The organism is Spirosoma panaciterrae DSM 21099 (assembly GCF_000374025.1).
Classification (GTDB): domain Bacteria; phylum Bacteroidota; class Bacteroidia; order Cytophagales; family Spirosomataceae; genus Spirosoma; species Spirosoma panaciterrae.
Window position 1 is genome coordinate 1 of record NZ_KB893176.1, and the last position, 115343, is coordinate 115343.

The 115343-nt window shown below is 50.4% G+C and carries 80 protein-coding genes and 1 pseudogene (1 of these 81 running past the window's edge); 28 read left to right on the plus strand and 53 right to left on the minus strand.

Going from position 1 to position 115343, the window contains the following annotated elements:
- Positions 1-278, plus strand: a pseudogene (locus B153_RS0107570) (IS5 family transposase); the annotation flags it as partial.
- A 481-nt stretch (positions 279-759) separates the two neighbouring features.
- On the opposite strand, the gene B153_RS0107575 reads toward B153_RS0107570, so the two are convergent.
- Both B153_RS0107575 and B153_RS37595 read right to left on the minus strand, forming a co-directional pair.
- A complete protein-coding gene (locus tag B153_RS0107575) occupies positions 760-2985 on the minus strand; it encodes a TonB-dependent receptor family protein (RefSeq protein WP_020596092.1) in 2226 nt (741 codons plus the stop codon).
- 366 nt (positions 2986-3351) lie between these two features.
- Positions 3352-3924, minus strand: coding sequence for a hypothetical protein (locus B153_RS37595; protein ID WP_245564847.1), 573 nt, complete (start codon positions 3922-3924; stop codon positions 3352-3354).
- A gap of 270 nt (positions 3925-4194) precedes the next feature.
- Between B153_RS37595 and B153_RS0107585 the strand changes: the two genes are divergently transcribed.
- From B153_RS0107585 to B153_RS0107600, 4 genes are all read left to right on the plus strand, one after another.
- Entirely contained in the window at positions 4195-6765 is a 2571-nt protein-coding gene (locus tag B153_RS0107585; RefSeq protein ID WP_020596094.1) for a TonB-dependent receptor, read from the plus strand.
- 63 nt (positions 6766-6828) lie between these two features.
- Entirely contained in the window at positions 6829-7542 is a 714-nt protein-coding gene (locus B153_RS0107590) for a LolA family protein (RefSeq protein ID WP_020596095.1), read from the plus strand.
- Positions 7543-8664: 1122 nt separating this feature from the next.
- A complete protein-coding gene (locus tag B153_RS0107595; RefSeq protein WP_020596096.1) occupies positions 8665-9693 on the plus strand; it encodes a LacI family DNA-binding transcriptional regulator in 1029 nt (342 codons plus the stop codon).
- Positions 9694-9754: 61 nt separating this feature from the next.
- Positions 9755-10810, plus strand: a complete 1056-nt coding sequence (locus B153_RS0107600; protein WP_020596097.1) for a glycoside hydrolase family 43 protein — start codon at positions 9755-9757, stop codon at positions 10808-10810.
- A 124-nt stretch (positions 10811-10934) separates the two neighbouring features.
- On the opposite strand, the gene B153_RS0107605 is transcribed toward B153_RS0107600, so the two are convergent.
- The 17 genes from B153_RS0107605 to B153_RS0107690 all read right to left on the minus strand — a co-directional run bounded on the left by B153_RS0107605 (position 10935) and on the right by B153_RS0107690 (position 40242).
- Positions 10935-14435: a VCBS repeat-containing protein gene (locus B153_RS0107605; protein WP_020596098.1), complete on the minus strand. Its 3501-nt coding sequence runs from the start codon at positions 14433-14435 to the stop codon at positions 10935-10937.
- Positions 14436-14662: 227 nt separating this feature from the next.
- Positions 14663-16201: a RagB/SusD family nutrient uptake outer membrane protein gene (locus tag B153_RS0107610; RefSeq protein WP_020596099.1), complete on the minus strand. Its 1539-nt coding sequence runs from the start codon at positions 16199-16201 to the stop codon at positions 14663-14665.
- A 33-nt stretch (positions 16202-16234) separates the two neighbouring features.
- Entirely contained in the window at positions 16235-19369 is a 3135-nt protein-coding gene (locus B153_RS0107615) for a SusC/RagA family TonB-linked outer membrane protein (RefSeq protein WP_026261981.1), read from the minus strand.
- Between the two features lie 584 nt (positions 19370-19953).
- Positions 19954-21843, minus strand: a complete 1890-nt coding sequence (locus B153_RS0107625; RefSeq protein WP_020596102.1) for an aldolase/citrate lyase/malate synthase family protein — start codon at positions 21841-21843, stop codon at positions 19954-19956.
- Between the two features lie 102 nt (positions 21844-21945).
- Positions 21946-22554 (minus strand): LutC/YkgG family protein, encoded by a 609-nt coding sequence (locus B153_RS0107630; RefSeq protein ID WP_020596103.1) that lies wholly within the window; start codon positions 22552-22554, stop codon positions 21946-21948.
- Between the two features lie 15 nt (positions 22555-22569).
- Positions 22570-23955 (minus strand): lactate utilization protein B, encoded by a 1386-nt coding sequence (locus B153_RS0107635; protein WP_020596104.1) that lies wholly within the window; start codon positions 23953-23955, stop codon positions 22570-22572.
- Positions 23955-24692 (minus strand): (Fe-S)-binding protein, encoded by a 738-nt coding sequence (locus tag B153_RS0107640; protein ID WP_020596105.1) that lies wholly within the window; start codon positions 24690-24692, stop codon positions 23955-23957. Before B153_RS0107640 ends, B153_RS0107635 begins: the two co-directional genes overlap by 1 nt.
- A 98-nt stretch (positions 24693-24790) precedes the next feature.
- Positions 24791-26056 carry an MFS transporter gene (locus tag B153_RS0107645; protein WP_026261982.1) on the minus strand — a complete coding sequence of 422 codons (1266 nt, stop codon included), beginning with the start codon at positions 26054-26056 and terminating at the stop codon, positions 24791-24793.
- Positions 26057-26145: 89 nt separating this feature from the next.
- Entirely contained in the window at positions 26146-27612 is a 1467-nt protein-coding gene (locus B153_RS0107650; RefSeq protein WP_169518473.1) for an NAD-dependent succinate-semialdehyde dehydrogenase, read from the minus strand.
- An 8-nt stretch (positions 27613-27620) separates the two neighbouring features.
- Positions 27621-28748 (minus strand): zinc-dependent alcohol dehydrogenase family protein, encoded by a 1128-nt coding sequence (locus B153_RS0107655; RefSeq protein WP_026261984.1) that lies wholly within the window; start codon positions 28746-28748, stop codon positions 27621-27623.
- 180 nt (positions 28749-28928) lie between these two features.
- Positions 28929-29885 (minus strand): D-2-hydroxyacid dehydrogenase, encoded by a 957-nt coding sequence (locus B153_RS0107660; protein WP_020596109.1) that lies wholly within the window; start codon positions 29883-29885, stop codon positions 28929-28931.
- A 68-nt stretch (positions 29886-29953) separates the two neighbouring features.
- On the minus strand, positions 29954-30583 hold the full coding sequence (locus tag B153_RS0107665; RefSeq protein WP_157634603.1) for a NanQ anomerase/TabA/YiaL family protein: 630 nt from the start codon (positions 30581-30583) through the stop codon (positions 29954-29956).
- 108 nt (positions 30584-30691) lie between these two features.
- Positions 30692-31900 carry a YncE family protein gene (locus B153_RS0107670; protein ID WP_020596111.1) on the minus strand — a complete coding sequence of 403 codons (1209 nt, stop codon included), beginning with the start codon at positions 31898-31900 and terminating at the stop codon, positions 30692-30694.
- Between the two features lie 119 nt (positions 31901-32019).
- Positions 32020-33462, minus strand: a complete 1443-nt coding sequence (locus B153_RS0107675) for a RagB/SusD family nutrient uptake outer membrane protein (RefSeq protein ID WP_020596112.1) — start codon at positions 33460-33462, stop codon at positions 32020-32022.
- Between the two features lie 14 nt (positions 33463-33476).
- Positions 33477-37001, minus strand: coding sequence for a SusC/RagA family TonB-linked outer membrane protein (locus B153_RS0107680; RefSeq protein ID WP_020596113.1), 3525 nt, complete (start codon positions 36999-37001; stop codon positions 33477-33479).
- A gap of 264 nt (positions 37002-37265) precedes the next feature.
- A complete protein-coding gene (locus B153_RS0107685) occupies positions 37266-39437 on the minus strand; it encodes a hypothetical protein (RefSeq protein ID WP_020596114.1) in 2172 nt (723 codons plus the stop codon).
- A gap of 7 nt (positions 39438-39444) precedes the next feature.
- The gene (locus B153_RS0107690) at positions 39445-40242 is read right to left on the minus strand and encodes a polysaccharide deacetylase family protein (protein ID WP_020596115.1); all 798 of its coding nucleotides are present in this window, start codon (positions 40240-40242) and stop codon (positions 39445-39447) included.
- 269 nt (positions 40243-40511) lie between these two features.
- Between B153_RS0107690 and B153_RS0107695 the strand changes: the two genes are divergently transcribed.
- A complete protein-coding gene (locus tag B153_RS0107695; protein WP_020596116.1) occupies positions 40512-42137 on the plus strand; it encodes a beta strand repeat-containing protein in 1626 nt (541 codons plus the stop codon).
- 43 nt (positions 42138-42180) lie between these two features.
- Here B153_RS0107695 and B153_RS0107700 read toward each other — a convergent pair whose 3' ends face one another.
- A complete protein-coding gene (locus tag B153_RS0107700; protein WP_020596117.1) occupies positions 42181-42822 on the minus strand; it encodes a hypothetical protein in 642 nt (213 codons plus the stop codon).
- Positions 42823-43118: 296 nt separating this feature from the next.
- Between B153_RS0107700 and B153_RS0107705 the strand changes: the two genes are divergently transcribed.
- Both B153_RS0107705 and B153_RS0107710 read left to right on the plus strand, forming a co-directional pair.
- Positions 43119-44081, plus strand: coding sequence for a hypothetical protein (locus tag B153_RS0107705; RefSeq protein WP_020596118.1), 963 nt, complete (start codon positions 43119-43121; stop codon positions 44079-44081).
- A gap of 51 nt (positions 44082-44132) precedes the next feature.
- Positions 44133-44642 (plus strand): hypothetical protein, encoded by a 510-nt coding sequence (locus B153_RS0107710; protein ID WP_020596119.1) that lies wholly within the window; start codon positions 44133-44135, stop codon positions 44640-44642.
- An 80-nt stretch (positions 44643-44722) separates the two neighbouring features.
- Here B153_RS0107710 and B153_RS0107715 read toward each other — a convergent pair whose 3' ends face one another.
- The 21 genes from B153_RS0107715 to B153_RS0107815 form a co-directional block, all read right to left on the minus strand.
- Positions 44723-46828, minus strand: a complete 2106-nt coding sequence (locus tag B153_RS0107715) for an outer membrane protein assembly factor BamB family protein (protein WP_020596120.1) — start codon at positions 46826-46828, stop codon at positions 44723-44725.
- Between the two features lie 158 nt (positions 46829-46986).
- Complete coding sequence (locus B153_RS34795) at positions 46987-47334, minus strand: sigma-70 family RNA polymerase sigma factor (protein WP_020596121.1); 348 nt, start codon at positions 47332-47334, stop codon at positions 46987-46989.
- An 11-nt stretch (positions 47335-47345) separates the two neighbouring features.
- Complete coding sequence (locus B153_RS0107725; RefSeq protein WP_020596122.1) at positions 47346-48443, minus strand: TolB-like translocation protein; 1098 nt, start codon at positions 48441-48443, stop codon at positions 47346-47348.
- Between the two features lie 32 nt (positions 48444-48475).
- The gene (locus B153_RS0107730; protein ID WP_020596123.1) at positions 48476-51109 is read right to left on the minus strand and encodes a hypothetical protein; all 2634 of its coding nucleotides are present in this window, start codon (positions 51107-51109) and stop codon (positions 48476-48478) included.
- A 262-nt stretch (positions 51110-51371) separates the two neighbouring features.
- Complete coding sequence (locus B153_RS0107735) at positions 51372-53522, minus strand: hypothetical protein (RefSeq protein ID WP_020596124.1); 2151 nt, start codon at positions 53520-53522, stop codon at positions 51372-51374.
- 17 nt (positions 53523-53539) lie between these two features.
- Positions 53540-56269, minus strand: coding sequence for a hypothetical protein (locus B153_RS0107740; protein WP_020596125.1), 2730 nt, complete (start codon positions 56267-56269; stop codon positions 53540-53542).
- A gap of 125 nt (positions 56270-56394) precedes the next feature.
- Positions 56395-57864: a RagB/SusD family nutrient uptake outer membrane protein gene (locus tag B153_RS0107745; RefSeq protein WP_020596126.1), complete on the minus strand. Its 1470-nt coding sequence runs from the start codon at positions 57862-57864 to the stop codon at positions 56395-56397.
- Between the two features lie 28 nt (positions 57865-57892).
- Positions 57893-61369 carry a SusC/RagA family TonB-linked outer membrane protein gene (locus tag B153_RS0107750; protein ID WP_020596127.1) on the minus strand — a complete coding sequence of 1159 codons (3477 nt, stop codon included), beginning with the start codon at positions 61367-61369 and terminating at the stop codon, positions 57893-57895.
- A gap of 23 nt (positions 61370-61392) precedes the next feature.
- Entirely contained in the window at positions 61393-62400 is a 1008-nt protein-coding gene (locus B153_RS0107755) for a FecR domain-containing protein (RefSeq protein ID WP_020596128.1), read from the minus strand.
- A gap of 18 nt (positions 62401-62418) precedes the next feature.
- The gene (locus B153_RS0107760; protein WP_020596129.1) at positions 62419-63069 is read right to left on the minus strand and encodes an RNA polymerase sigma-70 factor; all 651 of its coding nucleotides are present in this window, start codon (positions 63067-63069) and stop codon (positions 62419-62421) included.
- 255 nt (positions 63070-63324) lie between these two features.
- Complete coding sequence (locus B153_RS34800) at positions 63325-64728, minus strand: alpha-amylase family protein (protein ID WP_020596130.1); 1404 nt, start codon at positions 64726-64728, stop codon at positions 63325-63327.
- A gap of 33 nt (positions 64729-64761) precedes the next feature.
- Entirely contained in the window at positions 64762-66309 is a 1548-nt protein-coding gene (locus tag B153_RS0107770; RefSeq protein WP_020596131.1) for a glycoside hydrolase family protein, read from the minus strand.
- Positions 66310-66359: 50 nt separating this feature from the next.
- Complete coding sequence (locus B153_RS0107775; RefSeq protein ID WP_020596132.1) at positions 66360-67802, minus strand: RagB/SusD family nutrient uptake outer membrane protein; 1443 nt, start codon at positions 67800-67802, stop codon at positions 66360-66362.
- Between the two features lie 23 nt (positions 67803-67825).
- Positions 67826-71221 carry a SusC/RagA family TonB-linked outer membrane protein gene (locus tag B153_RS0107780; RefSeq protein WP_020596133.1) on the minus strand — a complete coding sequence of 1132 codons (3396 nt, stop codon included), beginning with the start codon at positions 71219-71221 and terminating at the stop codon, positions 67826-67828.
- Between the two features lie 244 nt (positions 71222-71465).
- A complete protein-coding gene (locus tag B153_RS36525; RefSeq protein ID WP_020596134.1) occupies positions 71466-72497 on the minus strand; it encodes a FecR family protein in 1032 nt (343 codons plus the stop codon).
- Between the two features lie 106 nt (positions 72498-72603).
- Positions 72604-73203 carry an RNA polymerase sigma factor gene (locus B153_RS0107790; protein ID WP_245564848.1) on the minus strand — a complete coding sequence of 200 codons (600 nt, stop codon included), beginning with the start codon at positions 73201-73203 and terminating at the stop codon, positions 72604-72606.
- A 285-nt stretch (positions 73204-73488) separates the two neighbouring features.
- Positions 73489-74838, minus strand: coding sequence for a TolC family protein (locus B153_RS0107795; RefSeq protein ID WP_020596136.1), 1350 nt, complete (start codon positions 74836-74838; stop codon positions 73489-73491).
- Complete coding sequence (locus tag B153_RS0107800) at positions 74828-77932, minus strand: efflux RND transporter permease subunit (RefSeq protein WP_020596137.1); 3105 nt, start codon at positions 77930-77932, stop codon at positions 74828-74830. Before B153_RS0107800 ends, B153_RS0107795 begins: the two co-directional genes overlap by 11 nt.
- Before the next feature lie 8 nt (positions 77933-77940).
- Positions 77941-78975, minus strand: a complete 1035-nt coding sequence (locus tag B153_RS0107805; RefSeq protein ID WP_020596138.1) for an efflux RND transporter periplasmic adaptor subunit — start codon at positions 78973-78975, stop codon at positions 77941-77943.
- A gap of 146 nt (positions 78976-79121) precedes the next feature.
- Complete coding sequence (locus B153_RS37600; RefSeq protein WP_157634607.1) at positions 79122-79295, minus strand: hypothetical protein; 174 nt, start codon at positions 79293-79295, stop codon at positions 79122-79124.
- A 12-nt stretch (positions 79296-79307) separates the two neighbouring features.
- Positions 79308-79871 (minus strand): Crp/Fnr family transcriptional regulator, encoded by a 564-nt coding sequence (locus tag B153_RS0107815; protein WP_020596140.1) that lies wholly within the window; start codon positions 79869-79871, stop codon positions 79308-79310.
- Positions 79872-80024: 153 nt separating this feature from the next.
- Here B153_RS0107815 and B153_RS0107820 point away from each other — a divergent pair, with 153 nt between their 5' ends.
- On the plus strand, positions 80025-81020 hold the full coding sequence (locus B153_RS0107820; RefSeq protein WP_020596141.1) for an alpha/beta hydrolase: 996 nt from the start codon (positions 80025-80027) through the stop codon (positions 81018-81020).
- Between the two features lie 222 nt (positions 81021-81242).
- On the opposite strand, the gene B153_RS38795 is transcribed toward B153_RS0107820, so the two are convergent.
- The gene (locus B153_RS38795; protein ID WP_342664795.1) at positions 81243-81605 is read right to left on the minus strand and encodes a sensor histidine kinase; all 363 of its coding nucleotides are present in this window, start codon (positions 81603-81605) and stop codon (positions 81243-81245) included.
- Positions 81606-82108: 503 nt separating this feature from the next.
- Between B153_RS38795 and B153_RS0107835 the strand changes: the two genes are divergently transcribed.
- The 12 genes from B153_RS0107835 (at position 82109) to B153_RS0107890 (ending at position 95636) form a co-directional block, all read left to right on the plus strand.
- A complete protein-coding gene (locus B153_RS0107835; RefSeq protein ID WP_020596142.1) occupies positions 82109-82846 on the plus strand; it encodes a LytR/AlgR family response regulator transcription factor in 738 nt (245 codons plus the stop codon).
- Positions 82847-83033: 187 nt separating this feature from the next.
- Positions 83034-83639 carry a nuclear transport factor 2 family protein gene (locus B153_RS0107840; RefSeq protein WP_245564849.1) on the plus strand — a complete coding sequence of 202 codons (606 nt, stop codon included), beginning with the start codon at positions 83034-83036 and terminating at the stop codon, positions 83637-83639.
- A 60-nt stretch (positions 83640-83699) separates the two neighbouring features.
- Complete coding sequence (locus B153_RS0107845) at positions 83700-84752, plus strand: proline iminopeptidase-family hydrolase (RefSeq protein WP_020596144.1); 1053 nt, start codon at positions 83700-83702, stop codon at positions 84750-84752.
- A 69-nt stretch (positions 84753-84821) separates the two neighbouring features.
- Positions 84822-85178: a hypothetical protein gene (locus tag B153_RS37605; protein WP_051097236.1), complete on the plus strand. Its 357-nt coding sequence runs from the start codon at positions 84822-84824 to the stop codon at positions 85176-85178.
- Positions 85153-86304 carry an amidohydrolase family protein gene (locus tag B153_RS34815; protein WP_051097238.1) on the plus strand — a complete coding sequence of 384 codons (1152 nt, stop codon included), beginning with the start codon at positions 85153-85155 and terminating at the stop codon, positions 86302-86304. Before B153_RS37605 ends, B153_RS34815 begins: the two co-directional genes overlap by 26 nt.
- Before the next feature lie 87 nt (positions 86305-86391).
- Positions 86392-86886, plus strand: coding sequence for a RidA family protein (locus B153_RS0107855; protein ID WP_020596145.1), 495 nt, complete (start codon positions 86392-86394; stop codon positions 86884-86886).
- A gap of 108 nt (positions 86887-86994) precedes the next feature.
- On the plus strand, positions 86995-88239 hold the full coding sequence (locus B153_RS0107860; protein WP_020596146.1) for an acetyltransferase domain-containing protein: 1245 nt from the start codon (positions 86995-86997) through the stop codon (positions 88237-88239).
- A gap of 166 nt (positions 88240-88405) precedes the next feature.
- Positions 88406-89311, plus strand: coding sequence for an amidohydrolase family protein (locus B153_RS36545; RefSeq protein WP_020596147.1), 906 nt, complete (start codon positions 88406-88408; stop codon positions 89309-89311).
- Positions 89312-89564: 253 nt separating this feature from the next.
- Positions 89565-90860, plus strand: coding sequence for an agmatine deiminase family protein (locus tag B153_RS0107870; protein WP_020596148.1), 1296 nt, complete (start codon positions 89565-89567; stop codon positions 90858-90860).
- Positions 90861-90941: 81 nt separating this feature from the next.
- The gene (locus tag B153_RS0107875; RefSeq protein WP_245564850.1) at positions 90942-91622 is read left to right on the plus strand and encodes a GNAT family N-acetyltransferase; all 681 of its coding nucleotides are present in this window, start codon (positions 90942-90944) and stop codon (positions 91620-91622) included.
- An 83-nt stretch (positions 91623-91705) separates the two neighbouring features.
- On the plus strand, positions 91706-92110 hold the full coding sequence (locus tag B153_RS0107880) for a hypothetical protein (RefSeq protein ID WP_020596150.1): 405 nt from the start codon (positions 91706-91708) through the stop codon (positions 92108-92110).
- Positions 92111-92369: 259 nt separating this feature from the next.
- Entirely contained in the window at positions 92370-95636 is a 3267-nt protein-coding gene (locus B153_RS0107890) for a histidine kinase dimerization/phosphoacceptor domain -containing protein (RefSeq protein ID WP_020596153.1), read from the plus strand.
- Between the two features lie 596 nt (positions 95637-96232).
- Here the strand turns inward: B153_RS0107890 and B153_RS0107895 are convergent.
- The 7 genes from B153_RS0107895 to B153_RS0107925 all read right to left on the minus strand — a co-directional run bounded on the left by B153_RS0107895 (position 96233) and on the right by B153_RS0107925 (position 103761).
- A complete protein-coding gene (locus B153_RS0107895) occupies positions 96233-97357 on the minus strand; it encodes a catalase family protein (protein WP_020596154.1) in 1125 nt (374 codons plus the stop codon).
- 24 nt (positions 97358-97381) lie between these two features.
- On the minus strand, positions 97382-98737 hold the full coding sequence (locus tag B153_RS0107900; protein WP_020596155.1) for a Dyp-type peroxidase: 1356 nt from the start codon (positions 98735-98737) through the stop codon (positions 97382-97384).
- A 20-nt stretch (positions 98738-98757) separates the two neighbouring features.
- Positions 98758-99315, minus strand: a complete 558-nt coding sequence (locus B153_RS0107905) for a hypothetical protein (protein ID WP_020596156.1) — start codon at positions 99313-99315, stop codon at positions 98758-98760.
- A gap of 82 nt (positions 99316-99397) precedes the next feature.
- A complete protein-coding gene (locus B153_RS38505) occupies positions 99398-101197 on the minus strand; it encodes a 3-hydroxyacyl-CoA dehydrogenase (RefSeq protein ID WP_020596157.1) in 1800 nt (599 codons plus the stop codon).
- A gap of 60 nt (positions 101198-101257) precedes the next feature.
- Positions 101258-101671, minus strand: coding sequence for a DUF2147 domain-containing protein (locus tag B153_RS0107915; RefSeq protein ID WP_020596158.1), 414 nt, complete (start codon positions 101669-101671; stop codon positions 101258-101260).
- Between the two features lie 66 nt (positions 101672-101737).
- A complete protein-coding gene (locus tag B153_RS0107920; protein ID WP_020596159.1) occupies positions 101738-103330 on the minus strand; it encodes an oleate hydratase in 1593 nt (530 codons plus the stop codon).
- A gap of 119 nt (positions 103331-103449) precedes the next feature.
- Positions 103450-103761: a biotin/lipoyl-binding protein gene (locus tag B153_RS0107925; protein ID WP_020596160.1), complete on the minus strand. Its 312-nt coding sequence runs from the start codon at positions 103759-103761 to the stop codon at positions 103450-103452.
- 181 nt (positions 103762-103942) lie between these two features.
- Here B153_RS0107925 and B153_RS0107930 point away from each other — a divergent pair, with 181 nt between their 5' ends.
- On the plus strand, positions 103943-104593 hold the full coding sequence (locus B153_RS0107930) for a TetR/AcrR family transcriptional regulator (protein WP_020596161.1): 651 nt from the start codon (positions 103943-103945) through the stop codon (positions 104591-104593).
- A 592-nt stretch (positions 104594-105185) separates the two neighbouring features.
- Here B153_RS0107930 and B153_RS0107935 read toward each other — a convergent pair.
- Together B153_RS0107935 and B153_RS0107940 are read right to left on the minus strand one after the other, a co-directional pair.
- A complete protein-coding gene (locus B153_RS0107935; protein WP_020596162.1) occupies positions 105186-105653 on the minus strand; it encodes an RES family NAD+ phosphorylase in 468 nt (155 codons plus the stop codon).
- Positions 105654-105656: 3 nt separating this feature from the next.
- Complete coding sequence (locus B153_RS0107940; RefSeq protein ID WP_026261990.1) at positions 105657-106085, minus strand: antitoxin Xre/MbcA/ParS toxin-binding domain-containing protein; 429 nt, start codon at positions 106083-106085, stop codon at positions 105657-105659.
- A 108-nt stretch (positions 106086-106193) separates the two neighbouring features.
- Here B153_RS0107940 and B153_RS38510 point away from each other — a divergent pair, with 108 nt between their 5' ends.
- From B153_RS38510 to B153_RS0107950, 3 genes are all read left to right on the plus strand, one after another.
- Entirely contained in the window at positions 106194-106682 is a 489-nt protein-coding gene (locus B153_RS38510; RefSeq protein WP_245564851.1) for a helix-turn-helix domain-containing protein, read from the plus strand.
- Complete coding sequence (locus B153_RS38515; protein ID WP_245564852.1) at positions 106642-107217, plus strand: IS630 family transposase; 576 nt, start codon at positions 106642-106644, stop codon at positions 107215-107217. Before B153_RS38510 ends, B153_RS38515 begins: the two co-directional genes overlap by 41 nt.
- A gap of 104 nt (positions 107218-107321) precedes the next feature.
- Complete coding sequence (locus B153_RS0107950; protein WP_342664793.1) at positions 107322-107978, plus strand: recombinase family protein; 657 nt, start codon at positions 107322-107324, stop codon at positions 107976-107978.
- Between the two features lie 227 nt (positions 107979-108205).
- Here the strand turns inward: B153_RS0107950 and B153_RS0107955 are convergent, their stop codons facing one another.
- Positions 108206-108658 carry a DUF1569 domain-containing protein gene (locus B153_RS0107955; protein ID WP_026261992.1) on the minus strand — a complete coding sequence of 151 codons (453 nt, stop codon included), beginning with the start codon at positions 108656-108658 and terminating at the stop codon, positions 108206-108208.
- A 165-nt stretch (positions 108659-108823) separates the two neighbouring features.
- On the opposite strand from B153_RS0107955, the gene B153_RS0107960 reads away from it, so the two are divergent.
- From B153_RS0107960 to B153_RS36550, 3 genes are all read left to right on the plus strand, one after another.
- The gene (locus tag B153_RS0107960) at positions 108824-109690 is read left to right on the plus strand and encodes a LytR/AlgR family response regulator transcription factor (protein ID WP_020596166.1); all 867 of its coding nucleotides are present in this window, start codon (positions 108824-108826) and stop codon (positions 109688-109690) included.
- A gap of 140 nt (positions 109691-109830) precedes the next feature.
- Positions 109831-112347 carry a nitrilase-related carbon-nitrogen hydrolase gene (locus B153_RS34830; RefSeq protein ID WP_020596167.1) on the plus strand — a complete coding sequence of 839 codons (2517 nt, stop codon included), beginning with the start codon at positions 109831-109833 and terminating at the stop codon, positions 112345-112347.
- A gap of 11 nt (positions 112348-112358) precedes the next feature.
- Entirely contained in the window at positions 112359-113111 is a 753-nt protein-coding gene (locus B153_RS36550) for a CPBP family intramembrane glutamic endopeptidase (protein WP_157634609.1), read from the plus strand.
- A 228-nt stretch (positions 113112-113339) separates the two neighbouring features.
- Here the strand turns inward: B153_RS36550 and B153_RS0107975 are convergent, their stop codons facing one another.
- On the minus strand, positions 113340-115343 hold the 3' portion of the coding sequence (locus tag B153_RS0107975) for a hypothetical protein (RefSeq protein WP_020596169.1). It continues 150 nt past the right edge of the window; only the last 2004 of its 2154 coding nucleotides appear in the window; the start codon falls outside the window, past its right edge — the gene reads right to left on this strand; the stop codon is at positions 113340-113342.

The window sequence follows — 115343 nt, forward strand, 5'->3', positions numbered from 1 at the left end:
TGGAGAAGATGTTCGGCGATCAAGCCTACAACGGCGTGTTTGCTCAAGAGCTTGACCGTTGGAGTATCGATTTTGAGAAAGCGTCGCGGCCTGAATCAGCCCAAGGTTTTGTACCGGTGGCCAAACGATGGGTAGTGGAACGAAGCATTGCCTGGACGAACTATTTTCGGAGAATCGTCAAAGACTATGAGCATACAGCATCTTCTTCGGTCAGTTGGCTGTATCTGGCCAATAGCCAGATCATGTTACAACGAATCGAGACTTATTGCCAAAGATGATTTCCCAACATACTCTAAACCTTTGTTTTAAGTCAAAAAGCCCGTAGAAGCCTTCAAAAAGCTTTGTTTAAGCCTCCTAGGGTATTAATTGCCATGATGAGTCACTAGATAGTCATTGAAATCTTAACTAGCTGCGTAGTAATGGAAGCAGTCTTGAACTGATAACCCTTTCATTCAAAGTCGTTCTAATGCTCGCTTGTCCGATTTGTCATCATCTAAAAAGGCGTTTACCGTTTAAAACTCTGACAGAATCGGCAAAGCCTCCGACAAGAAAGAAAGGGAGTTTAAAATGATGGGCGGATTTTTCAATCGTTGAACGTTGAAGTACTGACAACAGGACAGGAAATCGAATACTCCTTCAAAGCGATTAAGTGCCGTTTGGCTAAATCCCGGCATTTACGCAAATCACTTCGGGGATGTACAACCCGCATGCATACCCTATGACGATACGGCACACATGCGGGGGAAGACGACTCGGTACTTACAGGTTCAAATCAACCGTCAGGACAGCACTTCGCCCATCGGAGGGCCATACGCCCGGCCCAGGATAGAAGGTCGGACGTTTGGTGAAGTACTGCGTATTAAGCAGATTGTTGATACTACCGCGTACGGTTATCAGCCGCTTGATACGCCAGGTGCCATTCAGATCCCACAGGCTATAGGCAGGCACCGGACCGATCGCTCCGTTGGCCGAAGCAGTGGGCGTATTCAGTGCATCGGAAAAGGTTTGGGCTACGTAGCTGTACTGGAGGGTCAGACTGGCCGGGCCGTAACGGGCGGTCAGGCCATTGCGGGTAGTCCAACGCGGGGCCGATTCGACCTGGTTTCCTGTTACGGTCCGGTTTTCGGTACCTGCTGCTACCCGACCGTTAATGTACCGGGCGTAGTTATAGGCCGTTGAACTAAATCCACTGACTAAGAATTTTGTCGTATGCAAAATCTGCGTTTCAATCAACGCTTCGACGCCCGTACTCCGGCTATCCCCGATGTTAGTTCGGTATATGTAGTTGGTGCCATCGGTATTCGTTAACAACAACGTGCCCAACCGATTCCGGTAGAGTAAATCAAAAACGGTCAGGTTCACATGCATACCCTGCCAGCGTCCCGACAAACCGATTTCAGCATTATAGCCATAAGCGTCTTTCAGGTGTTTATCGATCTGCTCGTAGGTAGAAGCCGGAATGATATCCTTGAACACAACGGGTCGATAGGCCTGCGACCAGCCTCCGTAAATTTTCACAGCGTCGGTAAGCCGATATTCGGCGTTGATACCCAGCAAGGCAAAGTGGTGGCTAATATCGGTGGGCAAATTAGACGCGTCGTAGTAACTGATCGTGCCCCGCATCTCCGTTTTACCATGCTCGATCCGAATACCCGGTGCAATCATGAGTCGATTGGTCAGATAGAACTGATTTTCAGCAAAGGCAGCAATGTTCTTTGTCCGGTAATGCAGATCCCGTTTAAAAGGGCTGGTTAAGGTCAGGTCAAAATCACTCCCTGTGGTGCCTACTCCCAGTTGTCGACGGTGTAGATCGGTACTCATCAACTGCACACCAGCTGCCAAAGCCCCATTCATGCTTCCCAGTTTATATTGATGCAGCAAACGGGCTTCGGTCGTGTAGCTGTTGAAGTTATCAACATCGACCTGCCGGGGCCGATACTGCCCCGTTACCCGGCTGATTGTGTCGGGAACCGTAGCAAACGCATCCAGTTGAACACTATTGCGATTCCCCAACACGGCCGAATTGGTCCAAAGAAGCCGGGTTCGATCCGAAATTCGCCAGTCCAGTTTTAGGGAAGGAATGTAAATATCCGGGTTAAAATAATTTCGGCTACGGGTCGACTGCCGTGGGTCCTGCGCAAACATGGCATCGGTCAGCGGACCAGGGATAGTATAAATGTAGGCCGATCGTCCTAACTCTGCCGTCAGACTCAGCCGTTGCGTTGCCTGAAACTGAATCCGGCCCAACTGAGCCTGCGCATCGGTGCCGCTGTTTTGACGGTAGCCATCAGAATGACGACGGTAGTAATAGGCGTAGTAAGTCCACTTACCCACGCGTCCGCCAATGGCGTTAAAGGTGCTCCGCAAGCCATACGATCCAACGGAATTGATGGTTTCGAAGCCGAATCGGCGCGTTGTATCGGCCTGCCTGGTTATATAATTGAGCATCCCGCCAAACTGAGCCCCGTATTGCAGCGAGGCCGTTCCGCGCACGAGTTCAATCCGTTCGATGCCTTCCATGGGCGGAGAGTAGTGGCTGGCCGGATAGCCATACATATCCGAATTCGTAATGACGCCATTCTGCCGGATGTTATTTTCCCAGGAACGATGAGGGTCCAGCCCACGCGTCGAAATATTGATCTGATTACCCGTTCCATCCATGTCGTAGACAAAGACTCCCGGAATCCGGGCGAAGATTTGCCGGGGGTTTTTCTCAGCGACGTTAGCATCGATTTCGCTCACCCGAATGGCCTCGCTACGCTTACCACCCATCAGATAGGTTCCGTGTACGTTGGGTAAAGTTTGTACCACGATGGAACGGTTACCCGTTACGGTGACAGGGTTTAACAGACGAGCCGAGTCAACTGTCGATTTTTGTTGCTGCGCCAGCAGTGAGGCTGACACCAGCAGCAGGCCAACGGTCAGTAATTTTGTCGTACTGGAAAGATCAGAGAACGGACGAAGCCTGATTGAGAATTGTTTCATGAATTAATATTTATCTAACTAGCTAATTATCAGAGAGAAGGCAATTTATAGACTCAACAAAAGCAGTGCCAGTTCTGATACAGAGCGGTTATAGGGATGACTTTAGTAAGATTGTTGATGGCCGACTTATCCGGTCACCTGGCCAATTCCCCAAGGTATGGACCACGCAGATACCGGGAACTTCCAGGAAGCGACCATCGTGGTACTGATTTCTCAGGCTGTTTTACACAAGACGATTTCGGGCGCAAAAACACCTAGTTCATGAACAAAGATGACTCTGGGCGTCTGCCAGCTGTTAGCTGACGGGCACGCCTGGCCAATACCCATTACGTATGCGTTTGGATCGTACAACCTGAAAATCGGAAGTCAGGCTTGTGGAGGGGGCGAAACGGGAACCTGGTCGACCTGGTACCGGGCCGACAGAACATTGGGGAAGCGTACTACACACGCCAGAGAATGTAGTGCCGGAAGCTCCAGTCGACAGGCAAAAGGAGGAAGATAGGTGGTTAGTCGTTCGCTGATGAGCTTAAGAAGTCTACCCAAAGGCGATTGGGTGGCCTGTTGGTCGTCACTTAGCTGTTGCCATTGTTCAGCCAGTTCAAAAAAGCGTTCTCTGGCGTTCTGGTTCGTTTTGAGCAGCGTATACAGGGTATCATTCGCATAGCGCTGCTCCACGATGTTGTAAAATGTGGCCCCATCCTGAATCAGCCCCTCCTGTCCATCAGCGTTTTCCCAGGCTGCTGTATAGGGCAGGGATATAGGCAGCTTTACCAGTTTAAACTCATCGGCAGCTGATGGCTGAGAGGCATGCTGATAGGTTTGTTCAAACGTAAGCACAGCCAATGGCAGCCCTAACCAATGGTAGAGCAGCAGGATCAAAAAACCGATGGCTGGTAACGATTTCACAACTAGTGGATAATGGGCCGGTAATTTCGTCATTTTCACTGGATAATAAGCAAATCGGTGATAAAACTCATACGGACTCTTCAGCCGTAAAGCACCGCCAACGAGCCCAAACAACGTTTATTGACCAACTGCCTTCATCATCGGGTACGCATTCCCAAATCAATATCAGGGCCTTAAATGGAGTATTACCAACTTCATTCATCAGCTAGAAACACTAGTCTATCCGGTCTTATAGCCACTTCATCCACTTTTGTTTTTAAGGCTTCGTCGCATGAATGACCTTTGTTAGGTCAGAATAAAGCTATGAAAACGAACATCTTCTTAACCTCTCTTCTTTTTTGGGTCGGCAGTTTGCTAACACCCGCCCAGGCCCAGTTCCCGATGATGGGGGGCTCAACCCAATCCAAGGCATTGCCTGGTACGGCTGGCGACCAAAGCCCAAAAGGAAGTGCAAAAATTATCGGCTCGGTTGTCGATTCAGCCCAATCGGCCAAACCCGTTGAATTTGCCAGTATTGCTCTCTACAATAAATCGACCGGCAAAGCCATCGATGGCACTGTTGCCGACGAAAAAGGGAAATTTTCCCTGACCAAACTCGTTGCCGGTGACTATCAGGTTCTGGTCAGTTTTGTCGGGTTCCGCAATAAAACCATTTCCAACCTGACCCTGACCAACGGGCAAACCCTGGATTTGGGAGTTATCAAACTGTCGTCCAGTGTCAAAACGCTGGAGGAGGTAACGGTAGTCGGTCAGGCAGCTGTGATCGAAGAGAAAGTAGACCGACTGGTCTATAACGCCGATAAAGACATTACGGCCAAAGGCGGTGATGCCACCGATATTTTGCGCAAAGTGCCGATGCTGACGGTAGACCTCGATGGTAACGTATCGCTCCGTGGCAGCCAGAATATCAAAGTACTCATCAACAACAAACCCTCTACCATTGTCGCCAGCAGTGTTTCGGACGCGCTGAAGCAGATTCCTGCCGATCAGATCAAAACCGTTGAAGTCATCACCAGCCCATCGGCCAAATACGATGCCGAAGGTTCGGGCGGTATCATCAACATCATTACCAAGAAGAACAGCCTCCAAGGGCTGAATCTCAACATCGATTCCGGTGTTGGTAACCGGGGATCTATGCTGTCGTTGAATGGCAACTACCGGAAAGGAAAAGCAGGCTTTACGCTGGGCGGCTTCGGTCGGGCCATGTACAACACCATCACGAAAACCAATCTTGACCAGACCAGCCAGTCGGGCGGTGTAACGACTCTGACCCGCCAAAGCGGGGATGGACATAGTTCGGGGCTGTTTGGCCAGTACAACCTGGGTTTCGACTACGACCTGGCTAAAAACCAAAGCCTTACGGCTGGTGTACGGTATGGGGTTCGAAACTTCACCAACCAGCAGGATCTGGTCACCCAACTGTTCAACAACGGCTCGCTCAACTCATCGACCAACCGGAATGTCGATGCCAAAAATTTGTCGGGTACGGTCGACGCTAACATCGATTACCTGCATACCTTCAAACCCCAGCAGGAATGGAGCATTTCGACCCTCTACAGCCGCAACGACCTGACCAACAACTTCGATGCGAATCTGTTCGGTAGCACTGGTGACCTATCGGGCCGTCAGCGCAACCTGAATAAAAACGTGAACCAGGAGTTTACCCTGCAAACCGACTACCAGACCCCGATCAAGAAAAATCAACTGCTGGAGTTTGGCGGAAAAGCAATCTTCCGGGAAGTCAACAGCGACTACAAGTACCTCTTTGCAGGTCCTTCAGGCCAATTTACCACGGAGTCGAACAATACACTGGGCGAACTGACCTACCATCAGAATATTGCTGCGGGGTACACTTCTTACACCTATACCACCAAAAACCGCTATACGCTAAAAGGCGGAGTACGGTATGAACACACCTTTATCGATGCCAGCACCCGCGAAGGCGGTAGCCTGGGTGTGGGCGACTACGGTGTACTGGTGCCCAGCGTAAATGCGTCCAAAACCATTAAAGGGACAACGTTTAAACTCGGCTTTAACCGTCGGATTCAGCGCCCTGGTCTGCAACAGTTGAACCCCAACTTCAACGCTGCCAACCCGCAGGTCATTACGCTGGGTAACCCCAAACTAAAACCCGAACTCACCAACAACGCCGAACTGGGTGTGAGCAAAACCATTGGCAAGACGTTCATCAATGCTACATTCTTTGGCCGCATTACCAACAACGCCATCACGCAGGTTAGCTCACCCTCCGACTCGATCAAAGGGGCTATCGTCACAACCTATCAGAACATTGGGCGCCAGCATGCCTACGGTACCAACCTGTTTGCCAACGTAGCTGCGACCTCCAAAATTAACATCGGTTTATTCCTGAACGCTTTCTACACAAGCCTTACGGGGCAGGCTACCGGGGTAGATGGCGCTTCGGCTGAAATCACCAACAGCGGCATGAACATCGGAGGAGGTACGTTCATGAATGCGACCTTCAAGAATGGCTGGGGTGCCCAGGCATTCGGATTTTTGCAAGGCTCACAGGTACAATTGCAGGGACGTCAGGGTGGGTTCGGCTTCTATACAATTGGGGTAAAAAAGGAGTTCAACAACAAAAAAGCGAGTCTGGGTCTGGCGGCCGAAAATTTCCTGAACAATCGGTTCAATATCCATACAACGCTGAACTCGCCCCTGTTCAGTCAGGTCAACGATATATATATGTATAACCGGGGTGTTCGGCTTACCTTTACCCTTAAGATTGGCAAAATGACGATGGACGCTCCTCGTAAGAAAGCCAAGTCGGTCAACAACGACGACGTGAAGAGTGATGGAAATGGCCAGACCCAATCAAGTGGCACACCAGGTGGCGGTCAATCTCGGCCCTAATTGCTGAAATTCCCACGTAAATAGTAATATTTGTCAACTAAAACGGTAACCTAATTCCGCAACATGAAAACCAACAAATTTCTGGCTCTGGGCTTCGCCCTTTGTCTTTCTGGTCTTGCCCAGGCTCAGACCGTCGACGAACTTGTCGATAAACACGTGGCCGCACTGGGTGGCATGGACAAATTAAACAACGTCAAAACACTGTATATCGAACGGTCGATGGCTATTAACGGCATGGAAATTCCCAGCAAGTCGACTATTGTCGTTGGCAAATCCATGCGTACCGAAACGTCGGTAATGGGCAATTCGATGATTCAGGTTGTCGACGGCTCAACAGGCTGGATGGTGCGCCCGGCCATGATGGGCGGCACTGGCGATCCGGAAGATATGCCTGCCGATCAGTTGAAAAGTTCAAAGGGGCAGCTTGATCCTTTCGGTGCATTAGTCAATTACAAAGCCAAAGAAAATAAGATCGAACTGGTTGGTAAAGAGAAGGTAGACGGTAAAGATGCCTATCACCTGAAAGTGACGACCAAAGAAGGACAAACGGTCGATGAGTTTCTGGATGCCACTACCTACCTGGTCAACAAAGTTAAAATGGCGATGAATGGCCAAACCGCTGAAATTAGTTTTTCGGACTATAAAGACAAAGACGGAATCAAATTCGCCAACACCATGGAAATGGCTTCTCCACAGGGTGCCTTAACGTTCTCGACCGAGAAAATTACCGTCAACGGGCCAGTAGATGAAAGCATTTTCAAAAAGCCTGCGAAGTAGAATTTATTCGCGCTGGCTGGTAGTTTCGATAGCTTGCCTACCCTTATTACCAGACGTTACACATAAAAAAAACCGCTAGTGACTAGCGGTTTTTTTTATGAAAAAATGGTTCAATGCAAGACTGCTCCTATGGGTTAGATTATCAATGTACCCTTTTGACTCAAAAAAGGGTGGTCAGGTAACAAAAACGCTGGCACTAAAAGTACCAGCGTTTAAATCTAACCCATAAGAGCTTGCCGCCGAGTTCACACTCGACTACAATCAATAACAAATTAGGCAAAAATCTAAACAACTAGTAACAAAGTAGACAAATTTACCGAGCAAAATCTTCTTTTTTCTACAGGCAGGGCGCCCCCCTATTTAATGCGACTTTAATCTTCAGGACAACGAATCGGAAGGGTATCAACCGTTTTACGCCAATTTTGGGCCACTGGCAGGATTTATAGATTGGCTATTCACACCAGTACTCTAGTCATTACGCACTTGTCATTCATCGGGTAAAAACAGGAAACGTTTATCGGGATTACCACCTCACACGTAGTTATCCATTTGTTTGGTAGAGGCAGTTAAAGTACGTTATATAGACAAGTTAAGAAGAGAATGCAGTTAACCTCCCGCCCAGGTTTAGCGGGAGGTTACTTTTTTATCCAGAAGCAATCTGACAACTATCCGTCTGCGTATGTTACGCATTATATTAGTTAAATAGAGGAATCTCCGAAACGCCCGGCCATATTGAGTCGGGCGTTTTTTGCGAGTTTTCATACAGGGTGGGTTGGGTACTAAAAACAAAGCCCCTGTCAGTAGACAGGGGGCTGTTGGCATTTAACCTATGATAAATCTAAAAAAAGTAACTATCGTCTAACCCCTCACATGCTGGTTTGTCCGATCTGTGTATAAATTTCTTTTATTTTTTTGAAAAAGCAATCGGTTGCATAAAAAGAATTAAGGAAATCATCGGTTGTCTAATTTTTCGTATTATTGCACATATTCCTGATAATTCGTCACTTTTCCTGACAGACTTTATTGCATTTCGCGTGTATATAATCGCTTAGAAGCGCCTGTTCGTTTGCAAAAGGACTATTTCAACCGATTGCAAATGTTCTCAATAAACCCACCCCAACAATGCAAAAAGAGGTAACGATTTATGACATTGCCAAACTTCTTGAGCTATCACCTGCTACAGTAAGCAGGGCCTTGAATGACCATCCTGCCATTAGCTCTTCGACAAAGAGCCTCATTACCAGTAAGGCTAAAGAGATGGGGTATCGGTCCAATCTGTTTGCCAGCAACTTGCGCCGTCAACGGACCAATACCATCGGTGTAATCGTGCCCCGTCTCGACAGTGCCTTTATGTCGACCGTACTGGCGGGCATGGAAAAAATAGCCAACAAGAGTAATTATAATCTGATTATCAGCCAATCGCTGGAGTCGGTCAAGAAAGAGGTCGCTAATGCCAAAACGATGTTCGATAGCCGGGTCGATGGCTTACTGGTTTCTTTAGCCGCCGATACAGACGATCTGGAGCATTTTAATACGTTCTTCCGTAAAGGAATTCCGATGATTCTCTTCGACCGGGTGATGCCGCAGAAGAATTGCACCAATATTGTCATCGACAATGTCAAAGCAGGCTACGACGCAACGATGCATCTGCTCGATCAGGGGTGCCAGCAGGTTATGCACGTAACGGGCAACGTCAAACGAAACGTGTATGCCGACCGGCTCAAAGGCTACAAAATGGCCTTGTTCGATCGAGGGCTCCCACTTTCTGACGAATATATTCGCCTAACCGACCTAACACGTCAGGCTGGTCTGGATCTGGCCAGTCATATCCGACAGATGGCTATGCCACCCGATGGTCTTTTTATTGCCAGTGACTTTTGCGCAGCCAGTTGCATGGGAGCGTTACGCCAGTATGGCTTTACGATACCGGACGATATTGCCGTGATCGGCTTCAACAACGATCCAGTCTCTCAGGTTGTGGAGCCAAACTTATCGACGATTCACTACCCCGGTCAGGAAATGGGTGAAATTGCCGCCCAAACCCTGATCAATCACCTGAATGGTCTGCTGCACCTAAGTACAACGAATAGTATCCTGCTAAACTACGAACTGATTATCAGGCAGTCGTCTCAACGGGTTAAAACCCCATAAGTTTCCATAAAGGCTCTTTACATTGTTCTTACCGTAAAAATTCCTTACCTGTTCTTAGTCTATGATTAGCCCCAACAAACTCATTGTCGCTACGGCTGGCCTGGCACTTTTGGCCCTTGAGTCCGGTATTTGCCAGAATCCGACTTCCAGTCCGGCAAAACCGAAACCGCTCGTAACGGACATCTACACAGCCGACCCATCGGCCCATGTGTTTAACGGCAAAATTTACATTTATCCGTCGCACGACATTGAAGCCAACGTGCCCCAGGATGATGAAGGTGGCCATTTCAATATGCGGGATTACCACGTTTTTTCGATGGACAAAATTGGTGGAAAGGTGACCGATCATGGGGTTGCGCTCGACATTAAAGATGTCCCCTGGGCCGGTCGGCAGATGTGGGCTCCCGATGCCGCGTATAAGAATGGTACCTATTACCTGTATTTCCCCGTCAAAGACAAAAAGGACGTTTTTCGGATTGGGGTAGCGACCAGCAAATCGCCCACAGGTCCGTTCAAAGCTGAGCCCGCTCCTATTCCGGGCAGCTACAGCATTGATCCGGCGGTGTTTAGCGACACCGATGGCAAATCGTATATGTATCTCGGTGGTATTTGGGGAGGACAATTACAACGCTGGCACACAGGCAAGTATGACAGCAGCCTGAAAACGGACCTCAAAAAAGACAACGAACCCGCCCTAAGTGCCAAAGTTGCCCGAATGAGCAAGGACATGCTCAAGTTTGAGGAACCTCTCAAAGATCTGGTCATTGTCGACAAAGCGGGAAAGCCCTTACTCGGTGGCGATCACGATCGACGGTTTTTCGAAGGTGGCTGGATGCATAAATACAAAGGAACATACTACTTCTCGTACTCGACGGGCGATACACACCTGCTGGCGTATGCTACCAGTAAATCGCCATACGGCCCATTCACTTATCAGGGTGTGCTGATGAAACCCGTTACGGGCTGGACTACGCACCATTCGATCATTGAGTTTCAGGGCAAGTGGTATATTTTCTACCACGACGTGGAGCTTTCGGGCAAAACCCACCTGCGCAATATCAAAGTCCGGGAGTTGAAACGAAATGCAGACGGCTCGCTGGAAACCATTACACCGTAAACTGAGATCCTGGCATTTTTTTGTCATTCAGACCGGGACGCTTCCCGGTCTGAATGACAAAATACGTTTCAGTACAGGGTACTAAATTGCTCTAAAAGACGCTATCCAACCTGATTAAGCACAGCTATTTCCTTGAAATACGTTCTTCCACTTGCATCTGATGAGGTATTAAACACCGATTCAGCCGTACGCCCTGTGAATTGACTGCTGTTATCAGCAGCATCTCCTTGTTTTTTCCAGTCAATAAAGCCGAAGTCCGGGCATCCCCCCGAATCACTAATCCACTCTCGGCCGGACTCAGGGGTTTAAAACGACCACGCCCGTCGCCCAGCAGTACTACACCCACAGAAGCATCTTCACGACCCATGTTGACTTCATTCGGATAAAAGTTTCCGGTCAATACAACATCTAATCGACCATCCTGATTAACATCCTGGGTAACAATACCAAAAACAGGAGCGGCCTGAGCCATTCCAGGTAGCGCGTGAAGCGCAAACTTACCGTTTCCCAGATTTTCGATATAGGCGCTTTGCAGGTAAGTAGCTTTCGCTTCATAGGCTCCGCTCCGATCGTCGGTAGTAAACAACTGATCGAATGTAACAGCCGTGTAATCCGCAAAACGCTGGTATTTACGCCGAAATTGGATAACCTGCTGGTTCAAAGCATCGCGCGGGACAGCCGGATAGCATACGCCATTGATGTAGTAGCCCATAAGCGGGTCCATTGTACCATCGCTGTTAAAATCCTTCGCCATGATGATCACGGGTTCCTGCTCCGAAGCCCGGTAGAGTGTGTTCAGCCCTTCGTTACCGGCTATATAATCCAGGTCGCCATCCTGATCGAAATCGCCCTGGGCGAGGCTGTTCCACCAGCCGGATGAAGCCGGAATCTGGATCGGTGTTGCTGTCCGAAAGGAGCCTTTGGTGTTTGTATAGATTGTCAGCGGCATCCATTCGCCCGCCAGTACGAGATCGGCCCAACCATCCCGGTCATAATCGGACCAGAGCGCCGAACACACCATACCAGCCTGCATCAGCGAGGGACATAGTTGCTGAGTGACGTCCACAAATCGATGCCCGTTTTCTGTTTCATCGTTTCGGAGCAGATAGCTACGGGCAGGTAGAGGGTATTTACCCGGTATCTGGCGACCGCCGACAAACAAATCCTGATCGCCGTCGTGGTCAAAATCGGTGGCTACGACGCAGGAACCACTACCCGATACATCCGGCAAGGTGCCAGTGGGTGCCAGACTAAAATCGCCCTTGCCGTTGTTGAGATACAATTGATCCTGATAAAAAGCTTTTTCGGTCGATGGGCGTTCATTGCCTCCGTGCACTACATACAAATCCAGATCGGCATCGCCATCGGCATCAAAAAATAGCGCACTGGTGGCTTCCTGATCGGTTGTAGCGGGAAATGGTCGTTTGATAAATCCGCCCCCTGCCGTTTGCCAGAACAGGCACGATGGACTGCCCCGGTAAGAGCCACCCATAAAACAATCGTCCAGCCCGTCGCCATTGACATCCCCCACCGCCAGCGCAAAGCCAGACCGGGATAGCATTTTATGCATGGCCGCCGTCTGTTTGAAATCGACGAAATCCGATTCCGTATGGATAAAATCAATCGGATACTGGTCCGTCACATCCGCAAAAAGTGGTTTACTAGCTCGAACGAAAGAAGGCTTAGCTCTCAAAGAAGCTTGCGTTTGCGAAAGCGTAAGCGCCTGATCGGCAGCAATGTTTTGTTTAGTTTCCACCCGGCCGTCGGGCCATTCGATGAGCAGAGAATCAATTTTAGTGTTCTTCCCGAAACCAATATGAAGCCGGGGATCGACCGACGACAAATACCCTCTAACCACCGACGCTTCACTGTATTGCATCGTGCCTCCTGCCCAGAGTGTTACCTTAGCCCCAACTCCCTGCCGATTGGCAGAACTCCCCTCCAATGAAATGGTCAGATAATGACCGCCTGGGTTTTGTTCCCGGCTCTGATTCCGATAAATGAAGGCTTCGCCATCCACATTGTTTACGGCCAGATCCAGATCGCCATCGTTGTCGAAATCAGCGTAAGCAGCCCCATTCGCATACGACTCGTCATGAAGGCCCCAGGCTTGCGAAACATCGTCAAAAGCCCCATCACCCCTATTTCGGAAAGCATAATGGGCAAGAGGGATCTCGGGAACCTTGTCGAGTAGCTCCAGACGTTTTTTTGTGTTGTATTCGGTGGTACCAAAGCCCGAAAAGTCTTCGGTAAAATTGATGAAATCGCGGTCGGTAACGTTTTTCCGGTAGCCATTGGTGATATAAATATCCTTCCGGCCGTCGTTATCAAAATCGGCCAGCAACGTTGCCCAACTCCAGTCCGTCTGCGCGACGCCTGCCATCAAACCCACTTCCGAAAAAAGTGGTGGGGAAGCATGGGGCACGGGGTTCGGGGCAGAGGGCATGGGGTAAGGAGCAATCTGGTTCAACCGCTGATCCCGCTGCCCCATGCCCTCTGCCCCATACCCTACACCCAGATTCATCTGAAGCGAGTTGCGCATGTACTGCATCTGATGGCCGAACTGGGGTGAAATACTCATCTGTTTCCGGTCATAGTCCTGTCCGCCCAGCATCATTTTTAGCCGTTCGTTCTCCTTCGGCAGCATGTCCAGTTGCATCAGGTCGGGCAATCCATCGTTGTTCAGATCGGCTGCATCAACGCCCATACCATACATACTGGTGTGGGTAGTTGCCTGCTTAATCACATTGGTGAAATGACCTTCCCCGTCGTTCTGATACAGGATGTCGCTGCTGGTGAAATCGTTGGAGCAGTAAATATCTGGATACCCATCTTTATTAAAATCGCTGATAACCAACCCTAAGCCGAGCTCGTCGTAGGTTATTCCGGCTTCTTTCGAAACGTCCTTAAAAACCGGGTGCCCCTTGGGGCCCGTTCCTTCATTGCGGTAAAGTTTACCCGTACTCGGGTGTGATCCGTCGGACACCACCGGGCGAACATGGGCCGGATTCTGAAAATCAGGAGCAGTATTGAGCAGGAAAACATCCAGGTCGCCATCCCGGTCGTAATCAAAAAAAGCGGATTGGGTGGTGAACGCGGGATCGGCCAGCCCGTAATCGGCGGCCATCTCTTTAAAAACCGGCTTACCGTTTTTTAGCCCCTGGTTGATAAACAACAGGTTTTCGGTATGCTTCAAGGCTGGGTGGCTGGCCACCGAAATGTACATATCCAGCCACCCATCCTGATTTATATCGACCATAGCCACTCCCGAACACCAGCGGTCGGTAGTCAAGCCAGCCGATTGGGTAATATCCTCAAACGAAAAGGCTTTCTCGCGCTGCTTTCCCTGATTCAGATAAAGTCGACAACTCACCTGATTGCCCGTAAAGACCAGGTCCATCAGTCCATCGTTGTTGACATCGCCAACCCCTACCCCACCCCCATTATAAAAATTGGTAAAGGTGAACCCATTCAAACGTTCAGTTGGTGTTAAGGCGTTGGTAAAGGTTACGTGGGTATGACCACTGGAGAGCCGCTCAAATCGTGTCGATGCCGATTGATGACAAGCCAGTAAGCTACTGGCTACTATCCCCATTCCAATCAGCCAAAACGGTATACGTCTCATAGAAGCATTTTGGTTCTCTTTAATATAACAATGACACCGGCATAACCGATGTCATTGTATAATAGTAATTAAAGTCATCCAATCTCTTCCTTTCAATTCAGGAAGAAGCTCTTTTTTGTCCTTCCGACCGGGACGCGGAGTCGAAGGAGGAATCTCAACGTTGTGTATTAATCAAGCTTGAGAACCCTCCTTCGACTCCGCGTCCCGGTCGGAAGGACAAAAAAGGTTTAATAACCAGGATTTTGACCTTTCAGGCCCACGTTCGGATTGTTGTCAATTTCCTGCTGAGGAATGGGCAGCAATTCATGTTTCCCTTTCTGGAAATAGGCAATAGGCTCGGTTTTCAATTTACCCAGTTTCCGCCAGCGCAGAATATCCCGGTTCCGAATTTCTTCACCATTCAGTTCAATCCGTCGTTCGTGTACAATGGCCGTAAATACCTGGTCTTTGGTCGAAACAGGGTAGTTGGCCGTCGGATACGCTGGCATGGATACGCTTGGTCGACTCCGAACCATGTTCAGATACGAAACGGCGCTGGTCAGATTGCCCAGTTCGTTTTCACACTCGGCCATCGACAGCAACGTTTCGGCATAGCGCATGATTCGCTGGTTGATACCGCCCGTTGTTGACGTACCGGCTTTGTACATCAGTGTAAATTTCCGCCAGCTTACCTTCTGTACCTTACCATCTACCGTTGAACTATTGCCGTTCTGGATTTCATCGGTCAGAATCGTCTGATCTTTGTTGTATTTATCGCCAGTCGTATACACCGATTTTGCATAGCGCGGATCCATTTTCGCGTCACCTTTGCTGGGTCGTTCGAATTCAGCCAACAGGCTATTCGACGGAATGATATTCCGCCAGCCAATGCCCGAATACTCCTGCGTCCGAACGGTTTCTTCGGCTCCTGCTGTGCCATCGCCATCGCCATTCCAGTTGAAATTACCGCCCGATGGCAGAAAATTTACTTCCCAGATCGACTCTTTGTTGAATTCACCCTCTTCGGTAAAATTGTCGTTATACTCATCCACCAGACCATAGGTTCCTGAGCTAATGATTTTCTGAAGTTCGGTTTTGGCATTGGTGTAGTCGCCCTGTTGCATATAAACCCGCGCCAGAAGCATCTGAGCAGCCCCTTTGGTAGCGCGTCCCTGATTGGCCGCATCGTAGGTAGCGGGCAGCGCATCCTGAGCCGCTTTCAGGTCGGCAATGATAAACGCGTACACATCGCCCTCCGATGCACGGGGCAACGAACCCGCTACCGATGTAACATAGTTTTTATAGAGCGGCACCCCACCCCACATACTTACCAGTTCAAAGTAAGCCCAGGCCCGTAGAAACTTGGCTTCGCCCACAGCCTGTGTGGCTACACTGGCCGTCAGGGCTTTGGCTACAGCCGCTTTATCCACCACGACATTAGCCCGGTGAATGATTCGGTAGGCCCCTGTCCAGACAGAACTTACCAGCGAGTTGTCGGTGCTATGTACCCCTAGCAACAACTGATTGCGCGGGGTTTCGAGCTGCCCACCTCCTGCCGCTACATCGTCGGATCGCAGATCGTGGGTAAAAAACCACTCACGAGCCACCAGGTTTGTCGATTGAAGGGCTGCATAAACCCCGTTGACCGCACTTCTGATTTGGACATCGTTTTGAAAATAACTGTCGGTCGTAACCGCGTTGGGATTTAGCTGATCCAGGCTTTTTTCATTACACCCAACCGCCAGGCCCAGCAATAAAACACCGATTGAGAAATAGTGCCTTTTCATAGAAAACGTATGCGTTAAAGTCGTTAAAGTCGGTTAGAACGTAATCTGAAGACCTGCCAGCAGGGTACGGGCCTGCGGGTAGTTTGAGTAGTCGATACCATTCCGCAGTAAGGTGTTATTTCGCGAACCAATTTCGGGATCGTAGCCCGTGTATTTGGTAAATGTGAGCAAGTTCTGACTCGATACATACACCCGAACTTTGTTCACGACACCACTCGTCAGACTGCCCAATGCCTTGGCCGGAATCGAGTAGCCAATGGTCAGGTTTTTAACCCGCATGTACGAGCCGTCTTCGATAAACCGATCCGAAGTCCGGCTGTTGTTGTTCGGATCACCGGCTACAGCCCGTGGCACATCGGTGTTCATATTGGTTGGCGTCCAGGCATTTAACACCGCAGGACCTGCATTGAACAGCCGCAGCATACCCTGCGTAACGACCTTCGTGCCGTTGTAAATTTTGTTGCCGTAAGTACCCTGCAAATACAAGGTGAAGTCGAAGTTTTTGTAAGATCCTGTAAAGTTGGCTCCGTAGTTGAACTTCGGCAGGTAGCTTCCCAGGTAGGTGCGGTCGTTGGCATCAATTTTACCATCGCCGTTCAGGTCCTTGAAGCGAATATCACCAGCCGATGTGTTTTTGGCCGGATTGTCGGCATCGCGCGAAGCAGGTCGGTTCTGAACAGGGGCGCTGTACACTTCGTCGACCGACTTAAAGATACCATCGACTACGTAGCCATAGAACGACTGAATCGGTTGACCCGCTTCGGTTTTGGTAATATCGGCCCCGCCATAGTCGGCATTCGAACCCGCGTAGATGGCAGCGGTCGGTGTGGCCAGACTCAGCACCCGGTTGCGGGTAATACCGATATTAGCCGACACATTCCCCCGGAAATCACCTTTGGCGTAGTTATAACCTGCCTGGAATTCGTAGCCCCAGTTTTTCATGCTGCCGATGTTGGCCACGGGTGCATTGCTGTAGCCAATCGAGTTAGGAATGGGAACACCCAGTATAAGCCCGTCGGTGAATCGGTTATAAACCTCGGCCGTAAACGTGAACTTGTTATTGAACAGGCCCAGATCGATACCTCCATTGACCATGTCGGTTGTTTCCCACTGCAATTCGGTATTACCCAGAGCATTAAAGTACGACCCAAGGCTAGTCGATGAGCCAAAAGGATACTGGGTTGCATCAGCCGACACAAGTGATTGCCAGGCGTAGTTTGGTATGCCATTGAAACCCGTCTTCCCATAGCTAACCCGTAGTTTTAGCTCCGACAAATTCGGCATATCTTTCATGAAGTTTTCCTGATTGATACGCCAGCCAACCGAAGCCGATGGGAAGTTACCCCACTTTTTGCCTGGTGCAAATAAGGAAGATCCATCCCGTCGAATCGACGCACTCAGCAAATACTTGCCTGCATAATCGTAATTGATACGGCCCACATAGGAGATCAGATCGATTTCAGACCGAGAGCTACTAACGGAGGGGTTGCTTATCCCCTGAATCACATCCAGGTCATTATTGGGCCGGTTACCTGATCCCGACATACCAGTTAAAAGTACTTTCTGGGTTTCAGCGACAGCCACGGCCGTAATGGTATGCTTCCCAAACGTTTTATCGAACGAAAGCTGATTGGTAATTGTCTGCGTAATATTCGTGTTGCGCGATTGCGAAACCGTAGACGATACCCGCTGAATATAACCGTCATTATAGATCGGGTTGAACGTACTACCGTTCGAGAAGCCCATATCAACGCCGTAATTGAACCGATATTTGAGGAAACTCGTCAGCCGAACATCCGCATAGACCGTAGCAAAGGCTTTCAGGAACTTCGTCCGGGTAACATCCATAGCCGGTGCCCGAAGGGGGTTCTCCGGGTCCGATCCATCGGCAGCCGTCGGAGCACTATACCCTCCTGCTTTGGTCGGGTCCGTCGTGGGCCAGTAGGGCATCATCCGAAGGGCGTGCATCAGTTGCGAACGGTCGCCGGTGGTTTCGCCCCGCTGGTTGCTGTAGGAAGCTGTCAGGGTCTGACCAATCGACAGGAATTTGGATACCTGATGGTCGGAATTGAGCCGTAACGAACCGCGCTCGAAGTCGGTTCCGATCATAATCCCATCCTGTTTGAAATAGCTACCCGATGCAAAGAAGCGGGATACCGCATTACCACCCGATAGAGAAAGCTGATGCTGCGCAATCGGTGCGTTGCGGAAAAGTTCGTTTTGCCAGTTGGTTTCCGTCTGGGCAAAGGTCTGGGTAGCCCCGTCGTAGATGGGTGTATTCAGGTTATTCAGTCGCGAGGGGAGCGCAATACCAGCGTTGGATGTCAGTGCTTTGGCATACTGCACATACTGATCCCGGTTCAGCACATCTATTTTATGCGATGCGCTTTGCGTACCCACGTACGAATCCAGCGTGATGCGAATTTTGCTGTCGCGGCTTCCTTTTTTGGTTGTGATCAGGATAACCCCATTAGCCGCCCGTGACCCATAAATAGCTGCCGAACTAGCATCTTTCAACACCTCCAGCGATTCGATGTCATTGGTATTGAAGCTATTCAGATCGCCAGTGGGTACCCCATCGATCACATACAAGGGACCTGACCCGTAGCTGATTGACCCAATCCCCCGAATTTGCACGATGGGCGAGCTTCCCGGTCCACCGTTGTTCACGACTGATACACCCGGTACCCGGCCCTGAAGGGCGGAGGCTACGTTGGGAACGGGCAAAGCGGTGAGTTCTTTGGGGGTTACAGTCGATACGGCCCCCGTCAGCGAAGAGCGTTTCTGGGTACCATAACCCACGACAACGACCTCTTCCAGCGAACCGGCATCGGCTTCCAGCGACACGTTGACTATGCTCTGGTTACCAACCGTGATTTCCTGTTTTTTATAACCAATATAGCTGAATACCAGCACTGAATTGCCGTTCGGTACATCGATTCGGTACGTTCCCCGGGTATCGCTGGTTGTACCACGTGTGGTGCCTCTAATCTGAATATTTACGCCCACTAAAGGGCTTCCTTTTTCATCCAGCACAGTACCTGTCACTGGCTGGTCGGCTGGTCTGGCCCAGGTCGTCGTAATCAGGCAATTGATTAAAACGAACAGTGCAAAACCCTGCCTCATGATTTTAATCACTAACGCATGGAATTGTAGTTGGTTTGGCATAATTTTAAGGGTTTGTCGGTTTAGCAACGGCAAAAAAAATCCCTGCATCCGTTTTTCGGACGTCTTTCTCGCGATTGTACAGGGGATTACTTAGTGAGTCAGTAATGTTGGCGCATTACTGACTTTTTTTATGCATATACGTTATACGATGGGCATAGGCAGAAAAAGGGGGTTAGAACGGTTGAACAGGGCATATAGTCTATAAATCAGAACGGGTACGTATCCTACTAGTTACCAAAACTCTAAAAGATAGATTTGTAACTATACTCAAATGGAAATTGCTTCTTATTTTTTTACTTAGGCATGTAGTTAGTTTACACACCAAATAATCTATTAACTACCTAATATCGATTACGCTAAGCGGCCTCTATATGTATGTTGACGAAAGTCGGTATTATTTTTCCTAGCACAAATATCACAATAAATTTATCATTTGCAATCGGTTGCATAATTTTTATAATATATAGCATATAGCAGGTAAAAAAGCTTCTAGTGGTTAAAACTCCATTAAAAGCAACGGGGGTATGATTCCTAATAACTAGAAATCATACCCCCGCTTAGATAAACACTCGACTATGTAGGACTTAGCTGACAGCAAAATCGAGATTCTCGGTGATGCGTTTCCCTTCGCTGGCCAGTGTATCCATGTACAGCCGGATACGGTCCTGTGCTTCTGCTAAGTCCATATTATTCAGATTGATATTCAGCAGGTCGATAAACCAGGGTGCTTTTTCAGGGCTGAGCACATAAACCGTCGCGATTTCCTTTGCAATCGGCAAGGTTGTGGTTTTCGATGCGTCGAATACGTCTTTATTACTAGCCTCCAGCAACTTATCGTATTCCTGTTCCAGCAAGGTATTGAACAGGGATTCGGAAAACGTATCCCCCGCTTTAACCCCAATGTCAGGATCGTCTTCGGTCAGAACAGCCCCTTTATGCAGCCATTCCCACAGAATACTCAACCGGATTTCGCCCGTGGCCATGTCTTCCATCAGGTACAGAATATCGTCGTTGCCGAAGAAATCGGCGGCTTTCAGGGCGGCTGCCTGCATTCCCTGACCAAAGGCATTCCCGTATTGCAGAGCCACACTCAGCAGGTTACGCGCTCCACGAATATCACGGGGAGCCGGTTCGATCAGGATTAAGCCATCGGCATCAGCCTGCGTGTAGGTCAGTGGCGGAAACGAGCGCCCGAGTTGATTGGCTTCGCCTACCTTTTCCCAAACGGGCCGGACGATGTGTACCATTTTCCAGTGAGCCACCCATTTGCCGCTGGCCCCTTCGCGCTGTTCGCGCTCGGCACCAGCCACCGCCTTCGCCATACTGGCCGATACGCCCGCTTCGGAACCTACCGGAATATTCGGCTCCATACCGCCCTGCCAAAGGGCAAAATTGCCGTTGCTGTCGGGTGTATTGACGGCCCGGCGAACGCGGTCTTCGTAATTCCGCATGTAGCCGTAGGTCATCGTGATGGCTTCGATGTTCGGGTTAACGAAGCTTTTATCCCATGCCATCGCATCCGATACACTGTTGATATAATCCCAACGGCCCGTATTGAAACCGACAAAATGCTTGCCCAAAGCCGCCCGAATTTCCATCAACTGGTGCGTTGCTTCCAACTGCTCGACCAGTACGTATACCCTGATAGTGCCAACTGGCAGGCCAATATGGATTTCGAGCGCGCTAAGTAGCTCGTTCCACACTCCGGCTTCTTCGGCTGTCTGGATTTTGGGTAGGTACATCACAATGGATGAACCCGCCTGTTGCAACGCCTGATAATTGTTTACGACATACAACGTCGCATCGACAATCGACGCGGCCATGGCTACACCATCCCCATCCCGAATGTGGCGATCATCAAGATGGAGGCCGCGCGCCCGGAAAATTTTGGTGGTGAAATTGAGTTGCTCCTCCCAGTTGTCGATTGTTTTTCGCCCCAGAAACGACTCGGCCCATTTGTTCATTTCGGCCGCTACCTGTTCGGCTACCTTCAGGAATATTGGATCTTTATGAATCGCCAGTTTCAGATTCCGCTGGTTATCGAGCGACATGGTAGTAATCTGCCCCAGCGCGTCTTCGCCATCGAACATCCAGCCATCAGCCCCCGACAGCAAGGCATACGCCACATTTCGGATGCTACTCTCGACGGGTGCGTTGGGTTTGGCTGCCGGGCCGGTTCCCTGTATCCATTGCCGTTGTAGATCGGACGGAACCGGGGCTCCTTCGAACTTCCCATCGCGAGCGTCCTGCACCTTGATGGATGTACCCGGAATCAGACTCTCGGGGTCCAGAAAACTAATCCGGGTTTTTGATGCCTGACGGGCAGCCCGGCGTTTCATTCGAGCGTCCATCACCTCTTTTATGCGTTTGTTAAACGGGGCCAGGGCCGAGAGCGCATCGATGGCCTCATGAGTATATACGTCGGAATAGGTCTCGTTCAGGTTGTCACGAATGGAGATCAAGTGAGTTAGCATAGCCAAAAATGTAAAATGGATGTAAAAAATAACCGCGAGGACGCTATAGGCGCAAGGAATGAACAACTACTCGTTGCGTCTTCGCGTCTTTGCGGTGTACTGCTAATCGGTATTGAGTATTGTATCCTGTTCCAGCACAAATACGGTCATTGAGATAGGGCCGTGTGCGCCTAATACTAATGCCTGTTCAATGTCGGCGGTTTTTGAAGGCCCCCCAATAAAAGCGGCAAAGCCGTAGTCGCCCGCACCGATTTTCGCATAGGCTTCGTGGAGCGTAGGAACGATTCGTTCGGCGGGGATAACCACCACCAGATGCTGACAGATGTAGGGAACAATACGTTGGCCCATGCGCTGTTCGGGCAACCAGACGGCCCCATTTTCTGCAACAGCCAGTTCGGCCTCGATCACGGCAACCTCAACGTCATCGAATGTATGCGGGTCAATGTCCATCGACAGGCGTTCAAACACATCGCTTAACTCTGGCAGGGACGTAATGATGCGTTGGCTCGTATCAAAATTTTCGGCAATCAGATGTTTGATTTCGGCAAAACCCTTAACCCGAAAAGCTTTGCCGCCAATCCCGGTAAACACCTCACTGTATGTTTGCACAACATTCTGATTCTTCCCTGTAAAGGCACTCATATCGGGCAATGGGCTGGCAGAAGGCTGATTTTTCAACACGTCAGCCAGGATGCGTTCTCTCGTGCTCATAATGTCAGTTTAAACCTATTTGACCTCATCCTTTCCATGCTTCGCGTACCATTCTCCAAACGATTCCTTCGGACTGTCGGGCATGTCGCGTTGTTTGTACCAGGGATTGAATTTGTTGTTGACCGCAAACGGGATGTTGTTCAGAACCCACCGTCCGGCTTTACCAATGGTCGAATACGACGTGGGTGAGGATAAGGTCCAGGCCATCGCTTTGATACCGAGCACCTTTGTATTGGCTGCATACCCTTCCTGCACAATTACCTGCCGCCATTTATATAACTGCTCATGAATGTTGATCTTGACCGGACAAACGTTGGAACAGGAACCGCAAAGGGTGGACGCAAACGGCAGATCGGCATGTTTACGCATATCCAGATTCGGAGCCAGAATAGCCCCAATGGGCCCGGCAACGGTATTGTGGTAGCTAAGCCCCCCACTTTTCCGATAGACAGGGCACGTATTCATGCAACTTCCGCAACGGATGCACTTCAGCGAATCCCGGAAATCGGGACGGCCCAACTGACGGCTTCGCCCCATATCGACCAGGATCAGGTGCATTTCCTGTCCTTTACGCGGCTTTTTGAAATGGCTCGAATAAATCGTGATCGGTTGTCCGGTAGCACTACGGGCCAGCAATCGCAGGAAAATTCCCAGGTGCTTCTTCTGCGGGATAATCTTTTCAATGCCCATCGACGAAATCTGGACTTCCGATAAATGGGCGCCCATATCAGCATTCCCTTCGTTGGTACAGACTACATATTCGCCCGTTTCGGCTACGGCAAAATTGACGCCTGTAAGGGCGGCCCGACGGGTCACAAACACATTGCGCAGATGTCGACGGGCAAACCGGGTGAGCGTCGTCGGGTCCGATACGCCTTTTTCGGTGCCCAGGTGCTCGTGGAAGATTTCTCCGATTTCCTCTTTGCGTTTATGAATACAGGGCAGCACAATGTGGCTGGGCGGCTCATTGTCCAATTGTTGAATGTATTCGCCCAGGTCGGAGTTGATTACGTCGATGCCGCGTTCGATGAGGTATTCGTTCAGGTGGCACTCTTCCGTGAGCATGGATTTGCTCTTGACCATCTGCTCGATGCCTTTTTCCTTCAGGATCGAATACACAATGGCATTATGCTCTTCGGCATCGGCTGCCCAGTGGACCTTAATACCATTCTTTGTTACGTTGGCTTCGAACTCCAGCAGGTAGTCATGCAGATTCGACAGTACATTGTTTTTGATCTGCGAGGCCGCTTCGCGTAGAGCTTCCCACTCCGGTATGTTTTTGGCCGCCATATCGCGCTTTTGCCGAATCCACCAGAGCGCTCCATCGTGCCAGTCGACGCGTTCTTCATCTTTGATAAACTCTTCGGCCAGGGCTGCGTGGTCTTTTTCTGCTTTTTCCATTACCGGGTCGCGTTTAAAATTTCAGCAATGTGTACCGCTTTTACGGCGCTTTTACTCCGTTGCAAAATCCCCTCCATGTGCATCAGGCAGGATAGGTCGACCGAGGTAATGTATTCGGCCCCGTGCCGGACATGATCCGACACCCGATCTTTTCCCATCTTCACGGATACCGCTTCTTCGGCCACGCAGAACGTACCACCAAATCCACAGCATTCGTCGGGGCGCTCCAGGGTCACCAGTTCCAGACCATCCACCATATTCAGCAGCCGAACCGGCTTGGAAAACGGAGCCGCGTTGAGTTCGCTCATCTGGGCCAAATGCAATCCCCGTAACCCATGACAGCTCTGGTGAATCCCTACTTTATGCGGGAAACGAGCCGCTAGCTTATCGATTTTTAATACATCGGTCAGAAATTCTACCAGTTCGTACGTTTTAGCGCGGACCCGCTCCGCCTTAGCTGGCTCTTCGTCCGAATGCAGGTGATCTTTCACGTGCAATACACAACTGGCCGACGGGGCGACGATGTAATCGAACTCCGCAAAATTTTCCAGAAACAGGTTATTGCATTCCTGCGTCAGATGTTCGAATCCTGAGTTTGCCATCGGCTGGCCACAACAGGTCTGACGCGGTGGGTACACCACCTTTACCCCTACTTTTTGCAGCAATTGCAGGGTAGCAATGGCCGCGTTGGGATAAAACTGATTAACGTAACAGGGTATAAAAAGTCCGACAGTCATGGCATGTAAGGCTTACTTCGTTGCTTACCCAAAGAAGTATACCAAATGGGTTTTACTAATCAATGGTTAATTACTTTTAGAACCAATCAGGCAGGCGGTTAATGCTCCAGAAAATCCAGGTCTTTCCCAAATGTTTCTTCCATTTTCCACAGGCCCAGATACGCGATGGAGATGGTCAGTAGACCCAGTAAAGCGGCTCCGTTAACAATCCCCAGCTCCCCTTTGAAAAGCAGAAATAGAGGGGTCATGATGTTGATGCTTCCCCGAACAAAATTGGGTACGGTCGTCGCTACGGTAGCGCGGAGATTGGTGCCAAACTGCTCAGCGGCAATGGTAACAAATAACGCCCAGTACCCTACCCCAACACCTAAACCTACACAGATGGTATAGAACACCGCTGCCGACTGAAAAGGCACGTACAGATAGACCGCCACCAGCACTGCCGTTAGCAGCAGAAATAACCCCAGCACTTTTTTCCGGCTGTTCATGTACTGGCTAAATATCCCACTGGACAGATCACCAATCGACAGGCCGATGTATTCCCACATGACGGCTTTGCCCGCTACGATGGGTTCACTCAGGTGCAGGGCTTTTCCGAACTCAGGCGAAAACGTCATCAGGATACCGGCCACAAACCAGACCGGAAGGCCAATCAGGATACAGCGAATGTATTTATTGAACTGGCTCCAGGACGAAAATAACTTCATGAAGTTGCCTCTGGAAACCGTTTCCCGTTCTTTAACACTGGTGAATATGCCCGATTCGATTACGCTGACCCGCATCAGCAGCAGCAACAGCCCTAAACCGCCCCCAATGAAGTAGGCATTTCGCCAGGCAAACATATCGGCAATGAAATAGGCCAGTACCGCCCCTAACAGCCCAACCGACGCCACCAGTGAGGTACCATACCCCCGGATTTCTTTGGGAAGAATTTCGGCTACCAGCGTGATACCCGCTCCCAGTTCGCCAGCCAGACCGATACCGGCAATGAACCGCAGCAATGCGTACTGATCGACCGAGGTGACTACGCCGTTGGCAATATTGGCTAACGAATAAATCAGGATAGACCCAAACAAGACCGACAGCCGTCCCCGCTTATCGCCCAGAATCCCCCAGATAATCCCCCCGACCAACAGCCCTGCCATCTGCATATTGATGAGGTAGATTCCGGTGGGTAGCATATCCGCATCACCAACCCCAAGGTCTTTCAGGCTTTGCACCCGAACAATACTGAACAGCAGCAAGTCGTAGATGTCGACGAAGTACCCCAGTGCCGCTACGATGACGGGGATTTGCAGCAACTGGCGAATCAGCGATGTACGACTCACGGTTGTTGGTTTATTCTTGTAAATGGGCTCAGTCATGTTTCGTTTGGGTTTACTGGCGAATTTGTCATCCCGACGAAGGAGGGATGACAAAGCCTTCATTTGTAACCGTTATCAATCAAAGGACTTTACAGGCCGCCAAAGCACATGTATTTGATTTCGGTAAAGTAGTCCATACCGTACTTGGAGCCTTCCCGCCCAATACCGGATTCTTTAACACCCCCAAAGGGAGCCACTTCGGTCGAAATCATGCCTTCGTTGATGCCCACCATACCGTAATCCAACGCTTCGGCCACCCGCCAGCAACGGGTAATGTCTTTGCTGTAGAAATAGGCTGCCAGTCCGTAAGGCGTATCGTTTGCCTGCCGAATCACCTCCTGTTCGTCGGTAAACCGGAAGATGGGTGCTACCGGGCCAAACACTTCATCCTGAGCAATGATCATATCAGATGTAGCATCGGTCAGGATCGTTGGCTGAAAAAACAGGCCGTCCAGTTCATGCCCACCCATTTGCACATGAGCCCCTTTAGCCAACGCGTCGGCCACATGACGTTTTACTTTATCAAGCCCTTTTTCATTGATCAGCGGCCCAATCTGCGACTGGCTGTCCAGCCCATTCCCTACCTGCAAGGCACCTACCGCCTTCGACAGCTTTTCGACAAACGCATCGTAGACGGCATCATGCACATACAGTCGGTTGACACATACGCAGGTTTGGCCGCTATTACGAAACTTCGACGCCATAGCACCTTTCACAGCGGCATCCAGGTCGGCATCTTCAAAGACAATAAAAGGTGCATTACCCCCGAGTTCGAGTGAGATTTTTTTCAAATTCGACGCACACTGCTTCATCAGGAGCTTGCCCGTAGCTGTCGAACCAGTAAATGATAGCTTGCGGACTTTACTGTTTTCGCAAAGCTCCAGGCCAACTTCCGCATTTTTTGAGGTAGTGATGGTATTGTACACGCCCGGTGGAAAACCTGCTTTTTCGGCTAATTCGGCGACCGCTAAAGCAGTCAATGGGGTTTCGGAAGGGGGCTTCACAATGACCGGGCAGCCAGCCGCCAGCGCCGGACCCACTTTGCGGGTAATCATGGCCAGCGGGAAGTTCCAGGGCGTAATGGTAGCGACCACTCCGATAGACTGTTTGATCGTAACCAGCCGCTTGTCTTTGGTATTGGCCGGAATCACATCGCCATAGGTTCGACGGGCTTCTTCGGCAAACCACTCGATGAACGACGCGCCATAATCGACTTCGCCCCGGCTTTCGGAGATCACTTTGCCGCACTCCATAGTCATGAGCCGGGCCAGTTCGTCCTTATTTTCCAGAATCAGCGCGAACCATTTCTTGAGCAACGTAGCCCGTTCTTTGGCCGTCAGCTCACGGAAGGCAGGCCAGGCTGCGTGGGCCGCTTCGATGGCCTGTCGCACATCGCTTTGATCCATATCCGTAACCGACGCAATTACCTCGCCCGTAGCCGGGTTGGTTACGTCGAAGGTATTCCCACTGGCGGCATTCACCCATTGGCCGTTCACATACCCCTGCGTTCGAATAAGCGAATTCAACGCCATACGGTCTTCGGAAGTGGTCATCATGTTTATCGTTAAAAAGTGATTATCTGGCGAATGGCTTCTCCCTTCGCCAGTCGTTCAAATCCTTCGTTTATATCGTCCAGACGGATTTTGTGCGTCATCAGTTTATCGACGGGCAGCCGACCAGCCTGATAGAGTGAAATGTAAGCCGGAATATCCCGCGCCGGAACACAACTGCCGATGTATGAACCCTGCAGTGTACGTTCGTCGGCCACCAGCTTAGTTGGTGACAATTGCAACATCTTACTGGGGTGCGGCAACCCAGCCGTAACGGTTTTGCCACCCCGCCCGGTTGCGTTATAGGTAAACTCCAGCGCAGGAACCACCCCAGCAAACTCGAATCCAATATCGACCCCACCGCGTGTCAGGTCTTTCACCTGCTCAACGGCATTCGCTTCCGACGAATCGACCACATGATGCGCACCCAGTTCCAGAGCTTTAGCAAGTTTGTCTTTGTTAACATCGGCCACAATGATTTTACTGGCCCCACCGGCCAACGCGCCCAGCAACGCAGCAAAGCCGATTCCGCCCATGCCCGTAATGAGTACAGTTTGGCCAAGGGTCAGTTTGGCCGTATTGATCACCGCCCCTACGCCCGTCATGATGGCACATCCAAAAAGGGCGGCAATATCGAAGGGTAGGGTTGGGTCGATTTTTACGATGGACTTGCGCGATACCACGCTGTATTCGGCAAAACCCGACACGCCCATGTGGTGATGAACCGGGTGCTGGTGCTCATCCTGCAGGCGCATGCCACCGTTCATTAATTCGCCTTTGTTGTTGGCAGCCAATCCATTGTCGCAAAGGGCCGGGCGTCCGGTCATGCAGGGCATACAATGGCCGCAAATGGGCAGAAATGAAAACACGATGTGATCGCCAACAGCCAGGTCATGAACACCCGGCCCCAGCTCGACCACTTCACCAGCGGCTTCGTGCCCAAGTGCCATCGGCATTTGTCGCGGGCGGTTCCCATCGATTACCGACAGATCGGAATGGCACAGTCCGGCGGCCCTGATTTTTACTAGTACTTCGCCCTCCTGCGGTGCCTGTAAGTCAAGTTCCTGAATCGTCAGTGGTTTGCTGGTGGTGTAGGGGCGCTCCTTGCCCATTTCGTGTAATACGGCTGCCCTAATTTTCATATACTAGTTATGTAAGAACTCAACCTAAAATAGTCAAATACTTTTTTTGTCATCCCGACGCAGGAGGGATCTTCTGTAGCCGGAAGCTTTTAAGCCTTACCCAAAGATCCCTCCTGCGTCGGGATGACAAAAAAAGCTAATGTATTTTGACCTGACCTACTTGGTGATTAATAGCACTATTTACGCGTTAGCTAGTGACGACTCCGTTTTCAAAAACGCTTCGATGTTCTGGCCGACCTTCTCCATCAGCAGCGTTCGGGCTTCGATACTGGCCCAGGTGACGTGGGGTGTGAGGGCCAGTCGCTCTTTATGTTTTACGTGCAAAAGTGGATTATCGGGCAAAATGGGCTCTTTGGTAAACACGTCGATACCAGCGGCCGCAATCAGCCCTTCGTCCAGCGCCCTGGCCAGATCAGCTTCGTTGACAATACCCCCCCGACCTACGTTGAGCAGAATGGCCGATTTTTTCATCTGGACCAATCGGTCGTAATTGATAAAATTGGCCGTGTTTTCGTTTAAAGGGGCGTGGATAGAAACAATATCGCAGGTTCGTAAAAACTCATCCAGTTCCAGTCGCAGATAGGGTTGCTGAGTATTCTGCCCAGACGTAGAGTAGTACACCACTTCGCAACCAAACGCATACGCAATTTTGGCTACCTGCCGACCAATATTCCCCAGGCCAACAATGCCAAATCGCTTGCCGGCCAGTTCCCAGAAACCCGGTCCAAAATGGGTGAATATATCAGTTTTAGCGTATTCACCGTCTTTCACATAGTGATCAAAATAGGGGACATTGACCAGTAGGTGCAGTAGAATGGCAAACGTGCCCTGGGTAACGCTCTGCGTCGAATAATCCATGGCGTTCTTTACCGGAATGCCTCGTTTTTCAGCCGCTTCTTTATCAACATTGTTGGTGCCAGTGGCGGCAATACAGATCAGCTTTAGCTTAGGCGACTGTTCGATGATGGCTTTATCCAGCACCACCTTATTCGAGACAACAACATCGGCATCCCTGATTCGACCCAGCGTTTGATCGGGTTGGGTGGTTTCGTAGTACGTCACCCGACCAAATTTCTCCAGCAGATTCAGATTCGGAATATCACCAATGGTTTTCGTATCCAGAAACACTAATTCCATAGAAGGGGATCGTAAATGGTACTGAGGGAAAGACTGCGAATGGGTTGAAAATACGGAGCAGAGCACGCTTACGGAATCGTCCGAACCTTGACTACTACTTTTTTGACTCCGTCGTAGCCTTCTACTTTATTGGCGGGGTTGTGGGCTTCTTTGGGCGTAACGATGTAGAAAATGCCCGGTTCGGCTACGTAGAATTTCCCCTGATCGGTGGTATAAAACATAATGTCTTTAGTCGGGCTGTATGCCTCGACCAGATTCGATTTTACTTTCTCGACCGGGATGATGCCGATTTGCTCTTTGCCCTTTACCACAAAATGAATGTCGCTGTAGTTCTGGTGGGCTTCAAACTTGTCGTTGGAGATTTCGCGGGGTGGGCCTTCTGAAATGGTCGCATAGACCGCTTCATCGTCGATGGGGTATTTGCCGGGACGCAGCCGGGTGAAATCGGTATTTTTCAGAAACGCAAAGGCTTTGTCCCAGGCCGCTTTATTGCCATGGTACTGCCGGGCAAACTCTTCCTTATTGATTACCTCGGCGGGTTTAGCGGGCAGCCCACCCAGCCAGTCCATTTTGGCAAACCACTGGTCGGCCTTTTTCCCCGTCCAGCTTTCGGCCGACTGGGCGCGTACCGAAACACTCATCAACAAGACCATAGCGACCAATAAGGCCAACGAGCGGTTAACATCCATTTTTCTCATCACGGAGTGATTAAAGGGTTTACGGGATTCTATTTACGGTTTTTGATTCAGGTATCCCAGTGTCTGTGAGGACATAGACACTGGGATACCTGAATCAAAAACTGAGACCTAGTTCTTGGTCACCTTTTTCACCTGACCAAGACCGAACTGGTCACCGGCGGCAACAGGCTTACCTCCACTAAAGTGAATTTCAACCATTTTCTCACTTTGTACATCGTTATGATCCTGATCTTCCAGATTCGCCACGATTTTCCGCGTTTTTACGTCAATAACCTCACCCGTTGCCGGATACGCATATTTGCCATCCAGACTAAACGTAATCCAGCCGGGCATGTCTTTTAGCGCTATGGTTGTTTTCTGCACAGGCGGCATTACCGTGTTGTCGAATATGTGCAACCGATAGTTATGCCCATCGCACAACCAAAGCTCCTTCTCGTCGGGGGTTAAGCCAATGCCGTGGCTGGGGCAACCATGCCGTTTTACTTCACCCATATTCCAGCCTTCGACCACGACCCGATGCAGGAATTTGCCTGTCACTAAATCGGCCACCTCGAAACCCAGTAATCCGTTGACGTTCACGTACACGAGCGTCTGCGAACCATTGACCGTGAAGGGACGAATATCGGCACTGAATGGACCAACCTGCCGGGAAACGGTATGTGTTTTGGTATCGGCTACATTAAGCATAGTCGATTTCAAGCCTGCCAAATAAACCTCTTTCCCATCGGGGCCGTAAATCGTATTGTGCGAACCTGAGTTGGTAACAATTTTAGTGATCACATCACCAGTTTTAGCGTCAACAACGTTCCAGTGGGCTTTTTCGAGCGATGGTGCATAAATAATTTTGCCATCGGGCGATATCGAAATGCGGTCAACGCCACCTTCATATTCTTTTTCCCAGAGGGTTTTTTCGGTAACCAGGTCGATACACTGAATGGCTTCCAGCGTGCTGATATAAATACAATTGTAGGCCAGACTCACATCGACACCCTTCACATTGGATGGAACGCCTTTTTTCGACGAACCCGTGGGAGATGGCATGTCTTTTCTTAACAAACCACCGGGTATCTTGATGAACTTGACAAACTTATGATTATTGTCAATATCGAACACCTGAATACCATGCCCACCATAGCCGAGATAGTTCCGAATACCTGGTGTTGCCACGTAGAGCAGGCGCTGTACTTTCGGAGCGGGTTTCGTAGGTTTTGTGGGATTAGTGCCCAATTTATCTTTCGAAGCGGTGATCCAAGCGGTTGCCGATATAAAGAGTATACCGCACAAGAGGAGCGAAAAAACGGTTTTTGTCGTCTTCATACAAGAAAGGTTAAAAGGCTAATTTGGTTATAGATAAATGATGAACCTGTTTACGGTTTCCTGAAAATCCTTTTTGTCATTCCTCACCGTAGTCTGTGAGGAATGACAAAAAGCAAACGTTAATCATAGCCCGGATTCTGTGGGAAAATCGTACGGTCGTTAATCAGTTGAATTTGTGCCAGGGGTATCGGGAATACGATATTACGCGCTTTCATTCCGTACTTCTCCATGACTTTAAGCGCCTGACCTGTTCTCACTAAATCAAACCAGCGATGTCCTTCAAAGGCCAGCTCCCGACGGCGTTCCAGCACAATCTGATCGCGCAGGTCCGTCTGCGTTATGCTGGTTGCCAGCGCATCGATACCCGCCCGCGTCCGAACCTGATTCAAATAAGGCAGTGCCTGCGCGGTTTTACCGTTTTCGTTTAATGCTTCGGCATACATCAGCAACACATCGGCGTAGCGGATCACTTTCCAATTGGCCGGGCTATCGTTGGCCGTACTGATTTTAACAATGTATTTGCGGGTATAGGCCGACATATTGTTCGACGAAACCAGAAGCGGAATAAACTTACCTGTTGCATCGGTATACCCCCGGCTGGCGGTTATATCTTTCCGTTTGTCTTTAGCTTCGAACAGATCGAACAGCACCTGGTTGGGCGTATTCTGATCATCGACCGAACCGGCAATGCCATAGAACGCGATCATCGACGTCACCTTGGGTGTAAATCGGTTGGTGTAAATACTGCCTTCGCCCCCTAAACCCTGTTCATACTCAATGTCGAAAATGTACTCGCTGTGGTGCTCGTTCTTGTTGTAATCCCACAGGTCGGCCCAGTTGGGCAGCAGAGAATAGCCCATCGTGGTCACCTCCTGAAGTTTGGCTTCCGCTTTGGTAAAATCTTTCCGGGTCAGGTATACTTTTCCCAACAACGCTCTGGCCGCTCCCTTCGTAGCCCGCCCTACTTCCGAACCGGCATAGCTGGCGGGTAGCTTACTTTCGGCATCGAGCAGGTCTTTGATAATGACCTCGTCGTATATTTTATCGACCTTCTCACGCGGAGTTTTGTACGATTCTTCGATGCTAAGGGTTTTGGTTACCATCGGCACATCGCCAAAAATCCGAACCAGGTCGAAATAAGCCAGCGCCCGCAGGAATTCCGCTTCGCCAATGTGCCGATTTTTGTTGGTGATCGATGCATCGGCCGTAGCAATGCGCTCCAGAATAGTGTTGGCCCGCGTAATGGCTTTGTAGTAATTCCGCCAGGTGGTTATTAGCAAAGGATCGTCGTTGGCCAGGGTAAAATTATCAATTGCGCCTGCGGTACCTTTCACCAGTTCGTCCCAAACATCGTCGCCCCGGATATCGCCAAAGTAGTACATGTTGGCGTACTGATCCTGATAGATTCCGTAGACACCAATAATCGCATCCTGGTAGTCTTTGTCGGTTTTATACAGCACATCGACCGTGACGGTATCGACGGGCAGAATTTCGATAAAATCCTTTCGGCAAGCGGTCGTCAGCAACATGACCAGCGCCACCAGAGAAATTGTCTTTTTCATTGGAAAAGAAAGGGTTAAAAACCAATGTTGATGCCGAACAGAATACTTTTTGCCGTTGGGTAGTCGTACCGCTCGTTACCAGGGGTAAGCGGGCTATCGGTCCGGCTCACATCGGGGTTAAAGCCAATGAACTTCGTGAACAGGAAGGGATTGTTGGCCGTTACCGACAGGCGTACCGAACTGAGCTTCGCCTTTTTCGCGATCAGTTCAGGGAGTGTATAGCCCAACACGATGTTGTTGATCCGAAGGTAGGAGCCATCGTCGAGCCAGCGCTGGCTGTAGGTACCTCTGAAGTTGCCGGTAGGCACATCGTTGGGCCGTACCGAATACCCGTCGCCGGGGTCCGATTCCGACTTCCAGTAGTTGTTCATGAAGGCATACTGCCGGAACCGGGCCCGGTCGTTGGCCAGTTGTTCCCGCGATAAGGCCAACACACTATTGCCCTGTACCCCCTGCAAACTGACGCTCAGGCTCAGGTTTTTATACGAGAAGCTGTTGGTCATGCCGTAGTAAAAATCGGGGTAAGGTGAGCCCATGATGGTTTTATCGAAGCTATTGATGATCCCATCTGGCACGCCATTGGGTCCACTGACATCCACAAACCGGACATCACCCACCCGCGACGCATCACGTCCACCGGGGTTCCAGATTGGCCCTTTGTCCAGCTCGGCTTTGGTCTTGAAAATCCCATCGGTCAGCCAGCCATAAAACATCCCGATCGGCTGCCCAATCATGGTAATATTTCCGCCCTGGCTCGCAATGATCGGGTCGCCGGAGGGTCCCAGGCGCGTCACTTTGTTCTTGTACATCGAGAAATTCAGGGCCGTCTGCCATTTGAAAGCGCCCTGCGTATTCACCGTGTTCAGGGTAATTTCCCAACCCGTGTTCTGCACTTCGCCAATGTTCTGGAGCGCGGTATTGAAGCCCGTAATGTCGGGGATGTTTACGTTCAGGAGCAGGTCGGTGTTTTTCGACCGGAAGTGATCCAGGGTCAGCGCCAGCCGATTATTGAGGAAACTAACGTCGACACCCACGTTGATCTGCTGCTGGGTTTCCCAGGTCAGGTTTGGGTTCGCCAAGCGACCGGGTGAGTAGCCACCTACGCCCGTTCCGCCCAGCACGTACTTTTCGTAATTGATCGTAGCCAGGTGATCGTAGTTACCGATGTTGTTGTTCCCGGTTTTGCCGTAGCTGGTCCGCAGTTTCAATTCGTTGATGGCTCGAATATCCTTCATGAAAGCCTCGTCCGAAATCCGCCAGGCCAGCGCTACCGATGGGAAAACACCATACTTGTTTTGTGACCCAAAGCGCGAGGAGCCATCCGTCCGCAACGAAGCTGTTGCGTAGTACTTGCTGTTATAGTTATAATTGATCCGGCCTAAATACGACAGCAAAGACCATTCCGCTACGTTCGACGAACCACCCGTCAGGATACCACTCACGGCACTCAGCGTAGGCACCAGGTTGTTGGGATAGCGGTTGCTGGTCAGCGTGTTGGATTCGAACGTTTCCTTTTGGGTCGTATAACCTAACAGACCCGTAAAGTTATGCTTGCCAACGCTCTTGGTATAATTCACGGTGGTTTCTGTAATCCAGTTGAGCCGCTGCGATGCATTGTCGGTACCACTGGCCAGCTCGTTCAGGAAAGCCGCCATCTGGGGTTTGAAGTAGCTCCCTTTGATGCTCATCAGGTTGATACCCAGCATCACATTCACCTTCAGGTTCGGCAGGATGGCGTATTCCATGAAGGTATTCCCCAGAAAGCCAATGCCTTTTTGCCGGGCCTTTATCTCATTGGCCAGCGCCAGTGGATTCTTGCTGGTCACCACTGCATCCAGTCCGTTGCCAAATGGATAATAGCTGCCATCCGGGTTGTATAACGACTGATAGGTTGGAATAACCAGCGCGTTATAGAGCGGATTGTTGGTAATATCCGAGTACGTCGCGACATCTTCAGCACCTACACCACCTACATTGAACTTATCGGTGTAGGATGGGTTCAGATTCACTTTCAACGTAAGCCGGGGGGCCAGTTTCGCATCGATATTGGCCCGAACCGAATACCGTTTGAAGTTGGTATTCAGAATGATCCCATCCTGATTGAAGTACTCACCACTAACGGCGTAGCGGATATTCTCGCTGCCGCCCGAAGCCGTTAGCTGATACTGCTGCTGAGGCCCTGTACGCAGAATAGCATCGAGTGGGTCTTCGTTCGTCGTGATCTTGCCCGACAGTACATCCAGAATGGTTTGCGGAACGGGCGCCTTCCACTTGAGCGGATCGCCTGATACATCGTTGCCTTCGTCCAGATTTCGGTTCCGAACGCCGTCGTAGTAGTGCTGCGCTTCTTCCAGACCCGATTGTAGTTTGGGCCGTTTGGCTATTTTCTGAAACCCGAATTGGTAACTGAAATTGATAGCCGCTTTGCCCGTCTTACCGCGCTTGGTATTGATAATCACAACCCCATTGGCACCCCGCGATCCGTAAATGGCCGTGGCCGATGCATCTTTCAACACGTCGATGGTTTCCACATCATTCGGGTTCAACGTCTGGATGCTGGAAATTGGGAAACCATCGACCACATAAAGTGGCCCGGCCCCCGCCGAAATACTACCGATACCCCGAATTCGAATTTGAGGTGCCGCACCCGGTTCGCCCGAAACAGGTTTTACCTGCACCCCGGCAATTTTCCCCATCAGGGCCTGGTCCACGCGGGGAACGGCCACTTCTTGAATCGATTTACTGCCGATTGAGGCCACCGAGCCGGTCAGGTCTTTTTTCTCGATAGATCCATACCCAATGACCACGATTTCGCTCAGGGTTTTGTTGTCAGTTTCCAGCGTAACATTCAGGCTGGTCCGGTTACCAACCACAACCTCCTGCGAAGCATAGCCGACAAAACTAAAAATCAGCGTAGACGAGGCATTGGGGACGTCGATTTTATACCGCCCGTCAACGTCGGTAGTGGTGCCTTTCTGCGTGCCTTTCAACAAAATACTGACCCCAGGTAAGCCCTCTCCTTTTTCATCAGACACCTTTCCCTGAACCGATATATCGGCCACGCGCACTTTTTCGGCGGTCACATCGGCCGAAGCGGCCAATAAGGGCAGTTGTGTGGTTGACTCCAACGTCTGGTTTATCTCGGTGATCGGGCCAGCAATCGGAAGTCGGGCACTGTTGGATTCACCCTTGCCCGACGATTCCTTCGCCGTAACCACGTAGCTACCGTTTCTGATCTTCTTATAGCGCAGGCCCAATGGTTTCAGAATCGTGCTCAGATTATCGTCGATTCGGGCGTTCAGGTTGACGGCATCGGCCGCAACGGTCAGCCCGTCTACATTACGGTCCATGTACAGGATGTCGGTAGTATAGTGATCCTGTAAGTTCTTCAATACATCTTTTAATCGCTTTGTTGAGGCTTTGGCATAGACCTCTTTCAGCTGAAGCTGTTCAGCTCGGGCCAGGGTTTGGGAAAAGCCAGGATGTAGTTCTCCCATCACTACTCCCAGAAGGAGTAGAATACGTACTGATTTTTCCATATGGTACAGGGTTTATGTAGTTTGTGCTGCTAGGTTATGGTAAGAGGCTTGTACGCTGCGACAAAAAACCAGGATCTGTTTGTGGAATAGCCAGACGAGCGAAGTCATAGGCCTACTGCCTTCGTCCGTCTTACAGGATAGACGATTCAGCCTATTAAAAACACTTAGTCGTTTTTTAATTATTTTTTTGAAAAATTGAATTATACCAGATTTCTTCTGAAAAGTCAGATAGCCTCACAGACCCTGAAGAAAACTGAAAACTGACTATTTTGAGGAGAATTGTGCCTGTTCAGCGATGGTGATGTCGTGGGCGACGTCGGGGCGGAGCTTTTCCCAGTGGAAGCGGAGTTGATTATTTTCGGCCCAGGTGTGGCCTTTTTGCTCGGTCAGATGCACCAAAGGCATGTCGTTGTAGAGTGGACGCGTAATGGCTACCACCTCATCCCAATAGCGGAGGGCCGCTTTTAAGTGCTGAATAGCAGCCTGTTTCTGCGCTTCCTGCCCGGTGGTTCGATAGGTTTGTAAGGCTACCGCTCCTTTCAGTTTTTCGGCAAAATGCAGCCCCAGATTGGCCCAAACCTTCACATCCGCTACTTCATACAAAAGCGACCGATTCGATGTGGTATTGATCGATTTAACCAACTGTAAGGCTTTCTGGCAATCGGTTTCCAGATGTTGGGCCAATATGGGCGGGGTTACTTTTTCGGGACCGAATGTTGATCCCGTGTTTTTCACGTTTACATAATCTGCTACCGACACATAGTTTGGATCGAGGGTTGGCTGGGTAATCTGCTGATTGACGGAGATATAGGATACGTTTTTGGCTGCATCAAACGCCATCATGCCTTCGCTATAGAGCGAAAAATCCCAGGTAAAATCAAAGTCAGAGGCCAGCCGAAGCGGGGTCGACGAGGCCAGGGCATACGCGTCCAGCAACGGAGCCGCCGATGGACCATACCGCCGGACAAATTCGGCTTTGAAGAGAGCATCGGGCGTGGTGGGGTTATAGAGCAAACGTCCCCAGAGCTTGTAAAACAGCCACTGCCGTTCGAAGGCATACGTCCAGTCGACGGTGCCACCGGGAGTAGTAAAGTAATCTTTAGCCGGAATGTACGTCTCTGAGCCCAGGAAATAGCCGCCCACATAGGCTTGATTATTGGCCGCAATATGCGCCCGTACAAACGAAGGTACGCCCCAGCGCAGACAGAAAAAATCCTCATTTCGGGCCGTCCAGGTGATTTTGTAAGTCGTGGGCAATGGATTGAAATAGGTATCGTACAACTTCCCGCCATGTACTTTTATAAGTTTGGGCGTCGAGTGTGCGTGCGACCAGTTGTATTTCAGGTCCGCCCAGATTGGTCCCTCAATAAACGGCAACGCAGCCTCACTTTCGATCGACTTGCGGGTCAGTTTTTCGGTATCGACGCTCGTGATGCCCAGCGAACCCGTCGTGCTGGAAAACGGAATCCGGTGAATCAGTTTGGTTTTTCGTCCGGCCAGCCGCATACCTTCAATGATGGTTGCCTTCATCCAGTCTTCACGCTGCTGGGGCGTCATGCCGCCCATAGCCTCACCGAGCGTCAGGCCAAAACCCGTTAGTTCAGGGTACTCCTGCAACACCTGCGTAACGCACTCACGCGTGTACCGTTTGCCAATCGCCGACGTATCGCCATCGATAAAATGGTGGTGTTCCAGATTGTTGAGCTTTGGATTGACGTTGTACGCTTTCGAAAATTCAGGACTTGTAAAAATGTTGAAGGGAATCAGATAAGTATCGATAGCCCGCTCGTTGGCCATCCGAAAAATAGCGTGAAATAACGCTTGCCATTCGGCCAGTTGCTGATCGTTGAACGGAGTAGCCGCTGGAAAATTCCGTGGCCGGATCATGAACGTATACGGATGCAGATTCCAGAGACTCAGGGCGTTGAAGCGATTAGCAGCCATCATATCCAGAAACGCCTTCCAGTACAGGGTATCCCGGCAGGTGTCGTAATGCAAATCGAGCGCATAGCTGTGACGGTAGGTGTCCCAGGGCAGGTCAAACTTTATGGCCCGTAACGGCAAATGGGGTTTTTCGCTGCTGGCGGTGATTTTCGCTAACGGTGTCCCGTTCTGAATGGCCTCGACCAACGACAGACACCCATAGATCAACCCTCGCGCATCACCACCCGTAATCGCTAGCCGATTTCTCTGACGGTATACCCTATACGTTTCCGATCCCAACGCGCTATTGATGGGTTCAAGCCGAATCGTGTAGTCGGTATAGCCAGCCTTACCTTGTTGAACGGTGTATTTTTTTGCCAGGAGTGCTTTGGTAAGCTGACCCGCTGCATATCGGCTTTGTGCAGACGGTTCAGTCTGTTGAATGAATACCCGTTGAGCTACTGTTGTGAACGAACAGGCCAACAAAAGCAGAGGCAGGAGCTTACGAGTCATGACTACATTATTTTTGGCTTACCTGCTTACTTTTTACATACCACGCAACGTCGATAAACGGAGCCACCCAGATATCGCCCAGATTTTGCTTCAGATACCGTACGAGTTTATTATGTTCTGGCAAGGCCACATTCAACGAATGCCCTCCCCCCACACCATGAAACAGAAAAACCAGCAATGACCCGCTGGCCTGTGCCTTTTTGACCAGCTCGATCAACTGCTCGCCCGACTGCCCATTGATGGCATAGGAACCAACATCGGCCAGGTTGATTTCGGTAATCGGTTTCATTTCGCTGGTCGTTCCCCTGGCGGCTACAAAATCGGCTTCAGCGGTTTTGTAGTAATCCACATCGCCAATCTTGGTATCGCCACAGGGGTAGGCAAAGGTTCGGGCTTTCTGTCCGTCGAGGGTATTGAGCAGAACGTTGGTCATTTTCATTTCATCCGTCATCCGCTTTACGGTGTATTTGCTCAGATCATAATTGGGATTGACCCACTCCCGGCCCGGTCGATCGCCCGCACAGGGGTGAAACAGGGTGTGATTGGCCAGTTCATGCCCTTTATCGGAAGCGGTTTTCCAGCGGGTCAGGTTGTTGACAAACCCTGGGAAATACCCCGACAGATAGAACGTTCCTTTCAGACCCAGCGAATCCAACACCGGAATCACATTATCCAGATGAACCTGTAGGGCATCGTCGTAGGTCAGGACCACGGCACATTGTTTACCATTCCAGCCGCCCTTCTGCTGGGCCTTGGTAGTTGTGTACACAAACAGGCACAGACAGAGTAACGCTACTTTTTTCATGCGATTTGTCATTGATACTGAAGGGCAACGAACATTCGCTCGCTTATTTCATGAAGTCTGAAAGGGATAAGATTTACTGAGAGTACAGAAGATAAAGCGTCGTCAATCGAACGTACCATTGGCGAATATCAATCATCACACTTTGATCTCTGTGACTCTTTTAAAAAAATATCCTACAAAAAATAGACAAATTACATGTTTTTTCATCCTATAATTAGAGCAAATTTTACCGTTCATACCCTAACGATTTATTCGCACATATTGCCCCCATGAAAAATATCGTTTACCTATTCCTTGCCATTATAAGCCACACATTACTAGCACAAAATAATTACATTGCTACTTCTCCGGCTGTTAGCCAGCCAGGTCTGTTTAATGTAATAATAGGTATCGGTGCGGGAAACGGTAGCTTAAGCGGGCAAAGTAATGCCATCACAGGCTCTTATGCTGGCAACGCACTGACTTCAGGCACAGAAAATAGTTTTTTCGGTTCCAACGCAGGCAGAAATACTTCGGCAGGTAATTCTAACCTATTTATAGGTGCAAATACAGGTTATACTAATACCACTGGCAGCAATAATATATTTTTGGGCGAAAGTGCAGGTTTTTATAATACAACAGGATACAGCAATACATTCGTGGGTAAAACTGCGGGTAACTTTAACACATCAGGAAACAATAATGCTTTTATAGGCGTGAACGCCGGTTTCTGGAATACCTCAGGTATACAAAATTCCTACATGGGTTATCAGGCAGGCTTCAGTAGCTCTATCGGTTATGGTAATATATCCATAGGGGCGTTAGCTGGTTACTCTAATCAAACTGGACATAATATTGTAGCTATCGGCGATTCAGCAGGTTTCAGCAATAAAGCATCAGGGAATGTTTTTGTGGGTTCCAAAGTGGGGATGAATAATACCACTGGTGAAGCAAATACGTTTATAGGCTTTCATGCTGGATTTCTGAATACCACGGGGTTTTCCAACACCTTCATTGGCTTAAATGCAGGCTATCAAAACAGCATGGGAGCTGACAACACTTTTTTAGGGTTTGGAGCTGGCTTTCTAAATAGTACGGGTTGGCATAATACACTCCTTGGAGCCGCTGCCGGATCTAATAGTACGACTGGCGCATACAACACATTCATAGGGAGTAGTTCAGGCTATAACGTTACGACAGGTAGTAACAACAGCTTCATGGGTTATCAGGCAGGTTATAATGTTACCACAGGTAATAACAATATCATTATTGGCCCCACATCTGGCACAACTATCACCAATGGCAATGATAACGTACTGATGGGATATAACAGTCAGGCAGACGATGGCCTACAGAATGCTATTGCTATTGGTGCCAACAGTCGCGTTGCCAGTAGTAATTCATTGATCTTAGGCAATCAGGTAAATGTTGGTATCGGCACCTCCGCCCCAGCCACCCGGCTGGAAGTGGTCAGTGAGACGGTTGACGCCAGTGGGTTACGGCTAACGAACCTGACCAGCCAAAGCAAACCGGCATTGGCTACCGATCAGTTTTTGACCGTCAATGAAAAAGGAGATGTGGTCAAAGCTCGCTATCAGCTCCGTATCAATCATGCCAATGAATGGAGTGATAAGGTGTTTAGCCCATCGTACCGCCTACGTCCCTTATCTGTTGTTGCCGATTATGTTCAGCAACACGGTCATTTACCCAATGTTCCTTCGGCCCAACAAGTAGTTGATAATGGCGTTGACCTGGTTAAAATGAACGCTACCCTGCTGGAAAAAGTAGAGGAACTGACTCTTTATAGTATTCAGTTGGAGAAAACAAATCAGGAACAGCAACAGGAACTACAGACGCTGAAACAAAAGCAGGCAGCTCTGGAACAAAAACTGGATCAGCTACTGAAACAGAAGTGAGTCGACTGGCCTTCCCTACCGGGCAAGTTATGACGCTTGCCCTTTACCGCTTTTTAGCTGTTTTCGGTTTTGTTGACGAAGTAGTCGACATCATTTGCAGGGCCGAATAGGTACGCGGAACCAGTCGCCATTCGTGTTTCGACTTTTCATAGACAAACAGATTCGTTTCGGGCTGTAACACAACTAACTCCCCTTTCTTTTCATTGAGCGATACCAGCTCCACATCGGCGGGGATATTATACATCAGTTGGTAGACCTCCTGCATATTCTTGTACATGGATCGGTAAATCTCTGCCATTTTCTTCAGTTCCGGGCCGTCTTTTGAACCCGCTTTTACGCGCCAGCTTGCTTTCCAGACAATCCCAAGCGATTGATACGCGATTTGATTCGCAGTATATTCTTTTTTTATGGTCTGATAGGGCGCCCGCTCAAAATGCACCGCAAACCCAATCTTGTTGACACTCGCAAAAATCTGGTTGGCAAACGCCTGCCGGGTCGTTTCGAAAAGCGGAAATACACTGGAATGGAAGCAGTCGGCCAACATCGCCGTATCGTTGGTTTCCATGGCCCGAACATAATCGGTCAGGATCTCATCCATAGTCCGATTCGCTGTTTTCCGTTGGGCATGAACAGCCGAAACACCTAATAAACAAGTAACTAAAAGGGAAAGCAGTAAGGTTTTCATCGCTCAGATTTTGTTTTAGTGAACGATACAAAGTTGGCCGACAGCCCCGGCGGCAGAAATAGCAGAACCCCTATATTCGGCTTATAGGAATACCTACATTTCAGGGTATAGATGAATACCTGTATGCCAACATGGTCAGACTAACGACCTAACCCAGTCCACAAGCCGTCAACGATCCTACCAGGACCATAGGATAAGTAAACACAGGCTATTGTACGGCAAAAAATACAACCTATCGGCCCGAAATGCGTTGTATAAAGACACCTTGTCGCATGAAACCTTAATTCAGTAAAGCCATGGATAAGCGTCTTTTTCTCTCGTTAGCTGTTTTGGCTGGTTTACAAATGGGCTGTCAGTCTCGGGGCGATGAGCCCGTTCAGCCCGACCAGCAACTGGCCCTGGCAGCCACCCGGCAGTCGTCGGACCCACTCTTACCCGATTCAATCGCTACCTATCGACCCACCTTTGGTGCTGTCAATACGGTGCATCAGTTTCCATACAGCGTCACTAACCAACCCAATACGTCGCTCCGGTTAACCCGGGTACTTTACAACGGTCGACCCATTCGCAACTATGTGTACAATGATCAGGGGCGTTTGGCCGAACGAACCGATTATTATACCGATGGAACGCATATTTATAAAAAATTCACTTATAGCTATGAGACCGGAAAGCCCGCCAGGATTGTTGCGGAGATCAATAAGGAAGTCAATTCCTTGACGAGCTATCCACGTAACAACGATCTGCGGCCCAGCACCGTAACTACACTGGCGGATAGTGCTGGCTGGATTCAAAAAACGACCGCTATTGAGTTTCTCGACGGGTATCAGAAACCCGGCACAATCGTATCCCGGTTAGGATTCGACCCGGACGGTTTGCTAATCTGGGATGAGAAAACGGATCAGAAAGGCACTCTGAGTCAGTACACGCTGTACCGTCGCGACGACTCAGATCATGTGACCCTCCGCCGAACAGGGCTGCTCAACAACCGATGGGAAGCGGTTCGCTACAGCTATGACCAGAACCCGAACCCGTTCCGTACTACCGGCGATGTTCAACCGCTCGACTTTGGCGATTTGAATGGCCTTGATTTGTCCACAGCTAACAACACCGCTACGGCTTATTCAACTAATTCGGAAGGGGGGCGCATCCGTTGGCAGTACGATTACACCTATCGTTCAGACGGGTATCCGTCCCGCGTTGCTATCTATCGAGCTGAACGTCAGGTCAGTACAGTGGAATTTGTGTACAATCAGTAATTTGTCTATACTTCGTAAAAAAAGGTCGATTCGTTACAAACTCCACATTCAATGAGATTGCTTTTTGGCTGGCTGCTGCTTGTATCAGCTATACCTTCTGCCGCCCAGTTGGATACGGCTTTGCTCACTAAAAATCCGTCTTTTGAAAAAGCACTTCTTAAACAGATACGGTTGCCTGCCCAAGTTATTCGGCAGCGAAAGTCCGTCCGTATATACGTGGGGTTTACAGTAACTAAACAAGGGGATTGTCAACAGGCTTCTATCCTGAATAGCAAGCCTGTTGATCAATCATTGCATGAAGCAATCAATGGTGTATGGGCTCATCTACCCAATGTGAGCCCTCACTTTCAGGGGCGCTATGTGTTACCCATCGCTTTTGTGTATGGACGAGCAGGCACAGATGAAGAACAGCCCATCTCAAATCCAGATGACACAATACAGAGGCAAGACTCCTTTACACTATTACGGGAAATAAGGATGAATAGCTGGATTGTGTGTGAACTTAGGCATGATACTGAATTAAAACCTCTATTACCCAAAAGTCCCTTTGTCCGTAATTAAACGGTTCGATAAAGTGAACGGATCAATTACGGACAAAGGCCACTAGGCGAGCCCGACTAACTACTCGGCCAAGGCGTTGTTTACGGCAAGGCAAACGCTACATACCGATCCCCCGATTTCGTTTTGAGTTTGCCGCCCCCACAGGCAATAACCACATATTGCTTGCCATTAACCGCATAGGTACTCGGTGACGCATACCCGGCTGCGGGCAGTTTGGCCCGCCAGAGTTCACGACCCGTTTTGCGGTCGAAAGCCCGAATTAACTCATCGCGCGAAGAAGCAATAAAGAGCAACCCGCCCGCCGTGACGGCTGGGGCACCATAGTTGTCAGTGCCTGTCGGGGGTATTCCCTTCGCCACCAGTTCAGGATACTCGCCCAGCGGGACTTGCCAACGGTGCTCACCCGTATTCATATCAATCGCTGTCAGCGTGCCCCAGGGCGGGCGGCTCACAGGGTACCCGGCCCGGTCGTACCAGCGGGTAAATCCGGTGTGGTGGTAGGGTGATGTATTCAGGTCTTCCTTGCTGGCCACAGACGTTGTTTTACCGAACAGAAAATCCACAATAGCCTTGCGCTCAGCTTCCTTCAGATGCGTAAAGGCCGGCATCATGCCCTGCCCTTTTGCCAGGACCTGAGCCACCGACGTCTCGTTGCGTTTCTGGGAAATGCGGATCAGGGCCGGATAGCTGCCGTCGTGACTCCCTTCGCGGTCCTGTCCGTGGCAGGAGGCACAATGCCTTTGGTAAAGTTGGCTACCCGTGCGGTCAACGGCAGGGGCTGATACCGAACTGGCAGGGGTCGGAACGAGTCCCATAGTGACCGGAATTTGCTTCGACGGAACGTACATAATACCTGCTTCGTCCACGGCAGCCCCGCCCCATTGCGCCCCCCCGTCGGTACCGGGGAAAAACACGGTTCGGTTGGGGCTCAGGGGAAGCGGAATAAACTCTTTCCCCGATTGCCAGCGCCGGAGTTGGGCCACCACCGTGTCGCGGTCGGTAACGAAGTCGTTAATATCACTTTCTGAAAACGATTGTCGGGTAAACGGTGCAGGTTTCAGGGGAATCGGTTGGGTAGGCCAGGCTTTTTCTCCGGGAACGGTAGACGCAGGCATGGGCCTTTCTTCGATCGGAAACAGCGGTTTACCCGTGACCCGGTCGAAGACAAACAGGAAGCCCTGTTTGGATAATACCGAAACAGCATCCACCTTTTTCCCATCATGAACAACGGTGAATAGATTGGGCGGAGCCGGAATATCACGATCCCAGATATCGTGGTGGATCGTCTGAAAATGCCAGAGTCGCTTGCCCGTGGCCGCGTCGAGGGCAATCAGGCTATTGCCAAACAGATTCTGGCCCGGCCGGGTGCTGCCGTACAAATCGAAGGCGGCCGTTCCCGTGGGCACGTAGACGATGCCGCGCTGCCGATCAATAGCCATGCCCATCCAGTTGTTAGCGCCACCGAAGTTGCGATAACCATCTTTCGGCCAGGTGTCGGCCCCATACTCGCCGGTATGGGGAATGGTATGGAACGTCCAGACGATCCGCCCTGTATGAAGGTCGTAGGCACGAACATCGCCGGGCAAGGCCGGGGCAATCTCCGACACCCGGTGACCCATGATAAGCAGATTTTTATAGACTACCCCCGGTGTGTTGCTGACCACATACTCGTCGGCTCCGGGGCGGGCAAGCCCTTCTTTCAGGTTGATTTTTCCACCTTTGCCAAAACTGGTCACTGGTTTTCCGGTTCGGGCATCAAGGGCGTAGAGCAGCGAGCCATAGGCGAAGTAAATCCGGGCCTGCTTTCCATCGGTCCAGTACGTAACACCCCGACTATTCATAGCGAAGGTATCGTCGGTAAAATTCGTTTTCCAAAGCTGTTTGCCCGTGGCCGCGTCGACGGCAAAGGCCTGTGAGCCTGCCGAAACCCCGTACAGTACACCGTCGATGATGAGCGGATTGCACTGAATCTGGGTATTGTTTTTGAGCGTATCGACCCCACCCGATGCATATTCCCAGGCAACCGTCAAGCGGCCCACGTTACCGGGATTTAACTGGGTGAGCGGTGAGAAATGGTTTCGATCGGGTCCGCCATTGTATTCGGGCCAGTCAGTGGTAGGGGGTTTTTCGGTCAGGCTGAGCAGACCAACCGATAGCAGCAAGGTTAGGGAGGAGAAGCGTTTCATGAGTCGGTTTAGCGGAACATATCCATGAGCCACATAGGCCAAAAGTTGCCATAAACTCTCGACCTGTGTGGCTCACTAACAGCAAAACCCAGTCGGCACCACTTTTTACTGACCTCACACCCTGCCGTTTCTTAGTTTTTATTGCACAACGTTACGGCCTAATCGTATCCCGGCTTTACACTTCGATCGGGTAATCGGTTTTGGACTTCCATAAACAGACAGGTCCGAAACGATGTGGTCATGGTTAAAAACCGACGCTGACGGTGAAACTCGTAAAACACATCGGACACAATACGTTCGGCCCTTTCTTCGGAACGAACCGTCCGGAACGCATAACTACACAGCAGGCCGTAATACCGTTGAAACAAAAGTGTAATGCCCAGGTCTGGATCTGCGTCAAACGCCGTTCGAATACCCGATTCTGTTTCCAGGTTCAGACCACTACTCAAACAATCGGTGATACAATTTTCCGGCTCTTCAGTCGGTTTTTCCCCGGTGCGAGGCATCAGTGGTCTGCTTATTTCCCGAACGAATACAAGAGTAACCCATACCCAACCCCGGCCGGATCAGCAGTATTGGCCAGTTGAAAGGCCATGTATTTGCCATCTGAGGAGACAACCGGATTCGATGCCTTGCCGCCTTCATAATCATTAAAATTGGTGAGCCGGACAAAATCTTTGCCGGTGCCGTCGAGTTTCAGTTTCCAGATGTCGATGTTCGAAGGCCCCCGCTTTCCACCCAGCCAATCACACTGACGGTCGGCTTCGACCAGTGTGTGCTTTCCATCGGGGAAGATGCCTTCGCACTCGTTGTAGGTTTGGGGTTTCTGCGAATGGTTGACCACTTCGTTGGTTTTCAGATCGAGCGTCATGACCGATGCGTTGATATTGATCTGTTTCCCGGCCTCATCCCGTACCGGCTCATACCGCACGAAGGTCATTTTGGTGTCATTATCGAAAAAGTCCTGAGCCTCATACGGGTAGCCATCTCCTTCATAAACGACCTTTTTGTTGACTAGTTTGGGGGTTCCACCCGACAGATCGACCTCGCAGACTACCAGCCGGGAAGCTTTTTCGGGTAACTCCGGTGCCTGATCGTGTACCTGCGAATACGCGATTTTCATACTCTTCTTCGAAATCGCCATGCCTTCGCTCATGTGTACGCCCAGCTTTACGGGTTTGGAACCGGGCTCCTTGCTCAGAAACCAGAGTTCGTTATCGCGGGATCGGCTAATGCGGATGTCTTCGAATTTCTCAGGTCCAATCAGAATATAATCGCCCGACGCCAGGTGCATCACCCGTAAGAAAACCGCTGCGGGCACGTTGCAGGTCAGGCATTTCACCTGCCGGGTTGCCAGATCGAGCACCATCGCATCGCCAAAGCTTTTCGCCATAAACGCAATCCGCTTGTTGTCAGGCGAAAAATCTGCCCGTTCCCCAAACCGGGTCAGCACCTGGATGTTTTTCGGCAACTGATCGAGCGGGCTACCGGCTTTCCGCTTTTTCAGGGGTTCATCTGCCGGGGTTTGTTTTGCTGGATGACTGGGTAAACCGGGGTTCTCGCTGGGCAAAGCCGCAAAGAAATAACTGGCCAGAAGGATAAGGGATACGTTCATCTACCTGAAGGGTTAAAGGGTGAGGGCGCGGTTTAGCGAATCAATGACACAATGCGATAAGGCGTTTCTTTGTTAAAATCAGGATAGATTTTACCTCTCCCCTGTTTATCCATGATCTCGATGTAGTACATAAAATCCCACTTGGGGTTGATCTGATCTGCCGGTACGCTTACTGTGTAGGTATTTTTGCCACCCGAAGAGGGTTGCATTGCCAGCGTTTGGTAAGGCAGTTCCTGGTTCACATTCCGATACCGCAGCTTTACCCATTTGATACCCGCCGGAGCACTGACGGTTATACTAACGGGAATGGGTTTACCCACGGAAACGGGAGCTACAGGCTTGTGAACGATCTGGAAGCCATCGGGCAGAACGGCATCGGTAGGCGGTTTGTACGGCAATGGTTTGCCGGCAACGGTTGTCCGGGCGGTGCTGGCTTCGGCCTGTAAGGTATTTCGTTTCTGTTCCAGACTCGCCAGTCCTTTTTCCAGAGCCGCCAGCTCATCCCGCCAATGTCCGCACAGGTCAGCCACACAGACGCCCATGGCCAGGTTATCGGTATACACATCCCCGGCAGATGCCACCAACTGCTGCCAAGCTTTGACAGCCTCGCGCTCTTTTGCAATCGACTCGTCCAGAGCCGCTTTGTTCTGCGTCCGCTCAAAAATCCGGTAGTTGACCGCAGCCAGAATCCGCTTCGAATGGTAGAGCGACAGATTCGACAGAATTTTCAGATCCGTCAGGGTTGATACCAGTTCCTTGCTTTTCGTGGAACCTGCCGCTTTTTCAGCCTGAGCAATCAACTGATTTAACGTTTCGGACGTTTGCCGGAACCAGTGGCTATTGGCTGATGGCAAGACACGTGCGGTTTCGCCCCCTTCGGTTCGGAATTTGGCTTCCTCATCAAAACTGGCAAACTGGGCCATATCGCTCAGTTCGGCTTTGGCAAACGAGGGCAGATCGCCCAGCCGTTGTTTTTCAGCCCAGCCACGGGTGGTCGGGAAACTGCTATAGGGGTAGCTCGATGTAATGATGCGGGGCAGAATCCAGCTTGCCTGATGCAGGGCTTTGGCCAGTACGGGCCCGGCTTTCTCGCCAAATCGACGGTTGAATTCGTTATTCCAGACGGCTGGATCGGTAGCCGGATTGTAGCCAATCCGACCAAACGTCTGAAAGAAATGCCAGTACCGCTCAAACTCCCAATCATAATAGCGATACGGAGCCGACAGCAGATCGAACGGCTGGGCATCGTGCGGCTGAGCCTCCATTTTGGTGGCCAGTGGTTCGTTTACTTCAAACCCATCGCCATCATAGAGGTGGGTCGTTTCGGCAAACCGCCGTACATAATCCGGATCGCCCCAGAGCAGGATACGGCTGGTGCCCCCGTTCCAGAGCCGCCAGTGCATCCGGTAGGTTTTTGGGTAGCGAAGCAACTGCGCGTAGCTGTGCCGAATGGGGCTTTTATCAGGATTTACGAGCGTCGGGTGGTACGGCATCCCCATCTGTTCCATCCAGAACTTGGTCGTGATGCGGAAATTCACCCCAATATCCTGTGCACTCTGAATCACCGATTCGGGTAGCTCCTTTGCCCTCAGGTCCAGCCGCAGGTTCGGAGCCGTCGTTTTCATCATGCGGAACACATCGGCCCAGAAACTATCCTGCTCGCCTTCTTTTAGCCCCGATTCGTTATGCATCCGAAACTGAATGGCATCCAGATTAGGCACCTGTTTAAGAAACTTGGCCAGAGCCGCTTTGGTGTAAGCGGTCAGGTTATCGGCCGTAACACCCCATACCAGCCCCGGAACGGGCTTATCGGGGGCATCTTTCGTACCGGGAATACCGCCCCCCTGCACACCACCCCGGTAAATATGGTCCCAGATGCCGACCGTAAACCGAATACCCCGGTCGTGGGCCATTTGAATCAGCCGATTGAAAGCCGCCAGATTTTTCTGTTGTTGCTGGGGTTGCAGGCCAACCATCTTCACCTCAGGATAGCCCTCCACATCGAAAAAGTAGGGATAACAGGGAGCCAGAAAACCGCCATTCTCGTAACCAAAAATCACGACCAGCGTATTGAAACGGTTTTGCGCCAGTCCGTCCAGGTAGTGGGCCCAATGCGCTTCATCGTACAGGCGACTTTCCCAGTAGGCCCGGTTCATGGTGTAGATCGAAACGGCCCGCTCACTAGCCGCTGGTTTCTCGGTGATATCTTTCAGTTCACTCAACGGGTTCTGGGCGCTTTTAGTCCATTGAATGCGGTCGGCCACATCCAGCAGAGCATACATAAGCCCCCGTTCATCTGCGCCACTCACCACCCAAACGGGCTTAGCGGCCTGGGTAGTTTTCCAAACGGTCAGGGCTTCGGCACTATTGGGAACCGGGCGATTTCCGGCTTTCAACAACCGGGCAGCCGGTCCCTGACCCATTGCCAACCCGGTGACTAGTACCATTTTGCCGCGAGCCTGCTCCACGGAACCTACTTTTTCGACCGAAATATGTTTGGCCTGAAGCGCATCCATCACCTTGGTCAACGCATGGCTAACGGGCGCTCCCATCGTTGGGTCGGTCACGACGGATACGGTCTGGGCATTGACTCCCATTGGGAATAGTAGCAGCAGCGCCACCCCAAAACGAACAAGCGATTGGCTTACGAGAAGAATGTTTTTCATGAGTACTCCAGCATAAATAGTTTAGCGTATGCGACAAGGGCGTTTTTGTCCTGCTGACGAAGGAGTCGAACAGAATTAGATTGGACAAGAGCATTTTTGTCATCCCGAGGAACGAGGGATCTTCGGAAATCACCTTTCATCTATTCTCCGAAGATCCCTCGTTCCTCGGGATGACAAAAAACAATACAACGTGTTAACAATGAATCACTTAATAGCTAAAAAAATTCATTATTAAGCCTTATTGGCTTCTAATTCCGACACATCATTTCGTTGAACCTGCGGTTGCCTTTCGGGCGATTTCCACATCACGAGCGACATCGGGCCGTAGCTTTTCCCAGTGGAAATACCGTTTGGTATCGACCAGTACCCGTTTCCCGTCGGCCGGATACGAATAGGCGGCCAACGGCATATCGGCATAGATGGGCCGGGTGACCCGAACCACTTCGTCCCAATACCCCAGTGCCTTTTCCAAGTGATCGATGGCCTGCTGTTTGTTCGCTTCGCCACCAGCCTGCCGATAGGTTTCCAATGCCACACCCCCGCGCAGTTTTTCAGCGAAATACAATCCCAGATTGGCCCACGCCTGTATGTCAGCAACTTCCTGCCGAAAGGCTGTATTCTCACCGACGCGAATCGATTCGGTTAGTTTCAGGGCTTTGCGGCTGTCCTGTTCCAGCATCTGTGCCAATTCGGGCGGGGTGATTTTTCCGGCAGCGATAGCCGTTTTAGCCCCCATCGACTTTACGTACGATGCTACCGATACATACATGGTGTCGGCAGGGGATTGCGCAATCTGACGGTCGATGGAAATGTACTCCATCACCCGTCGATTGATCGACATAAACGCTTCGCTGTAGAGCGAAAAGTCCCAGGTAAAATCGTACAGGGAGGCCAGATGCAGGGGCGTTTTGCCGACCAGTGCCGATGCTTCCAGTAACGAAGACGCCGAGGGGCCAAAGCGCCGGACAAACTCACGGCTGAACACCGTATCGGGCGTGTTCGGATTGTAGAGCAATCGTCCCCACAGCTTGTAGAACAGCCACTGTCGTTCAAAGGCATAGTGTTCGGCCTCGCCCGGCTCGCGTTTTGTGAAATAATCTTTAGCCGGAATGTAGCCTTCCGACCCCACAAAATACCCACCTACATACGATTGGCTGTTGGTAGCCAGATGCTTCCGAATAAAATCGGGCACACCCCAGCGCAGGCAGAAAAAATCTTCATTACGAACCATCCAGGCAATTTTATATTTCGTCGGTTCGGGCGTAAAATACGTATCGTTCAGCTTGCCCCCGTGCACTTTTATGAGCCGGGGCGACGAGTGCCCATGCGACCAGTTGAACTTAATTTCGGCCCAGATTGGCCCATCCAGAAAGTCCAGCGCTTCCATCGCCTTGCGGGTCAGTAACTCCGTATCGACACTGGTTGACCCGCCCACGCGTGTGTTCGCTTCGAGCGGAACCCGGTGAATGAGTTTTGTTTTTCGGTTGGCCAGTCGGATGCCTTCCAGTATCGTTTCGCTAAACCAGTCCTGACGTTGCTGGGGCGTCATGCCACCCATAGCCTCGCCGTGCGTGAATCCTAATCCCGTCAGATCAGGGTATTCTTCCAACACCTGCTGAACGGACTCGCGGGTGTAGCGTTTGATGATCGCGGAGGTATCGGCAGCACCAAAGTGGATACGCTCATCGGGGTTTTCGACCCCTACGTGATGGGCTTTGGCAAATTCAGGACTCACAAAAATGTTCCAGTTGACCAGATACGTATCGATACCCCGCTCTTTTGCCATCCGAAAAAGCCCCCGATAAAACGTCTGCCAGTCGGCCAGTTCGTTGTCGTTGAATGGGCAGGCTTCGGGGAAGTTGCGGGGCCGGATCATATACGGAAACGGATGCAGGTTCCAGAGAGTGAGCGCATTGAATCGGTTCTCGGCCATCATATCCAGAAACAGCTCCCAGAACCGTAAGTCGCGGCAGGTTTCCTGGTGGAGCGTCATGGCGTAACCTTCCCGGTACGGGTCCCAGGGCAGGTTGAACTTAATGGCTCGAAACGGCAACGCAGGCTGTTCCTGACGGGGCGCTATCTGAGCGAGTGATACCCCATTGCGCAGGTCTTCTACCAAAGCCAGACTCCCGTACATAAGCCCGTTTGCATCGCTGCCTTCAACCATCAACCGACTACCAGCGCGCCGGATGGTGAACGCTTCTTTTACGGTTTGCTTCGGGTTTATGGACAGAACAACCTCGTAGGCAGCCGAGCCTTTTTTACCACTCAATCCCGATGCCGCCTTCTCGATCTGATGAGCAGCATATACAGCCTGTGGAATGGTCTGGTCGTAGCGAACAGTCAGCTTCTGCGCCAGAAGAAATTGACTAATCCCGATAAGCAGGCTGGCAATAAGACCAATTCTTTTCATAACGAAACGATTTTCGATCAGCCCTGACGAACGAGTAGATACGGCTGGCTGGTCAGATCGGTGTTGAAACCGGGATATAGCCACGCACTGCCCGTTGGTTCTTTTCCTTCCATAAAGTACTGAATGGGGTAAGGCGACTGCGTGTAACTAGCCGGAATCGTGGCCTGATAGCCCTGACCAACCCGCTGCATATCAACCGATTCGTACCGATCCGCCTGATTTACATGGCGATAAAACAAACGCATACTTGCCGGTTGCTTATCGACTGATAGTTGGAGCGCAATAGGCTGTCCGGCCGCAAACGATTGGGGCGGTGTGTGACGACAGGTAACTTTTGTACGTTGTGGTCGGCCCAATGCCTGCCGGATAGCCGCCTGCGCCCGATCGCCCGACGGGGTCTCATTTCCTCCGGCCTGCTCCAGTTTGGTAGCCATAGCGGCAATATCCTGATCCATCGCCGGAAGTCGGTCGAGCCAGTGCCCGCGTAAGAATGTCTGTTCACCAACAGGGATGTCGGACTTATAGACGTCTTTAGCCAGATTAGCCACCGTTGCCCACGAACTCCGGGCCGAACGGTACGCTTTCAGCGACTGCTCCAGAGCCGCCCGGTCGCCGGTTTGCTCAAAAATGGCGTACAGTACTCCCGCCCGGAATTTACTGGCAAAGAACCGGCCCAGACCCATCTGCATAGCCACGTCAATAGCCATCCGCCGAAACTCAACGCTTTTAGGATCAGATGCTTTTGCCTTCGCCTGGGTCAGGTGTCGGTCGGCGGTAGCGGCATAATCTTCCAGCCACTGGGCCGTTTCTATGGGCGTATATTTGCCACTGTGCTCCCCCTTTAGCAGTTCGGTGACGTATTGGTTAATCGACAAAAAAAGCTGTGGATCGAGCGGGCTCACATTGCCAAACACCTTGGGTGCCGGGGTGTCGTACAGGTGCTTATCGCTGCCGTTGATGGTCGGATCGACAATGGGCTGGTTGGTGTACATCTCGGGCCAGTAGGTATTGTTTCCGGCTGAGGTGCCATGCGCCGTGAGTACGATGGGTAAAATCCGGCTGGCATTGGCCAGTGCCTGTCCCACATCGCCCCCTGCGGCACCAAACGTTTTTTGAAGATACCGATTCCAGACGGCCGGGTTCGTGTCGGGATTGTACAACAAACGCCCAAACAGACGGAGGCTATACTGGTACTTTTCCCAATCCCAGCGTGGTTCCAGACTGGCATCGGCATAGCCACAACGCCCTCCGGCAAGGCCCGATCCCCGTCGACCTTTAAACGAAAGGGGTTCCATCAACTCGGCTCCGGCACTACCACTAAACCCAAACGCCCGGGCATGAGCCGCCTGCGTCGACGGGTCGCCCCAGAGCAGGAGCCGTTGGGTGCCGGGCCAGATGCGGTGTATGACCCGATACGGTCGATTTTCTTTCAGCAAATCGCCGTAGCCATAGCGCATAAAACTCCGCGAGCCTTCGCTCAGATTCATCAGGGTCGATGTTTTCTTTTTGGGGTCGGGCACCTCAAGGGCACGGATGTCGGTCTGGTGATAGGGCATTCCCAAATGTTCGGCCCAGTATTTAGGCGAAATCACGATGGGCAATCCGGTACTTACAGCCGCATCGATCATCGCCTGATCCATCCCTTTCGAATGCATGTCGATCTCGACTGTACGACCACAGGTAGCCACTCCGTTGAAGACCATCTGCCAGAACTTATAACTCCCTTCGTTGACCCCGCTTTCGCCGTGAATACGGAACGTCACCCCGCTAATGGCCGGGCAAGCCTGCAACAGCATCCGTACGGCATCCCGGCAATACACACCGTGATTTTCCGCCGTCAGTCCGGCAATGGTATAGTTCGGTTTAGGGCTGTTGATCCATTCGTAACCGTGCATCCATAAGCCTAGTTGAAATTGCATTCCCCGAGCCACAGTTTGTTCGCTGATGAATTTCAGCATGGCCAAATTCTGGTCCCGCTCGGCATCCGACAGTTCGGGTACGCGGACGTTATAGCCCGGCACCGATAGCAAAAACGGATATGCAAACAGGAAATAGGCATCGGTCACGTTGCGAAGAAAATCGTAGCCGATGCCCATACTGAGGTTGAATCGGTTAAAACGCTGAGTCGCCAGCATGGTCAGGTAGTTGGGCCACATGGCGCGGTCGTTGTACCAGCCTTTATCTTCTACTTCACTGACAAACAGCCGATTCAGGCCTCGTATTGGATTGACGGGTTGCTCAATCAACACCTTTTGGCTGCGTAACGAAGCTAACGGCTGGGCCTCGAAGTTCACCCGGTCGGCCAGTTCCAGCGTTGCGTAGACCAGTCCGCGCACATCCTGCCCGCACGCCAGCACGACCGATTTCCCGGCCGACTGCCCAACCACAATCCCCAACGCTTCGGGGACGGCCGGTATACTCGCTCCGGCTGACTTAAGTACAGAACGAGCCACTGCCGCATCAGCCCCAGCCAGTACAATGCACTGATTTCCGGCCGTTGCCTGTGGCAGTTGACTGCAACGCTGTACGGTGATGTTCCGGCTCTTAAGTGCCTGTTCCAGTTCATTAGCGGCCCATTGCACCGGAGCGGCTCCGGCCACCGGATCATCCGGGCTGACAACGATCGAAACGCCCGACGCCCATACGCCAACCTCTGGCCAGCCGCTGCTTAAGGTGGTTAGCCCCGCTATTTTCAAAAAGTGCCGCCGACTCAGTGGAGACATCGCTGGATTGGTTTCATGCTGCATACCTCAAAGTATCCTATTCGTTGTGCATTTCTTCTGTATCTAATAGAACACAGATTATTATGATCGTTATGATTCACACAGATCATGACAAATCATAACGATCATAACAATCTGCGGTCTATCACCTATTCATACCCCGGATTCTGGGCAAAAACGGCGGGGTTACGAATAATTTCCAGCTCGGTCAAAGGCAAGGGGAATACTGTCATGTACGGCTTCATGCCGAAAGGTGCCATGATGGTTAAAGCCCGTCCGGTGCGGACCAGATCGAACCAGCGGTGGCCTTCCAGATACAGTTCCCGGCGACGCTCCAGGTAAATCTTTTCGCGGGCGTCGTCTTTGGTGAGGCCGGCATGGGCTGGCACACCCGCCCGCTGACGCACCTGGTTCAGATAGGTGAGTGCTTCGGTGGTTTTCCCATTTTCGTTCATGGCTTCGGCCAGCATCAGCAACACATCGGCATAACGCACTACTTTCCAGTTGGCCGGACTGTCGTTATTGGCTTTCAAAGGGGCCATGTATTTCTTACTAAATGAGGTAACCCCCGTAGTCGACAAGGCAACAAACTTCCCGTCGGCACCGATAACCCCCGTAGCCACACTGACATCCTTCCGCAAATCGTTCGGCTCATACACGGCAAACATGGCGGCTGTTGGATTCCCTCCACTGGCAGCCGTAGCCCCAGGCAGAATACCATAAATGCGGGACAACTCATCGACCAATGCCTTACCACCCGATTGAAATTCCAGGGTAAACGTATTGGTAAACGTACTGCCCAGCCCCAGCCCACCAGCCAGATACTCGATGTCGAAAATATACTCGCTGTGGTGTTCGTCTTTGGTGTAGTCCCACAGGTCGTTGTAGTTTTTAAGCAGCGCATAGCCCAGCGTGGTTACCTCCTTGAGTTTGTCTTCGGCTTTCACAAAATCTTTCCGGGTCAGGTACACCTTGCCTAGCAGCGCTTTAGCCGCCCCTCGGGTTGCCCGTCCCACGTCCGTTCCGGTGTATTTTACCGGCAGTTTGGTTTCGGCATCCAGCAAGTCTTTGATAATAACCTCATCATAGATCTTATCTACTTTCTCCCGTCCGGTTTTGTAGGCGTCTTCAATCGTAACGGGCGTCGTCACCATCGGCACATCCCCGAAAATCCGAACCAGATTGAAATATGCCAGTGCCCGAAGAAACTTGGTTTCGCCAATATGCCGGTCCTTGTTGGTGACAAGCGCAGGGTCGGCCGTACCAATTTTCGCCAGAATCGCATTGGCGTTCGTGATCGCACTATAATACCCCCGCCAGCTAGCGAGCAGGATATTATCGCTGTAGTCGGTCAGAAAATTATCGACCCGGATCGATTCCAGACCATTGGCCAGATCGTGCTTGGTATCGTCGCCCCGCAGATCGCCAAATTGCCAGAAGTTCTGGTACGGCACCCGAAAGCCACTGTACACGCCCACCACCGCATCCTGAAAATCCTTGTCGGTCTTATACAGCACATCGACACTGACGGTGGATACCGGCGTTAGTTCAATAAAATTCTTATTGCAAGACGTCATCAGGAGGAATACCAGTCCTACTGTACAGGTTATACCTTTCATAGTCTTTATCGGTTAATGTCGAAACGGGTTAGAAACCAAAACTTACGCCAAGGATCAGGCTTTTGGGCAGCGGATAGTCGTTCATGTCCATCCCCGGTGTGAGGGGGTTGTCGCCATTGCTAACGTCCGGGTTGAAGCCCTGATTTTTCGTAAAAATGAACGGGTTATTGGCATTTACATAAATGCGGAGCGACCCCAGTTTCGCCCGCTGTACCAGCTTGTCGGGCACGGTATAATTGAGCGATATGTTGTTGATACGCAAATAAGTACCCGTGTCGAGCCAGCGCTGGCTGTATTCGCCACGCACGTTTCCGGTGGGCGCATCGTTCGGGCGCGGGGTATTTCCATCACCGGGGTCCTGCTCCGATTTCCAGTAGTTGTTCTGCGAGGCAGCGTTGCGGAACCGGGAGCGGGTGGCAAACGTGGACCGTCGGGCAATGCTGAGTAGCTGGTTGCCAACAACCCCTTGCAGACTAACGCTCAGGCTCAGGTTCTTGTACGAAAAACGGTTCGTCATGCCATAATAAAAGTCCGGGTAGGGCGAGCCCATAATGGTTTTATCGAAGCTATTGATGACCCCGTCGGGCTTGCCGTTGGCGCCACTCACATCCACAAACCGCAGGTCGCCGGGTCGGGAGCGGGAAGCCGTTCCGGGACTGAAAACCGGACCACGATCCACTTCGGCCTGATTTTTAAACACCCCGTCGGTGAGCCAGCCATAGAACATGCCGATGGGTTGCCCGATCATGGTAATGTTTCCGCCCGAAATGATCGGATCGCCGGTTGGTCCCAGCCGTACCACTTCGTTTTTGAAGGTCGAAATGTTGAAATCGGTAGTCCATTTGATTCGGCTGGTGGTATTGACCGTTCCAATCGAAAACTCCCAACCCGTATTTTTCACCTCACCAATGTTTTTGAGTGCCGTACTGAAACCTGTAATGCCCGGTGTATTCACATTGAGCAATAAGTTGGTATTCCGCGAAATGAAATAGTCGATATTGAACCGAATCCGGTTATTGAAAAAAGCCGCATCGACACCGGCATTCAACTGTTCCTGCGTTTCCCAGGTCAACAAGGGGTTCGACAGTCGACCAGGGATAAAACCCGCAATCGGGGTTTCGCCAAAGGGGTACTTCTGATAGCTGATGGTGGCAAACTGTTCGAAGTTACCGATGTTGTTGTTCCCGGTTTTGCCGTAGCTCGCCCGTAATTTCAACTCCGAAACCGACCGCATATCGCGCAGGAACGGTTCGTCCGACAATCGCCAGGCCAGGGCCGCTGATGGAAAAACCCCGTATTTATTATCGCTCCCAAAACGCGACGAGCCATCGGTACGAATGGAAGCGGTGACGTAGTATTTGCTGTTGTAGTTGTAATTGACCCGCGCCAGATACGAGATCAGCGACCATTGGTACTGTTCGGAGGAGCCGTTGGTAATAATGCCACTGACCGCACTCAGGGTAGGTACGAGGTTGTTCGGGTACTTATTACTCGTTAACGTGTTCGATTCGCCCGTTTCCTGCTGGGCCGTGAAACCCGCTAAGCCTACCAGATTGTGCTTGCCGAAGCTTTTGGTATAGTTTAGCGTATACTCGGTCAGCCAGTTGTAGGTAGCCACGGCATTGTCGGTACCGGAAGCCGGTTCGTTGAAAAGAGAGGGCAATTGGGGCACAAACCGTGAGCCTTTACTACTCAGCAGCGTGGCCCCGATCAACACATTGAACCGCAGATCGTCGGTGAGTTTGTACTCGGCGTTGATGTTACCCAGTACGCCAATCCGCCGTTGGCGGTCCTTAACTTCGCGGGCCAGAGCCGCCGGGTTGTTGAAATTTCCCACTGCTTCGAGACCATTATACCAGAAGTAATCGCCATTCTGATCGTAGATCGGATAAAATGGGTTGACCGACGTAGCCGCGCCCATCACACTGAAATCGCCCGCGCCTACCGTTACCCCGCTTGAGTTGACATTCCCTTTGTCGATGAACGACGGGTTGAAATTCACCTTCAGCGCCAGTCGATTCGAGAGTTTCGCATCCAGATTGATCCGCAGCGAGTAGCGTTTGAAATTGCTGTTGATGATCAACCCATCCTGATTGAAATATTCCCCACTGACCGCGTATTTGATGGCATCGGTTCCGCCCGTGGCCGAAAGCTGGTACTGCTGCTGGGGTGCCACGCGCAGCACCTCGTCCAGCGGTTCAACGTCGGTGGTATTGCGACCCTCCAGCACATCCACGATTAACTGCGGCATTTTAAAATTCCAACTGGTGGCAGGTCCGGTTACGTTGAAGCCACCGTCAATATTCCGGTTTTTGACCCCATCATAAAAGTACTGGGCCTGTTCGCGGGCGGTCATAAACTTGGGTAGTTTCGACACTTTTTGCAGCCCGTAATACGCATCGAACGTAACATTGGCCTTGCCGGATTTCCCCCGTTTGGTATTGATGATAATCACCCCGTTGGAGCCGCGTGACCCGTAAATAGCTGTGGCTGAAGCGTCTTTCAGAATATCCAGACTTTCGATGTCGTTGGGATTCAGGGTCTCAATGGTCTGGGTTGGAAATCCGTCCACCACATAGAGCGGTCCGGCTCCGGCCGAAATACTGCCAATCCCCCGAATTCGGATCTGGGGTGCTGCGCCGGGCTCCCCGCTGACAGGCTTTACCTGTACCCCGGCTACTTTACCCAGCAGCGCCTGGTCGATCCGTGTCACCGACATTTCCTGGATTTCCTTGCTTTCGATGGTACCCACAGCCCCCGTCAAATCTTTGCGTCGCTGGGTACCATACCCGACGACGACCACCTCATCCAGCGCTTTGGTATCGGCCTGTAAGGTTACGTTCACGGTGGTCATGTTGCCAAGCGAGACTTCCTGCGCCTGATAGCCCAGAAACGAAAAGATCAATACCGGGTTACCGTCGGGCACCTGAAGGGTATAGCGCCCATCTTTGTCTGACGTAGTGCCTCGGGTTGTGCCTTTAATGACGATGCTGACACCGGGTAGCCCCTCCCCTTTTTCGTCGATTGTGCGCCCGGTGATGGTCCGGTCCACTTTAGCCGCTTCGGCTTCTTCATGCTTCTCATTATCGCCCGATGCCGGAGCGTCGGGTCGGCGGATCATATCGGCCTGGGCCGAGGCTCTTGGCCGCGACGATTCCTCAACGGACGCTGTTCCCCTACGGACTACATACCCACCCTTCAATAGCTTTTTATACCGAAACCCGTTAGGAGTCAGCAGATTCCGAAGGTTTTTCTCCAGCGTAGCATTTCGGTCGAGCAAACCGGCTGGCACCACGATCTGCTGCATCATATCTTCTTCAAAAAGAATATCGACCCGGTATATCCGCTGCAATTCCAGGAGTGCATCCTGCAAGCGTATGGTCTGGCTGGCCTGCTGGTGAAAAACGGGCGGTTTCGTATGTGCCGTAGCCAGTACCTGAGCCACGGTCGTGCTGAATGAGAACAAAAAGATCCCCGAGCAGCCGGATAATAGCCACTTTTTCATAGAGGAGACGGTTAGAGGTTTAGTTACTGAATTTGGTTAGGATCGGATGATTTCAACTGGACGGCTTTTCCGTCGCGGACCACTTCTATATCGAACAATTCAATCAATGCCTGTAGTAACTCATCTGCATTGTGGGCGTGGAATGTTCCCGTAACCTTTCGTCGGGCCAGTGCCGAGTCGAGCTGTACGGTTAACCCAAAATTATCATTCAGTAAATCAGCGATTTCCGGCATGGGGGTTCGCTGAAAGGTGTACTCGTAGTTTTTCCACCCGGTTGCCACCGTCGGTTCGAGTGTCTGATGGCCCCGTTTGGCCTGTCCACCCGCCGATACATTCACCCAATCGCCCGGACGCATGGTCAGGGTACTGATCTGATCCAGCGTAGGGTAGCGCAACTGTACTTTCCCTTTCGTCAGCTCAACCCGGGTGTTGTTCCGGCGGGCGTTGACGACGAACTCGGTTCCCAGCACCACCACTTCCACGTCATTGGCGGCATGAACCTTAAACGGATCGTGGGTCGATGTATGAACCACCGCAAACTCGGCCTCACCTTTCAGAAACACATCCCGCGACGGAGCCAGAAACGGGAAACGCGAAAGCTGTAACTCCGAGTTGGCATTCAGCGTTACCCGTGTGCCATCGGGTAATACGATCGACCGAATTTCACCGTACTCCGTCGCGATGGTGCGCATTAGCCAATAGTCCTGGGTAAGGTAGCCAACCGTCAGCAGGAGCAGTACTACCGAAGCGGCCATCCAGTAAGTGCCCGGTTTCCAGCGGTTCCACACAGCTATCGGGCGTACCACAACGGGTTGGGGCGTGGCGTCGATTTGTTGTAAGAACTGTTGATACGCTTCGTCGGCATCGGTTATGATCTGTGGATGTTGACGCTCCCATTCCTGCAACCATTGGTAATACAGCTGCTGATGTTCCGGAGTCTGTAGCCACTCCCGCACCAGTTCGATCTGTAGCGGGGTAGTCCGTCCGTCGAAATGGATGAATAGAAGCTCTTTATTTATAACCGTTTTCATGCTGTAGCGATCAACATCTCATAACGTCAGGTAACCGAATAGCAACAGACAGAACTCCTGCCGGAGCAGCACCCGCAAACTCGACAACGCACGGGTAATATGACTTTCGACCGTTTTATGATTGATCTGTAACTCCTGCGCAATCTCGGCATGCGAGCGGCCATCAAACCGACTCATGATAAACACGCGCTGGGCCTGCATAGGCAACGTCCGAATGATCTCATTGATCTGCCGACGGAGTTCATCCAGTTGCAGGATATGATCGGGTTGCTGAACCGAATCGGGATTACCTTCATCGAAAAGCTCCAGAGGTCGGGACCGGCTTAGTTCGAACTTTAGGTAGTTATAAGCCCGGTTACGCACCGACCGGAACAGATACGCCCGATACGAAGTCGTAATTTTCTCATACGTCCGATTCGTCCAGAACGTCAGAAACACTTCGCCCACAATATCTTCGGTAACCTGCCGGGAATACACAAACCGAATGGCCGTGCTGCATAAGTCCCGGTAATAGGCCCGAAAGAGTAATTCACACCCTTTATGTGGGTCGGTCGCGAAGGCCTGCCGGATAAAATATTCCGCATCCGGCTCATTCGCATCCGCAAGAACCGAATCGCCCATAGCCAGGGGTTTTACGGATGTTTGTAAGGTATGACTTGAAACGCCCATCTGTAGTGACCGAACGCATAAAGGGTTTATGACTTATAGACAAAAAAAGGCGGGGCACCCCCGAGTCAAATAGAAATTTTTTTATAAAATTCTGAACCAGACAAAGAAAATAGGGATAATTGGGCCTGTTTCGGAGGTTTTTAGTGGGAAGTAGCCAGAACGATTCGTGGGAAGAAAGTGGGTGAGAAAAACTCCTCACCCGTTTCTGGCATCTTACCAACCTATGCAAATTCGTGTTGAACCCATGTAAACGCTTTACAATTTTTCAGCATCGCGAATGGCCCGTCCGGCGGCATCTAAATTGGCCAGCATCATTTCGGAATATTTGCGGGACAGAATTACGCCATCCGCTCCCCCTTTGAATGCAGCTAAGGTGGCCTGATAGGTATCGTCGGGTGAAGCTTTCCGGCTATTGGCTCCCGTCGGGATATTTACGTCAATACCGGGCAGAATCTGCGCTTTCCTCTTCACACCCGCTTTGGCACGCTGGGTTTCGCGCATCACATAATCGGGCGACAGACCCGCCATCGGCAGTTCGTCCAGCGCGGCCTCATTGGTGTAGTTCAGCAGGTGATTGTTGATCCGCATCACCTCTGTTGGGGGCACATCGCGAAAGACCGTCGAGGTGATGTTCCGAATAAAGCTCCGGTAACGTTCGCCACCACAGTTGTTGTACACCACCACTTTCAGGAAATCGGCCATCGTCGCTAGTTCTTCGTAACTGCGGCTGGCCCGATAGAGGGGATTGAAGGAGTTGGTATGTTCGATATGAAACCCGACTTCCAGATTTTTGCGAACGGCTTTCACAGCAGTGTACACATCCTTCAACACCTGATGCTTGCCCAGATCGAACAGTTGGTTATACGCCATGATCTCAGGATACTCCAGCAGTAACCGACTGAATTCCACATAGTACCCATCGGTAGGCCGGATCGCATTCAGGGAGTTCTGTACGTACTGATTCAATTTGCGATATCCCTCTTTAGCCCGTTCAAAATCAATTCCGTGTTCGCGTGCCGCCCGCTGGTGATGTTCGCAGAAGCAGGTCACCTTTGCCGAGTCGATGCCCTGAGCATGGCTGACGCCAATGGCGTTGAGCAACGGGCCGTTTCGTTCATTGAACAGCAGCACCCCATCGATGTTGTACGACGAACTCAGGTCGGTGGCCACGGCTTTCCAGAATTCCCGAACGTCGGGCTGAAAAAAGCACATCGCTCCCCCTTGCCGCCCATGCAGATCAACTTCGGCCATTTCCTTTACGAACGGCACATCGGCGGGGTAGTTGAAACCGTCCTGAATGGAGCAGATCACTTTCATCCCCCGCTTTTTGGCCGCCGGTAATACTTCAGCAACGATGTCGAGCTTGCCGAAATCAGGCGCACGAAACCGCTCCCCTTTCATGGCCGTTTTGGCGTAAAACTTCGGGTGTGGTGTCGCGTAATTGCCCCCGTGGAAATAGCTTTCGTCCGATACCTGGGCCCCGTGGTCGGGAAAGGGCCGACCGGGTATCTGCCGTCCGGTAATGCCCCGGTCGTACGAAAAGGTACTGAGATAGAGCGTATTGATGGCGCCCCGTTGCTGTAATAGATTCAGCGTTTTTTCGATGCCTTCATCCACGAATGAATCGGGCCCAATCTGAATGCCAATAGTTTTTTTCATGCGTGTATTCCGTTACAAATCGATGTGTACTACCTACCCTTTGGTAGCTTCCCGAATGGCGCGTCCGGCGGCTGCCAGGTCTTCCAGATCCATTTCGGAATATTTACGTGATAAAATCACCCCATCGGCTCCCCCTTTGTAGGCGGCTGCGGTGGCGGCATACGCATCCTCGGGTGACCCTTTGCGGCTCGTTTTCTTGGTCGGAATACCCACATCGATACCAGGCAGGATTTTACACTGGCCTTTGACCCCCGCAATGGCACGCTGGGTTTCGCGCATCACATAATCGGGCGATAAACCGGCGGTGGGCAACTCATCGATGGATGCTTCATTGCCGTAGTTCAGCAGATGGTTGTTGAATCGCATCAATTCTTCCAGCGGCACATCGCGGAAAATGGTCGACTGAATGTTGCGGATAAAGTTGGCGTAACGTTCGCCACCACAGTTGTTGTAGGCCACTATTTTCAGGAAATCAGCTTTTTTCGCCAGTTCTTCGTAGCTGCGGCTGGCCCGGAAAAACGGATTGAACGAATTGACGTGCTCGACGTGAAAACCAACCTGCAGGTCTTTCTTCACGCCTTTCACGGCATCGTACACGTCGCCCAACACCTGATGCTTGCCCATGTCGAACAGTTTATCCCAGGCGACGATTTCGGGGTAGTGCAACATCAGTCGGTTGAACTCGACATAGTAGCCATCGCTCGGGCGTTCGCCTTTCATCGATAATTTAATAAACTGATCGAGCTTGTGATAGCCTTCCTTCGCCCGTTCGTAACTGATGCCGAGCTTTTTGGCTTCGCGCTGGTGGTGTTCACAAAAGCAGGTCGTCCGGGTCGAGTCGATGGTTTGAAAATGGCTGGCTCCCAACGCATTGAGCAGTGGCCCATTCCGCTCGTTGAAAAACAGCACCCCATCGATATCGTAGGACTTGCTGATGTCAGTCACCAGCCCCGTCCAGAAGGCCCGCACGTTGGGATTGAACAGGCAAAGCGTATTGGCCTGACGCCCCATCAGATCGATTTCCGAACACTCCTTAACCCCCGGCACATCGGCCCGCCACTGATCTTCGACCGACGCAAACACTTTCATGCCCCGTTTTTTAGCCGCCGGAATCACCGATGCCAGAATATCGAAGTTGCCATGTTCGGTGGCTCGGGTGTTTTTCAACACGGTATTCTTATAATATTCAGGGTGCGGTATCGCATAATTACCCCCGTGGAATGTTTTCTCATCTGACACCTGCGAGCCATGCGCCGGAAACGGTTCGCCCGGCAATTGCCGTCCGGCCAGTCCGCGCCCATACGTGAATACGGTCAGGAATAGTGTATTGATGGCTCCCTGTTTCTGTACAATGTCCAGCACTTTATCGACGCCCTCATCGACAAACGAAACGGCCCCGATCTGAATGCCATGCATCATGGCGTCAGCCGCTTTTTTAGGTTCTGAGAGGCCCAACGAACTCAGGTCGGTTAGTGGCGCGGCAGCCATGAGCGCGCTGATCCGGGCGCTGTTCTTAATGAATTCCCGTCGTGAACTGTCGGTCGGTTGCATCGATTTTTCGGAATCGGTATGTTGGTTCATGCGTTGTGTATGTAAAGTCCTATTTTTGGTAAAAAGTCTGGATTCTGGTCTTAATTATACCCTGGATTCTGCGGCAGAACAGTTGGGTCGTTGATGATCTGGATCTGGGTCAGCGGCAGCGGAAAAACGGTCATATTCTCTTTCATCCCCAGTTTTTGGAGTGTCGCCAGCGCCCGACCCGTGCGAACAAGGTCAAACCAGCGATGGCCTTCGAGCGTCAGCTCAAAGCGTCTTTCCAGGTAAATTTTTTCGCGGGCCTCATCTTTGGTCAGGCCAGTGTAGCCCGGCAGGCCCACCCGTTGCCGAACCTGATTCAGATAGGGCAGCGCCTGAGCCGTTTTGCCGTTTTCATTCATGGCTTCGGCCAGCATCAGCAGCACATCGGCATAGCGAATCACCTTCCAGTTCGCCTTACTATCGCTCGGAATGGCCGAGGGAGCTATGTATTTGGTCGTGAATGACTTGGAGGCCTGTACCGACTGCGATGGAATCGGAATAAAGGTTCCGTTGACGGTTATGCCGTAGTTGACCGTCACGGCCCGCCGGGGATCGGCAGGATCGAAAGCTTTGAAGAGAGTTTCGGTTGGCGAGCCCGAGTTGCCGGGGGTTCCCGACGCAAAGCCGTAGTAGTCCATAATGACTTTGGCAAACGGAAAAAACTGAAGCGGGAAGCCACTGCCTTCGTTGATGCCTTCTTCATATTCGACATCGAAAATGTATTCGCTGTGGTGTTCATTTTTCGAGTAGTCGAACAGGTCTTTGTAGTTGGGCAGCAAGGCATATTTCATGGTTGTTACCTGCAACAGCTTTGCTTCGGCATTGACAAAATCTTTCCGGGTCAGGTACACCCTTCCCAACAGCGATGCAGCGGCCCCTTTGGTCGGTCGGCCCACATCGGCACCACTGTACGAAGCAGGCAATTTCGATTCGGCATCGAGCAGGTCTTTGATAATGACCTCGTCATAAATCTTCGCGACTTTTTCCCGGCCCGTTTTATAGGTATCTTCTACGGTTATGGGCGTCGTTACCATCGGCACATCGCCAAAAATTCGGACCAGATCGAAGTAGGCCAGTGCCCGCAGAAATTTAGCCTCGCCGATATGCCGATTTTTATTCACCACGACGGTAGGGTCGGTCGGTTCAATCTTGGCTAACAGGATATTAGCCCGATAAATCATCCGGTAATAATTCTGCCAGCTATTGCCGATAATGGCTAACCGGCTGTTGGCGTTGAACTGATCGATGGAGACGTTTTCGGCCTGGTTGGGAATCTCTTCGGCAATATCTTCTCCCGGCAGATCGCCAAATTTCCAGAAGTTCTGATACTGGGTTTGTAGGGTGTTATAGGCGGCCGTTATGGCATCCTGAAAGTCCTTATCCGTTTTATACACCCCGTCGATACTCACGGTAGACTTGGGCAGAATTTCAATAAATTCCTTGCGGCAGGATACGATCAGCAAGGAGCCGATCAGTAAATACACGAATGTTTTCATAATCCACGTATGGAGATAGAGGTTTAGAAACCGAGGTTTATGCCCAGTACAAGGCTCTTGGTCAGGGGATAGTTGTTCTGGTCCACACCGGGCGTCAGTGGGTTATCGCTGTTGCTCACATCGGGGTTGAAGGCTTCATTCCTGGTGAAAAGGAACGGATTGGTAGCCGTTGCATACAGCCGAAGCGACCCCAGCGAGAGTTTTTGCAGAAGAGCCGAAGGGACCTGATAGCTCAGCGAGATGTTGTTGATGCGCAGATAGGTACCTTCATCCAGATAGCGCGAATTCCAGGGGTCCCGGTTATTGCCCGTTGGCGCATCGTTCGGGCGAGGCACCTGCCCATCGCCGGAGTTCTGTTCCGATTTCCAGTAGGCATTGGACGACGCTAACTGCCGTACCCGCCCCCGCGTATTCAGGGTACCCAACCTTGATACGCTCAGCACCTTATTACCAACCACTCCTTGCAGACTAACGCTCAGACTCAGGTTTTTATAGGAAAAGCGGTTGGTCATACCATAGAAGAAATCTGGATAAGGCGACCCCATAATGGTCTGATCGTAGCCGTCGATGATACCGTCGGGTTTGCCATCGGGACCGCTGATATCTACGAACCGGGTATCGCCAACCCGTGAGGCAATGGTTGAGCCAGGTCGGTAGATCGGCCCTTTGGCCAGCTCAGCCGCATTTTTAAACACCCCGTCAGTGATCCAGCCGTAAAACATTCCGATAGGCTGACCAATCATGGTGACGTTTCCGCCCGAATAAATCGGATCGCCCTGCGGGCCCAGCTTGACCACTTCGTTTTTATAGGTCGAGATGTTGAAATCGGTTGTCCAGCTAAACTTTCCATCGACATTGACCGTGTTCAGTACAAACTCCCAGCCACTATTTTTCACTTCACCGATGTTTTGCAGGGCTGTACTGAAACCCGTCAGGTCGGAGATATTTACGTTCAGCAGCAAATCGGTATTCCGGGAACGGAAGTGATCGATGGTCAGGTTTACCCGGCTCTTCAACACCGACAGATCGATACCAAAGTTTACCTGCTGCTGCTTTTCCCAGGTCAGATTCGGATTGGGCAACCGACCGGGTGCAAACCCACCCACCGAGGCCCCGCCATACGTGTATTTTTCGTAGCTGAGGGTGGCATACTGGTCAAAGTTCCCAATGTTATTGTTCCCGGTTTTGCCATAGCTGGTCCGCAGTTTCAGCTCCGAAACGAACGGAACATTTTTCAGAAAGGCTTCGTCCGACAACCGCCAGGCCAGAGCCGCCGATGGGAAGACCCCGTACTTGTTTTCCGACCCAAAGCGCGACGAGCCATCGGTCCGAATGGAAGCGGTGACGTAGTATTTACTTTTGTAATTGTAGTTGACCCGCGCCAGATACGAGATCAGCGACCACTGGTATGAATCGGACGAGCCGTTGGTTATCTGCCCACTAACGGCACTCAGATTAGGCACCAGGTTGTTCGGGTATTTATTACTGGTCAGGAAATTCGACTCGTAATTCTCTTTCTGCGCCGTAAAGCCCCCCAGCGCCATAATGTTATGCGAACCAATCGACTTCGTATAGTTCAGCGTGTATTCCGTCAGCCAGTTGGTGAGCATGGACGAGTTATCCGTACCGACGGCCGGTTCATTAAAAAAGGCCGGTAGCTGCGGTTTGAAGTTCATTCCTCGCCCACTCATCAGGTTCCCGCCAATCATCACATTGAACTTCAGATCGTCCAGGATTTTATACTCGGCGTTGATGTTCCCCAACAGACGCATACTTTTCTGGTTCGCTTTCACTTCATTGGCCAGCGCCAGTGGATTGGTCAGGTTCGATGAACCCGCCAGGCCGCTAAACACGAAGTAATCGCCCGTTGGAGTCCGCAATGGGAAAAAGGAATTTGCCATCACGGCCTGCGCAATAATGCCATCGTTTGGCCCCGTTCCGGCACCAGCCGCCAGTACGTTGTTCGATTCGGTAAAGGAGGGGTTCAGGTTAAATTTTACGGAGAGTCGTTTCGAAAACTGGGCATCGATATTGGCCCGAACCGAATACCGATTGAAGCCGCTGTTGATGATAATCCCTTCCTGATTGAAATATTCGCCACTCAGCGCATACTTCACGTTTTCGTTGCCACCCGTTGCCGTCAGTTGGTACTGGTGCTGGGGAGCCGTCCGCAACACTTCATCCAGCGCATCGACATCGTAGGTATTTCGTCCTTCCAGCACATCGATCACTTCGGGCGGTACCTGCCGAAACCAGGTGGAATACGGCCCCGATACATCTCTGCCTTCGTCGATATTCCGGTTTCGGATGCCGTCGTAGTAGTACTGCGCCTGTTCTTTAGCATTCATGAATTTAGGCCGTTTGGCAATCTTCTGCCAGCCCGTATAGGCATCAAACGAAAACCTGGCTTTACCGGATTTGCCCCGTTTCGTATTGATGATGATCACCCCGTTGGACCCCCGCGAGCCATAAATAGCCGTAGCCGACGCATCCTTCAGAATGTCCATGCTTTCGATATCATTCGGGTTCAGCGTCTGGATATTATCAGTTGGAAACCCATCGACTACGTACAGCGGTCCAACCCCCGCCGAGATACTGCCAACGCCCCGAATGCGGATCTGCGGAGCCGCGCCCGGTTCGCCCGATACGGGTTTCACCTGAACCCCCGCCACTTTGCCCAATAACGCCTGATCGACACGCGAAACCGGCTGTTCACGAATCTGCTCGACCCCAACAGCGGCCACCGATCCGGTTAGATCTTTCTTCTTCACGGTACCATACCCAACCACCACCACTTCATCAAGCGATTTATTGTCGGGAGCCAATTGAACGTCGACGGTGGCGCGATTGCCAATGGCCACTTCCTGATTCAGATAGCCGACAAAAGAGAATACCAGCGTAGTGGTTTCGTCCGGCACATTGAGCCTGAATTTCCCATCGGCATCTGTATTGGTGCCGCGCGTGCTGTTCTTCACCACGACACTCACGCCCGGTAGGCCTTCGCCGGTTTCGCTTCTGACAATGCCCGTTATGACCCGGTCGGCGGGGCGTTCCAGTTGCAGTTGTGTATGTTCAGGCAATGTGTTCAAACCCGACGGGCGAACGCTGAGCAGAATCTGTTTTCTTCCGATTACTTCGTAGGTAACTGCAGTGTGCCGAAAGAGTTGATCGAGGACAGATGACAGGCGCTGATTGGCAATTTTAAGCGATACCCGTCGGTCGGCCTGAATTTGCTGCGGGATGTACGAAAAAGTGACCTTCGCTTGTTTCTCAATGGTCGACAGGATCACACGAACTTCCTTATCGTCAACGGTTAAGCTGATCGATTGCTCCAGTAAAGGCTGAGCAACAACCGTTCGTGCATAGGTCATATTCAGGAATAAAACCGTGCACAGCAACTGAGCAAGAGTGATACGCATAATTGTACGTGCACAGTCGTGATTGAATCGAGGTAATTCCATACCTTTGATCGTTTTTGTTTAGAGGATTTAGACAAAGACAAACGAGCCCCTGCACATCTCGAAAAGGATGCGACGGTATGCGAACCGGAAAATGTGGGGCTTACTCAGGTCGGCGGTGCTTGGACCCATCGCCGACCTTCTTCTGCAGACAGGTCAAGATTACGTCATAGGGTACGGGTTAAGGTTCAACATGCGGAACAGGCTAGCAACCCGATCCGGTAATGACAATTTGGGCATCAATGATCTTATAAGTAGCTCCCAGTAGTTTACAGATGATGGTCAGCTTGTCGTACAGGCTTTCCTGATCCAGTGAAGTGGTTATGTGGCAGTTGGCCATAACTTCCTCATCGTACACCACATCAACGCCATAAGCTTTTTCAATAGCCGCCAGGATGGTCGAGACAGGCGCGTTCTGGAACGTGAACGAAGGCATCTCTGCTTCTTTGCTGACCACGAGCGGTTTCTCAACCAGGGTTTTCACCAGTCGCTGTTCCTGATTCAGATACGTGACCTGCTGGTTAGGCGTCAGAACAACCCCAATGGTTTCAGGGTCCGATTTACCTTTCGACTGCGCGACCAGTTTGGGCGAATAGACCGATACTCGCCCAGTTCGTACCGATACGGTTACGTTTCGCTCCGTCGGATTGGCTTTAATCCAGAAACTCGTACCGAGCACTTTGGTGATCAGATCCTGCGAATAGACCAGAAACGGCTTGTGCGGATTTTTCTGAATCTCGAAAAATGCCTCCCCTTCCAGAATGACCTCCCGTTTCTGGGCGGCAAATGTGGTCGGGTATCGGATTTTACTGCCCGGATTCAGGGTAATCACACTGTTGTCGCTCAGGATCACCCGCTCCAGCGTTTTCGAGCGATTGACCCGCTCCGTAAATAAGACCGTTTTGTCTACGATACTGACCTCCTCGCCCGACAGGTCGGTAGTTGGCCGGGTCATGAATAACCAGCTCAATCCACCAATCAGAACCACGGCGGCAGCCGCTGCCCAGTAGGCATATCGCCGGAAACCTATCCGACGAACCGGAACGGTATGCACTGTCTGATCGGCCAGTGTCTGCCAGTTTCGGGCCAGCATCTGGCTTTTTTCCTCATCGGTGGTGGGCAATGCGACCTCTGTATCCAGCGATTCGTACCATTGATCGAGCAAGGCCCGTTCTTCGTCCGTACAATCGCCTTTGAGGTATTTAGCCAGCAGTTCCTGGTAGGTAGCACCGTCCATCGGGTTGAGTCATTCGTTCAAAAGGTATAGACGAACAACGCCCCAAAACTCCCTAGGGCCTAACGCTATTTTTTTTAGAAATTTTTTAATTTTTGAAAGAATCGGCTTATTCCGAGAGCCAGAGAAGAAGCCAGATGGCGGTAAAATCCCGCAGATTCTGTCGTAGGAAGGCTGTTGACCGCGATAGGTGATACTCGATTGTTTTTTCGGAAAGATTCAGGCGCTGGGCAATTTCGCGGATGGTCAGATGTTCGAATCGACTCAAAATGAAGATCTCGCGCGTTTTTTCAGGGAGTTTTGCCAGCGTATTCTGAATGGCTTCGGATAGTTCATTCAATTGCACGGCTTCGCTGGTCGCCATGGTTTCGGTCGGGAAAAATAGCCGAAGTGTATCCAGATAATGCTCCTCCTGAATATTCCGACGAACATAATCGACGATCAGATTTCGAAGAGATACCCCTAAAAATGCCTGAAGATTAATCACCCGTAAGACTTCCCGCTTTTGCCAGAGCATCACAAATAACTCCTGCGCCAACTCTTCGGCAACCTCTTTCCGGCGAAGTTTACGATGCGCCAGCACGTACATTTTATACCAATACCGTTCATACAACTCCCTGAATGCCTGCTCGTCGCCCTCGCGCAGCAGGGTCAACAATTCGGGATCGGTCATCAGATTCAGGGCCATTTCGACTGGATATACACACAAAGTTGTACTAATTCCCTAAATACTTAAACTATTTATTTTTACTATACCATAGCTTGTAATCGTAGTAAGACCACATCTGGCTCCATACGCCCAATCCGTGCTACGCAGTTTCGATTCAAGCGCGGGCATAAAAAAGCCTCCCTGAATACCAGAGAGGCTTTTACAATTCCAACCTACGAGGCAGTCTCTTACTTGACTTAACTAGTATGTAGTACTCGAATCGACACCAAAAAGGCTACTTGTAGGCAACATTTTACCCAAGTTTTGCCGTCGGCCGCTTAGCGCCTACATATTCCCCGTCAGGATTTTAACGTCTAGGATCGCGAGTTGGTAATTCAACTGAGCGGATAGTAGGTCAACCTGGGCTTTAGCCAGATTCGACTGGGCGGTCAGCAGATCGGTTTTCAGGTTCAGCCCGGCCGCCTGCCGATCCTGTTGCACTTTTAGTTCTTCGCCCCGATACCGGGCCGCTTTCTGCGCTACATCGATCAGCGCCTTTGCCTGACTGATCTTCCGATACGCCTTTTCCAGATCACTGCTCACCTGTTCCTGCGTGTTCAGCAGATTTTCCTGTGCCTGCTGCCGAATCAGATTACGCTGGGCCATCACCTGCTTGTTGGCGACCAGGTCCTGCAAATTCCATTTCAGATTTACGCCCACAAATGGGTTGTTGACCGGAAAAATCAGGTTGCCTTTCTGGTACGTGTAACCTGCCAGCACACCCAGATCGGGCCGATAACTTTGCTGAGCGGCTTTAATACCCAGTTGTGCCTTTTGCTGATTCAGCGATGCAAGCTGTATGTCTACGTTGTTCCGTAAGGCCGATAGCTCCACCGAATCCAGCGCAGGTACAGCGGCTGGTGTTAACTCAACCCCCGCCAGCACCAGCGAATCGGCTTTGATACCCGTCAGGCGTTTCAGGTCGGTTTCGTAATCGTCGCGCTGAATGGCCAGTTTGAGCAAATTCTGTTCTTCATCGGCCATGTTAGCCTGTAATCCAGCTTTGCTCACGTCGATGGTTTTTCCCGACTGTAAGGCACTTTCTACGTCGTACAGCTTCAGTTTAGCTACGTCGAGTTTGGTCGTTGCCTCAATCTGTTGCTGCTGGTTGATCAGTAGGCCATAATACAACCGCTCAACGGCCTGCCGGATTTGCAGAGCGACTTTACGCTGCTCCTGCTCCGACACCTGAATATCGGTCTGGTCGATAGCCAGCCCCGTTTTTACTTTGCCCAACTGCGTAATTGGCTGGTAGGCCGTGATGCCCGCATTGAACGTATGGTGCTGCCCCAAGGCAAAGGTTTTGGTCTCGTTGGGGAGCGGCACCTGGGTGGTCTGACTCAGCGGAAGTACCCCAAACGAGCCCTGGTCAATTACCAGCGAACCGATATTGGCATTGTACTGGTAGGTGGAGTTGAGCGATACCGAAGGGTATTTCTTTACGTCGTCCTCTTTCAGTTTGGCCTGTTTTTCGGCTACCTGAAGCTTACGAATGGCCAGGCCCCGGTTGTTTTGCAGGGCCAGATCAATCGCCCGTTGCAGGCTGACTGACTCCGGTTGCTGGGCACGGACCAGATTCGCCGTCAGCATCCCCACGATACTGAGGCTGATATATACTTTCGACTTAAACTTCATGGTGAATGGGTTGATTTTGAACGGCAAGGATGTCTTTTTTATCGGCAGGTCTGATCCAGGAAATGTAGAGAACCGGCACCGTAAGCAGGGCCATTACCATCGACCAGAGTACCCCCACAGCAATCACACTAGCCAGCGGACTCCACATGGGCGACCCCGACAGAATCATCGGCAACACGCCAATGGCTGCGGCCGATGCTGTCAGGAAGATAGGCCGCAACCGACGTTTGCCCGATTCGATAGCCGCCGTCCGAATATCCATGCCGTGATGCATCAGTTCGTTGGTATGATCGACCAGAATAATTGCGTTGCGGACCACAATCCCCGACAAACTCACCAGACCGACAAAGGCTGTAAACCCAAAGTTGTTGCCCGTGATGTAAAGCCCAAACAAGGCTCCGAACAGACTCAGCGGAATGGTCAGCATCACAATGGCCGCTTCTTTCAGGTTGCGGAACTGGAACAACAGGATGAAAAAGATCAGCACCAGACTGATAACCAGCACCGTAATCATCTGACTAAATGTTTCCTGTTTGTTGGCAAATTCACCCCCGTATTCGATCCGGTAACCGGCGGGTAGTTGAAGCGTGTCGATAGCGGGCCGGATGGTTTTCAGCAATTCGGCTGGCAGTACCCCATGACTGGTTTCGCTCTGCACGGTCAGAGTACGAACCCCGTTACGATGCATGATGCGGCCGGTTTGCCATTTCGGTACCAGATCGGCAATCTGCCGGAGCGGCACCCGCCCATTCGTGATCGGCGACGACAGGTAGGTATTGCCCAGATCGTCGGTGGTTTCGCGGTTTTGTTTGTCCAGCCGGAATACCACGTCGATACCGTTATTGCCCTCATAAAGCGTAGTGATCGGTGCCCCGCTGAAACCTGTGTAAATCATCTGCGAAATGCTTGAGGTTGTAAACCCGAGTCGATTGGCTTCGTCTTTCAACTGGATACTGATGCCGTAATAATCTTCCTGAAAATCATTCCGAACCAGGGCGCTACCGGGCGCTTTTTTGACGATAGCTTCGACTTCCTGCCCGATGCTTTTCAGGCGATTGATGTCATCACCGATGATGCGTACCTCAACCGGGGCTTTCAGCGGCTGGCCCTGTTGCAGCAACTTGATCTGCGGGCGTCCTTCGGGAATGATCGACCCTACCTTTTCCTGCAATTCGTCCGACAAGGTTTCGGTCGTGTGCTCGTCGGTGGTATTGACCAGAATCTGAGCGTAGTTGCTGACGGGTACTTCGGGCGAAAAGTTGTAGTAGAAACGCGGGGCGCTGGTTCCGACAAAAGTGGCGAACGAGGTCACACGCTTATCCTGCTGAACCAGTTTCTCGACCTTTTTGATAGCTGCTTCGGTTTTGTCCAGACTGGTGCTGGTTGGCATCCAGAGTTCAACCACAAACTGGTTGCGCTCAGCAGCCGGAAAGAATTTCTGACGAACGCCATTCGTGTAGAGCAGCCCCGCAAACACGATGGTAATTAAGCTCAGCCCTATGGTCAGTTTGGGGTGGCGAATGGCCCAGTCCAGCGACGCGTTGTAGCCGTTCTGCATCCGGTCGAGTAGAGAAGTTTTCTTCTTTCCTGCCTCGGCATTGGGATCGTGTAACCCTTTCTTGATGAACACATAACACAACAACGGCGTGAGCACCATCGCGACGATAAACGACGAGGCCAGGGCAATCGCAACGGTCCAGGGCAGGGCGTTGATAAACTCCCCGACCGAACCCGTCAGCAGGATCATCGGCATAAATGAAGCAATGATCGTTACGGTAGCCGCCAGTACAGGCACCACCAGATCGCTCGCACTTCGCCAGGCAGCCGTCCATCGGTCGATACCCGCATCCAGCAGTTCGACGTAGTTGTCGGCAATCACAATCGCATCGTCAACGACCATCCCCAATACCACAATCAGAGCGGCCAGTGATACCTGATGGAGTTCAATGCCAAAGGCATGCATGAGCGCGAAAGTCACCGCCACCGTTACAGGAATAGCCATAGCCGCCACCGAAGCAATCCGGAAAGGCAACAGCAATACCACCACAATGACCACTGAGAAAATAGCCAGAAAGAACTCATCAATGAAGTGCGACACGTTGTTATCAACTACCTGCGGCTGATTGACAATGGTCGTCAGTTTTACATCGGCCGGAAACAGTTTTCTGGTTTCGGCAATCTTCGTATCGACGGATTTTCCGAAATCGACAATGTTGTTGCCTTCATGCATCTGCACGGTCAGGATCAGCGCCTTATGGCCGTTTACGGTAATCTTGCTGGTTGGCTCAGCGTAGTCACGTTGAATGGTGGCAATGTCGCCCAGCCGCACAAGTGCCCCTGATTTCGAAGCGCCGACAATCTGGTTGGCGATCTCATTTTCTTTCGTGTAATACCCACTGGTGTAGAGCGGGGCTTTCTGGGTTTCGGTGTCGATGGAGCCCGTAGCCCCAATGGTATTCTGCGACTGCAACAGTTTTACGACCTGCTGAATATCAACACCATACTGGGCCAGTTTTTCGGAGTTAGACGACACCAGAATCTGTTCCTGCTGATCGCCAACCCGTTTGATTTTCGACACGGCGGGTATGGTCCGCAGGTTGTCTTCGAGTTTCTGAGCGTATTGTTTCAACTGCGCAAAACTGGCCTGATCGCTTTCAATCCCAATCACCAGGGCTTCGGTATCGCCAAAATCAGAGTTGACAATCGGCCCCCGAACGCCCTGCGGCAATTCCAGGCTTTTCACCACCAGCAACTGGTGACGCAATTTGCTCCAGAATACATCCGGATTTTTGACTTTCTCGCCTAGTTCGACGTTTACCACCACCGCACCATCGCGAGTAGTCGAGTAGGTTTTGTCCTTGCGAACTTCCTCAAACTGAAACAGATACTGCTCCAGCTTTTTGGTAACCTGATCTTCCACCTGGGCGGAGTTGGCACCGGGGTAAAAGGCCAGCACCAGCCCCTGACGAACCGTAATCTTCGGGTCTTCGCGACGGGGCATGGTCAGGAGCGAGTATACACCTATCGCAAAAACCAACAACAACACCGACAGGGTAACCTGTCTATATTTCAAAGAAGCTTGAACAAAATTCATGACGTTGGTTAATTAGAAAGGCTGACAGACGAACCATCGGTGAGTTTTTGCTGACCACCCGTTACCACCATTTCCTGCGGAGACAGTCCGGCAGTTACTTCAATCTTATTGTCTACCAACTGCCCCACACTAACATTCCGACGGAAGGCTTTCCGCTGTCCCTTATCGACTACGTACACATAACTCTGATTGTCCGTATCGTGCAGGATAGCTTCGGCAGGCAACAACAAACGATCGACAGGCTGATTAGATGTCAGCGTAATTTCGGCAATCATGCCCGGCCGGATCAGCCCTGTCGGATTGGGCAGCTCGATCTTTACCGTAAATGCCCGCGAGGTCACATCGGCCACCGAACCCACTTCCTTAACCTTTCCGGTGAACGTCTGCCCTACCGACGATACCAGCACCCGGGCCGACTGCCCAATTTTGATGGTATGCAGTTCGCTTTCGGGTATATAGGCATTCACGTTGACCTTACTGATGTCCGACACCACAAACAGGGGCGTACCGACACCCGTAATTTCCCCGACTTCAGCCATTTTTTTCAGCATGACCCCGCTGATGGGTGCGTAGAGTTTCGTGTCCGATACATTCTTGGTCTGTAGTTTTTGCTGCACTTTTGCCTGTTGCAGCCCAAAGTTCACTTTTGCAAAATCGGCATCGCTCAGGCTGTTGCGGTCGTGCATGATTTTCAGGCGGTTATACTCGTCGCTTACCTGGGCCACCTGTACATCCGATAATTCTTTGGCAATCCCATAATTGGTCGGATCGAGGCTGGCCAGTAACTGACCTTTTCGGACAGGCTGCCCTTCGTCGGCCGCGATAAAGTTCAATTTTCCGGCCACCATAAATCCGAGCCTTACGGTGCGGCTCCCCTCAATATTACCACTGATGGATGTGGTGCGATTAATCGGCTGTTTAGACACCTGCTCGGCAACAACAGGAATAGCCGATTCTTTTGTATCAGCCATCTTTTCCTTTGGCTGGCAACCACTTAGCAGAGCGGTAGCGACCAGCGCGATGTAGGGTTTACTGCTTTTCATAGCAATTGATTAGTGAATAATGATGATGCAAAATTGACGGATGGAAAGTTGCTTTCTTTTCATCTATCTTAAAAAATCAAGGTGTGGGGTATCTTTCTTTATTCCTATAAATTAAACCTAGGCCAGACGAATAGGCAGAGCGCTACTCAGCCCTGATCTACAGACCAGTACCTGACCAGGCAGGGAATTTTCAGAAACGGTTCGGGTGCTGTCTGCTGAACGACCTGTTTTTCGGGGTCGTTCAGCAGACCAAAGTGACCTGAGCGAGCCTGCTTCGGACAATGCCCGCTCATCACTCTTAAAATCAGAAAACTAACCAAAAGGTAAGAATGTTATCGCTGCGCGCGTATTACGCTAAGCGTTTGTTGGGTAATACCCAGATAAGACGCGATATGCCCTAGGGGAGCCTGTTGCAGAATGGATGGATACTGAGCCAGCAAGGTATTATACCGCTCCTGCGCCGACTGAAATTGCAGGGCGCTCAAACGGTCTGAAAAGGTCTTTAAGGTCTCGATCAGTACCGTACGCATAAGCTTTTCCAGATTGTGGTGCTGGTCGATGATCTTTTCGAGATCGGTATAATTAATGGACCTGACCACTGATTTTTCGAGCAATTCAAGCCCATAGGGTGAAGGACGGCCATAGAAAACGGTTTCGATACCCACCGAGAACGAATTCATCAGAAAAAAGTGGTGGGTAATATCCTTGCCGTCGTGTCGGATGTAATAGGTTCTGGCAAGGCCCTTTTCAAAGAAATAAACTTTCTGCGATGTGTTGTCGGGTAGCAGGAGCTTATGCCGCTTGGGGAATACGTCCCGCGCAAAGGCACCATCCAGTTCATGTTCCAGTTCGGGAGAGATGTCGACAAGCTGTTTAAGGTACGCAGTCAGTTCCATGCCGGTTCGTTTACAGCCGAAAAATAGGGGTTTCGACGCCATCAACCAACCCAGCCCCCTGAACTCTGGCCTATAAAAGCTGGTTGCCGGAAATGAACATTATACCTGCGAACAAATAACCTTTGTCTCTATACGCCAAAAAATACAGATGCCATGACCCAAATCTTCTGGAAACGATTCATTTGCTTAGGTGTTATGCTCGGATCGCTGGCTTCTTCGGCCTGGGGGCAACTGGGCCCAATGGGGGGGCGTGATACCTCATTCACCGTACGAAAATCCTATCTTCAGGAAAAGAAATATCACCCCGAAATCACGCTGGCCGATTCGGCTTTGCCAACGGGCGTGCGTGTCCGTCGAAACATTATTTACAGTACACCCGTTGCGGGTCGGAACTTGTTGCTGGATGTTTACGCCCCTACTACCCATGCCGGAAAGCCGCTGTCCGCCATTCTGATGGTGCATGGGGGCGGCTGGCGTTCAGGCGATCGTTCGCACAACAACACCCTGGCCGGACAATTAGCGGCTAAAGGATTTGTCGCTATTCCGGTAGAGTACCGTCTGTCGACCGAAGCCCTGTATCCAGCCGCTGTGCATGATTTGAAAGCCGCTATCCGCTGGATGCGGGCCAATGCGCGTGCGTACAACATCGATCCGAAACACATGGCCATACTGGGTTTTTCGGCGGGTGGGCAACTGGCGGCTCTGATTGGCAGTACGAACGGTAAGGTTGCCTTTGAAGGCTCGGGTGGTCATGCGAACGAGTCGAGCGATGTACAGGCCATTGTCGATATTGATGGCGTGCTGGCGTTTATCCATCCTGAATCGGGCGAAGGCGATGATTCCAGGTCGACCTCGGCGGCCACCTACTGGTTCGGGTATGGAAAGGCACAGAAACCGGAGTTATGGTACGAAGCCTCCGCCCTTACGCACATCGATGCCCATACACCTCCAATTCTCTTTCTGAACAGTTCTGTAGAACGTATGCACGGCGGCCGCGACGACCTGATTGCCAAACTAAAGCCATTCGGTACGTATTCAGAAGTGCATACGTTTGAAGGAGCCCCGCATACGTTCATGTTTTTCAATCCGTGGTTTACGCCCACACTGACCTACATAACCGATTTTCTGCACAAGGTCTGGCAATTTTGAGTCGCTGACTGGCAATTTTCATTTTTAATTGTCGCTACCGTTGCGCGCTTATGGTCGCAAGTCGATTCATTTCATGATCGAAGCTATGGTAGTCAATGTATTGTTAATTCTCGACCAGCCAGTTAAAAAGCCGTCGAAGTTAATGAGCGTTTAGTGATGCATTCCCGCTTCGAGGTTCTACGCATGAACGAGGAATGTAAAGGCAAACCCTGTTTTTAGTTCTTAGGACATAGGTCGCATGGAAAGAGGAAGTTGAACCACAACCGTTGCTCCCTGCCCTTCCTGACTTTTTACACTTAGCTGGCCGCCATGTGACTTGGTGATAATATCATAGCTTAAACTCAAACCCAAGCCCGTGCCCTCTCCACTAGGTTTAGTTGTAAAAAAGGGCTGAAATATCTTGTCTTTCACGGAACCTGGAATCCCCATTCCGTTGTCCTGGACTCGAATTTCGACCGCACTGTCCAACCGATGGGTACTCACCCGAACGGTGGGCCCATACGCCTGGTCAGTATTGGCCTGCGTTAGTCGCTGTTGAACGGCATAAAAGCCATTATTGTACAGGTTAAGTAAGACCCGGCCTATGGGGCTATATCTACTGGGCCCAAAGCAGAATCAAACTCGGTCACCAGTTCACAGTGGAACAACTTGGCCTTCGCTCGGTAGCCCTGATAAGCGATTTTGAGATATTCATCGGCTAAGGCATTCAAATCGGTGGGGCGTTTCTCCCCCGGGCTGGTACGAGAATGTTCGAGCATGCCTTTAACGATGGCTGAAGCCCGACTACCATGGTGAGTGATCTTCAATAGATTTTGGCGGAGGTCATACAACATAATTTTTTTAATATCTGTCCAACGCCATCTGTAGCATACAGGGTCTTTTTGATAGATTTACTGATGTCATAAATCCTTCTTTTTCGAACGGCTTCGCTTAATTAAGTCATTGGTTTTCATAACTATAAAATTTAAGTTTACTTCGTAGCGTAATTACCGTGTTGATTACACGGCCAGTGCTACCCAGGATACGCGGTACGAGTTCAACCTTCGGGACGCGCGGAATGATTTCTTGACGAATGATCAACCAATAGCATGGACACCCCGTTGAAGTTGCTCGTCGTGGAGGACGACATGATTATTGCCGCCACCATTGCCCTGCAACTCAGCAAACTCGGCTATGAGGTGAGCGGGATTGTACCTCGGGGCGAAGAAGCCATCCTACACGCTGAAACCAACCGACCTGACCTGATTCTGCTCGATATCAGTCTTAAAGGCGCACTCGACGGTATCGACACGGCCCATGCGATCCACCAGCAGTGGAACATCCCGATTATTTACGTCACGGCCAATACCGACGAAGCTACCTTTAACCGGGCAAAAAAAACGCGCCCCTACGCCTTCATCTCCAAGCCGATCCGGGCAATTGAGCTACAACGAGCTATCGAGCTGGCCATCAGCCGCCTGGCCGACGAGCCGCCTACCTCTGCCCACCCTGTCTCTGATGCGCCCTTTGTACTCAGTGACCGGATTTTTGTGCGGCACCGCGAAAAGATCGTTAAGATTTTCATTGCCGATATTCTCTACGTGGAAGCCGACCGCAACTACTGTCACCTGTACACGGCCAACAAAGAATACCTGCTAACAACGACCCTGAAGGTGATGGAAGACAAACTCCCGGTGGCGTATTTTGTGCGGGTGCATCGCTCCTATCTGGCCAATCTGACGCAGGTCGATGAGGTGGGAGACGGGCATATCGGGATCAAGGGGAAAACGATTCCGCTCAGCCACCTCCTGCGCGAGGCACTACTGAAACGAATCCAGACCATTTGAGGCCGCCGGGCAAAACCAGCATTACCGTTCACACATCCGGTAAGAAAATACCCCCTTTCGGACAGTAAACAGGGGCATTCGTCCGGGCGAACTTGGTTAGGGAATACGCTGGCGATAGTTTAGATCCGTTGATCGTCAAGACTCGCTGCCGGGTTGATTTCGTTCATCGGCGATAACATGCATAGCTATGCGTTGGCTTCTGGCGTTGGCTAAACCCGTTTTTCAGTCAATACAAATCCCCCAGACTAAACAAATGAAAACTCAGCCTGCTTCTCCCAGCCTGTCCATTTTTGCCGCCCTACTCCTGTTTGCCGCCGGTTGCAGTTCACCCGCCAAAGAAACGCCTACCCAGACGACCGATGCGTCGACCATGACAACCGAACACAAGCAAGCGATTGAACAGGAAATTTCTTCCCTTGTGAAAGAGTTCTTCCAACAGGTCCCAAAACTGGACATTGAAGCGTGCATGACCTACTTTGAAAATACGCCTGATTTTCAGGCCGTCAATCCTGATGGCACCTTCGGCGATTACAACGCCCTAAAAAAATTGAACGCAGACGGGTTTAGTCAGATGAAGACGTTGAGCGTCGTACCAAATAAGGAAGCGATTCGGGTTTTGACTGACTCGCTGGTGCTTTATACGTTCTCGATGGAACAGAATGCCACCCTCAAAACCGGCCAGAAATTAAAGTTTGAGCACGTAGCGGGAACAATGCTCTTCAACAAAATCAACGGCGCGTGGAAAGCGACGTTTTACCAGGAGTCTGCATCGGCACCGGTAGCCGTCAAGTAGCAAAGGCGGAGCGTCTATACAACCTGAATCCCCGCAGCCTTTTTTCTAGTCGATAGATCCATGAAAATCAACCAATTTCTACCTTCGCTGTTACCGACCACTTTTGCTGTTTTGCTCATTGGCCTGACCGTTGCAGGCTGTGACCCAAAACCAAACGCCAACAAGGCTAATGCACTCCAAACCTACTTTGCCCCCGCCGATACGGGTATGCAAAACGGGGGCGTAAAAATAATCCCGATCAAGACTCCGAAGGGCACATTCAACGTGTGGACGAAGCGGATTGGCAACAACCCAACCGTCAAGGTTTTGATTCTGCATGGCGGTCCCGGTGCAGGTCATGAGGCCTACGAGGTGTTCGAGAGTTTTCTGCCTAAAGAAGGCATCGAGTTCATTTATTACGACCAACTCGGCGCGGGTAACAGCGACCGCCCAACCGACAAGAGCTTGTGGTTGCTGCCCCGTTTTGTTGACGAACTGGAGCAGGTTCGGGTCGCTTTAGGGCTAAATAAAGACAATTTCTACCTCTATGGCCATTCGTGGGGCGGCATTCTGGGCATAGAGTACGCACTCAAATACGGGCAAAACGTCAAGGGCTTACTTATCTCAAACATGATGAGCAGTGCGCCAGCCTATAGCCGCTACGCCAACGAGGTACTGGCCAACCAAATGGACCCCAAAGTACTGGCCGAGATCAAAGCCCTCGAAGCCAAAGGCGACTTCGCCGACCCGCACTATATGGAACTGTTGCTGCCCAATTATTACGAAAAACACATCTGCCGTATACCAGCTTCGCAATGGCCCGAACCGCTGAACCGGGGGTTTGCTAAAATCAATCAGGAGCAGTACGTGACCATGCAGGGGCCAAGCGAGTTTGGCATGGCGGGCAATGCCAATCTGAAAGACTGGGATCGTAGCAAAGACCTGCCCAAAATTACCGTGCCGACGTTGGTTATCGGGGCCACCCACGACACGATGGATCCCAAACACATGGAGTGGATGGCCGGACAAGTGAAAAACGGCACGTTTCTACTATGCGCCAACGGTAGCCATTTCGCGATGTATGACGATCAGCAAACGTATTTCACCGGTCTGATCGCTTTTTTGGCGAAATGATACAGGTTTCCCGGTATGCCTATCTGGGGCAGACGAGCGAATTAGTACAAAACAGTCACAAACATGTCTATGTATCGGCAGTTGCGAGGATGGGCCATCGGGTTCACGCTGGCGTTCGGAACGGTTTATTCCGTACTGGGGCAGGCAGGCCCGGAATACGATCTGGTGGTGGCTGGTGGCCGGGTTATTGACCCGGAAACCAAACTGGACACCATTAAAAACGTGGGCATCATCGGCAACCGGATTGCCCAAATCAGTTCGGCAGCTCTGCGTGGCAGGCAAGTCATAAACGCCAGCGGGCTGGTGGTATCGCCGGGTTTTATTGACCCGCATATTCACGGCATCAGCAACAAGGAGCAGGAATACCAACTGCACGACGGCCTTAGAGCTGGAAGTGGGTGTGCCGTTTCTGGACGAGTGGTATAAGACCCGCCAGGGAAAGGCCCTAATCAACTATGGGTCCAGTGCCAACTGGGGCTTTGCCCGGATGCAGGCGTTACCCGGCTACGCCAACGAAGCCGCCGAACTGAAGCAGGCGGTAGCGAATGAGACTTTCAATGCCGACATGGGCATGAGCGCGGTGGGCGGTTCGTTTACCAAAGGAATCGACGCAGCCCAAACCCAAACCATGCTGGCCAACATCCGAGCCGACCTCGCAGCCGGGGGCATTGGCATTGGTCTATACATTGGGTACGTGCCGGGGGCCAAACCCGAAGAGGTCTTTCGGGTCTATCAACTGGCGGGCGAGATGCAGGCCACTATTTTCAATCACGTCCGCGATCCCAATCTTGTGTATATTCAACAGGCTATCTCAGATGCTATGCTGACCAACGCGCCGATGCACCTGGTGCATATCTCCAGTATGATGCTGTCGCAGATTGAGGTGGGTATCGAAATGGTGCAGACGGCCCAAAAAAGAGGATTTCCCATTACCGCCGAAATCTACCCCTACACCGCCGGTTCTACGGGGCTGTTTACCAATATGTTTGCCGATGGCTGGCAAGAACGGCTGGGCATCGACTACAAAGACCTGCAATGGGCAGCAACCGGCGAACGGCTCACCAAAGAAACCTTCGACACGTACCGAAAAACGAAGGGAGTCGTCATTTTCCACGCGATGAAACCCGACTGGGTAGCCGCCGGTATCCGGGCGAAGGGCATACTGATTGGCTCCGACGGCAGGCCGTATGCCCCGTTGGCGCACCCCCGCACGGCCGGTACGTTTGCGCGGGTGCTGAGCAAATACGTGCGCGAAGACAAGGTGCTGGACTTGCCTGCTGCCATCGAAAAAATGACCTTGCTGACGGCCAAAATGCTCGAAACCGTAGCCCCCGCCATGCGTTTCAAAGGCCGGATTCAGGTCGGGGCCGATGCCGATATTACTATTTTCAACCCCAACACCGTACTTGATAAAGCCACGTTTGACGAAAGTTTAAAATTCTCCCAGGGCATCGAGTATGTGCTGATTGGCGGGGTGCTGGTGTTGAAAAACGGCCAGACTGTTCCCGGCGTTTTCCCTGGCCAGGCGGTGTATGGAAAGTATAAAAAATAATATTTCTCTGGATATCAACCACTTAACCCGACTCCAATCTACTATAAAACCTATCTCCTTACAACCTTTTCTCTAGTCGATAGACCCATGAAAACCAACCAATTTATTTCCGCTTTTGCAGTCCTGCTCCTGTTTGCCGTCGGTTGCAATACCGCTCCCCAAAAAGCAGATGAGAAACGAGCGGCTCAATCCGATGCACCGGAGTACTTTATGTTACGGCCCGAACTCGAAAAAGCCTATGGCTATTCCCATGCCGTTCGGATTGGCAATGAACTGAAAATATCGGGTGCGGTCAGTATGGACGCGAAAGGAAACCTGACGGCGAAAGGTGATCTGGGACAACAAATGAAAAATTGCTACGCCGATCTGGACAAAATTCTGAAGCACTATGGCTACACCTGGGACGACGTAGTGGTGGAGAATATTCTGACCACGAACATGCCCGAATTTGTGAACCAGTCGGCTTACCGAAATACGATCTACAAAAAGCAATTTCCGACCGGGTCGTGGTTTGGCGTAAAGGAATTAGCCTTGCCCGGTCAGTTGATTGAGATTGAGTTAGAAGCCTATAAAGTGCGCTAATTCAGTTAAGTGGATTCGATGATGAGGCTCATCGTTTTTGACAGATTCCTGTCTGAGGTTATCCAAACTATCCAGAACACATAAACGAGTGTTAGCCGCTATACCGAAATGACTTTTCCTCTCACCCATAAATCTGTAACCGCAGGCTCCCTCAATCCAGCGCCTTCAGTAATCAAAAACCGTATCGAGTCCATCGACGTGCTGCGGGGTCTGATTATGATCATTATGGCGCTGGACCATACGCGCGATTTCTTTCACGCCCAGGCTTATACCGACGACCCGCTCAATCTCGATACCACCACGCCGGTCCTGTTCGCCACCCGCTGGATTACTCATTTCTGCGCCCCTACGTTTGCCTTGCTATCCGGTACATCCATCTACCTGCAGGGTTTACGAAAATCGCCCAGTGAGTTGAGTCTATTTCTGCTGAAACGGGGTCTATGGCTTATTGTCGCCGAAGTACTCCTGATTGCGCCAGCAGATACGTTTACCCTGTTTAATCCCATCACGCTGGTCGTTTTCTGGTCGCTGGGTATCAGCATGGTGTTCATGGCCGGGCTAACGTGGCTGCCGTTCCGGGCCATACTGATCCTTGGTTTAGCGATCGTTTTAGGCCATAATCTGCTGGATGCGGTGGAACAGGCACCGGGATTTACATCGGGTTTCTGGTGGGCGCTGTTTCATGGCGGCAATCATCGTGTGTTTGACTACGCGCCTGGTCGGGTCATTGTGGTACTGTACCCGTTTCTTCCCTGGTTGGGGTTAATGATGCTGGGCTACTGCCTGGGCCGGTTGTTTGCCCCAGCGGTTTCGGCCACGAAGCGTCAACAGGGACTGTTTTATCTCAGTGCCGGAGCCATTGGGTTATTTGTGGGGCTGCGTTTGCTGAATGGATACGGCGACCCCTTCCCCTGGAGCGTCCAGAAAGATGGGCTCACAACGTTGTTCTCGTTCCTGAAAGTGCATAAATACCCCCCATCACTGCTGTATATGTGTATTACGGTAGGGCCGGGACTGCTGGGGCTGGCGTTGCTGGAGAATGTTCACAATCGCGTTACGGCTGTACTGCGCACCTACGGACGAACGGCCTTTTTTTATTACACCATCCATTTTTATGTCCTGCATACCCTACGCATGATTGTTTTTTTTGCCGCTGGTCACACCCTGACGGAGGCCGATAAATCGCTACAAACCATACCGATGCGGTTTGTACTACCCGGTAATGGAGGCTACAATCTTGGGGTGGTTTACCTGATCTGGATAGCCGTTGTCGCATCGTTGTATCCCCTGTGTCGCTGGTATGATGCCTACAAGACAAGGCATAAAGAGCAGTGGTGGCTGAGCTATCTGTGATCTATCAATTCGGGATGAAACAACGGGAATTCAGCGTTAAATCCGAACCCGTATGATCCTTACTTTCCCGATTCCGGATGATATAAATCGGCGATATGTACAGAAGGTAAGATTAGCTTCATGGAGCAGTTTGACCGAGACTTAAAAGGACAATAGAAAAGGCATCATGACAAAAACTGCAATACTATTTACGACTTTATTTCTATCGTTTTTGTACGGAAAATCCCAAACGAAAGTCATTGACATGCACATTCATTCTTACACAAGCAGTGACTTTGGCAAACAGGAACAGGCTACTGATTTTTATGGAAATAAAGGCTCTCTAAATGCAGATATACACCGAAAAGAAACGTTTGCTGCATTTAGAAAAAATAGAATTGTCAAGGCTGTCGTAAGCGGTAATCCTGAAAGTGTAGAAAATTGGAGCAAAAGCGACAGTAACAATATTGTTATCAAAGGAATCTTGATGTATTCGGCAGATGATTATGGCATGGACAGTGTTAAGTTTGAACAAATGGTCAAGGAGAAAAAAATTGAAATATTTGGAGAAATAGCACCTTACTACGCAGGCAAAACCCTAAATGACTCCAGTTGGCAACCTTATCTACGCATTTGTGAAAAATATGATATACCCGTAGCCATACACAGTGCAGGTGGTGACCCTGGTGGTACCTATTCATGGTCACCTAAGGCACGACTTTCTATAAGCGATCCTTTTTTGATAGAAGATGTGTTGGTTAACTATCCTAAACTCAGAATTTATCTCATGCACTCAGGCGAAAGCTATTATGAAAACGCACTCAGGTTGATGGCCTATTATCCTCAGCTTTATTCAGATTTGGGTGTGTTGTTATGGGTGGAGCCAATGGATCAGCGTTATGCCAGATTGTTTTTAAAGGCGGCTAAGGATTCAGGCTATTTACACAAAGTTATGTTTGGTTCAGACCAAATGACGTGGCCGTATGCCATCGAAAAGTCAATTAAGTTTTTAAATAGCCTGACATTTCTTACTAAGCAGGACAAGGAAGATATACTGTATAATAATGCAGCTAAGTTTTTAAAGCTAAAATGATAACTGTGAAGCTGTTTAAACTTTCATAAATAGGTGGTAATAAGTGTTTTTTGTCATCCCTCGTTCCTCGGGATAACAAAAAACACCTAGTTCTTCTTGAAAAATAAAAGTTTAAACAGATTCTGTATTTAAGAAAATAGTGAACCACTCGCGCGTCCCTGTTTTGTGCTAAAAACCCCACCTGTGGTAATTGCAGGCCGACACACACCACAGACAATTTGAAAAATAAAACGATTAAAAACAGATAACTAACATGAGGCAGTTACTTTTCATAATTGGCATTTTTGCAATGTTATCTTGTAATCAAAAAGACGACAAATTTTATATGCCTGCAGAATGGGAACAACAGGATGCAGTTTGGCTTGGTTGGCAAGCAGATAGTACACTTGGCTTTTACCCAGTAGTTGTTGAAATAATAAAAACACTTACACCCCACGTAACAGTAAAAATTGCTTTCGATAACGACAGTTTAATGCAAACTGCAAAGAGTTATTTAACTCAGCAAAAAGTAGACACAAAAAATATCAAATTTTATTTAATGCCAGGTGACCGACATTGGATCAGAGATAATGGTGCAGCATTTTTGGTAAATAACAAAGGACAATTAGGAGTAGCCGATTTTGGTTGGAATCATTACGGATTTCCTCAATTTTTGAAAGAAAAATACAATAACAATCAAGATAGTGCAAATAAATACCTCAACAAAAGATTGTCTTCTATAAATAAATCAGGAACAGTTGATAGTTTAATGGCTGTTGCAGAAGGTGCAAAAATTCTCACGACCAACGTTGTGACCGAAGGCGGAAATATAGAAGTCAATGGGAAGGGAACACTTATTGTTTGCGAAGCAGCTATGAAAAATCGCAACCCCGATTTAAACAAAGAATTTATGGAAAGCGAACTCAAAAATGTTTTGGGCGTATCAAAAGTTATTTGGCTCAAACGAGGACTTGCAGAAGACCCCAATGGCTTTTATAGACGCATAACGGAAAATTATGTTGGAGGTGGTGTGCAACATTCTGATGAATTTGTTCGATTTTCAAATGCAAATACAATTTTGTTGGCTTGGGTAGATGAATCCGAAAAAGACTTAAACCCAATTAATAAAATGAATTATGAAAGGCTTAATGAAAGCTATCAACTATTAAAAAATGCGACAGACCAAGACGGCAAACCATTTACTATTATAAAAGTTCCATTACCTGATTTAACGACAAAAAAAATCATAGCTACAAAGGGATATTCCAAAGAACCGTCTCTTAATATTCCTGCCAATCGATTTTATATTTCAGAAGCCCCTTCAGTTGGAGATAGTTTACTTCGAGTACCTGCTTCAAGTTATATGAATTACCTGGTAACAAATGGACTTGTACTTGTATCAAGTTATGTTGCGGTAGGTTCCTCAAAAGAAAAAGAAGACCGAGTTTGTAAAATTTTAAAAACGCAGTTTCCGAACAGAAAAATTGTGTTTATAAATGCTATGCCTCAAAATTGGGACGGTGGAGGTATTCACTGCTCGACACAACAACAGCCAAGCAAAAGACCTTAAAATTTACAACTGATTCGACAAAAGCAACAGCCACCAACAGGGTTTTTTCAATAGCGGGGCTGACGAACATAGGCTCAACTTTTGTTTTCCAATGGCTCCGGCCACCCGATTGACTTTTGTGCAAGGGTTGGGCTGACGGAATTCTTTTGCCCCACCATCGCAAAGCCCCAAACCGTTAGCGGCAAGGCTACCACAGAAAGTAAACCACCAAAACCAAGTCAGGAAATGAACAAAAGTGAAAAAATACAAACAAGAACGGTTGTCATTCCTGACGACTTAGAAGCCATTAAACAATTATGGTTTGATTATCTAGTTTGGGGTAACGACAAAATGCAGGAACTGTATGGCGTCCATCCCCATAATCCCAAAGAAACTGTAGAACAGGACATCCAACAGATTGGCAAGTTTCAACCCCCTTACGGACAGCTAATCCTGGCTAGTTATGAAGGTAAAGTATGCGGACTTGGAAGTCTAAAACGTATCAACTCCGATATCGGTGAACTAAAACGAATGTTTGTTGATCCAGCGAGCAGACGAATTGGGGCTGGACGAGCTATCCTCGAAGGACTTCTACTTGAAGCGAAAAAAGTCGGTTACAAAAAAGTTCGGCTCGACAGTCCGAAGTTTATGGAAGCCGCTCATACCTTATACAGACGTGTTGGATTTCGTGCTATTGACGCATATCCAGAAATGGAAATCCCCGCAGAATTTAAAGACTATTTGTTGTTTATGGAATTGGATTTAACCGACGACACTACCTAAATCCGAACGGATAAGCACAAATAAGCCCAGCCTATGGTGCTGGTGAATCGATCTTAAAACAGTCAAACTAACCAATCAAATTCATGAAACAACTCCTGATTACCCTATCTGCGCTTTGGCTGCTGGTTAGCCTCAGCACGTCGGCCTCTGCACAGGCTCAGCAAACGTCAACGACTCAACTCAAAAGTATCCACCTGTTCGATATGCCAGCCGGTGTAACGGAGGCCCAACTGTCGGCGGTGATTGGTGAGTTGAACACGGTTATTAAACGACTAGGCTACAGCAACGCCGGATACACACTCTACAAAGTAGCCGGAGAAGGAGCCGACAAATACCGCTACTACTTCGAGGGTAATTGGCCCAATACCGAAGCATATCAAAAAATCCACGACGACAAATCGTTTCAGGAAGCAGACAAAAAATTGGGTACGGTGTACGAGAAAATAAAAGCCGTTGAACTCTACCGTCGCTTAGTGAGGGTACCCTAATCGCCTAAACCAAAACCATGAAAACCACCCCATTTACGCTACTCCTGGCCGTTGTTGCCAGTACGTCTGTCTGTGTTACCGGTTGCAACTCCCCCGCCCAAAAGGCAGAAGCGACCATCGAGCGGCTGGCAACGTAGTGAGTGCCGACAAATACATGGGCATTTTTGAAAAACGCGACGGAAAATTTATCTGCATCCGCGATATTAACAACGAGGATCAGAAAGACAAGTGAAGTAGGTAGGGCTAACAACTGGTCAACATGAATGGATACGTTGTTTTTGGGTGGCTTCTCCTGCTATTGTGCCTGTCCGCACCAGACGGACAGGCACAATCCACGCTGCTTTACTTCGACGAACCCCCTAAAGAAACGCTGGGCCGCAATCGCAATCAATTAACCATCAATCGATTCTTTACCGACCGCGACGATTTTCTCTGGTTCGTCACCGGCAGTGGGCTGAGCAGGTACGACGGCCATGAGATCGTAACGGTGCGCTTTGATCCGGCGGATTTGAACTCCCTCTCCTCGGCGCGGGTGGCAGATATGATTCAGGATGAGCGAGGTACCTTCTGGATAACCACCCGCGACGGAGGCCTGAATGCCTACAATCAGCGAACGGGCAACGTGGCCCATTTTCGACACCTGCCCACCAACAAAACCAGTTTATCGTCGGATAAGCTTCGGTTTCTTCAACGCGATGAATCCGGTTATCTCTGGATCGGTAGCGATTATGGCATGAATCGGTTCGACCCCAAAACCGGCCGTACTATCCGTTTTTTGCCCAAACCAGGCGAGTCAGGGCAGTTGCAGGGTAACCCGCTGTCGCCTATTCTGATTGAATCGGCGGGCCATTCCAGGCCGGGCCACGCTAGGCCAGGCTATATTTACGTTTACACAACGGCGGGATTCGAGCAGTTTGACCGAACCCGTAACCGTTGGCGGTGCTTTCCGACGGTAACTAAATCCGGGGTACCCGTCATCAACGCTACCGATGGTCTCAATGTGATTAACGGCCTCTGTCAAGATCGTCGGGGCCTGATCTGGATGGGCGTTCCGAACCAAACCGGGCTGCGGGTTTTTAACCCTGAAACAGGAGAAATCAATTGGTTCGACAGGCGAACAGCCGATGGCAAACCCATTCCGTTTCCAAACGTGATTCTGGAAGATCGGGCAGGGCGGCTTTGGCTTTGCTGTGAGAACGACATCTTCCGCATTTCAGCTGACCGGACCGTCGTGGAGCAATGCACAGCCGTAGCCATCAGCAACGGGGAACAACTCAAGGAATTTGTAACGCTGTATGAAGATCGACAGGGGTTAATCTGGCTGGAGCGGGCGAGCGACAAAAATCCGCTTTTTTTCGACCCCCGACAGGAACGCCACCCCAACATCCCCCTGCCAAAATTTACGAACACCGCCGGTGCGGCTCCGGCCCGGCCTGGATTGGCACGGCCCGTGGCGGAATTCCTCATGCCCGACCCGGAAGGCTTCATCTGGATCAGTACTGATCTGGGACTAATTCGTTATAATCCGTCTCGGAATGAAATGAAAATTGTACTGAAACAGCTCTTCACCTATTTCACCTGCCCGCTGCCAGGTTCGAACGGGGCCAGTTACGATCCATATCTGCTGGTTGGTGCGGAAGCTGGCGTGTTCATTTACAACAAAAAAACGAGCCATCTCACGCCCGTCCATTTAGATAAGACCGGGCGTAATACGATCCCGAATGCCATCGCTTCAGCCCTTGACAAGGATGGCGACCTCTGGATTTCAACCTGGGGGAAGGGGCTTTTCCACATTCCAAAGGGAAGCCTATCGGTCGAAACCGGGCTGGTGAGTACCTTTGAACAGTGGAAAAACGATCCCAACAATGCCAACAGTCTATTATCAAATACGCTGCAAAAGATTGCGGTCGATGCCCAGAATACGGTGTGGGTGTGTGGAGCCGCTCACGGCCTTAGTCGGGTAAACAAACGAACCCGACACGTGCAGCGGTTTGTACTCCGGCAAGGCGACCCCTGTGGACTGGCCAGCAACTATACCTATGCGCCCCTGATTGATAAACAGGGTGATGTGTGGGTAACAAGTGGGTATGCGGCTCCCTTACAGAAGCTGTCGGTCAAAACGGGGCGATTCAAAAAATATGATCTCACCAATGGGTTTACGGATGATTATTTTGCCCACGCTACCCTCGACGGAACCGGCAAAATCTGGTTCAACCAGCATCAGGTGGTATCCTGTCTCGACCCCCTAACGGAGCGTGTAACCACGTTTCCGCAGTTTGTCGGCAACTCGGTGTACTCTACGCCCATTACAACACTGGCGACTACCGGCGAGATATATTTCGGTTGCCAGAACAACTTACGGCGGTTCGGACCAACCGATACCATCCACCACATTCCGAAAGCCTCATCACCGCTGCGGTTGGTGGGCGTTTCCTGCTTCGATACCGACGGAACGCAAACCATGCGCCCCCTGCCCCCGGATCGCTGGCGATCCCATGAGCTGACCTTGTCGCACCAGGAAAACACCCTAGAACTAAAATTTGCGCTACTGGATTACCGCAACACCGGCAGTCGTGCCTATGCCTATTCCCTGGCCGGACCGAATGACGAGCCCCAATGGGTAAGCATAGGCCCCAAAAACACCGTCGATTTTGCCCAGATGAAGCCGGGAACGTACCTGTTCCACCTGAAAGCCCGGAATAGCGACGGAATTTGGACCAATCTGGCGCCCCTCCGCCTACACATCAGCCCACCCTGGTGGCAAAGCGGTTGGGCCTATGCAGCTTATGCGCTGGGGCTGCTCCTCGGCTTTTGGTACTTATTGACGGTCCGTCTGCGTGAACAAGCCCGCGAGCTGGCCCTACAGGAAGCCCTAGTCATTAAACAACAGCGCGACGAGATTGCTCAGAAAAACGCCCAGAACGAACTCCTGCTGAAAGAGATTCATCACCGGGTCAAGAATAATCTGTCCGTGGTGTCGGGGTTGCTGGCCTTGCAATCGGCTAAAGTCACCGACCCTAACGTACTGGAAGCCATACAGGCCAGTCAGAACCGGGTACAGAGTATGGGCATCATTCACCAGAAACTCTACCAGGGCAAACAGTTAGGGGCTATTGAAATGCGTGATTATTTTAACAATCTGGGCGAAAGCATTCTCGATTCGTTCGATGCGGCTGGGCGTATCACCATTGATTGTTCAATGCCCGAGCTAGTACTGGATATTGACACGGCAGTTTCGATAGGACTACTAACGAATGAGTTAATCACGAATTCGCTTAAATATGCATTTGTCGGCAAGGACAATGGCACTATTCGCATCAGCCTGATGCGGATGGAAGACGATTCGTTGCTGTTGATGGTAGCCGACAATGGGATCGGTAAACAGCCTGTGGAAGCCGTCAATGAAACGGGCTTCGGCACCCAGTTAGTGGAGTTGCTTACCCGCCAGCTTGAAGGCACGCTCACCTACGAAAACCAGAATGGGACGTTGGTCAAACTCCGCTTCAACCGGCCAATTATTACCTAAGTCCAGGCAAAATCAGAACCCTGTATTTGACCGTTTGCTTAGCTGGCAACCAATTTCCGGCTTTTGGCAGGGTCGTTTTTGTTATGTGAGAACCTGTTGATTACCGTACCGTTTCGTCTCCGCTTTCGACCACGAAAAGTGTTCATTCAAGAAGCAGGTAAAGGAACGCCCTCTGTCTCATTTGGGAGCGTATTTTGAGACCCAGCATTTGGACGATACACTGGGAAAAGGTCAATTTGAGTACCGATAATCACTTGGGGCGTAGTCCTCTTGTTTTTGAAAAATCGACTAAACTGGGATAAATATGCAAATCCTAAAGCGTAAGCGCTTTCACTTACGGATTTATCTGTATTCCAACATGATATTTTCGGTGAAATTGACTACCGTACGAGCAGCCCCGTCTATTTTTCTTGTTTATCAGCCAGCTGCATTCTTTTTCCCTATGATATGGAGGTGATCAATTGAAAACGGATTGGGTAGTCTATGGCAGCGCAATCTCAACCCAGATGATAAGCACTCCGCTACAACGGCATACGCTTGTATACAGTCGTACAAAACGCATCTGAAAATTGCCCAAAACTCGTTCTACAAAAGGCTCATGAACCAAATAGATCTTGTAACGTTTTAGGTTCCTGCCGCTGGGCATTATTCAACTGGTGGCGCAGAGTAGAGGATTTTCGGTAAGCTTCCTTGCGGGTCAGCTGCAAATTGCCCATCGGTCGGTTTGCTTCCAGACAGCGGAAAGGCGTAAATGAGAGGTGTTCCATGATCGGAAAATTGTCTTCGCCCGAAACATCCTGCTGGGGAATCCGCAGTTTGGCAACCGTCACAAAGGGCGATAAGGATTCGGGCCATTCGGTGGTTAGTTCTTCAATGGGCATTCGTTTCAGGTCTTTGCAGAGTTGAATTTGAATCTCAAACTCGTAAGCATGTTCCTTCAATTCGGCCACCAGTGCCGGACGAAACACCTGCCCGGCCGCTTTCACATCAATCTCGCGCCGGGTGACCTGATCGGCATACTGTTTGACGGGCGTAGCGCGCAACTTGGCCACATAGTCTCCATGACGAACAGCCCCCATCGTGTAAAAGCTGTGCAGCAGACAGTTTTCGGGTTTAATCTTTTTAAACGACGAAAATGCCCGAAATTCGTTCCACGAGTCTTTGTTCGGAAAGAACGTACCAATACCCGTTAGCCAGTCGTAGGCAAATTTGAGTCGCCCCAAAGCACCTTTGGCAAAGTAGTCGTTCACCTTCAGAAACAATTTGTCGATGTACTGATAGTGCTCGGCGGAATTGCAGAAGAAAATGGGCCAGTTAATCAGGTTATAATCGAAATTACCGCAGTCGGCCTCTTCCTCCAGCATCACCTTGCCCTGAATACCCATGATCTTGATGGCCAGCCCCATCGCCAGCCCGCTGTTCTGGTCAGTGGTGACGCGGGCCGAGCCGTTGGAAAACCGAACGACGGCTTCGTACCGACCCGGCTGGGCATATAGTCCCTGCGCCAGTTCGGCAGGCAGGTCGTTTAGAATCTCGAACTCGGCCCGAACGGCGGCATAGCCTTTGGCGTGGGCATCGCGGGTGTGGTAATTAACCCCGCTGATGTTGGGCGAGTTGGTGATGTACTGCTGAATATCGTCGGTAATCCGGCGTACTTTCTGGTCAAAATCAGCCTCGATTCGCTCCAGATTCGGCGCGAATTTTACGTAAGTAGTTGCCATAAAAATTGTTGTTAGCTATGCGTTTTACAGTTCGCTAATCCATCTCAAGGCGGACAGACTCGGAATAAAGCAATATTCGCCCCCTTTTACGATGTTGAAGGTTTGTAAACCACGGTACCGTTTTACCAGCGGGTCGGCCGGCATGGTAAACAGTCCTTCGCTATCCTGAACCCCAATCATCGGGTCTTTTTCGGTGCCTAAATTTTGGGAATTACCATCATTCGCCCACTGTTTTTGCAAAAATTCCAGCGTACCCATCGCGTTCGCACTGATGCCCATAAAATATTGGCCCCGCTCTTTACCGTCGTCTTTCGTTACGTCCGGTGGAACGATATCGCCAAACGTCACACTTCGGCGGATGATTCGGTGCAGTCGTTCATCTTCCAGCACAAAGGTTTTCGAATCCCGGGGATTCATTCGTCGAATGTGTGAGCTAAACGGACATTTTTTGCCGAATTCATCATTTTTAAAGGAAAAAGCATTGTTTTTGTGGGGATCGTCACCCAGTTCTTTGTCATCTTTATCGGGCGACAAAACCAACGGTGCCCCACTTCGCCAACGCCCGACCATTTTTGCCGCCAATAATTCACCTTCCTGCGGATTTCTTGAATTTTCCTGAATGTATTTATTGAAATCGGCTACCTGACTCTGGTATTTTCTAAAAATCAGGAAGGAGCCATTTTTGCCTAAAATATCAGGCTGCGGATAAGGCTTGGTAATATCGCCTTCGCCGGGGTAACCCAGCACAAATTCGCCGGTCTTTAACGGACGGTCAAAACCCGGTGGCGTATCAATGCCGCTGCCTTCTATCTCCGGATTACTAATCCCATCGCGGAAACCAAAGACATTTTTGACTTCTTCGGTTGCCCCAAAATCGTGGCTTTTCAGCAGTTTCAGCCCCTTATTGTTGCTAAATTTGGCTCTAAATTCCTGGAGTTTAGTTTTCCAGTGTTCTTCACTGTTGGCAATCACGGCAGCGGCAATATGAATAGTGGCGTTCTTGAAATCTTTTTCCCAGTATTTAGGATCATTGACCCCCACATCGTTTAAAAAGGGGGCTCTTTTGGCCATACCTTCCCTGAACGCTTCCGGAAACGAATCCAGTGAATCTTTAGGTAGGCCAATTTTTTCCAGCCCTTTATAGGTAAAGGTTAATGTAACTGAGGCCCCTTCATTTTTGTGCCAGTCCTTTGCAGACGTTATGATTGGAAGCAGTTCTTTCAGGATGAGTTTGGCCTGAGTGGCATCATTAATTTCAAAAACCGCCACCGTTCCATAATACGGAACAGGGCGACTTCTGAGAATCAGGGCTTGAATATCATCCAACGCAATCGTTACGTTATTCGGATTGAAAATCCGTTTTAAAAAGTCAAGAGCCATCTTCTAGTCAGCTTATTGATTTATTTTTCGATTTTGTTCGCGTCGTCAATGACTTTGTTGAGTCCGGTAATGATTTTATCATTCCGACGAACATCATTAACCGTCAGATGCGGCACACCTACATACCAACCGGTGGCGGTGATCTGGTGGTCTAAAATAAACTGCTTTACACTTGGGTCTTTAATGCCGGGCCAGCCTTCCACATTGCCGAAAATAATATCCATCAGTTGCGGAATTTTGGTCGCAAAATCATCGATATACGCATCCCAATCGCCATCATAGGCCGTGCAGAACAGAATTTTAGTGTCATTGTCCAGCAGCACAATGCGTAAATCGTGAAGCGTCCCGACTTTGGTTGCCCCTTTTAAATTGCCATTGGCGATTTCCATGATCTTTTTCAGATTTTCGGCTCCACCGGGTTTCAAATTGGCAATGGCAGTAAGCTCGGAAACCCGTCCGGAACGAAGTCCTTTTTTTCCGGCGGACGTAGTCGAATGGTCATACCCATCGTCGATGCCTTCGCTGAAATTTGCTTTGACGAGTTCAGCGGTTAATTTGATGTTATCTAAAACGCTCATGTCAGTAATTTTTTAAAGGTTGTTGAAAACTAATTGGTAAATGGCTCCGGCTTTGATATAAAAAGTCGCACCATAGGTATACTTACTTTAAAAAGTCGTTCTGCTCGTAGGCCGGATTGGGGTACGTATAGAAACCCTCGCCCGATACTTCGCCCAGTTTGCCTTTGTCGATGAGTTCGGTTTTCATCTTCTCGGCAATGTGCTGCGTCAGCTCGCCCGGAATGGCTTTTACCACGTTGTAATTGGTATTCATGCCGTTTTTGTCCAGGATAGCCATTGGGCCAAAGAGCGCTCCGGTGGCAATCATCCAGGTCTTGTCAATCGTAGCGGGATCGGCCACATCACTGGCCCACAAACCCATGCCTGAAATCAGCAGCGGAATCAGGAGTGAATCCAGCACATAGCCCGACTGTTCTTTGTGCAGCTCAATGGGCATCATACCAATCGCTTTGGCAAACTCTACAATCTGTTCATACACAGCAGGGTCAGTTGCAGCATGCCCCATAATTTCCGCTGTATTACGGATATGGATATGATTGGCAAAATGTAGATTGATGAAGTGTTCAGGGCGGTTGGTAAAAGGTGCCAATTGACTCGGTAACAAGGTAGACGAGTTACTGACAAAAATTGTTTTTGCCGGAGCTGCCGCCGATGCTTTTTCCCAGAAATCCTGCTTGATAGCCAGTGTTTCTGGCACGGCTTCAATGAGCAGATCGGCATCGTTCAGGGCATCGGCCAGGTCCGAACTGTACGACAAACGGGTAGCAGTGGCATCAAGTTGCTGCCAGGTAGCGTTCAGATCGTGTTTGTAGGCATCAGTCAGGGCCGTGAACTTGCCTTTGGCCTTATTGAGCACCTCGTCATTGATGTCGTACACGGTTACGTCGAACCCATGAAACGCCGTTTGTACCGCAATCTGGTAACCCAGAACCCCACTCCCGGCCACTACTACTTTTTTGATGGATACTTTCGACAAATCGGCGGGAGGGGCTTTCAGAAAATCGGGCTTTTGATAGGCCGGGTTTGGGTATGTATAAAATCCTTCGCCGGTCGATAAGCCCAGCTTGTTTTGGTCGATGAAGTCGGTTTTGAGTTTGTCCAGTACAGCCTGATCTTCCTGTTTGCCATGTTCGACCTGCAACTTGTAGATGTTGTAAGGCGTGGTGATGCCGATGATGTCGTAAAACGCCATTGGCCCTATCGGCGATCCCGTGCCCAGCATCCAGGTTTTGTCGATGGTTTGCGGATCGGCAATGCCTTTGGTCCAGAGTTGCATCCCGGCATTCAGGAAAGGCGTGAGCATGGAGTTTAGCACATAACCCGGCGTTTCCTTCTTAACCATAATGGGCACCATGCCGATGGATTTGGCAAATTCCACTACGGTTTCAAAAACCGCCGGATCGGTCCCGGGATGGCCCATGATTTCTGCCGTGTTGTATTTCCAGATCTGGTTGGCGAAGTGCAGGGCCAGAAACTTCGCGGGACGGCCGGTTTCGGCCGCAAACTGGCTGGGTAACAGCGTCGATGAGTTGGTACAGAAAATGGTTTTTTCAGGAGCCAGCTTACCCAGCTTCATATAAAAGTCTTTTTTGAGCTGAATATTCTCCGGGATGGCTTCAATAGTCAGGTCGGCATCCGCTACCGACCGGGCCAGATCGGTGGTATAGGTAATTCGCGCAAGCGTAGCCTCAATATCGGCCACTGATGCGTTCATATCCTGTTGGTAGATCTTCCCGAACTGGTCGAATTTCTCGTTGGCCTTCGCCAGCAGATCGTCGGCGATGTCATAAAGTACCACCGTATAGCCATGAAAAGCCGTTTGAAAAGCGATTTGTGCGCCCAGTACACCGGAACCGAAAACGGTGATGTGTTCTAGTTTCATGATCTGGTTGAGTTAATAAATGGATTATCAATGAAATAACCTGCCGGTTTTAGTAATGTTTTAATCAGCTTTGGTGAAGACAGTAGTACGGCCAAACATAGGCGAACCAACATAACCCCTGAGTTCGAGCGTGGTTGGATTTTTGAGGGTCATTTTAGCGGAGTAGGTCTTGCCACTTTTAGGGTCATACACCTTTCCATCAGTCCATTGATTCGTGCCATCTACCTTAAAACCCGTCAGAACCGTAGTCCCCAGCAACGGTCGTTTCTGAAGGCTGACATCCGGGTTTTTCGTATCCAATACATCCCGATCTTTTAGCCAGACGAGTTTGCCCGTCAACTGTTCGCTCTGTTTAGCGAATTGGATGCGCGACTCTTTTTCCTGGTTGAACCAGGTTCCTTTTGTAATGTCTGTCTGGGCGTAACCGCAGCCAATACCCGCTAACCAGAAGAGTATGATCAATTGTTTTTTCATGGAATCTTTTAGTCAATTAAATCTTGTAATGTTAGGATGTATTTCCCCTATTAATACGGTCATCGTTTACCGATAAGCTGTGTGAACCGCTTTAACCAGCACATCAGGGCGTTTGCTATAGGCCGTAACGGGCGCTACTTTTTTGTCAAGTCCCAGCAGCGTGTAGACGGCCAGACGAGCTGCCCGAACAGAATATTCTTCCGTAAACACCATGTCGTCAGGAATTTCCACAAACTGACTGATCAGGGCCAGATTGGTAGAGCCCTTCGGCACAACCGCCGGACGGTCGGCCTTGGCGTGTGGCTGGAACAGGGCGTCGATGTATGGGAGCATGACCGGAATTACATTGACAACACTGGCCTTGATTTCGGCCTCGTGCTCCTCAAAATGCAGGTGATGAATCAGTTCGGTCAGGATTTCTTCGCCCGTGCAGTCGATCATCGGTTTTTTTACAAAATCACCAATTTTATCCGGATACAGGCCATACCCCCACAAGATGGTTGTGTCGGCACCTTGTGCTTTGAAGTGGGGTTGAGCTGCTACCACAATCGACATCCGCCACGCCGAATCGGTAAACGTCATCAGGGCACCGCTCCCTGGCTTGTTACCTGAATAGCCCTCAATCAATTGCAACATTTTGTCGCCGTTAAAGGTAGGCGTGAACGAATACCATTTGGTTTGGTCAGGTTTGGTGAAGAACGGATCAGGATTGCCGAGCAGCCCCGGTTTTTTATCGGCAATTTTCCGCCACAGCGCAAACGATGGCGGGTTACCGGGCAGGTAGCGAGCGGGGGTCTGGTAATCACCGTTGTCGGTATTGTCGGTAATACAGCCGTTGGTAAAGAAGCACAAATCGCCGTCATTCAGCGTAATGGTACCGGCCTGCCCGTCAGCATCCTGATAATGAATCGTCGTGACGGTGATGCCTTCGCCTTCGCTGAAATCAAGATCCGTAACGGTACGTTTGAGCGAATAGTTGACCCCAAACCGATCCAGGTATTTCTGCAAGGGTAGAATAACCGACTCATATTGGTTATATGGTGTTCGGGTGACGCCCTCTAGGGTATTGATCCGCGAAAATTCCAGGATCATCCGGTTCATATACCGTCTGAACTCGAACAGACTCGACCATTCCTGCCAGGCAAACGTGGTTTGCCACATGTACCAAAAGTTGGTCGTAAAGAAATGATCGTCGAACCAGTCGCGAATGGTTATGTTGTCGAGTTCATTTTCGTCGGTCATGAACAGTTTTAACAATTTCATTCGGTCATCGTGGTCGAACCCCATTGAATGGGCATCCAGAATTCGGCCATTTTTGTCGATCAATCGGGCTTTGGCATTGGTTGGATTAGCATGGTCGAAGGCCAGAATCTCGTCTTTCACCGAGAGGTTGGGCACGTCCAGCGAAGGGATACGGCCGGTCAGGTCCCAGAAGTTCTCGTAGGTTTCCTCGTTGAGCATTCGCCCCCCCCGGCAAACAAACCCTTCCGTTTTCTTCCCCGATCCATCGTTACTCCCGCCCAGAAGGGGCAGCGATTCGAGAACGAAGATATTATGTCCATCAAATCCTCCGTCTTCGATCAGGTAAACGGCTGCTGCCAGTGACGCAATTCCACCACCTACAAAATAGGCCTTTTTACTTGTGTTATTAGTTGTCATGGGTTACGCTTGTTAATGTATTAATAATCAATGGTTTAAGGTGTATTAGGGGTGCTATTTAGCCAGACTGTCTTTCATGTATTTTTATCGTCCGCTCAATCGTTCCAGATCCGACACAGCTAGCCGATAAGCCAGTTGAGCCGAATATAAATCGTGGGTTCGATAGACGCAATGAGTTGTCCGGCGCGGATGGTCTGGCCTTCCTGAATCGTCACCTTGTTTAGTTTACCGGCCACCATAAACCCCAAATTAACGGTAGTTTCGGCTTCAGTGGCCCCGCTGAGGGTAAGCTGGTCGTTGGTGGATGCGTTCGCCACCCGACTCACCACAACGGGTATGGCTACGGGTTGCTGCGTGTTTTTGGAAGCAGAAGCCGCGTCCTGCTTTTTGTCGGTAGCCGACTGGCAGCTACTGAGCCAGAGTGCCATCATGAGGCAAACCGGATACAGGGGCTTTGCGTTAGGCAGTGAGTAAGTCCTTAAAAACATATGGCAAACAGGGCTAAAGTCGAAGTCCGCCAAAGCTTTATTTGGCGAGCATGTTAAAATATGTTGCAACTATACTACATTTTACACTAATTTTGTTTTTTTAGTTTCCAAAATAAAAAAAATAATGGTTTTGACCACCAAACCCAGCACTGACGAGCGGATTGTTACCGCTGCCATGAGTCTGTTTCTGCGCTACAGCTACAGCCGCGTCACCGTGGATGATATCGTCCGGGAGTTAGCCATGAGCAAAAAAACGATCTACAACCATTTTCCGAATAAATCGGCCATTCTGCTGGCGTGTATCGATTCGTTTGTACGCACTTTCCGTCAGCAGGCTGAGGCCATTTTGGGCAATAGCGAACTTTCCCTTCGCGAGAAACTAAGCCAGTATTTACGGCATATTGGCCTGAGCTTTACGAGGGTAAGTCCGGAGTTTATGCAAGACATCAGGCGGAGCGAACCCCAGGCCTGGGAACGCTTATGTACCTACCGCCGGGACGTAGTACTCCGGCATTTGAGTACGTTAATGGACGAAGGCGTAGCGGCTGGCTACATCCGTGACGAGGCCAGTCGGCACCTGGCCATCCTGGCTTACATCGGAGCGATGGAACAACTCGACGATCCTGATTTTGTGGCGCAGTTTCCGGCCGCTTTCGTCCAGTCGGTTCCTGCCCAGATTCAGGAACGGGCTGATCAATTAATCAAGTTACTATTGTATGGTCTACTGACCCCCGCTTTTTGGGAGGCTCAACTGGCAACCCAGCAATACCCCTAACGCAACGTGAACGATGGAGTAATATAACGATCCGTGTAGTTGCCCAACGCTTGGAAAACTCAAAGCCGTTTCAAGCGTTGAGCAGGTATTACTATGGCCCTAACAATTCGGGCATGAACCTGAAGTAACTTCGTGCCTGAATTGTTAGGATCACAGCACAACCAGTGACCGGCTGAATTTTTAGTCGAATCAAGGCTAAGAACAACTGACTACTGTTTTCTTGCGTTGAAGGCTCGTGCTTATAGGGCTAGTAAGTTACTTTCGCTTCAAGCGTAGTACCGATGCGGGTTACAAGGCGTTCCCAACGCAGGCCTAGGGAGTCGGTTTGAGCTTGCACTAGTCCTATAAAAACTAGCGCGGCCCAAAAACGGTATCAATGAATAGGCCGTTGAGCTACTATTTGGTGCCGAATTACTAGTAGATATACGTATGGGGGTAGTAATAGTAACGTCTTTTTTAATGCCCTATTTAAGTAACAGCTATTTATACACTATTATCTAAGACAGGATGTAGTTACTCAGCGATTCTGCTTTGGTAAATGTCAATTTTAGTAGATCGTCTATGCGTCTTTTTGGTTACACTTTAATTTGATTTACTTCGACCACAGTCGAGGGTCAATAACTAGAGGCTTCTCGTCAATCACCCGTATTGATGTATAGCTATTGTGGGCCGGGTGCAATAAATAGTTGATGCCATCAGGCATCACCGAGGAAGGTACGCCTAAGGCTAACACATCTGGCTTTGCTAGCCAATCGGCCGCAATGTGCTGACTCCGATTGTAGGTGTTTTCCTGCCAATATGGAGGGAGTTGAGCAGCCTTCAACAATCGCTGACTGTTAGGCGGAAGTTCCAGACTGAACAATCGATAGGCCGGTAGCTCATCGTACGGCACTTGAGGCATGTGTACTAAGATTTCCACCAAAGCAAGAGCGGGATGTTCTGCCGTATAGAGGATACCAACACCCGGCGGATTCCACCGGCCTCCATTGAGCCAGGTACCAGTAACATCTAGGGGCTGGGCGGCATACTTCTGACGCACTACTCGATAAACAATGGCCATATCTTATCCGAAGATGCCATAGTCAATACGGCCCAGTACCCGATCTACTAAGGTATAGCCTGTAACGGTGTCAAGTATCTGGAGGGGCGTTTGATAGTCTAGCTCCCGTAAGGGGGAACGCATCCAGTTGAGGGCTGTTGAAGCTCGCCCTTCAAAAGTATCTAACATATGTAGCAGTAAGTTCTCTAGCAGCAGTAGTCGCTCGGAGGCATCTTGACTGATGCGTTGATCGACTTTCAACCGATGGAGATAAGAGGCTGATAAGCCTAAAGCCATGGCCAATTCTTTGTCGGTTAAGCCAACCAGTCTTGCTACGCGGTCAGCTTCCGCTCGTAGTACACCTTGTCGACTGCGGGCAATGATCTCCTGTTCAGTCATGAGCCGGGGTAACAAGGCTTGATTAGGCGGTAAAAAAGGCAAAGTGATAGCCATAGGAATGAATTTTGTCACTAAGCTAACTACAAAAGTTCATCCAATTAAGTTCTTACAAACTTATATTGATCCGTGAGTAGGCCCGTAAAGCTATATCCTTTTATTTGTATGGCTACCCTCAAACCATCCGATTATGAATTGCTGCGCCGACGATGTGCGGAACTGAAAGAGAATGGTTGGCAACAAAACAGGATTGCTCAGGCATTGGGTTTGACCGAAGGGTGGGTTAGTCGCACGTTAAAGAAATACCGTCAAGACGGACAAGCTGGCTTAGTTTGGCATAAACCAAATGGGCCAGCCTGCCGGCTGACTAACGAACAGGTCGCTATACTGCTTGAGGAATTAAATAAAGGTGCTGTAGCCCAAGGATTTGCCGGTGATATATGGACCCGACCCCGAGTCAATCAAGTTATTAATCGGCTGTTTGGGGTGAACTATGATCCCTCACAGATTGGTCGGTTGTTGAAACGGGCAGGCTGGAGTCGTCAGAATCGGAGCGCCGAAGCGACCACAGGCCAAAGCTCGTCAACAGGATGCTGCGGCCGTCCACAATGGCGTGAAGAGCGTTTACCAGGCCTCAAAAAAAGCTCAGGCTGAAGGGCGGGGACTTGTTTATATTGATGAGTCAGCGTGTTATCTATTACCCTTGGTAGCCCATACGTGGGCAAAAAAGGGAGAAACGCCAGTTTTAGTTGAGCAGGCTGGTCGAGATCACTTAAGCTTGATTGCGGCCATTGCCCCGAATGGGCGGCTATATGTAGGTGGGCAAGACCGCCCTTTCCGCAGTGAGGATGTGATCTGGTTTTTGGAGAGGTTATGTAGCCGCTATCGCAAACGGAATTTGTTGGTGGTTTGGGATGGAGCAGCTATTCATCGTAGTCAGGCTATTAAAGACTGGTTGAGCCGCAAGGCGGGGCGGGTGCATTTGGAACGGTTACCTGCTTATAGTCCTGAACTCAACCCGGTGGAGTTGTTCTGGAGCCACCTGAAAAGAAAGCTGAAAAATCAAGTCTTCGTCAACTTTGAGCAGTTACTAAATGCGATTCTATATCAGCTTGACCAGTTACAAGTCAGCCCTAAACTAATTACAGCCTTCTTTCGCAAAAAGGAAATTGCTTTCTTTACAGACTAATTCACGGGTCAATAATAGCAATAGCGCAGCAACAGGTAGATTTTGCTAAACAGTTTGACTTTCCAACTTTGCCCCCTTTAAAGAAAGGGATGGCTCTAGAAAGAATGCAACCAACTGACGATCAATCGCATCTTCGTAAAAATAATAGATGTCGGTACGTACTTTTAAGGCCGCTTATCGGGCCATGTAGTTTTATGTTATTTGGTTATGCACGTGTTTCAACACAGGATCAAAACTTAGCCCTTCAATTGGATGACCTGAAAAAAGCAGGTTGTCAGAAGATATTTCAGGAAAAGGTGTCTTCAGCTAAGGTACGTCCACAACTTCAGAAGATGCTGGAGGTCCTTCGCGAAGGAGACACCGTCATGGTTTGGAAACTGGATCGATTAGGGCGATCCTTAAAAGAGCTTTTCACCTTGATTAATGACTTTCAAAGCAAAGGGATTGGTTTCTGTAGTTTGAATGATGCCATTGATACCACTACCGCACAGGGTCGTTTAGTATTCAACCTGTTTGCTTCATTAGCTGAATTTGAAAGAGATTTAATTCGCGAGCGTACCAAAGCTGGTTTGGCCGCAGCCAAGGCTAGGGGACGAATAGGCGGCCGTCCGAAAGGACTCTCTACCGAAGCCCAATCAAAGGCACGGGCCGTTAAATCCATGTACACGCTTAAAACCCATACGATTTTGGAGATCGGTCAGTTGTTTCATTTAAGCCGAGCGACAGTTTACCGGTACTTGGCGTGGAAGGATGTGAAATAACTGTTGGTCTATGAATTCTCCTTATACGGGCTGTTAACTTCCTATCGTCTCAGTTTGGAGCGTTTCATGAGAATAAGGTATAGTAGGTACAAAACCGTTTGGTGTAGGATTACAAATTAGCTTGATATTTAGTAATCCTACACAAATTGATCATTCTCCGCCTAGAGAAGGCTTTAAATCTGACCAAGGCAGGGCATATCCAAGTGCTTTTTAGAAAAGCCAACCAGCTATACACCAAACTGCCGAAGGTGATGATCCATGTGCATCCAGGTGGCACAACCCCATTCTTTAGCAGATAATCGCCCGAATGCAGGATGAGTAAGTCGGAGGTTTTGCTGTGCTGAAAAACGTCGTATCGCGTCGATATAGGCGCTTCGTTTTTCGTCAAATTGTGCAGGCGATAAATCCAGATGAGCGGTTTCGATGCTGGAGGCTCCTTTCTTGTTTTGGGGAAATTGGGGCAGTACGTATAAACAGAGATACCGGAGCAGATGTTGCTTCCAACTCGATGGAGGATACCCCAACTCCTGTTGTATAATTTGCTGATTGGCTAATGTGCAATGATAGACCATTTGAGTCGCATTCATACGACCCCATTTGGGCTGATCGCTTGCTTTCAGCGTTTGAACCCGACTGATAATTTCCTGTACAGCTGCGGGATCGAATAGATTCTTTTTCATGATTGTTTGCGTTGAAATCGCTGCAAACATATGGCAATCAGGTTGATCCAAACCTGACGAAGGGATGTGCTGCACGGCTTAGGGGTGAAATGCATCAGCGTAGGCTGATGCTAACCATAAATTCAGTTCTTGCGGGCAATCTAGCAGGCCAGTATTTTTGTCGTAATGGCTCTCTTAAATGTATTCAGGCAGGCTTATCCGCTACAATCGTATCGTCTCTCGTTGTATCGGGATTTGTTTTTTGCGTTCTTTCTGAGTTTGTTTTTGCTCGTGTTCCGGCCGTTCGGACTCGAGGTTTATTCGTACGAAGAAAGCTACGTTATGATCGGGTATGGGGCCATAACGCTACTGACTACCGTACTCAATGACTACCTGGGTTACCAGCATTTTCCAGCCTTTTTTCGGGAAACGAATTGGACGGTAGGTAAACAACTGGCCTGGTCGGGTTGGCAGTTGATTTGCCTCGGACTAACCTGCTTCGTTTATGCAGCTCTCATCAAGGCGTTTCCGTGGACGTTGCTTGGCTTTTTGAAAGTACAGCTCTATGTTCTGCTCTGCGCCATTGTTCCGATTAGCTTATTTACGTTGCTTCGCCAGAACTACATGCTGAAGCGAAATAGTCGGGAAGCCAACCAACTGGAAGTCGATCTGTCGCAGCAAGTTCCGCAACCTAATGAAACTGTAGAGCAGGCTATCTGTTTTACGGGCGAGAACCGGAATGAAAAACTTGAGATGCTGCCCAGCCAGTTGATCTGTATTTCGGCTCAGGACAATTATGTCGAGTTTGTTTTTTTGCAGGCAGGCCATACGAAACGGGCTTTGCTCCGCAATACACTATCGAAAATTGACGAGCAACTCAATGGCCACTCCCAGTTTTTCCGGTGCCACCGATCTTATCTCATCAATCTGGAGAAAATACGGATGGTGAAAGGGAACGCTCAGGGGTATGTATTAAAAATGGAAGAATTCGAGCCACTGATTCCAGTATCGCGGGCGAGGGGACAGGCCTTACATCAGGCCATTCAGGCCTAATCCATTCCTCCCACGGACCGTGCAGTTAACCCCTGAAAGCTGGGCCTAACGTCATTTCGCCCCTTAACACGACCACCCGCCCCTTTCATTTTACCCCAATTTCGCTGCGCTATAGGTTTGCTACATCAACTCAAGCAACTATGCAAACCTATCGAAACCTCGGCTGGCTGGCTCTTTCGCTGGCTTGCCTGATCATCAGCCGCCAATGGCTACTTCCGATCTTCGCCTTATTGTCTCCCTTATTCTTACTGCACTTTTTACGCACCCAATCACCAGGCAGGGGACTGCTTTTAGTGGGTGTGGGGTTAGTTGCTTCCATCCTGTGGGTATATCGCGGATTAGCCGGGCCTATGTTCCATAGTCCAGCCAGTTTTGTCATTACCTTGAGTGTTTCGACGCTTATCGGTCTGATCCCGTTTTGGCTGCACCGGTTGCTGTCGCACACTTTCCCATTACTAACAGCCTCCCTGATTTTTCCGGCCACGAAAACCATTCTTGAGTATGTAGGCTCGCTCAATAGTCCGTTTGGCGTTTGGGGTTCGCAGGCAGCTCTCTTTGCGGATTGGCTGCCGTTGGCACAGGTCGTGTCAGTAACCGGCATATGGGGATTGTCCTTTTTTCTGTCCTGGAGTATTTCGCTGGCAGCACTCGTGTGGTCACGTCCTAAGCAGAACGTGCAGTCTGCTCTGATTCCATACGCTTTGGTACTGGTGGTGATTGTCGGCTACGGATCAAGTCGACTACTACAGTCTGGTGAAAGCAAGTCCGCAAAAGTAGCCAGCATCCTCACCAATGATACGTATTTCAAGCCTCTCAAATCGTCCGTCTATCAAGATCTTGCCAATCCGTCTGTGCTGACCAGTTCAGTCGCTCAGGCCAATACGCGTTGGCTGTTAACTCAAACGGAACAGGCAGCTAAGGCAGGAGCCAAACTCATTTTCTGGGCGGAAGGCAACGGAATAATCCTGCCAGCACAGGAACCGGAACTCATTCGGGCAGCGGCCCAACTTGCCACCCGTTATCAGGCTTACCTAGGATTAGCCGTTGAGGTTATTCATTCGGGAGCGTCGTTTCCGGTCGAGAATAAGATCGTATTGCTTCAGCCAAACGGTCAGGTTGCCTTTACGTATTTGAAGCATTATCCCATCGGAATTGAGCAGGAGTTGATGCGAAAAGGTGACGGCAAGATTCCGGTTGCCCAAACGCCTTTCGGCAAACTTGCGGCCATGATCTGCTTCGATACCGACTTCATCGCCTACGCCCGCAAGGCAGGTCAGCTGGGCGTTCAACTTCTGGTCGCGCCGTCGAATGACTGGGCCGAAATTGCCGACATGCGGGGGCTACTTACCCAGTTTAGAGCCCTGGAAAACGGACTTACGCTGATTCGATCTACCTCCCACGGCGTTACAGAAGTCGTTGATCCTTATGGGCGAGTTAAGCTCAGGAACAATTATTTTGAGCATCCGCAAACGATCTTATATGCCAACGCGCCCCTAAATGGCCAACCAACTTTGTATGCCCGCTTTGGCGACTGGTTTCCGTGGTGTTGCGTAGTACTTATGCTGTGCATTGGCTTTAGCCGGATTCCGCGTCGTATTCATCAGGTCGGGTTACTTATCTTAATGCTGATCGTAACTACGGCTCAGGCCCAGCAGCGTACAGAGCCAACGGCTAAAACCGGTTTCCATAAAACGATTGTGTTACCAGCGCTATCTTATACCCCAGAAACCAGTGTGGCGCTGGGCGTGACGGGCGTACACCTGAGCAAGCCCGATAGTCTGGCCAACTTGTCGCAGGTTTCGGCTACGGCGCTGTACACATTTAAGAATCAATTTCTGGTGGAAGGCAAAACCCAGCTTTATCGTGGCAAGTATTTGCTGATGGGCAACGTGAATTACAGTCGCTACCCGGAGTACTTTTTTGGTATTGGCAACGAAACGCAGGCTGACAACAAAACGATCATTACCTACAGTGCTGTGCGGCTAAATGCGAATCTGGCCCGTCAACTCGCCCCTCATTTATACGGTGGACTGGCCGTTAACTACAGCCATTATTTCCATATCAATCAGCCGGAACGTTATTTGCCCGAGCCCTTCGGTCAGCAAGGAGGAGTCACCACGGGCCTCGGTTGGGCCATTACGTTCGATAGCCGGGATCACCTGCTGAATGCATACCGAGGGTGGTATGCCACTCTTTCGGCCATTTGGAATACGCAAGCTTTGGGTGGTCATTTCGATTACATCTCCATCGACGCCGATGTTCGTAAATTTGTGCCCGTAAACTCGGGAGGCACGCTAGCCTTCCAGGCCCTGGTGACGACTAAAAGCGGTGAGGTACCTTTCTTACAACTCGCCTATTTGGGTGGTAGCAGCATGATGCGTGGGTTTTATGCAGGTCGCTACCGCGACAATAATCTGATGGCCATTCAGAGCGAATACCGTCGACGGCTTTCGGCTAAGTGGGGGTTTGTCCTTTTTGCGGGCACGGGTAAAGTATTCAACTCCTGGAATCAAGCTGATTTGTCGGGGTTAAAAACATCCCTGGGTCTTGGCTTTCGACGGACCATCAGCCGAAAAGACCGGGTAAACCTGCGAATTGATGGCGGTTTGGGCGATGGGTATCCCAATTTCTACGTGAGTATCACTGAAGCGTTTTGATGGTCACGATCATGAAAAAGGTTATTAAAGCCCTGACCGGTTTCGCGATTCTGTTTTTACTCTATCATGCTGCCGAGTACATGATTGTGTTTCAAAACAGCGTCGAAGGCTTTCTGATGGGGCAAGGATTGTTTTTTGCTGTGGCCTATCAACTCGCACGTTGTCAATCCCGCAAAGGTCTTTCGGCTTGGGGATTGGGATTTTCGGCCAATACGTTTCGTCTATTCTTGTCTGGTACAATGATGGGGATAGCCTTGTACGGCAGCAGTTGGCTACTCAATCTGGCGTTTGGATTCGAAATCGTTCAGAAAGTACCAGCTAGTTCAGTGCTGATACAAAAAGGGGGGCTCTTCACATTTGGCGTCTTTTTTTCATCGTTATCGGAAGATATTCTGACGAGAGGGTACGTCTATTATCACTTGCAAGAAAAAGTAAGTTCTGTCGTCCTCGGGGTTATTTCGGCCATTATCTATTTGCTCAACCATATCTATAAATTGGGCAGTGGCCCCGAAGCCTGGCTGTACCTTTTTCCGCTAGGACTTTTATATGTAATGCCGTTGATCATGACCGGAAATCTATGGTTCGCCGGAGCAATGCACTGGGTAGGAAACGTATTCTTCTATATGAGTCATGACTTAATCGATACGCAATCCGGCAGCAGTATATCCCCTAATTATATTTTTTGTGGGTATATTCTCTTTATCCAAGTGAGCTTCGTTGTGTTAAGGAATTGCACCAAGGCTGTGATAAACGGATCTACGTGAAACTTATGAAGCTAAATTTTCAAGCTCCGCTTTGGATTGGCAACCTAAGACGCTTTCTTGTAGGGGTATAGGTTATCTATTTTCAGCTAATTTGAGAACCTATATCCCTTCAGGAATATAAGTATGAAGGATTTGTTGTCTCACTTAGAAGCATTTTTTGAGACATCTAACACTTATAACTAATTACTTCAATTAGCCTGTCCATTAATTCTGAAGATTCCAGCGATCCTACAAGCCGGAAATAATGCGGGCATAGACATTATTAGCCGGATTACTATCATAGCTACCACTGGAATCATCGGCGATGTTCACCGTCATATTAGACACGCTGCCCGAGTTAGCCGTTGTTCGGCGGAGGGTGAAGCCAATCACCGATTGGGAATTGGCGCCAATCAACTGGCCAGAGTTGAGGGTCAACGTTAGCTGTTGACCAACCAGGTTATTGACCATTGTCCATTTACCGTTTTCCACACTCACCGGATTGGCCGTACCGCCTGACACAACGATGCTGGTAAGCGACGAGTTAAACGAAAGGCTGTAGCCTGTGGGAGCGGAGACCGTCAGAGTCACACTGCCAGGGCTGGTAGGCTTTCCCCCTACCTCAAACACATTGACCACAAATTGACGGCTCGATTCGGGACCATTGGCTGAAAAGTTGGCCTGAGGTAAGGACACGGTCGGAGACAGGTCAGGTAAAACGGCGACCGTTACAGTAACAGAAGAAGGACTACTGGTGCAATTGTTGGTGGTACAAGTAGCCTGATAAACAAACGAGCCAGTCAGACTGGTCGAAACGGGGATGCTGGTACCAGCACCACTCACACCATTAGGTCCGTTCCAGTTGACCGTCCCACCACAGTACTTACCTAGCAGCATTACACTAGGCGAGTTCCGGCTTACTGTGAGGGAGGAGGCCCCAGTGATGGTTTGCAGGTACACATTGGGATTCGTTTCATCAACACCGATATCGATGCGGCCGTTATTGATGCGATCAGCCAGGCCAGGGATATCCGCCAGGTCTGGCCAGCGTATCAGAAGGGAATTATCGCCCTGGTCGGTAAGCATCGTGTTACAGGCGGCCACTGTAGGGGTGCCATCAGCCAGGTTGACCAGGTGACGGCTAGGATCCGTAGGGCAGCCATAAACCAAATCGCCATATCGATGAATCCGACTGCCCGACACTTCAATAGTAGTCACGTCGAAGGTATTGCGGTTGGTTATACCACTCATGACACAGTGCGACAGATTGACGTTCGAGGTAAAACCCGATGGATATCCCAGTCCATCCCCAACCTGGCTGTTATGTGCATTGATAACCTGGCAATTAATTATATCGCTGGAGGCTCCACCCAGACTCGCCATCAGATAAAACACCGACCGAGGATACGATCCGGAGGGTGAAGGATCATTGGTTTCAGGATGTATACCCACATTGTCGAACTTACAATTAATGATTCGGCACGTGTTGCCCGTCCCAAAGTTGACAATCAGCGCGGCAAGTGCATCATAGTCAATAGCGATGTCACTCTTAACAAAGTTAGTAATGAGGTTTACCCGAAACCAGTTCGAATTATATATAACCAGGTCCGCTTTACCGCCCCCATAGCTACGGTTTAGCACGGCCGAATTGGACATTAGAGTACCCATATTGACTAAGTAACAGGTCAATATGCGAAGATTCGCCAGTCCGCTTCCGCCGTTGGCAATGTTCGAGATCATTTGTCCGGCACCATCTGCGAGCGTCTGTTCCACCGTACAATTACTAACCGTAGGTTTGGACGTAGCATTCAAGGCAAAGTTAAGAATGCAATGGCCTACGAGATTGGTCGGAAGATTATTCGTTGTAGACGGGTCAAGTCCATCGTCGGCTTGCGCTGGTGCACCGAGCACTTTGATGCGTATGCCATCGAGCAGGGTGCTTTCCGATGCATTCTTAAAAACGATGGTATGATTTTGATAGGGCATACCATAGATCTGTGTTTCGCCACCATGGCGCTGACTCAGCGTAGCTTCGTCACCGGCAAAGTGACCGTATACCTTGACGCCACTGGGAATCAGAAAGTAGTGTCGAGCTAAGTACTGAAATTGAGCCTCGGTCGTATTATCTGCATCCTTGGGTATCTGAGAGAAGGGGTAAGTTGGATAGCCCCCCCCCGTCAGCCAGATTTGATCGCCCGACTGCGCCAGGGCCAGCGCTTTATAAACCGAAGCCGCCTTGGCCCAGCTTGTGCC

What these genes read in the sequence shown, in the direction of transcription:
- B153_RS0107890 (WP_020596153.1), top strand. Translation starts at nt 92,370, where the DNA reads ATGAATGGATACGTTGTTTTTGGGTGGCTTCTCCTGCTATTGTGCCTG.
- B153_RS36525 (WP_020596134.1), bottom strand. Translation starts at nt 72,497, where the DNA reads ATGGACGGTGCTACCTACCAGGAACTGCTGGCTAAATACCTCAAAGGC.
- B153_RS0107930 (WP_020596161.1), top strand. Translation starts at nt 103,943, where the DNA reads ATGGTTTTGACCACCAAACCCAGCACTGACGAGCGGATTGTTACCGCT.
- B153_RS0107600 (WP_020596097.1), top strand. Translation starts at nt 9,755, where the DNA reads ATGATTAGCCCCAACAAACTCATTGTCGCTACGGCTGGCCTGGCACTT.
- B153_RS0107755 (WP_020596128.1), bottom strand. Translation starts at nt 62,400, where the DNA reads ATGAAAACGGTTATAAATAAAGAGCTTCTATTCATCCATTTCGACGGA.
- B153_RS0107820 (WP_020596141.1), top strand. Translation starts at nt 80,025, where the DNA reads ATGACCCAAATCTTCTGGAAACGATTCATTTGCTTAGGTGTTATGCTC.
- B153_RS0107625 (WP_020596102.1), bottom strand. Translation starts at nt 21,843, where the DNA reads ATGCTAACTCACTTGATCTCCATTCGTGACAACCTGAACGAGACCTAT.
- B153_RS0107815 (WP_020596140.1), bottom strand. Translation starts at nt 79,871, where the DNA reads ATGGAACTGACTGCGTACCTTAAACAGCTTGTCGACATCTCTCCCGAA.
- B153_RS0107725 (WP_020596122.1), bottom strand. Translation starts at nt 48,443, where the DNA reads ATGAACGTATCCCTTATCCTTCTGGCCAGTTATTTCTTTGCGGCTTTG.
- B153_RS0107705 (WP_020596118.1), top strand. Translation starts at nt 43,119, where the DNA reads ATGGATAAGCGTCTTTTTCTCTCGTTAGCTGTTTTGGCTGGTTTACAA.
- B153_RS0107960 (WP_020596166.1), top strand. Translation starts at nt 108,824, where the DNA reads ATGGCTCTCTTAAATGTATTCAGGCAGGCTTATCCGCTACAATCGTAT.
- B153_RS0107670 (WP_020596111.1), bottom strand. Translation starts at nt 31,900, where the DNA reads ATGAAGACGACAAAAACCGTTTTTTCGCTCCTCTTGTGCGGTATACTC.
- B153_RS0107665 (WP_157634603.1), bottom strand. Translation starts at nt 30,583, where the DNA reads ATGAGAAAAATGGATGTTAACCGCTCGTTGGCCTTATTGGTCGCTATG.
- B153_RS0107740 (WP_020596125.1), bottom strand. Translation starts at nt 56,269, where the DNA reads ATGCAGCATGAAACCAATCCAGCGATGTCTCCACTGAGTCGGCGGCAC.
- B153_RS0107710 (WP_020596119.1), top strand. Translation starts at nt 44,133, where the DNA reads ATGAGATTGCTTTTTGGCTGGCTGCTGCTTGTATCAGCTATACCTTCT.
- B153_RS0107735 (WP_020596124.1), bottom strand. Translation starts at nt 53,522, where the DNA reads ATGAAAAGAATTGGTCTTATTGCCAGCCTGCTTATCGGGATTAGTCAA.
- B153_RS0107870 (WP_020596148.1), top strand. Translation starts at nt 89,565, where the DNA reads ATGAGGCAGTTACTTTTCATAATTGGCATTTTTGCAATGTTATCTTGT.
- B153_RS0107640 (WP_020596105.1), bottom strand. Translation starts at nt 24,692, where the DNA reads ATGACTGTCGGACTTTTTATACCCTGTTACGTTAATCAGTTTTATCCC.
- B153_RS0107680 (WP_020596113.1), bottom strand. Translation starts at nt 37,001, where the DNA reads ATGGAAAAATCAGTACGTATTCTACTCCTTCTGGGAGTAGTGATGGGA.
- B153_RS0107845 (WP_020596144.1), top strand. Translation starts at nt 83,700, where the DNA reads ATGAAAATCAACCAATTTCTACCTTCGCTGTTACCGACCACTTTTGCT.
- B153_RS0107595 (WP_020596096.1), top strand. Translation starts at nt 8,665, where the DNA reads ATGCAAAAAGAGGTAACGATTTATGACATTGCCAAACTTCTTGAGCTA.
- B153_RS0107780 (WP_020596133.1), bottom strand. Translation starts at nt 71,221, where the DNA reads ATGCGTATCACTCTTGCTCAGTTGCTGTGCACGGTTTTATTCCTGAAT.
- B153_RS0107650 (WP_169518473.1), bottom strand. Translation starts at nt 27,612, where the DNA reads ATGATGACCACTTCCGAAGACCGTATGGCGTTGAATTCGCTTATTCGA.
- B153_RS0107905 (WP_020596156.1), bottom strand. Translation starts at nt 99,315, where the DNA reads ATGAGCGTTTTAGATAACATCAAATTAACCGCTGAACTCGTCAAAGCA.
- B153_RS38505 (WP_020596157.1), bottom strand. Translation starts at nt 101,197, where the DNA reads ATGAAACTAGAACACATCACCGTTTTCGGTTCCGGTGTACTGGGCGCA.
- B153_RS34795 (WP_020596121.1), bottom strand. Translation starts at nt 47,334, where the DNA reads ATGCCTCGCACCGGGGAAAAACCGACTGAAGAGCCGGAAAATTGTATC.
- B153_RS0107925 (WP_020596160.1), bottom strand. Translation starts at nt 103,761, where the DNA reads ATGATGGCACTCTGGCTCAGTAGCTGCCAGTCGGCTACCGACAAAAAG.
- B153_RS0107795 (WP_020596136.1), bottom strand. Translation starts at nt 74,838, where the DNA reads ATGAAGTTTAAGTCGAAAGTATATATCAGCCTCAGTATCGTGGGGATG.
- B153_RS0107690 (WP_020596115.1), bottom strand. Translation starts at nt 40,242, where the DNA reads ATGAAAAAAGTAGCGTTACTCTGTCTGTGCCTGTTTGTGTACACAACT.
- B153_RS36550 (WP_157634609.1), top strand. Translation starts at nt 112,359, where the DNA reads ATGAAAAAGGTTATTAAAGCCCTGACCGGTTTCGCGATTCTGTTTTTA.
- B153_RS0107770 (WP_020596131.1), bottom strand. Translation starts at nt 66,309, where the DNA reads ATGAACCAACATACCGATTCCGAAAAATCGATGCAACCGACCGACAGT.
- B153_RS0107630 (WP_020596103.1), bottom strand. Translation starts at nt 22,554, where the DNA reads ATGAGCACGAGAGAACGCATCCTGGCTGACGTGTTGAAAAATCAGCCT.
- B153_RS34800 (WP_020596130.1), bottom strand. Translation starts at nt 64,728, where the DNA reads ATGAAAAAAACTATTGGCATTCAGATTGGGCCCGATTCATTCGTGGAT.
- B153_RS0107900 (WP_020596155.1), bottom strand. Translation starts at nt 98,737, where the DNA reads ATGGCTCTTGACTTTTTAAAACGGATTTTCAATCCGAATAACGTAACG.
- B153_RS37605 (WP_051097236.1), top strand. Translation starts at nt 84,822, where the DNA reads ATGTATCGGCAGTTGCGAGGATGGGCCATCGGGTTCACGCTGGCGTTC.
- B153_RS0107700 (WP_020596117.1), bottom strand. Translation starts at nt 42,822, where the DNA reads ATGAAAACCTTACTGCTTTCCCTTTTAGTTACTTGTTTATTAGGTGTT.
- B153_RS0107610 (WP_020596099.1), bottom strand. Translation starts at nt 16,201, where the DNA reads ATGAAAAGGCACTATTTCTCAATCGGTGTTTTATTGCTGGGCCTGGCG.
- B153_RS0107635 (WP_020596104.1), bottom strand. Translation starts at nt 23,955, where the DNA reads ATGGAAAAAGCAGAAAAAGACCACGCAGCCCTGGCCGAAGAGTTTATC.
- B153_RS34830 (WP_020596167.1), top strand. Translation starts at nt 109,831, where the DNA reads ATGCAAACCTATCGAAACCTCGGCTGGCTGGCTCTTTCGCTGGCTTGC.
- B153_RS0107585 (WP_020596094.1), top strand. Translation starts at nt 4,195, where the DNA reads ATGAAAACGAACATCTTCTTAACCTCTCTTCTTTTTTGGGTCGGCAGT.
- B153_RS0107920 (WP_020596159.1), bottom strand. Translation starts at nt 103,330, where the DNA reads ATGACAACTAATAACACAAGTAAAAAGGCCTATTTTGTAGGTGGTGGA.
- B153_RS0107760 (WP_020596129.1), bottom strand. Translation starts at nt 63,069, where the DNA reads ATGGGCGTTTCAAGTCATACCTTACAAACATCCGTAAAACCCCTGGCT.
- B153_RS0107855 (WP_020596145.1), top strand. Translation starts at nt 86,392, where the DNA reads ATGAAAACCAACCAATTTATTTCCGCTTTTGCAGTCCTGCTCCTGTTT.
- B153_RS0107750 (WP_020596127.1), bottom strand. Translation starts at nt 61,369, where the DNA reads ATGAAAAAGTGGCTATTATCCGGCTGCTCGGGGATCTTTTTGTTCTCA.
- B153_RS0107840 (WP_245564849.1), top strand. Translation starts at nt 83,034, where the DNA reads ATGCGTTGGCTTCTGGCGTTGGCTAAACCCGTTTTTCAGTCAATACAA.
- B153_RS0107895 (WP_020596154.1), bottom strand. Translation starts at nt 97,357, where the DNA reads ATGGCAACTACTTACGTAAAATTCGCGCCGAATCTGGAGCGAATCGAG.
- B153_RS0107860 (WP_020596146.1), top strand. Translation starts at nt 86,995, where the DNA reads ATGACTTTTCCTCTCACCCATAAATCTGTAACCGCAGGCTCCCTCAAT.
- B153_RS0107915 (WP_020596158.1), bottom strand. Translation starts at nt 101,671, where the DNA reads ATGAAAAAACAATTGATCATACTCTTCTGGTTAGCGGGTATTGGCTGC.
- B153_RS36545 (WP_020596147.1), top strand. Translation starts at nt 88,406, where the DNA reads ATGACAAAAACTGCAATACTATTTACGACTTTATTTCTATCGTTTTTG.
- B153_RS0107950 (WP_342664793.1), top strand. Translation starts at nt 107,322, where the DNA reads ATGCAACCAACTGACGATCAATCGCATCTTCGTAAAAATAATAGATGT.
- B153_RS0107835 (WP_020596142.1), top strand. Translation starts at nt 82,109, where the DNA reads ATGGACACCCCGTTGAAGTTGCTCGTCGTGGAGGACGACATGATTATT.
- B153_RS0107590 (WP_020596095.1), top strand. Translation starts at nt 6,829, where the DNA reads ATGAAAACCAACAAATTTCTGGCTCTGGGCTTCGCCCTTTGTCTTTCT.
- B153_RS0107660 (WP_020596109.1), bottom strand. Translation starts at nt 29,885, where the DNA reads ATGGAATTAGTGTTTCTGGATACGAAAACCATTGGTGATATTCCGAAT.
- B153_RS0107715 (WP_020596120.1), bottom strand. Translation starts at nt 46,828, where the DNA reads ATGAAACGCTTCTCCTCCCTAACCTTGCTGCTATCGGTTGGTCTGCTC.
- B153_RS0107955 (WP_026261992.1), bottom strand. Translation starts at nt 108,658, where the DNA reads ATGAAAAAGAATCTATTCGATCCCGCAGCTGTACAGGAAATTATCAGT.
- B153_RS0107805 (WP_020596138.1), bottom strand. Translation starts at nt 78,975, where the DNA reads ATGAAAAGCAGTAAACCCTACATCGCGCTGGTCGCTACCGCTCTGCTA.
- B153_RS0107775 (WP_020596132.1), bottom strand. Translation starts at nt 67,802, where the DNA reads ATGAAAACATTCGTGTATTTACTGATCGGCTCCTTGCTGATCGTATCC.
- B153_RS0107935 (WP_020596162.1), bottom strand. Translation starts at nt 105,653, where the DNA reads ATGGCCATTGTTTATCGAGTAGTGCGTCAGAAGTATGCCGCCCAGCCC.
- B153_RS0107745 (WP_020596126.1), bottom strand. Translation starts at nt 57,864, where the DNA reads ATGAAAGGTATAACCTGTACAGTAGGACTGGTATTCCTCCTGATGACG.
- B153_RS38510 (WP_245564851.1), top strand. Translation starts at nt 106,194, where the DNA reads ATGGCTACCCTCAAACCATCCGATTATGAATTGCTGCGCCGACGATGT.
- B153_RS37595 (WP_245564847.1), bottom strand. Translation starts at nt 3,924, where the DNA reads ATGACGAAATTACCGGCCCATTATCCACTAGTTGTGAAATCGTTACCA.
- B153_RS0107575 (WP_020596092.1), bottom strand. Translation starts at nt 2,985, where the DNA reads ATGAAACAATTCTCAATCAGGCTTCGTCCGTTCTCTGATCTTTCCAGT.
- B153_RS0107800 (WP_020596137.1), bottom strand. Translation starts at nt 77,932, where the DNA reads ATGAATTTTGTTCAAGCTTCTTTGAAATATAGACAGGTTACCCTGTCG.
- B153_RS0107730 (WP_020596123.1), bottom strand. Translation starts at nt 51,109, where the DNA reads ATGAAAAACATTCTTCTCGTAAGCCAATCGCTTGTTCGTTTTGGGGTG.
- B153_RS0107655 (WP_026261984.1), bottom strand. Translation starts at nt 28,748, where the DNA reads ATGAAAATTAGGGCAGCCGTATTACACGAAATGGGCAAGGAGCGCCCC.
- B153_RS0107645 (WP_026261982.1), bottom strand. Translation starts at nt 26,056, where the DNA reads ATGACTGAGCCCATTTACAAGAATAAACCAACAACCGTGAGTCGTACA.
- B153_RS0107695 (WP_020596116.1), top strand. Translation starts at nt 40,512, where the DNA reads ATGAAAAATATCGTTTACCTATTCCTTGCCATTATAAGCCACACATTA.
- B153_RS0107605 (WP_020596098.1), bottom strand. Translation starts at nt 14,435, where the DNA reads ATGAGACGTATACCGTTTTGGCTGATTGGAATGGGGATAGTAGCCAGT.
- B153_RS0107685 (WP_020596114.1), bottom strand. Translation starts at nt 39,437, where the DNA reads ATGACTCGTAAGCTCCTGCCTCTGCTTTTGTTGGCCTGTTCGTTCACA.
- B153_RS0107880 (WP_020596150.1), top strand. Translation starts at nt 91,706, where the DNA reads ATGAAACAACTCCTGATTACCCTATCTGCGCTTTGGCTGCTGGTTAGC.
- B153_RS0107675 (WP_020596112.1), bottom strand. Translation starts at nt 33,462, where the DNA reads ATGAAAAAGACAATTTCTCTGGTGGCGCTGGTCATGTTGCTGACGACC.
- B153_RS0107615 (WP_026261981.1), bottom strand. Translation starts at nt 19,369, where the DNA reads ATGCCAAACCAACTACAATTCCATGCGTTAGTGATTAAAATCATGAGG.
- B153_RS0107940 (WP_026261990.1), bottom strand. Translation starts at nt 106,085, where the DNA reads ATGGCTATCACTTTGCCTTTTTTACCGCCTAATCAAGCCTTGTTACCC.